General features: G+C 50.0%; 99 protein-coding genes (2 of these 99 running past the window's edge). 50 read left to right on the top strand and 49 right to left on the bottom strand.

Features of this window, described 5'->3' with window-relative positions; genetic code table 11:
• From DU002_RS10185 to bshA, 10 genes are all read left to right on the top strand, one after another.
• Positions 1-1,009: the 3' portion of an isochorismate synthase gene (locus tag DU002_RS10185; protein ID WP_114338273.1), read on the top strand. Its footprint begins 320 nt before the window's first position; the window shows 1,009 of its 1,329 coding nt (coding positions 321-1,329); the start codon falls outside the window, past its left edge; it ends in the stop codon at positions 1,007-1,009.
• Entirely contained in the window at positions 1,006-2,811 is a 1,806-nt protein-coding gene (menD, locus tag DU002_RS10180; protein WP_114338272.1) for a 2-succinyl-5-enolpyruvyl-6-hydroxy-3-cyclohexene-1-carboxylic-acid synthase, read from the top strand. The genes DU002_RS10185 and menD overlap by 4 nt, the downstream gene beginning before the upstream one ends.
• Positions 2,804-3,601 carry a 2-succinyl-6-hydroxy-2,4-cyclohexadiene-1-carboxylate synthase gene (gene menH / locus DU002_RS10175; protein WP_114338271.1) on the top strand — a complete coding sequence of 266 codons (798 nt, stop codon included), beginning with the start codon at positions 2,804-2,806 and terminating at the stop codon, positions 3,599-3,601. Before menD ends, menH begins: the two co-directional genes overlap by 8 nt.
• Positions 3,594-4,439, top strand: coding sequence for a 1,4-dihydroxy-2-naphthoyl-CoA synthase (gene menB, locus DU002_RS10170; RefSeq protein WP_114338270.1), 846 nt, complete (start codon positions 3,594-3,596; stop codon positions 4,437-4,439). The genes menH and menB overlap by 8 nt, the downstream gene beginning before the upstream one ends.
• An 8-nt stretch (positions 4,440-4,447) precedes the next feature.
• Positions 4,448-5,413, top strand: a complete 966-nt coding sequence (gene menC, locus DU002_RS10165; protein WP_114338269.1) for an o-succinylbenzoate synthase — start codon at positions 4,448-4,450, stop codon at positions 5,411-5,413.
• Positions 5,413-6,885, top strand: a complete 1,473-nt coding sequence (menE, locus tag DU002_RS10160) for an o-succinylbenzoate--CoA ligase (protein ID WP_114338268.1) — start codon at positions 5,413-5,415, stop codon at positions 6,883-6,885. The genes menC and menE overlap by 1 nt, the downstream gene beginning before the upstream one ends.
• Positions 6,886-7,017: 132 nt before the next feature.
• Positions 7,018-8,985 carry a DUF4382 domain-containing protein gene (locus DU002_RS10155; protein ID WP_114338267.1) on the top strand — a complete coding sequence of 656 codons (1,968 nt, stop codon included), beginning with the start codon at positions 7,018-7,020 and terminating at the stop codon, positions 8,983-8,985.
• Between the two features lie 226 nt (positions 8,986-9,211).
• Positions 9,212-10,327 (top strand): phosphoserine transaminase, encoded by a 1,116-nt coding sequence (locus DU002_RS10150; protein ID WP_114338266.1) that lies wholly within the window; start codon positions 9,212-9,214, stop codon positions 10,325-10,327.
• Between the two features lie 97 nt (positions 10,328-10,424).
• Positions 10,425-11,591, top strand: coding sequence for a 3-phosphoglycerate dehydrogenase family protein (locus DU002_RS10145; RefSeq protein ID WP_114338265.1), 1,167 nt, complete (start codon positions 10,425-10,427; stop codon positions 11,589-11,591).
• Positions 11,592-11,923: 332 nt separating this feature from the next.
• Positions 11,924-13,066 carry an N-acetyl-alpha-D-glucosaminyl L-malate synthase BshA gene (bshA, locus tag DU002_RS10140; protein ID WP_114338264.1) on the top strand — a complete coding sequence of 381 codons (1,143 nt, stop codon included), beginning with the start codon at positions 11,924-11,926 and terminating at the stop codon, positions 13,064-13,066.
• 4 nt (positions 13,067-13,070) lie between these two features.
• Here the strand turns inward: bshA and DU002_RS10135 are convergent, their stop codons facing one another.
• Positions 13,071-14,714: an ATP-binding protein gene (locus DU002_RS10135; protein ID WP_114338263.1), complete on the bottom strand. Its 1,644-nt coding sequence runs from the start codon at positions 14,712-14,714 to the stop codon at positions 13,071-13,073.
• On the bottom strand, positions 14,701-15,321 hold the full coding sequence (locus DU002_RS10130; protein WP_158538023.1) for a YfiR family protein: 621 nt from the start codon (positions 15,319-15,321) through the stop codon (positions 14,701-14,703). The genes DU002_RS10135 and DU002_RS10130 overlap by 14 nt, the downstream gene beginning before the upstream one ends.
• Before the next feature lie 272 nt (positions 15,322-15,593).
• Here DU002_RS10130 and DU002_RS10125 point away from each other — a divergent pair, with 272 nt between their 5' ends.
• Both DU002_RS10125 and DU002_RS10120 read left to right on the top strand, forming a co-directional pair.
• Complete coding sequence (locus tag DU002_RS10125) at positions 15,594-17,792, top strand: TonB-dependent receptor plug domain-containing protein (protein ID WP_114338261.1); 2,199 nt, start codon at positions 15,594-15,596, stop codon at positions 17,790-17,792.
• Between the two features lie 17 nt (positions 17,793-17,809).
• Positions 17,810-18,616, top strand: a complete 807-nt coding sequence (locus DU002_RS10120; protein ID WP_114338260.1) for an SDR family oxidoreductase — start codon at positions 17,810-17,812, stop codon at positions 18,614-18,616.
• A 44-nt stretch (positions 18,617-18,660) separates the two neighbouring features.
• Here DU002_RS10120 and DU002_RS10115 read toward each other — a convergent pair whose 3' ends face one another.
• On the bottom strand, positions 18,661-19,179 hold the full coding sequence (locus DU002_RS10115) for a YbjN domain-containing protein (RefSeq protein ID WP_114338259.1): 519 nt from the start codon (positions 19,177-19,179) through the stop codon (positions 18,661-18,663).
• 299 nt (positions 19,180-19,478) lie between these two features.
• Between DU002_RS10115 and DU002_RS10110 the strand changes: the two genes are divergently transcribed.
• The 5 genes from DU002_RS10110 (at position 19,479) to DU002_RS10090 (ending at position 23,387) form a co-directional block, all read left to right on the top strand.
• Positions 19,479-19,685 carry a hypothetical protein gene (locus DU002_RS10110; RefSeq protein WP_114338258.1) on the top strand — a complete coding sequence of 69 codons (207 nt, stop codon included), beginning with the start codon at positions 19,479-19,481 and terminating at the stop codon, positions 19,683-19,685.
• A gap of 15 nt (positions 19,686-19,700) precedes the next feature.
• Positions 19,701-20,213: a PDZ domain-containing protein gene (locus DU002_RS10105; RefSeq protein WP_158538022.1), complete on the top strand. Its 513-nt coding sequence runs from the start codon at positions 19,701-19,703 to the stop codon at positions 20,211-20,213.
• 111 nt (positions 20,214-20,324) lie between these two features.
• Positions 20,325-20,651, top strand: a complete 327-nt coding sequence (locus tag DU002_RS10100; RefSeq protein WP_114338256.1) for an antibiotic biosynthesis monooxygenase family protein — start codon at positions 20,325-20,327, stop codon at positions 20,649-20,651.
• A 104-nt stretch (positions 20,652-20,755) separates the two neighbouring features.
• Complete coding sequence (locus DU002_RS10095) at positions 20,756-22,909, top strand: cation:dicarboxylate symporter family transporter (RefSeq protein WP_114338255.1); 2,154 nt, start codon at positions 20,756-20,758, stop codon at positions 22,907-22,909.
• A 22-nt stretch (positions 22,910-22,931) separates the two neighbouring features.
• Positions 22,932-23,387 carry a methylglyoxal synthase gene (locus tag DU002_RS10090; RefSeq protein WP_114338254.1) on the top strand — a complete coding sequence of 152 codons (456 nt, stop codon included), beginning with the start codon at positions 22,932-22,934 and terminating at the stop codon, positions 23,385-23,387.
• Positions 23,388-23,450: 63 nt separating this feature from the next.
• Here DU002_RS10090 and DU002_RS10085 read toward each other — a convergent pair whose 3' ends face one another.
• The 4 genes from DU002_RS10085 to DU002_RS10070 all read right to left on the bottom strand — a co-directional run bounded on the left by DU002_RS10085 (position 23,451) and on the right by DU002_RS10070 (position 28,185).
• Entirely contained in the window at positions 23,451-24,494 is a 1,044-nt protein-coding gene (locus DU002_RS10085; RefSeq protein ID WP_114338253.1) for a GMP reductase, read from the bottom strand.
• Positions 24,495-24,715: 221 nt separating this feature from the next.
• Positions 24,716-26,125, bottom strand: a complete 1,410-nt coding sequence (gene pntB, locus DU002_RS10080) for a Re/Si-specific NAD(P)(+) transhydrogenase subunit beta (protein ID WP_114338252.1) — start codon at positions 26,123-26,125, stop codon at positions 24,716-24,718.
• Between the two features lie 11 nt (positions 26,126-26,136).
• Positions 26,137-27,696 (bottom strand): Re/Si-specific NAD(P)(+) transhydrogenase subunit alpha, encoded by a 1,560-nt coding sequence (locus DU002_RS10075; protein WP_114338372.1) that lies wholly within the window; start codon positions 27,694-27,696, stop codon positions 26,137-26,139.
• Positions 27,697-27,990: 294 nt separating this feature from the next.
• Entirely contained in the window at positions 27,991-28,185 is a 195-nt protein-coding gene (locus DU002_RS10070) for a hypothetical protein (protein WP_114338251.1), read from the bottom strand.
• 180 nt (positions 28,186-28,365) lie between these two features.
• On the opposite strand from DU002_RS10070, the gene upp reads away from it, so the two are divergent.
• Positions 28,366-28,995 (top strand): uracil phosphoribosyltransferase, encoded by a 630-nt coding sequence (gene upp / locus DU002_RS10065; RefSeq protein WP_114338250.1) that lies wholly within the window; start codon positions 28,366-28,368, stop codon positions 28,993-28,995.
• 60 nt (positions 28,996-29,055) lie between these two features.
• Here the strand turns inward: upp and DU002_RS10060 are convergent, their stop codons facing one another.
• From DU002_RS10060 to DU002_RS10040, 5 genes are all read right to left on the bottom strand, one after another.
• Entirely contained in the window at positions 29,056-30,276 is a 1,221-nt protein-coding gene (locus tag DU002_RS10060) for a uracil-xanthine permease family protein (protein ID WP_114338249.1), read from the bottom strand.
• 139 nt (positions 30,277-30,415) lie between these two features.
• The gene (locus tag DU002_RS10055; RefSeq protein WP_158538021.1) at positions 30,416-30,907 is read right to left on the bottom strand and encodes a cupin domain-containing protein; all 492 of its coding nucleotides are present in this window, start codon (positions 30,905-30,907) and stop codon (positions 30,416-30,418) included.
• 118 nt (positions 30,908-31,025) lie between these two features.
• On the bottom strand, positions 31,026-33,443 hold the full coding sequence (locus DU002_RS10050; protein WP_114338247.1) for a putative bifunctional diguanylate cyclase/phosphodiesterase: 2,418 nt from the start codon (positions 33,441-33,443) through the stop codon (positions 31,026-31,028).
• Entirely contained in the window at positions 33,440-34,495 is a 1,056-nt protein-coding gene (locus tag DU002_RS10045; RefSeq protein ID WP_114338246.1) for a polyamine ABC transporter substrate-binding protein, read from the bottom strand. The genes DU002_RS10050 and DU002_RS10045 overlap by 4 nt, the downstream gene beginning before the upstream one ends.
• Positions 34,496-34,605: 110 nt before the next feature.
• The gene (locus tag DU002_RS10040) at positions 34,606-38,055 is read right to left on the bottom strand and encodes an acyl-[ACP]--phospholipid O-acyltransferase (protein WP_114338245.1); all 3,450 of its coding nucleotides are present in this window, start codon (positions 38,053-38,055) and stop codon (positions 34,606-34,608) included.
• A 132-nt stretch (positions 38,056-38,187) separates the two neighbouring features.
• Here DU002_RS10040 and DU002_RS10035 point away from each other — a divergent pair, with 132 nt between their 5' ends.
• Both DU002_RS10035 and DU002_RS10030 read left to right on the top strand, forming a co-directional pair.
• On the top strand, positions 38,188-38,919 hold the full coding sequence (locus DU002_RS10035; RefSeq protein WP_114338244.1) for a helix-turn-helix domain-containing protein: 732 nt from the start codon (positions 38,188-38,190) through the stop codon (positions 38,917-38,919).
• Between the two features lie 133 nt (positions 38,920-39,052).
• The gene (locus DU002_RS10030) at positions 39,053-40,726 is read left to right on the top strand and encodes a DUF342 domain-containing protein (protein ID WP_114338243.1); all 1,674 of its coding nucleotides are present in this window, start codon (positions 39,053-39,055) and stop codon (positions 40,724-40,726) included.
• 43 nt (positions 40,727-40,769) lie between these two features.
• Here the strand turns inward: DU002_RS10030 and DU002_RS10025 are convergent, their stop codons facing one another.
• Positions 40,770-41,639: an SMP-30/gluconolactonase/LRE family protein gene (locus tag DU002_RS10025; protein WP_114338242.1), complete on the bottom strand. Its 870-nt coding sequence runs from the start codon at positions 41,637-41,639 to the stop codon at positions 40,770-40,772.
• Positions 41,640-41,760: 121 nt separating this feature from the next.
• Between DU002_RS10025 and DU002_RS10020 the strand changes: the two genes are divergently transcribed.
• Positions 41,761-42,474 (top strand): pseudouridine synthase, encoded by a 714-nt coding sequence (locus tag DU002_RS10020; RefSeq protein WP_114338241.1) that lies wholly within the window; start codon positions 41,761-41,763, stop codon positions 42,472-42,474.
• 10 nt (positions 42,475-42,484) lie between these two features.
• Positions 42,485-43,369, top strand: coding sequence for a DUF3530 family protein (locus DU002_RS10015; RefSeq protein ID WP_114338240.1), 885 nt, complete (start codon positions 42,485-42,487; stop codon positions 43,367-43,369).
• Between the two features lie 7 nt (positions 43,370-43,376).
• Here DU002_RS10015 and djlA read toward each other — a convergent pair whose 3' ends face one another.
• From djlA to DU002_RS10000, 3 genes are read right to left on the bottom strand one after another with little or no spacing between them, the layout of a single operon-like run.
• Entirely contained in the window at positions 43,377-44,216 is an 840-nt protein-coding gene (djlA, locus tag DU002_RS10010; RefSeq protein WP_233496470.1) for a co-chaperone DjlA, read from the bottom strand.
• Complete coding sequence (gene murU, locus DU002_RS10005; RefSeq protein ID WP_114338239.1) at positions 44,213-44,902, bottom strand: N-acetylmuramate alpha-1-phosphate uridylyltransferase MurU; 690 nt, start codon at positions 44,900-44,902, stop codon at positions 44,213-44,215. Before murU ends, djlA begins: the two co-directional genes overlap by 4 nt.
• Positions 44,899-45,834 carry an aminoglycoside phosphotransferase family protein gene (locus DU002_RS10000; protein ID WP_233496469.1) on the bottom strand — a complete coding sequence of 312 codons (936 nt, stop codon included), beginning with the start codon at positions 45,832-45,834 and terminating at the stop codon, positions 44,899-44,901. The genes murU and DU002_RS10000 overlap by 4 nt, the downstream gene beginning before the upstream one ends.
• 208 nt (positions 45,835-46,042) lie before the next feature.
• Between DU002_RS10000 and DU002_RS09995 the strand changes: the two genes are divergently transcribed.
• The 6 genes from DU002_RS09995 to DU002_RS09970 all read left to right on the top strand — a co-directional run bounded on the left by DU002_RS09995 (position 46,043) and on the right by DU002_RS09970 (position 52,736).
• Complete coding sequence (locus tag DU002_RS09995; RefSeq protein WP_114338237.1) at positions 46,043-48,331, top strand: LPS-assembly protein LptD; 2,289 nt, start codon at positions 46,043-46,045, stop codon at positions 48,329-48,331.
• 83 nt (positions 48,332-48,414) lie between these two features.
• Positions 48,415-49,722: a peptidylprolyl isomerase SurA gene (gene surA / locus DU002_RS09990; RefSeq protein WP_114338236.1), complete on the top strand. Its 1,308-nt coding sequence runs from the start codon at positions 48,415-48,417 to the stop codon at positions 49,720-49,722.
• 3 nt (positions 49,723-49,725) lie between these two features.
• Positions 49,726-50,739 (top strand): 4-hydroxythreonine-4-phosphate dehydrogenase PdxA, encoded by a 1,014-nt coding sequence (pdxA, locus tag DU002_RS09985; RefSeq protein ID WP_114338235.1) that lies wholly within the window; start codon positions 49,726-49,728, stop codon positions 50,737-50,739.
• Positions 50,726-51,544 carry a 16S rRNA (adenine(1518)-N(6)/adenine(1519)-N(6))-dimethyltransferase RsmA gene (rsmA, locus tag DU002_RS09980; RefSeq protein ID WP_114338234.1) on the top strand — a complete coding sequence of 273 codons (819 nt, stop codon included), beginning with the start codon at positions 50,726-50,728 and terminating at the stop codon, positions 51,542-51,544. The genes pdxA and rsmA overlap by 14 nt, the downstream gene beginning before the upstream one ends.
• Entirely contained in the window at positions 51,541-51,915 is a 375-nt protein-coding gene (gene apaG, locus DU002_RS09975; protein WP_114338233.1) for a Co2+/Mg2+ efflux protein ApaG, read from the top strand. The genes rsmA and apaG overlap by 4 nt, the downstream gene beginning before the upstream one ends.
• Positions 51,916-51,917: 2 nt before the next feature.
• Positions 51,918-52,736 (top strand): symmetrical bis(5'-nucleosyl)-tetraphosphatase, encoded by an 819-nt coding sequence (locus DU002_RS09970; RefSeq protein ID WP_114338232.1) that lies wholly within the window; start codon positions 51,918-51,920, stop codon positions 52,734-52,736.
• A 189-nt stretch (positions 52,737-52,925) separates the two neighbouring features.
• Here DU002_RS09970 and folA read toward each other — a convergent pair whose 3' ends face one another.
• The 6 genes from folA to rplU form a co-directional block, all read right to left on the bottom strand.
• Complete coding sequence (folA, locus tag DU002_RS09965) at positions 52,926-53,411, bottom strand: type 3 dihydrofolate reductase (RefSeq protein WP_114338231.1); 486 nt, start codon at positions 53,409-53,411, stop codon at positions 52,926-52,928.
• Between the two features lie 24 nt (positions 53,412-53,435).
• Positions 53,436-53,903, bottom strand: a complete 468-nt coding sequence (locus tag DU002_RS09960; protein ID WP_114338230.1) for a threonine/serine exporter family protein — start codon at positions 53,901-53,903, stop codon at positions 53,436-53,438.
• Positions 53,903-54,703, bottom strand: a complete 801-nt coding sequence (locus tag DU002_RS09955; protein ID WP_114338229.1) for a threonine/serine exporter family protein — start codon at positions 54,701-54,703, stop codon at positions 53,903-53,905. Before DU002_RS09955 ends, DU002_RS09960 begins: the two co-directional genes overlap by 1 nt.
• Before the next feature lie 29 nt (positions 54,704-54,732).
• Complete coding sequence (gene cgtA, locus DU002_RS09950; protein WP_114338228.1) at positions 54,733-55,896, bottom strand: Obg family GTPase CgtA; 1,164 nt, start codon at positions 55,894-55,896, stop codon at positions 54,733-54,735.
• A 132-nt stretch (positions 55,897-56,028) separates the two neighbouring features.
• Entirely contained in the window at positions 56,029-56,286 is a 258-nt protein-coding gene (gene rpmA / locus DU002_RS09945; protein ID WP_114338227.1) for a 50S ribosomal protein L27, read from the bottom strand.
• A 19-nt stretch (positions 56,287-56,305) separates the two neighbouring features.
• Positions 56,306-56,617: a 50S ribosomal protein L21 gene (gene rplU / locus DU002_RS09940; RefSeq protein WP_114338226.1), complete on the bottom strand. Its 312-nt coding sequence runs from the start codon at positions 56,615-56,617 to the stop codon at positions 56,306-56,308.
• Positions 56,618-56,889: 272 nt separating this feature from the next.
• Here rplU and ispB point away from each other — a divergent pair, with 272 nt between their 5' ends.
• Positions 56,890-57,861 (top strand): octaprenyl diphosphate synthase, encoded by a 972-nt coding sequence (gene ispB, locus DU002_RS09935; protein WP_114338225.1) that lies wholly within the window; start codon positions 56,890-56,892, stop codon positions 57,859-57,861.
• A 65-nt stretch (positions 57,862-57,926) separates the two neighbouring features.
• On the opposite strand, the gene mdh is transcribed toward ispB, so the two are convergent.
• Entirely contained in the window at positions 57,927-58,856 is a 930-nt protein-coding gene (gene mdh / locus DU002_RS09930; protein ID WP_114338224.1) for a malate dehydrogenase, read from the bottom strand.
• Between the two features lie 268 nt (positions 58,857-59,124).
• On the opposite strand from mdh, the gene argR reads away from it, so the two are divergent.
• A complete protein-coding gene (gene argR / locus DU002_RS09925) occupies positions 59,125-59,592 on the top strand; it encodes a transcriptional regulator ArgR (protein ID WP_114338223.1) in 468 nt (155 codons plus the stop codon).
• A gap of 19 nt (positions 59,593-59,611) precedes the next feature.
• Here argR and DU002_RS09920 read toward each other — a convergent pair whose 3' ends face one another.
• The 4 genes from DU002_RS09920 to DU002_RS09905 all read right to left on the bottom strand — a co-directional run bounded on the left by DU002_RS09920 (position 59,612) and on the right by DU002_RS09905 (position 64,999).
• Entirely contained in the window at positions 59,612-60,541 is a 930-nt protein-coding gene (locus DU002_RS09920; protein WP_114338222.1) for a TIGR01212 family radical SAM protein, read from the bottom strand.
• Between the two features lie 77 nt (positions 60,542-60,618).
• Positions 60,619-62,310 (bottom strand): gamma-glutamyltransferase, encoded by a 1,692-nt coding sequence (ggt, locus tag DU002_RS09915; RefSeq protein WP_114338221.1) that lies wholly within the window; start codon positions 62,308-62,310, stop codon positions 60,619-60,621.
• A gap of 113 nt (positions 62,311-62,423) precedes the next feature.
• Entirely contained in the window at positions 62,424-62,933 is a 510-nt protein-coding gene (locus DU002_RS09910) for a GNAT family N-acetyltransferase (protein ID WP_114338220.1), read from the bottom strand.
• Between the two features lie 89 nt (positions 62,934-63,022).
• Positions 63,023-64,999 carry a BCCT family transporter gene (locus DU002_RS09905; protein ID WP_114338219.1) on the bottom strand — a complete coding sequence of 659 codons (1,977 nt, stop codon included), beginning with the start codon at positions 64,997-64,999 and terminating at the stop codon, positions 63,023-63,025.
• A gap of 341 nt (positions 65,000-65,340) precedes the next feature.
• Here DU002_RS09905 and DU002_RS09900 point away from each other — a divergent pair, with 341 nt between their 5' ends.
• Complete coding sequence (locus DU002_RS09900; RefSeq protein WP_114338218.1) at positions 65,341-67,779, top strand: EAL domain-containing protein; 2,439 nt, start codon at positions 65,341-65,343, stop codon at positions 67,777-67,779.
• Positions 67,780-67,951: 172 nt separating this feature from the next.
• Here DU002_RS09900 and DU002_RS09895 read toward each other — a convergent pair whose 3' ends face one another.
• The 8 genes from DU002_RS09895 to DU002_RS09860 all read right to left on the bottom strand — a co-directional run bounded on the left by DU002_RS09895 (position 67,952) and on the right by DU002_RS09860 (position 73,451).
• Positions 67,952-69,217 (bottom strand): ammonium transporter, encoded by a 1,266-nt coding sequence (locus tag DU002_RS09895; protein ID WP_114338217.1) that lies wholly within the window; start codon positions 69,215-69,217, stop codon positions 67,952-67,954.
• A 42-nt stretch (positions 69,218-69,259) separates the two neighbouring features.
• Positions 69,260-69,598: a P-II family nitrogen regulator gene (gene glnK, locus DU002_RS09890; protein ID WP_114338216.1), complete on the bottom strand. Its 339-nt coding sequence runs from the start codon at positions 69,596-69,598 to the stop codon at positions 69,260-69,262.
• Positions 69,599-69,841: 243 nt separating this feature from the next.
• Positions 69,842-70,210 carry a YacL family protein gene (locus DU002_RS09885; RefSeq protein WP_114338215.1) on the bottom strand — a complete coding sequence of 123 codons (369 nt, stop codon included), beginning with the start codon at positions 70,208-70,210 and terminating at the stop codon, positions 69,842-69,844.
• A gap of 84 nt (positions 70,211-70,294) precedes the next feature.
• Positions 70,295-70,951, bottom strand: coding sequence for a hypothetical protein (locus DU002_RS09880; protein WP_114338214.1), 657 nt, complete (start codon positions 70,949-70,951; stop codon positions 70,295-70,297).
• The gene (locus tag DU002_RS09875; protein WP_158538020.1) at positions 70,948-71,427 is read right to left on the bottom strand and encodes an RNA polymerase sigma factor; all 480 of its coding nucleotides are present in this window, start codon (positions 71,425-71,427) and stop codon (positions 70,948-70,950) included. The genes DU002_RS09880 and DU002_RS09875 overlap by 4 nt, the downstream gene beginning before the upstream one ends.
• Complete coding sequence (locus tag DU002_RS09870; RefSeq protein WP_114338212.1) at positions 71,411-72,319, bottom strand: HvfC/BufC family peptide modification chaperone; 909 nt, start codon at positions 72,317-72,319, stop codon at positions 71,411-71,413. The genes DU002_RS09875 and DU002_RS09870 overlap by 17 nt, the downstream gene beginning before the upstream one ends.
• Positions 72,319-73,164: a DUF692 domain-containing protein gene (locus DU002_RS09865; RefSeq protein WP_114338211.1), complete on the bottom strand. Its 846-nt coding sequence runs from the start codon at positions 73,162-73,164 to the stop codon at positions 72,319-72,321. The genes DU002_RS09870 and DU002_RS09865 overlap by 1 nt, the downstream gene beginning before the upstream one ends.
• Positions 73,164-73,451, bottom strand: coding sequence for a BufA1 family periplasmic bufferin-type metallophore (locus DU002_RS09860; protein WP_114338210.1), 288 nt, complete (start codon positions 73,449-73,451; stop codon positions 73,164-73,166). Before DU002_RS09860 ends, DU002_RS09865 begins: the two co-directional genes overlap by 1 nt.
• A 178-nt stretch (positions 73,452-73,629) precedes the next feature.
• Here DU002_RS09860 and DU002_RS09855 point away from each other — a divergent pair, with 178 nt between their 5' ends.
• A complete protein-coding gene (locus DU002_RS09855; RefSeq protein ID WP_114338209.1) occupies positions 73,630-74,727 on the top strand; it encodes an RDD family protein in 1,098 nt (365 codons plus the stop codon).
• 30 nt (positions 74,728-74,757) lie between these two features.
• Here the strand turns inward: DU002_RS09855 and DU002_RS09850 are convergent, their stop codons facing one another.
• Positions 74,758-75,117: a hypothetical protein gene (locus DU002_RS09850; protein WP_114338208.1), complete on the bottom strand. Its 360-nt coding sequence runs from the start codon at positions 75,115-75,117 to the stop codon at positions 74,758-74,760.
• Positions 75,118-75,205: 88 nt separating this feature from the next.
• Positions 75,206-76,201 (bottom strand): adenosine deaminase, encoded by a 996-nt coding sequence (locus tag DU002_RS09845; RefSeq protein WP_114338207.1) that lies wholly within the window; start codon positions 76,199-76,201, stop codon positions 75,206-75,208.
• 310 nt (positions 76,202-76,511) lie between these two features.
• On the opposite strand from DU002_RS09845, the gene msrP reads away from it, so the two are divergent.
• From msrP to DU002_RS09820, 5 genes are all read left to right on the top strand, one after another.
• Positions 76,512-77,528: a protein-methionine-sulfoxide reductase catalytic subunit MsrP gene (msrP, locus tag DU002_RS09840; protein WP_114338206.1), complete on the top strand. Its 1,017-nt coding sequence runs from the start codon at positions 76,512-76,514 to the stop codon at positions 77,526-77,528.
• Positions 77,528-78,154, top strand: coding sequence for a protein-methionine-sulfoxide reductase heme-binding subunit MsrQ (gene msrQ, locus DU002_RS09835; protein WP_114338205.1), 627 nt, complete (start codon positions 77,528-77,530; stop codon positions 78,152-78,154). The genes msrP and msrQ overlap by 1 nt, the downstream gene beginning before the upstream one ends.
• A 62-nt stretch (positions 78,155-78,216) precedes the next feature.
• A complete protein-coding gene (locus tag DU002_RS09830) occupies positions 78,217-78,747 on the top strand; it encodes a peroxiredoxin family protein (RefSeq protein ID WP_233496468.1) in 531 nt (176 codons plus the stop codon).
• 125 nt (positions 78,748-78,872) lie between these two features.
• Complete coding sequence (locus DU002_RS09825) at positions 78,873-80,975, top strand: hypothetical protein (RefSeq protein ID WP_114338204.1); 2,103 nt, start codon at positions 78,873-78,875, stop codon at positions 80,973-80,975.
• 123 nt (positions 80,976-81,098) lie between these two features.
• Complete coding sequence (locus tag DU002_RS09820; protein WP_114338203.1) at positions 81,099-81,377, top strand: hypothetical protein; 279 nt, start codon at positions 81,099-81,101, stop codon at positions 81,375-81,377.
• 75 nt (positions 81,378-81,452) lie between these two features.
• Here the strand turns inward: DU002_RS09820 and acnB are convergent, their stop codons facing one another.
• Positions 81,453-84,047, bottom strand: a complete 2,595-nt coding sequence (gene acnB / locus DU002_RS09815; RefSeq protein ID WP_114338202.1) for a bifunctional aconitate hydratase 2/2-methylisocitrate dehydratase — start codon at positions 84,045-84,047, stop codon at positions 81,453-81,455.
• Positions 84,048-84,261: 214 nt separating this feature from the next.
• Positions 84,262-86,166 carry a cyanophycinase gene (locus DU002_RS09810; protein ID WP_114338201.1) on the bottom strand — a complete coding sequence of 635 codons (1,905 nt, stop codon included), beginning with the start codon at positions 86,164-86,166 and terminating at the stop codon, positions 84,262-84,264.
• A 415-nt stretch (positions 86,167-86,581) separates the two neighbouring features.
• On the opposite strand from DU002_RS09810, the gene DU002_RS09805 reads away from it, so the two are divergent.
• From DU002_RS09805 to glpX, 5 genes are all read left to right on the top strand, one after another.
• Positions 86,582-89,317 (top strand): TonB-dependent receptor plug domain-containing protein, encoded by a 2,736-nt coding sequence (locus DU002_RS09805; protein ID WP_158538019.1) that lies wholly within the window; start codon positions 86,582-86,584, stop codon positions 89,315-89,317.
• Positions 89,318-89,407: 90 nt separating this feature from the next.
• Positions 89,408-90,901: a putative basic amino acid antiporter YfcC gene (yfcC, locus tag DU002_RS09800; protein WP_233496467.1), complete on the top strand. Its 1,494-nt coding sequence runs from the start codon at positions 89,408-89,410 to the stop codon at positions 90,899-90,901.
• On the top strand, positions 90,902-92,071 hold the full coding sequence (gene iadA, locus DU002_RS09795) for a beta-aspartyl-peptidase (RefSeq protein WP_114338199.1): 1,170 nt from the start codon (positions 90,902-90,904) through the stop codon (positions 92,069-92,071).
• 83 nt (positions 92,072-92,154) lie between these two features.
• The gene (locus DU002_RS09790) at positions 92,155-92,694 is read left to right on the top strand and encodes a DUF4124 domain-containing protein (RefSeq protein ID WP_114338198.1); all 540 of its coding nucleotides are present in this window, start codon (positions 92,155-92,157) and stop codon (positions 92,692-92,694) included.
• Positions 92,695-92,813: 119 nt separating this feature from the next.
• Positions 92,814-93,821, top strand: coding sequence for a class II fructose-bisphosphatase (gene glpX, locus DU002_RS09785; protein ID WP_114338197.1), 1,008 nt, complete (start codon positions 92,814-92,816; stop codon positions 93,819-93,821).
• On the opposite strand, the gene DU002_RS09780 is transcribed toward glpX, so the two are convergent.
• The 8 genes from DU002_RS09780 to ampD all read right to left on the bottom strand — a co-directional run bounded on the left by DU002_RS09780 (position 93,818) and on the right by ampD (position 105,695).
• A complete protein-coding gene (locus DU002_RS09780) occupies positions 93,818-94,237 on the bottom strand; it encodes a hypothetical protein (RefSeq protein WP_114338196.1) in 420 nt (139 codons plus the stop codon). The two genes, glpX and DU002_RS09780, sit on opposite strands and share 4 nt — an antisense overlap.
• Before the next feature lie 165 nt (positions 94,238-94,402).
• Entirely contained in the window at positions 94,403-96,514 is a 2,112-nt protein-coding gene (locus DU002_RS09775) for a M13 family metallopeptidase (protein WP_114338195.1), read from the bottom strand.
• A gap of 346 nt (positions 96,515-96,860) precedes the next feature.
• A complete protein-coding gene (lpdA, locus tag DU002_RS09770; protein WP_114338194.1) occupies positions 96,861-98,288 on the bottom strand; it encodes a dihydrolipoyl dehydrogenase in 1,428 nt (475 codons plus the stop codon).
• A 169-nt stretch (positions 98,289-98,457) separates the two neighbouring features.
• Complete coding sequence (gene aceF, locus DU002_RS09765; protein ID WP_114338193.1) at positions 98,458-100,398, bottom strand: pyruvate dehydrogenase complex dihydrolipoyllysine-residue acetyltransferase; 1,941 nt, start codon at positions 100,396-100,398, stop codon at positions 98,458-98,460.
• Between the two features lie 16 nt (positions 100,399-100,414).
• Positions 100,415-103,081: a pyruvate dehydrogenase (acetyl-transferring), homodimeric type gene (gene aceE / locus DU002_RS09760; RefSeq protein WP_114338192.1), complete on the bottom strand. Its 2,667-nt coding sequence runs from the start codon at positions 103,079-103,081 to the stop codon at positions 100,415-100,417.
• Between the two features lie 95 nt (positions 103,082-103,176).
• Positions 103,177-103,959, bottom strand: a complete 783-nt coding sequence (gene pdhR, locus DU002_RS09755) for a pyruvate dehydrogenase complex transcriptional repressor PdhR (protein WP_114338191.1) — start codon at positions 103,957-103,959, stop codon at positions 103,177-103,179.
• Positions 103,960-104,224: 265 nt separating this feature from the next.
• Positions 104,225-105,163, bottom strand: coding sequence for a beta-lactamase regulator AmpE (gene ampE / locus DU002_RS09750; protein ID WP_114338190.1), 939 nt, complete (start codon positions 105,161-105,163; stop codon positions 104,225-104,227).
• Positions 105,164-105,182: 19 nt separating this feature from the next.
• Entirely contained in the window at positions 105,183-105,695 is a 513-nt protein-coding gene (ampD, locus tag DU002_RS09745; RefSeq protein WP_233496466.1) for a 1,6-anhydro-N-acetylmuramyl-L-alanine amidase AmpD, read from the bottom strand.
• Between the two features lie 538 nt (positions 105,696-106,233).
• Here ampD and nadC point away from each other — a divergent pair.
• The 8 genes from nadC to yacG all read left to right on the top strand — a co-directional run bounded on the left by nadC (position 106,234) and on the right by yacG (position 113,467).
• Entirely contained in the window at positions 106,234-107,088 is an 855-nt protein-coding gene (nadC, locus tag DU002_RS09740) for a carboxylating nicotinate-nucleotide diphosphorylase (RefSeq protein WP_114338368.1), read from the top strand.
• 182 nt (positions 107,089-107,270) lie between these two features.
• Positions 107,271-107,714 (top strand): pilin, encoded by a 444-nt coding sequence (locus DU002_RS09735; protein WP_114338188.1) that lies wholly within the window; start codon positions 107,271-107,273, stop codon positions 107,712-107,714.
• Between the two features lie 157 nt (positions 107,715-107,871).
• Positions 107,872-109,578, top strand: coding sequence for a type IV-A pilus assembly ATPase PilB (gene pilB / locus DU002_RS09730; protein ID WP_114338187.1), 1,707 nt, complete (start codon positions 107,872-107,874; stop codon positions 109,576-109,578).
• Between the two features lie 55 nt (positions 109,579-109,633).
• Entirely contained in the window at positions 109,634-110,884 is a 1,251-nt protein-coding gene (locus tag DU002_RS09725) for a type II secretion system F family protein (RefSeq protein ID WP_114338186.1), read from the top strand.
• A gap of 3 nt (positions 110,885-110,887) precedes the next feature.
• Positions 110,888-111,778: a prepilin peptidase gene (locus DU002_RS09720; protein WP_199405212.1), complete on the top strand. Its 891-nt coding sequence runs from the start codon at positions 110,888-110,890 to the stop codon at positions 111,776-111,778.
• Positions 111,779-111,785: 7 nt separating this feature from the next.
• Positions 111,786-112,382, top strand: a complete 597-nt coding sequence (gene coaE, locus DU002_RS09715) for a dephospho-CoA kinase (protein ID WP_114338184.1) — start codon at positions 111,786-111,788, stop codon at positions 112,380-112,382.
• Positions 112,383-112,458: 76 nt separating this feature from the next.
• Entirely contained in the window at positions 112,459-113,190 is a 732-nt protein-coding gene (zapD, locus tag DU002_RS09710) for a cell division protein ZapD (RefSeq protein WP_114338183.1), read from the top strand.
• 19 nt (positions 113,191-113,209) lie between these two features.
• Positions 113,210-113,467: a DNA gyrase inhibitor YacG gene (gene yacG / locus DU002_RS09705; protein ID WP_114338182.1), complete on the top strand. Its 258-nt coding sequence runs from the start codon at positions 113,210-113,212 to the stop codon at positions 113,465-113,467.
• Positions 113,468-113,537: 70 nt separating this feature from the next.
• Here yacG and mutT read toward each other — a convergent pair whose 3' ends face one another.
• The gene (mutT, locus tag DU002_RS09700) at positions 113,538-113,945 is read right to left on the bottom strand and encodes an 8-oxo-dGTP diphosphatase MutT (protein WP_114338181.1); all 408 of its coding nucleotides are present in this window, start codon (positions 113,943-113,945) and stop codon (positions 113,538-113,540) included.
• 123 nt (positions 113,946-114,068) lie between these two features.
• Positions 114,069-115,343, bottom strand: the 3' portion of a protein-coding gene (gene secA / locus DU002_RS09695) for a preprotein translocase subunit SecA (RefSeq protein WP_114338180.1). Its footprint extends 1,449 nt past the window's final position; 1,275 of the gene's 2,724 nt are visible here — the last part of the coding sequence; the start codon falls outside the window, past its right edge — the gene reads right to left on this strand; it ends in the stop codon at positions 114,069-114,071.

Genomic DNA, 115,343 nt, shown 5'->3' with positions numbered 1-115,343 from the left:
CCCCGGCACCGAGCAGCCACTGTTTTTTCTGCCGCGACTATTATGGCAACGGCAAGATGACAACATCACCCTGACGCTTAACTTATGGGTTGATGAAGCACACAGCTTCACAGACGAAATGGCTGCCGCCAAGGATGCACTGCACACACTTCGCCAACCGGCTCATACCCCATGTCCGCCGTTACCCGACGTATTGGCGGTGTGTAACTCACCGGAGCAGGCCAGTTGGGCGAAGCTGGTAAGTCAGGCATTAGCGGAACAGCCCATTCTATCGAAAGTGGTGTTAGCCCGGCGTCAGTTACTGACAACCGGACAACCCTGTGATCCCTGGTTGCTGCTACAACGTTGGCACCAAGCAAATCAGCACAGCACCCCTTTTGCCTTGCAACTTGATAACCAAAGCAGTTTTATCGGCTGCACTCCCGAGCGCCTGTTCAAGCGCGATGGTCGTCAACTATTGAGCGAAGCGGTCGCAGGAACCGATGTGCGACCGAAAGACCCATTACATGCCCGTCTGATCGCGATGGCACTGCTCGGTGACGGCAAAAACCGGCGTGAGAATCGTATCGTGCTGGATGATATTTTATCGCGCCTCGGTCCGATTTGTGATGCCCTAAGCTACGATGATCGGGCGCAAGTACTTAAGTTGAACCGCTTGCAGCACCTCAAGCGCGCCATCCATGGCCGTTTACGCAAAGAGATCTGCGATGCAGACCTGTTGGCGCGACTGCATCCCACACCCGCCGTTGGTGGCACCCCCAGAGCCGATGCGCTGCGCTTTATTGCTGCCCATGAACCCTTCCAACGTGGCTGGTATGCTGGCGCGATTGGTTATCTCAGCCATGCGAACAGTGAGTTTAGTGTCGCCATCCGCAGTGCTCATATTGAAGGCTGCCAGTTGGCACTTTACTCTGGCGCAGGCATTGTTGATGGCTCCGATGCCCATAAAGAGTGGCAAGAGCTAGACAACAAAGTCGCCACGGTACGCAGCCTGATGGGACAAAAATGAGCCAACAAACGGCAAGCCAGACAACGGCCTGGCGCAACCAGCGCTGGAGTCTTTGGTTGGTTGAATCGCTGTACCAAGCGGGTGTCCAGCACGTTGTGATCGCACCGGGCTCTCGCTCAGCGCCTTTGGCCCTAGCCTTTGCGCAACACCCTGATATTCAGCGCCATACCCACTTTGATGAACGCGGCGCAGGCTTTTTGGCGTTGGGGTTGGCCAAAGCCAGCGGCCGCCCGGTGGCGATAGTTGTCACCTCAGGATCTGCCGTTGCCAACCTACTACCCGCTGTCGTTGAAGCCTATCAAACGGGTATCCCGCTTGTGCTGCTCACCGCAGACCGACCAGCAGAGCTGATTGACTGTGGTGCCAACCAGGCGATCCAACAGCGCAATATCTTCGGTAGTTACGTGAGCGAAGCGATCCATCTACCACCGGCAGATGAGTTTGCCAGCTCAGCCGATAAGCTGGCTAGCTATGCCAAACAGCTGATACAGCGTATCCGTGATCATCAAGCCGCACCGATCCATATCAACTGTCCATTCCGCGAACCGCTCTACATAAGCCCTGAGCAACAAAATGAATTTGCGGAAGCCGATAGCGAGGCGGCGACATTCTTTGCCGCAGGGCTCAGCAGCACTGCAACACCCACGCCTGTTGCACTGCAACCTGACTGGCTGGCGCTAAGCCAACAAAGTGGGCTGATTATCGCGGGGGCTATGACTGCAGCAGAGGCCTGCGCGGTCAAGGCTCTGGCTAAACAGTTGGGCTGGCCGCTATTGGCAGACCTGCAATCACAATCCCGTGATGACGCAGACAGCGCCTGCTACTTTGATCTCTGGCTCAGCAGCGCTGACGCGCAGCAGATAATGAGTCAGCCCGCCTTAATCTTGCAGTTTGGTGGCCGCTTAGTCTCGAAACGGTTAATGCAGGCATTGGCAACCACTGCGTTGCCAAACTATTGGTTGGTGTCGCCATCAACAACTTCATTAGATCCACTGAATAAAGCCAGTCGTCAGATCCGGTCAGCAATCGCGCCTTGGTGCCAAGCGCACTCAGCAGCGTTACCTGCGGCCTTAGCAAACGACGCTTCGCATGCCATGGAACTCGCACAGCAGATCAATCGCAGAGAGCAACAAGCGCAACAGCAGATCCAACGGTTAGTGGATGATAGTTGTCCGTCAGCCATCAGCCCGGTCACCGAGATCAGTGTGACCAAACGGCTTGCCGAGACAATGACCCAAGCCCATCGCCTGATGACAGGCAACAGCTTGCCCGTACGTTTGCTAGAGCTGTTTAGCGGCCACCTGCAAGCGCCGCTCTACAGTAACCGAGGCGCCAGTGGCATCGACGGCTTGCTTGCCACCGCCGTCGGCATCGCCAAGGCCACACCCCATCGGCCACTCGCCTTGTTAATAGGCGATATGTCACTGCTCCATGATCTGAACTCATTAGCCTTGTTGAGCAAGCACCAGGGCCCACTGGCGGTGGTGGTACTGAACAATGATGGCGGCAATATATTCCAGATCTTGCCGGTGCCCGACCACGCCATGAAGCCGCTGTTTCAACAGCCCACCCATTGGCAACTGGCGGATGTATGTAAAGGCTTTGCCCTCAACTACCAGCAGCCGAGCAACACACAAGCATTTAGCCAGCAGCTCACCCATGCCCTATCCACCGATCACCCTGTGGTCATCGAAGTGATGGTTGAACCCGGTCAAAGTGTGGCGCAACTAAAGCAGCTATTTGCAGCGTTTAACGATCACGACCTGCAGCAGGGCGCTCACCGAGAAACCAGCGATGACTGATCAGTCAGCAGCGCCAGCCTTAGTGTTCCTGCACGGCTTTCTTGGCTCTGGCAACGACTGGCAAACGGTGATCGCTCAGCTCGGCGTAGACGCGCAGGACACAGCAAACAGGCAAATTCATACGCCCGATCTGCCCGGCCACGGTTTACCCGCTGCTAATATGCCTGAACAGGTCGATTTTGACGCCATAGACCGATGGCTATGCCGCTATTTAGCGGAACATCAGATCCAGCGCTATCTACTTGTTGGTTACTCTTTGGGTGGCCGTATCGCCATGTATCACGGGTCAAAACAGCCCACTGGTTTGCAAGGGCTCATCGTGGAGTCTTGTCATCCAGGGCTCGCAGAACTACCCGCGCAACAGCAACGGATGGAGGCAGATCAACGCTGGAGTCAACGCTTTGCCAGACAACCTATCGATACGGTGTTGAAACAGTGGTATCAACAAAGCGTGTTCGCCGACCTCAGCCCAGAGCAACGACAGCAGCTGGTAGCCCTGCGCAGTCATGCCTGGGGCAATAGCCTAGCCACCATGTTAAGTGGCCTTAGCTTGGGTAAACAGCCCGACCTACGTCCCTGGCTAAGCGACTCGGCACTGCCCATCTTTTATATTTACGGCCGTCAGGACAAGAAATTTGCTGATATCGGCAACCAGATCGCACAACTTAATGCGGCTATCAGGGTTCACCCTATCGATGACGTAGGCCACAATACCCATCACGCAGATCCACTACAATTTACTCAGATCCTTCAACAAGCAATTCAGGTAATCGGCAAACAACATGACTGAACAGGAACTTTACGCACCAATTCAATGGCAGGACGCTGGCCAAGCATTTGAAGATATCCGTTATCACAAGGCCGAAGGGATCGCTAAGATCACCATCAACCGGCCTGAAGTCAGAAATGCTTTTCGTCCGCAAACAGTGATGGAGATGATCAAGGCATTGGATGATGCCCGTTTCGACTCGCAGATCGGTAGCATTATTTTAACGGGTGAAGGGGATCTCGCCTTTTGCTCTGGCGGCGACCAGCGGGTACGCGGCGACTATGGTGGCTATAAAGATGATAAGGGTGTCCATCATCTTAATGTGCTGGATTTTCAACGTCAGATCCGCACCTGTCCGAAGCCCATTGTGGCGATGGTGGCTGGCTATGCCATCGGTGGCGGTCATGTCTTGCACCTGATGTGCGACCTGACGATTGCCGCAGACAATGCTCGCTTCGGACAAACAGGTCCTAAAGTGGGCTCCTTCGATGGCGGTTTTGGTGCCAGCTACATGGCACGTATCGTCGGCCAGAAGAAGGCTCGTGAAATCTGGTTCCTGTGCCGTCAATATGATGCCAAGCAGGCATTGGATATGGGGCTGGTTAACACCGTGGTACCTTTGGCTGAGCTAGAGCAAGAAACTGTACGCTGGTGCCGCGAGATGCTGCAGAACTCGCCGATGGCCCTACGCTGCCTGAAAGCCGCTTTGAACGCCGACTGCGATGGTCAATCCGGCCTGCAGGAGCTGGCGGGTAACGCCACCATGTTGTTCTATATGACCGAAGAGGGGCAGGAAGGGCGTAACGCCTTTAACGAAAAGCGTGCTCCGGACTTCGATAAGTTCACCCGCAACCCCTGAGGCTGTTTATGAACAGGATCGCCGCTGCCAACCTTTATCGTTACGACTTGCCTCTGACCGAGCCACTCTCTTGGGCTGAGCAAAGGCAGCAACGCAGCGGCGCCATCGTTGAACTCACCTTCGCTGATGGCCAGCGTGGCTGGGGTGAAATCGCCCCGCTACCAGGCTTTAGCCAGGAGTCATTAGCGCAAGCAATCGACAGTGCACGTTATCACCTACGCCGCCTTATCGAGGGAGAGTCGTTGATCGCCCCTGAGCCCTCTGTCGCTTTTGCCATTGATTGCGCTCAACAGCAGATCAACTTCGCCACCGCCCCCACGCAAAGAGCCATGCTGCTGCAAGGCCAGCCAGCAGATATATTGGAACAGGTCGAAGGCTTCCCGAACCTGCCCCGTTGCGTCAAACTCAAAGTCGCACGTGCACCACTGCAACAAGAACAGAAACTGATGCAAGCACTGCTCGACCAGATGCCGGTGACCGAGTTCCGCTTGGATGCCAATCGCCAATGGTCATTTGAACAAGCACTCAGCTTCTGCCGCGCAGTGGATATGTCACAAGTCAGTTTCATCGAAGAGCCTTGTGACACCCTTGCCGCTAGCGTTTGCCTGGGTGCCAGCGGTTATCCCATAGCGCTGGATGAGCACCTGCAAGACCCTCTGTTTATGCCTACCGCATTTGAAGGCTTAAGCGCGCTGGTAATTAAGCCCTCTCTCGTCGGGGGGCTCGCCCGTTGTCAGGAGCTGGTGAACTGGGCCAAACAAAACAAGATCAAGGTGATTGTCAGCGCCAGTTACGAAAGCTCTCTGGGCACCAGTCAGCTGGCGACACTGGCCGAGCAATGGAGTCCTCAGCAGCTCCCCGGTTTAGACACCCTGCACTATCTGCAACCCCATACCTTGCCGTCCATACCGTCAGCAGACACTGACGCCGCAGCGATATCGCCAGCGCACTGGCACCTTATCTGGCAAAGCTGATGTCTCAGCTAACCTGCCCGCTGCGCAATATTGCAATACAAGATCCAACAGCGATCGCTTGCCTATCGGACGTTCATGGCGAGATCAGTTATCTCCAGCTGGATCAGGCAGTCGCAGATTACGCCAACGAACTGCAGCAATATGGTTTCAACCGCGGCCAACGCTTGGTTTGGCAAGGGCAAAACTCACTGGCGTTGATCATCGCTATTTTGGCTTGTTTACGGCAGGGGCTAATCATCGCCCCGCTCAATCACCGTTTACCCCTATCCCGGCAACAGCAACTGCTCGACAGTATTGCGGCCAACGGCATCATTTCTGCCAATGGTGCCGATGATGCCGCTGGTACAAATAGTACAGATGATTCTGCGCCACACGCACAACCCGATAGCATCGCCATCATTCCGCCGCCGAAGCTGGCACACAACATCAGTGACACCACACCTGCTCAACCGCAGCACGAGCTTGAATTAGCAGCAGATGCGCCGATGGATCTGATATTCACTTCAGGTAGCAGCGGTACACCCAAAGCGGTAGCGCACAGCTTGGCAAATCATTTAGCCAGTGCAGCCGCAAGCCAGCAGTTAATCCCCCTCAAAAGATCGGATCGCTGGCTGCTCTCGCTGCCGTTAGCCCATATTGGCGGCATGGCGATCCTGTTTCGCTGCTTACATGCTGGAGCGACGATGGTGCTTGCCGAGCAGAGCGACATACTAGACGCGATCAGCCAGCAACAGGTGACTCATCTGTCACTGGTCAGCACCCAACTTTATCGGCTATTAGAACAAGCAGATAGCGATTCTCTTACCCACTTGAAATATCTGCTGTTAGGCGGCAGCGCCATCGACCAGTCACTGCTGGATCGCGCTAAGCAACATCGACTCAACTGCTTCACCAGCTACGGCATGACGGAAATGAGTTCACAGATCTGCACCGGCCCCGCCGTGGGTGACAATATTGTCGGACAACCGCTCCCTGAGACTCAACTGCGACTCTCAGATAGCGGAGAGGTGGAAGTAAAAGGCAGCACCTTGGCGCTAGGTTATTGGCGCGCAGGAAAACTCTTCCCTCTGGGAAATGCCCAAGGCTGGTTTGCCACCGGCGATATCGCCAAACAAACAGCGCAAGGCATACGACTGATTGGCCGCAAAGATAACCGCTTCGTTTGTGGCGGAGAAAACATTGTGCCGGAACAGATCGAACAGCTATTACTGCAACACTCGGAAATCGAACAGGCGGTTATTGTCGCTGTGGCAGACGAAGAGTGGGGTCACTGCCCTATCGCCTATACCAATCCGCTGTCACCGCAACAGCAACAAGCGCTGAGCAAGGAAATACGTCACAAGTTAGGTTCACTATGGTGCCCCCATGGCTGGCTGCCCCTGCCAGCGCAACCCATAGATACAAAACCTGATCGCCAATCGTTAAAACAGCAAGCGGCCACAATTTGCCTCAAGCGTTGTTCATCAAGATAGGATTTTGAACCACCGCGTTATCAGCAAAACAGCCACTTCGGCACAAGTAAATTTTTGAACTATTATGTTTATCTAAACCCACTCTCCACTCTCCACTCTCCACTCTCCACTGATAACAACAGGAAGAACGGTATGATGAGATTTAATCACACAAAATGGCCTTGGATAGCAGCGCTGGTTATCAGCACCTCTCTGCTCGGAGCCTGTAGCGACGACGATGATGATGAAGATGACGATACCGGTGAAATAGCCGCATTTACGCTGGGCGTATCTGATGCACCTGTCGATGACGCTAACAAAGTGGTCATCACCATTGACACTGTCACATTACGACGTGAAGGGGCTGATGATCTGGTTTTTGAAACCTTCAACAACAGCGATGAAGGGATCACTGATGCTGAAACCATCCAGATTGACCTATTAGAGTTTCAGGGCGGCAGTCAGTTTATCATTATCGAAGGAGAGGACGTGCCGGAGGGCAGCTACTCCGATATGCTGCTGGAGATCCTGGATGAAGATGTTGCTCTCTCCTATGTCGAAGAAACTGATGGTGCCATTAAGTCGATAAAAGTGCCCAGCGACGAACTGAAATTGGGTGGTTTTGAAGTGTCCGCAGATGCGCCACAAAACTTCACCATTGAATTTAATCTCAGAAAGTCTATGACCTATAAGCCGGGTCCCGATGAATACAACCTGAAGCCTCGCGGTGTCTCCCTAGCCAATAACGCAGATACTGGCACGCTGATGGGTACAATCGACCTGGATACCCTGCTGGCAGATCCCATGTGTGCCGACAGCGGCCATATTGTTTACCTCTATGCTGGCTCTGGACTGGATGCATCCTTGTTAAGCGATGAATTTGACCCAGACGTTGCAAATAACGGGGCGCCAGAAGGTGCAATAGCGCCCTTTGCCAGCACTGGTATCATGATGGATGAAGATTCAGGCAACTACGTTTATGAACTTGGCTTTGTACCCGCAGGCACCCACACGCTTGCATACGCCTGTGACGCGGGCGAAGCAGGTGATGACCCCGAGCTTTACGATGGCATAACCGTTCCTATGCCAGCCAACAATGTCACAGAGGTCACGGTGACGGCTGGAGCAGATACCGTACAGGACTTCCCACTCGCCATGGACACTCTGACGCTGGGGATCTCTGATGCTCCAGTGGATGACGTTGATGAAGTGGTTATCACCATTGACGTAATCACCTTAAAACAGGAAGGGAATGACGATCAGGTATTCGACTGTTTTACGGTTGATGCTGAAGAGGGTGATACCGATGACGAAAGTTGTGATGCCTCAACAGAAGAGGGCAAGGTCGCCAAAGACACTATCACACTGAACCTGCTCGACTATACCGGCGGTGAGCAATTTATTTTGCTAGAAGATGAAGAGGTTGCGCCAGGTGACTATAACGATGTCTGGTTAGACGTTATCGACGAAGATACGGACTTCTCATACGTCAATGAACAGCTGCCTGAAGGCGATGATCCACAAGACGAGTCTTTCATCAAAGAGTTGAAGCTTCCATCCGGTACGCTAAAACTCGGTGGTTTCAGCTTGGGTGACACTGGCTCCAACCTCACCATCGACTTTAATCTGCGTAAGTCTATGACGTACAACCCTGGCCCTGATCGCTACATCCTCAAACCTCGCGGAGTGAGCCTAGTGGATAATGCAGGCACAGGAACGATCTCAGGCATGGTTGGCGATACCTTGATGACCTCTGCAGAATGTGCAGCTGATGGCGCTATCAGTGTGGCTTATCTCTATGCCGGAAGCCCTGAGGGCACCTTGGGTGATGAATACGATCCTGAGATGAATCCGGATGTGACAGCTGTCGAGCCGTTCGCCAGTGTTGCAACAGATGAGACTGGCGCGTTTAATTTCGGGTTTGTTCCCGTAGGCACCCATACGTTGACACTGCATTGCGGTACAACAGAGGATGATCCTGACAGCTTCGAAGGGCTTGCGATCCCCACACCGACGGATGCCACGGTTGCTGTCACTGTGGCTGAGGACACAGAAACCAGCTGTGATCTATCCGTAGACGACGCTTGTGCTCCTGTGGGTGCTGCTACATCAATAGAGTAGCCAACAGAGCATAACGGTTTCATCACTAAGCCAATCATTCGCATTGGCGAGTACCCCCGGTAATCAAGCGTTGCCGGGAGTACTTTTATTATCTAGAATCAACAAATTATTAGCTTTATTTTAAATCTGGGTTTGACGCGCAAGACAAATTTAAAAAGGTGCGGTAGAGTGCGGGAAGTTTGCACAATTAATCAACTATTTTGAATTGTTATGCAGGTAACCCAAAATGACACTCTCTGTTAAACCCGCTAATCCTAATTTCTCATCAGGCCCTTGTTCTAAGCGCCCTGGCTATGATCTTAGCCAACTAGATACGACGATTCTAGGCCGCTCACACCGCTCTAAGCCGGGCAAAGCGATGCTTAAAAAGGCTATCGAAGATACCCACGAAATTCTCGGCCTACCGGAAGGCTATCTGGTCGGCATCGTCCCCGGCTCAGACACCGGCGCGATGGAGATGGCGATGTGGTCACTGCTGGGCTCTCGTCCGGTTGATGTGTTTCACTGGGAATCGTTTGGCAGCGGCTGGTTAACCGACATCCTCAAGCAGCTTAAGCTGGACAATGTAAACAACTACCTGGCTGATTATGGTCAGCTGCCAGACCTGTCACAGGCCAATCCGGCCAATGATGTTGTCTTTACCTGGAACGGCACCACCTCAGGCGTCAAAGTGCCTAATGGCGACTGGATCGCTGATGATCGTGAAGGCTTAACTTTATGTGATGCTACCAGCGCAGTGTTTGCTATGGATATGCCATGGGAAAAGATCGACGTTGCCACCTTTAGCTGGCAGAAAGTGCTCGGCGGTGAAGGAGCTCACGGTGTTCTAGTACTTAGCCCGCGCGCTGTTGCTCGCCTGGAAAGCTACACCCCACCATGGCCACTGCCGAAAATCTTCCGCCTGACCAAGGGCGGCAAATTGATTGAGGGCATTTTCCAAGGGGCGACTATCAATACTCCATCCATGCTTTGTGTCGCAGATTATCTGGATGCCCTGAACTGGGTAAAAGATATCGGTGGACTGGCAGGGGCTGTTAGCAAGAGCGAAAACAACTTAGCCGTTGTTGAGCAGTTTGTTGCTGCCAATGACTGGATCGACTTCCTTGCTGACAGTAAAGAGATCCGCTCTAACACCTCCGTTTGCTTAACACTGAAAGCGAGCCCTGAGCAGGTTAAAGCGATCATCCAACGTCTGGACCAGGAAGCGATCGCCTATGATATTGGCGCCTATCGTGATGCCCCTGCAGGCTTACGGATTTGGTGTGGTGCCACAGTCGAAGCCAGTGATCTGCAAGCGATGCTGCCTTGGCTCAAGCACGCCTATGAAACCGTGACCGCTTAATCAGCGCACGCAGATCCCAATAAGAAAACACAAAGGCTAAAGGGAGGCGCAACAGCGCCTCCCTACTTAACAACAATAAAAACGTTGGACGGATTCAATGAGAAAAATACGTACCTACAATCAAATCTCCAGCCGTGGTTTAGACAGATTCAGCCGCGACAGTTATGAGGTTGGCTCCGAGATCGCTCAACCGGAAGCGATCTTGCTACGCAGTCATAAGCTAACCGTTGACCAGATCCCAGATTCAGTCAATGCCATCGCCCGTGCAGGTGCTGGCGTCAACAATATCCCCATCGACGAATGCACCCACAACGGTGTGGTGGTATTTAACACCCCTGGCGCAAACGCCAATGCGGTAAAAGAGTTGGTATTAGCGGGCTTGCTGCTAAGCAGTCGCGGTATCTGTGAAGGGATGCAGTATGTGCAAGCACTCACAGAAAACGACCCGGCGATCCTAAATAAAGAGGTCGAAAAGGGTAAGAAAGCCTATGCCGGTGTTGAGCTAACAGGCAAAACCCTGGGCGTTGTTGGTCTTGGTGCCATTGGTGCCAATGTCGCCAATATGGCGCTGGAACTAGGCATGGAAGTGATCGGCTATGATCCAGCGATCAGTGTTGAAGCCGCATGGCGCTTATCCAGCGATGTGCAGCGAGCGGAAAACCTCGGCGCTCTGTTAGCCAAATGTGATTATGTCACATTGCATGTGCCAGCGATTGAAGCCACTAAAGGGATGATCAATAGCGAAGCGCTCTCCTCAGCAAAACAGGGGCTGAAGTTGTTGAACTTTGCTCGCGGTGAGATCGTCGATAATGATGCCATGCTCGCAGCGCTGGAAGTGGGTAAGGTTGCCCGCTATATCAGCGATTTTCCAAGCCTGGAACTGCTTGGCAATGACAAGGTTTCACTGTTACCGCATTTAGGTGCCAGTACCGTAGAAGCGGAAGAAAACTGCGCCATCATGGGCGCTAACCAGTTGGTCGACTTCCTTGAGAACGGCAACATCAAAAACTCGGTAAACTTCCCTCAGATCCGCATGGAACGTACCCATGGCTATCGACTGACTTTTGCCAACGACAACGTGCCTAAGGTACTAAGTCAGGTACTTGCGCTGTTAGCCGACATGAACATTAACGTGATCGATCTGCTGAACAAGAGCCGTAACGATATCGCCTACACCATATTGGATATCGAACAGCAACCGGATGCGCAGTTACTGGCGGCAGTCGCCGGCGTGGAACACGTATTCCATGTTCGTGCAGTGTAGCGGTTAGCTAGCCAAGCAACTCTGCCGTTTGCAAATACATTGACGGTTTTTGAATAAGCCAGCGCCCTCTAAGCGCTGGCTTTTTTTATGTCCAGAGATCACGCTCACTCATCACGGCACAGGAATGATTCTGCTCAGTATCGGCAGCGATGGAACTTCTCCCCAGATACAGCGTCAATACAGGAAAGCTATTTTTTAATCATTGAGTTAGCCGTTTATTAAGTGACCACAATCTCACTCTAAATAACTCGCTAACCGAATTCATAGCAGTGTCACTCTTCACTGCTATTCTCAAGTCACTGAACAAGGATCTGATCCGTAGGGAGTCTAGAGTGGCAGAAAAACCAAGTCTGAAAATTGCGATTATTTGTCGAGCAGGTATGGGTGGTTCCAGCATCATGGCCACCACACTGGCGCTGAGACTCGCTGAACGTGGTCACCAAATTTACCTATTCGCAACAGACCGCCCTTTCAACCTCAAAAACGCACCAGACAACCTACGCTTTGTGTCCGTCAATCTGCCGAAAACAGAGCTATTATCCGGCCCCCCTGAAACACTGGCCACCAGCGGCACAATTGAACGCTACGCAAGAAAGATCAAGTTCGACATCATCCATAGTCATTATGCCGTACCCTATGCCTTAAGCGCCGAAATGGCTCGCCAAGTCGGCGGACTGGAAAGCAAATTAGTGATCACCCTACACGGTACCGACGTCTCTCAATTAGGTAATACACCGAGTATGCGGCCGCCTATTAAGTGGGCATTGCAGAAAGCCGATGCCATCACCGCGGTGTCAAAAAACCTGCAGCAATTGGCATTAAAAACCTACGGTAGCGATCTCAACATTGACACCATTTACAACTTCTTGGTTGAAAAACTGCCCTTGCTCACAGCTGCAGAGCGCAAGGCAATGCGCGCCAAATTTGATATCGATGAAGATGAAAATGTCTTAGTGCACGCTTCTAACTTCCGCACGGTCAAACGCACCGATGACATCATTGATGCATTTTATCGTGTCTGTCGTACTCACCATGCCAAATTAGTCCTTTTTGGCGACGGCCCACAACGACCTCATTGTGAACATCTGGCTCACTATTTAGGCATAGCCGATAAAGTCATCTTCGCTGGTAAAGTGAAAGAGTGTGGCCGCTGGTTAGGGATTGGCGATATCAATTTACTGCTCAGTGCCGAAGAGAGCTTCGGTTTGGTCTTGCTAGAAGGGTTCTCTCAGCATGTCCCCGCGGTAGCCACCAATGTTGGCGGAATACCCGAAGTGCTAATCGATGGCGAAAATGGTTTTCTGTGCGAAGCCACCAACCCTATTGATGCCGGTAGAAAAATACGCGTGCTACTTAATGACCGAGAGCTGCTGCAAACCATGGCAGAGAAAGCGCCCGACATACTCGAGGATTTCTCCGAGGAGGCAATACTCAATCAATATGAAGCGCTCTATATGCGCTTGCTAGAACAATAACAACCTAATGGCGCGTCTGATCGGCAAACGGCTTTGCTTCCTGCAATGGAAATTCGATTTCGTAACTTAAGCCGTTCAGCTTGCCATTGGATGCGCTAATAGTACCTTTGAGGCCATGGGTGACCAGATTAAAGATAATATGAGTCCCCAAACCACTGCCACCGGAGTGACGCTTGGTCGTAAAGAAAGGATCAAATAGACGAGCCATCACCGCATCGTCCACCCCTTTACCACTGTCGGAGAAGCAAATTTTAGCCCAATGCACCGTGCTGTTTTCGTCATTCACATCTGGCCGGTCGGGCAAACGCTGCAACGCGATCTCTATCCGACCTTCGGAATGCGCTTCAAATCCATGCAATAAAGAGTTCATGATCAAGTTAGTTAAAAGCTGAGCGAACATGCCGGGTTGACCATAAAACTCTATATCACTATCCCCCTCTAGCACGATCTTATGCTGAGTATTTTTCAGCCGCGGACGCAATGATGCGATCACCTCTTCCATGTAGGCCAGTAAATTAAAGCGCCGACTCTCTTCAGAGCTTTGATCAACAGCGACGAGTTTGAAGCTATGCACCAGCTCAGCGGCGCGCTCTAGGTTTCTTAAAGCGATTTCACCACTTTCATAAACCAGATCCATGTAGTCAGAAAACTGCGTGCGGGTCAGCGTATTTTCAGCAAACATTTTACGTAGCTGACGTGTGTTATCCATCACGTGGGAGGTCGCTGTAATGCTGATCCCCACTGGGGTATTAATTTCATGAGCCACGCCAGCGACGAGCTCACCCAATCCAGCCATTTTTTCTCGCTGTACAAGCTGTTGCTGTGAGCGCTCCAGCGCTTGCAGGGTTCCTTCCAGTTCTGCGTTTTTTTGCTCCAACGCCAAGGTGCGCTGCACCACTTTTTCTTCCAATGTTCGATTCAGATTATCAAGCTCACGCTGACGCTGTTTTCGGTCAACAACCTCCTGCTCAATACTATCCAACACTCGATTAAAAGAGTGCCCCAATTGTTGTAGTTCCAGGTACTCCGTTTCCGGTGCCCGCAGTGACCAATGCTTGTTGTTAACAATTTTGTCAGCGACACGCACCAGTTCGGTAATAGGTGATGCCAAGCCTTTGGATAAAAAGGTGGTCAGCGCCGCCGCAACCATCGTACAAATCAACACCACAATAGCGGCCAGTTTTAAGGTATCAAAGATAATATCTGACAACTGGGGGACCCGGGCTTCCACATACAGATAACCTAAGCGTTCTCCCTCAGAGACAATCGGCGTCAGGCTGAACACCAATCCTCGGGCAACCTGATACCGGTTGTCACCCAGATGAGGACGCAACAAACGTACACCAGTTTCCGCAAACGGCTGATCCACGGGCAGTTCCAAAGTGCCATCAAGGTAGAGGCCGGTACCTAATATATTCTCTTGGATCTGTAGTCCAGCCAAAATCGCCAATGATTCATCACTATCACTGAAATAGAGCGCAGGCACCAAGTTATAAGCCACGACATTGAGTTGTGATTGCAATGCTGACAGCGCATTCTCACGGCTTCTTTCTGTGGCAAAATAGGCATGAAGCACACTACTGAGCACCAGTGCCAGAGTCACAATGATCGCGACCGTCCACTGCAGCTGACGCTTAAACGTCGTCATCAGTTGCTCCCTTCCACACCTTAGCCAGACGCAAGAAACGGGCCTGCACTTTCAACTGACTACGATCAAGCATATTTTGGTTAACCAAGATGGAGATCTTATTGCTGGCTATAGGTAGGGCAAACATCGCCCCGGCTTTCAATGCCACCACATCGTTGCCGACGAACAGGGTTTGACTCTCAGAAAGCTGTTGCGCAAGTTTAAATCCCTTGCCCTGTTCGAAACTAAACACCAGATGACAAAATTGCGTACTTTGATACTGATGTAACCCCTGCCACTTATGAAAATAGAGGGTTTGCAACGCTCGCCCCTGGGACTCTTTACCTTCTGTTGCCCGGCGAAATAGCGCTGCCAGATCTTCCACTTGTTGACCAACGAAACAAGCGTTCAACGCCTGTTGCTCAGAAAGTACTGAATCTGGCCAACTAACAAACTTAGTTATTTGATAAAGAAATGCAGCGCGCAATTTAGTGGCGTCTAACTCTACTGCGCTGAGCAGGTTGGGCAACCAAAGTAGTAGCAAGAATAGCGACGAGCGAAAGCCCACACTGATATTCCAGTGTGTTGCGCCAAACACCTTCAACTTTGCCTTAACTTGATCCCTCACAGATCCTGCACCTACTTGCAGTCATGGCTAATGGTGGCCATTAAGACACTCTTGACCTGACCCAGACACCAGCCATAAATATTCTCACGCACAGTAACAAACAGCTATCGCGCCCACTGTTACACAGGTTTCACAACTTCTAAATATTAAGCGCTAAATATGCGAATTAGCTCTGACATTTCAACATAGTGACTGGTGGATATAGGAATTTGGTCGAATACTGGATTGTTAACAGGTCGTAATTTTTTTCTGGGCGACTCTTTGGGGTATCTATGCCGAATCGTTCGACGCTTTCTCTAATTTGTGCAGCAATTCTTTTAGGGCAGCCAACCGCCTATGCCGAAGAAGATCCTCTTGATCTTGAAACGCTGTTTGAACTGGATGTATCGCAACTGATGCAGATCGGTGTTTCCGGCACCGCTTCAGCCACCCCAACCATTGAGCGGCTGGATCCGGCATCAGTCACCACCATCACCCAGCAAATGATCAATGATTCAGAAACACGCAGTCTGTTCGACCTACTGGAAGTGTACGTACCCAACTTTCACTATCTGCCCCATCACTGGGAAGCTAAGCATATGGGAATGCGGGGGATAATGGGCGACAGAGATGACAAATATCTATTACTGGTGAATGGTCGGATCATGAATGAGCGCACCCACTTCGGAGCACTGTCAGAGCGTGACCTTCCCATGATGGGAGATATTCACCGTATCGATGTCATTCGCGGTCCGGGCTCTGTGGTGTACGGCCCAGGGGCGGTTTCTATGGTGATCAATATCCGCACCGAAAACTTCTACAACTATTCCGGCGATCAGGTTATCGCCAAAGTTGGCGCGGTAGAGGAGTTTCAATCTGTCGAAATTAAGAAAGGGATCCGCTTAGATGAAACCAGTGGTATCTACCTCTACGGCGGCATTAGTAATTACAAAGGCGCGGATCAAAGTGATTCACCTGTGGTTTATGGTCTCAGTGACACAACGCCTTGGGGGGATGAATTGGTCGCCGGTGCCGACAGCAACCTGAATCACCCGAGAAACAACGCCCAACATCGCGATCTGCCGAAATTAAAGCTTCACCTCAACTACCAGAAAGAAAACTTTGATGCCTGGCTCCGCTACACCCGGGGTGGCGAGGAGATGCCCTGGAGTCATAAGGTGGTGCTGGAGTCACCTAACGGTTTTGCCCCTGCAGATCTGCAGCAGGAAGATCTCACCACCCAGAGTGTTGGTTATCAGCAGCTCACACTGACAATGGACTATAAAGACAAAATTGATGACACCTTGTGGGTAGACTACCGATTCAGCGCCGATAGCTTTGATTACGAACGCAAGTTATTTAATACCGATTTGCCTGACAATCCCCCAGAGAATCACCGCGAAGATGAATTTTTAGCATCTGTGATCGCCAGTTGGCTGCCCCTTCCCGATCACGCGCTCGCCATTGGCGGCACTGCGTCTTATGAGCGCTGGGGTAGAGAGAGTCCGGGTTATCCCGATGCCGATCCAGTTTCGTTTGTACTCGGAGAGATGCCTGAATGGGAAACCTACTCCTACGGCCTGATGATCGAACATCAGTGGACCATCAATGATCAGTTCACTAGCTTCCTGGGTTTACGGGTAGATGAAGATCAGTACACCGACAGTATGTGGTCTCCACGCGCCGCGCTAATCTACACCCCAACCGACATCGATACCGTCAAGCTGATCGCGAGTCGTTCAGTAAGAAAAAATAACGCCGAAGAGTTGCGCCTGCAGCATCAAGGTGGCGAGAACTCTGATCCAGAAGAGCTCAAAAGCATCGAGTTAGTTTATCAACGCCAGGCAAGTGGAGCACTCCTCTACAGTGCCAGTGCTTTTTTCAATGACATTGAAGTGATCGGTATCGATACCAATACCCTTCGCTCAGACAAAGTCGCAGAGTATCGCGTCGGTGGCTTAGAGCTAGAGCTGAGCTACCACACCGAAACCTGGGATATTCGCGCTTCCCACAGTTATACCAAGCTGTCCAGCTTTGACGCCGAAGAGGGAAAATCACAAAAGATCTCCGCCGAACCGTTTGGCTATGGTGATGATCTGAGCCAATGGAGCAACCACATTTCCAAACTCGCCGCGAGTTGGCAATTTGATACGGCACTGAAGTTTAATGGCGCCTTACGGGTGTTTTGGGATTATCAAGGCTCCCAAGACTACATCGACTATACCGTGGATCAGCGGGCGGCCAGCGAAGATGGCAACAGCTCTTCAACAGCATTAACCGATCCGGGCTATACCGACAGCACAGATTGGGCTGTGTTTCTGGATCTCGGCGCTCACTATCAACTCGCCCCACAGCATTCAGTGTCACTGCAGGGATACAACTTAATGGGCCTGTTTGATGACGACTTCAATAAACGGCTCTATGTCATTAACGTCGGTAACTATCGCGCCGATGCAGCCTCATTTGCTTTGAACTATCGTTATGATTTTTAGCCATAGGAACATCCGCGATGCAGACAGCGCTCAATTTTACTAACAAGCATGTGGTTGTTATCGGCGGCACCAGCGGCATCAACCGCGGTATAGCGGAATGCTTCGCCCGGCTTCATGCCAACATCACGGTCGCCAGCCGGCAGCAACAAAAAGTCGATGATACGCAGTCAGCACTGCAAGCGCTCGGTGCCAAAACCTATGGGTTTTGTGCCGATGTCAGAGATATTGAGGCAATCGCCCAAGGCCTGCGCACCGCCCATGACCGCTTTGGTAGCATCGATGTTTTAGTTTCAGGCGCGGCGGGTAACTTTCCCGCTTTAGCGGAAAATATGTCAGCCAATGGCTTTAAGTCGGTAGTCGATATCGATCTGTTAGGTACCTTTCATGTGATGAAAGCCAGCTTTGAGCTGCTCACCAAGCCAGGTGCCAGTATCATCAACATTAGCGCGCCACAAGCTTACCTTCCCATGCCAGCACAACTGCATGTTTGTGCAGCCAAAGCCGGGGTCGATATGATCACTCGCACGCTGGCACTAGAGTGGGGAGAGTATGGCGTTCGTATTAACTCGATTGTTCCTGGCCCCATAGACGGTACAGAGGGGATGGAACGACTCGCCCCAACAACAGCGATAAAGCAAAAAACCTGCGATGACGTGCCGCTAAAACGTCTAGGCACAGTGGAAGATATTGGCCATGCCTGCTGTTTTCTTGCTTCGCCCATGGCGAGCTATATCACGGGGGCAGTTATCCCAGTAGATGGCGGATGGTCGCAAAAAGGGTGTGGCAGTATGGGAGATGCGCTATCGCAACTGAGTCGGCGATAGCGCATTTACGCTCTCAATACGGAAGGCATTAAGAAACTGGAGTGCTAAACACCATTTTCACGCAGAAAGTTCTCAAATGCTGGGGCAGATGTATTAACAAACACCTTAATGAACTCAGAGACAATCTCTTCGTTGATACCGCCATTAGCCATCAGGTCTGCTTCTAGGCCTGGATCATCATCACTATCCAAATAAGCACGAGACAAACGCTTTGTGCGATTCCATTCGTTCATCGCTGATGCGGTCAAGCGGATACCTGAGACACCAAAGTAGAGCTGCAGATCACCATCATCATAGAGCTGCAATACATAATTAGTACCATCATGGTTAAACACGATGCTGCCACTTTCACGGACTTTAACCTCCTTGTAGCCTTGCTGCTTTAACAGCTGCTCAAGCTCGGCCAAAGAGAATCGAGACACCAATGTTGGTCCCATTGATTTCACCGCTTCTTGCAACACTTCTAGCGCAGCATTAACCTGGGTTTTACTTGGCGCAGCGCTTACTTGCGACATAGGTACCAGCAAAAACGCCAGCACCAAAAACAACCTTTTGCACATCATTGATACCACTCCCTCGATGCAATATGAAAACAACGCACGCTCAGTAGAGCATGGTTGCTAGAAAACCGTTAAACGAAGACAAAGCATGATCGAGTCAAAACGAAACGCCCTATCTGCAATATATTCTGACATAAATTAGTAATTTATCCGCTACGATTGCGGATTTTCGCCGCGGCCTGTGTGAGAGATCTCTGAAACTCTAATGATCTACCGTTATTTTCTAGCTATATTCGACATGAAAAGCTATAAATAAAGAGCACGGATAGCGGTAACACTCATAACACAAGGAGTTAGTTATTATGAGTCTTTATTTAGTTGACGAGACCATCTCTCTGCTGAGAGAAACCTTTTCTAAAGTGAGTCCATCTGACCCATGGCCTTTACGTAATACCATGAGTCCCGACGATGTTCGCAATGTCATTCAAGAGTGCAACTCCCTCTACCATGCCGAGGGTTGCCAAGAAGTCACGCTGAGTGATATCACCAACGGCTATATGTCCCGCTAAGCGCTGAGGCCTAACGTGCTTAACAGATACAAAATTATTGCGATTAGCCTTGCCGTACTCGGCCTGCTTACCCATACCTCCTCATCAGCAGATAGCGAAGTCAGAAAACAAGAGGCTGCGCCTTACGCCTTTTGGGGCGTCATTCTGCAGGGGCACTACACGGAAAAATTCAGGCAAAAGTACGACTTCAGTTTTCAGGGGGTGTTAGTCAACGGGGTGTCACACAATAGCCCTGCAGAACTGTCTCGTATTCATCCATGTGATGAGATCACCCATATCAATGAGCAACCTTTTCAAGATACCGATGCACTGATCCAATTTGTGCACAGTTTACCCGAAGATGAATATTTTCGTGTCACGTTACTCCGCGCCGGACGGCAACTCACCGTTGATAGTTTTATTCGCTATTTTGATCCTGCCAAAGGGGATGCCAGACGCTTGGAAGATAACTTTAGAAACAGCTTCGGTCAGGATCGTTGCGATCTCTCTCAACACCGTCGCCTACCAATAGAGTTCACAGCTCCCTAGCCTTCGCTCTCTCCCTTACGCTCAAATAGCTTTGTAATGCGTTGATCACATGACGAATTCGCTGAAAATGCTATGGTTAACTAGTCACCAGCCATTGAGAAGGAAGAACCCATGTTTATTGTCATAAATCGCTGGCAGTTAAAAGAAGGCAAAGAACAGCAGTTTGAGCAAGGGTGGGGCGAAATCATCCAACGTAATATGCTGCATTATGGTGCGCAAGGTTCCAGGCTTCATCGTGCCCACGACGGCAGTTGGATTTCCTATTCCGTCTGGCCGAGTGAAGATCATTGGCAAGCAGCCCATAGTATTGATGACAGCGACCAAGAAGCACGGCTAAAAATGGTTGATGCCATTATCCGTGTTTACCCACCACAAACCATGGTACCTATGCTCGATATGCTGCATGAAATGCAGCCAGAAATGGATTCGTTGGTCTAAGTTATACCCTAGGCAAAGCCATTATTTCGGCATCAACACAGGCAACTAACCACCATCAGCTTTGGCCAATACAGAGCAAGTAATTTTATGTCAAAGGAGAGGCAATGAAGTTCAAATTATCCCTATCCAGCCTTATTTTACTGGCGATGTTTGCGGGTATTGGCGTGGGCCTATTCTTTGGCGAAATGGTTGGCTGGATGGAGTGGGTAGGAACGGGTGTGATCCTACTGATGCAGATGACCATCCTGCCCTATGTCACCGTTTCTTTGATCAGTGGCATTGGCAGGCTGGAAGGCAAAGCCGCCAAACTACTCTTTTCCCAAGCTGGGATCGTGATGCTGATTATCTGGGGTATGGCTTTGGTTGGCATCCTCGTATTACCGCTGGCGTTTCCAGAGGTCACCACCGCATCATTTTTTAGCACCTCAGTGATCACCTCGCCACCACCGGTGAATTACTACGATCTATATATTCCTGCCAACCCGTTTAAGTCGCTAGCGATTGGCGCTATTCCTGCGGTGGTCATCTTCTCCATTGCTCTGGGTATCTCTTTTATCAACATGGAGGGGCGAGAGCCCGTTATCGCCTTTATGGATGTGGTGGGCAAAGGCCTTTCTCGTGTCACCAATTTTATGGTGAAAACACTGCCTGTCGGCGTATTTGCTTCGGCAGCGGGAGCGGCAGGCACACTGACCGTCGATGAATTTGCCTCCCTTCAAGTGTTTCTCGTTGCCTACGCCCTGCTTTGCCTGGCGCTGAGTTTGTGGCTCTTTCCTGCCATGGTGGCGGCCATTACACCTTTTAGTTATCGCGAAGTCATGTCGTTATCGCGGGATTCATTAATCACGGCCTTTGCCACCGGCAACATTTTCATCGTATTGCCGGTACTTATCGAAGGTTCAAAAAAACTGTTTGCGGAAAAAAATCTAACTCGTGCCGATACCGATGGGAACCTCGATGTACTGCTTCCCATCGCATTCACCTTCCCTAACGCAGGCAAACTAACCGTTATCTTTTTCGTACTATTTTGCGGTTGGTTTACCGGTAAAGATGTCTCCATCACCGCTTATCCTATGTTAGCGATGAGTGGCTTATTAAGCCTGTTTGGCTCTGTTCATGCAGCGATCCCATTTATGCTTAACAGCCTGCAACTGCCCTCCGATCTTTATCAGCTGTTTTTGGTCTCCTCCTTTATTACCGGCAAATTTAACTCTTTAGTGGCGGTGATGCATTTGCTGATCTTTGGCCTACTGACCACGGCATTAATCCAAAAACAGTGGCTGGTTACCACAAGAGATCTACTCAAAGCGGGCGGCATGGTGCTCGCAGGCTTGGTGCTAATGATTGTCAGCGCCAGGATTATCTCAAGCGTTATTATCTCCGAGTCAGGCAACACCGCTGAGCTATTGGGAAATATGCGAGTGGTCAATGAAGTTTCGACAGAAATTCAAGAGCAGTACCCTGATCTGTCCACGGCATCCGCGCCAGCGGCTAATCTGCAAAGCATCATCCAACGTGGTGTCCTCCGTGTGGGTTACCTGCCCAACAACGCGCCATTTACTTACTTCAATCAGCAACATAAATTGGTCGGGTTGGACATTTCACTGATCAATACCTTTGCGCAAGAATTAGGCGTAGAGATTGAGCTGATCCCTTACGATCCAAAGCGCCTAGATATCACCCTAAACCAAGGGCATATCGATATTGCGATATCCGGTATCGCCATGGATGCCGCCTTAATGGGCAAGATGAACTTCACCGACCCCATACTGCAGCTGCATTTAGCTTTAGTCGCGAAAGACTATCGCTTGAAAGATTTTTCTACCGTACAGAAGCTCCGAGAAGCAGGAGAACTGAAAATAGCCATGGTTGGTCAAGAGAAACTGGCCGAGCGGATCCAAGCGGCGCGCCCAGATGTAACCTTGTTCCAACTGACTAATTACCAAGCCTATTTTGAACAACCGAAAGAGATATACGATGCCTTATTGATATCAGCGGAAGCAGGTTATGCCTGGAGCATGCTCTACCCTGACTATGGCGTCATCTTGCCTCAAGGCACGGATTACGAATTCCCTATGGCATTCGCGACCGCTAGGGGTAACTACAGTATGCTGGTCTATCTCAATAGCTGGATAACCTTGAAAAAGACCGAAGGACTAATCGAGCAAGAATACGAATTCTGGATTTTAGGCAAAGGTGCCAAGGAAGATAGGCCTAGATGGTCAGTCATCCGCGACTATCTGGGTTGGGTTAACTAGCAAACATTGCTTACGGAGCACTATGCAAACCACGCAACGTACATTACCGGCGAAAAAACGCTTAGCACTTGTTGCTCATGATCATATGAAGCAGCAGTTAATTGCTTGGTCTGAAGCTCGACGTGAGCAACTCAGTCAACATCGTTTGTTCGCTACAGGTACCACTGGCGCACTGCTCGCGCAGCAACTAGACCTCCCCATCCAGTGCCTGCTGAGCGGTCCCATGGGTGGAGATCAGCAGCTCGGCGCGCTGATCGCTGAAGGCAAGATAGATATGCTGGTATTCTTCTGGGATCCCTTGGATGCAGTTCCTCACGATCCCGATGTCAAAGCCCTGCTAAGACTCGCTGCGGTATGGAACATCCCTGTTGCCACCAACAGAGTCACCGCCGACTTTCTGCTTGATTCTAAACATATGAATCAAGCTTATGAAACCAGCATCCCTGATTACGCCAATTACCTAAAAGGGCGGACATAATATTCACCCCAAAAAACAAAAAAACCGGACATTGTCGTCCGGTTTTTTTCTGAGGCAATCGGTCTATTCTTTACCAAATACCTGATTTTCTTGCTCTTGCACACGAATAAAGGTCATACGTTTGGTCAGCTCTTTTAACTGCCGGGCACCAACATAAGTACAGGCACTCCGCACGCCACCCAGAATATCCTTCACCGTGGCATCTACTGGGCCACGATAAGGCACGCTAACCGCTTTACCCTCTGAGGCTCGATACTCGGCAACACCGCCCGCATGACGCTGCATCGCCGTTGCACTGCTCATGCCATAAAACTGCTTGTACTGCTTACCGTCACGCTCAATGAGATCACCACCTGACTCATCATGCCCAGCAAACATACCCCCAATCATGACAAAATCGGCACCGCCGCCAAATGCCTTGGCCACATCGCCGGCACATGAACAACCGCCATCTGACACGATTTGCCCGCCCATGCCATGAGCCGCATCGGCGCACTCAATCACGGCGGACAGTTGCGGATAGCCAACACCTGTCTTCACTCGGGTGGTGCACACAGAACCAGGACCAATACCAACCTTAATGATATCGGCTCCTACTAGGATAAGCTCTTCAACCATTTCGCCGGTCACCACATTACCCGCCATAATGGTGATGTCTGGGTAGCTTTCTCTCACGCGGCGAACGAAATCAACAAACGCCTCAGCATAGCCATTTGCCACATCAATACAGACAAATTGAAACTCTGGATGCTGCTTTAACAGTTGTCCAAGCTTTTCAAAGTCAGCCTTAGAAGTTCCAGTGCTCACCATGATGTAGTTAAAGATAGAGGCATCGTTCTCAGCGATAAATGCAGCCCACTCTTCCACCGTGTAGTGCTTGTGGATCGCAGTCAGCATCTGATGCTCTGCTAACGCTCGCGCCATCTCAAAAGTGCCGACCGTGTCCATATTGGCAGCCACTACAGGCACACCTGTCCAGGTACGACCGCTATTGTGAAAACGGTAGGTACGCACTAATTCGACTTCGGAACGACTTTTGAGTGTTGAACGCTTAGGGCGGATAAGGACATCCTTAAACCCCAACTTGATATCAGATTCAATGCGCATACTAAAACCTCTGGTGAGAAAACAAACCGGCGGACTTTAGCAAAGAGTAGCAGCTTAAAAGATTGCGTCAGGACAAAAAATAGCGATATAGCCCAACAACAAGTAACCAAAGGCAATTAAGCATTGCGACAATAGGACAGAGCTCGACGTATCGCTACGGCCAAAAAGCAGAAAAGGAGCCGATAGCTCCTTTTCTTATTCATTCATCTACACACTATGTTTTATAGTGCTTTCAGAATGTTATCCACACTGGCTTTGGCATCGCCAAACAACATCTTACTGTTGTCGTTAAAGAACAGTGGGTTCTGTACGCCAGCATAGCCTGTGGCCATAGAACGCTTGAATACCACAACATTCTCCGCTTCCCATACGTGTAGCACCGGCATACCAGCAATTGGGCTGCCTGGCTCACGCGCCGCAGGGTTCACGGTGTCGTTCGCACCAATCACCAACACCACATCTGTATCGGAGAAATCATCGTTGATCTCATCCATCTCCATCACGATGTCATAAGGCACTTTGGCTTCTGCCAACAACACGTTCATGTGTCCTGGCAAGCGCCCTGCCACAGGGTGAATACCAAACCGCACCTGGATGCCTTTTTCACGCAACTTCTTGGTGATATCAGCAATAGGATACTGAGCTTGTGCTACCGCCATACCGTAACCAGGAGTAATGATCACGCTCTTGGCACTCTTCAGCATGTCGGCCACATCCTCGGCATTGGTTTCATGGTATTCGCCCACTTCCTCATCGCCAACGACAGTGCCACCATCGGTACCAAAGCCGCCCAATATCACGCTGATAAAGGAGCGGTTCATCCCTTTACACATAATGTAAGAGAGGATCGCACCAGAGCTACCCACCAAGGCGCCGGTGATAATCAACAGATCGTTAGAGAGCATAAATCCGGCTGCTGCTGCCGCCCAACCTGAATAAGAGTTCAGCATAGACACAACAACTGGCATATCTGCGCCACCAATGGCTGCAACCAAGTGGTAACCAAATACAAACGCAATAAAGGTCATGATCAGTAAGGCGATGATATTGCCACTGTCCATGTACCATGCACCCAAACCGATAGAGGCGATCACCATCGCCAGATTGATAAAGTGCTTACCAGGTAAAGAAAGTGGCTTGCTGCTCATCACACCATGCAACTTACCAAAGGCAACAATCGAACCGGTGAAGGTCACTGCACCAATAAAGATACCAAGGAAGACTTCGACATCATGGATCGTCTTTTCAACACTGGTCTGGGTCAATGCTTGAGCAACCGCAGCAGCACTGCCTGGCTCAGGGTGAGATGCAATAGCACTAGAAAAGCCGACTAATACCGCAGCTAAACCAACGAAACTATGTAAGATCGCCACTAACTGTGGCATCTCGGTCATCTCAACTTTCAACGCTAAAACAACGCCGATAGCCGCACCAACCAGCATCGCACCTGTCAGCCAGGTGATCCCGCTGATCTCGACACTAGCAAAGGTAGCCACGATAGCAATCAACATACCGGCAATACCATAAAGGTTACCGGCCTTGGCAGTTTCGTGCTTACTTAAGCCCGCAAGTGCCATAATGAACAGAACGGCTGCAAACAGATACGCAGCAACTAACAAACCTTGTGACATGCGTTATCTCCTCAGTCGCGCTGGAACATTTTCAACATGCGTTGCGTGACGGTGAAGCCACCAACAATGTTGATCGTCGCGATTAAAATGGCAAAGCCCGATAGCGCTAGGATCAGCGGACTATCGGAATTCATCTGGACCAAGCCACCAACAATGATGATGCCGGAAATAGCATTCGTCACACTCATCAACGGCGTGTGTAAGGCATGGGCGACGCCCCAAACCACGTAGTATCCCACCACACAGGCAAGAACAAACACGGTAAAGTGTGCCAGAAAATCGCTCGGTGCATTCTGAGCAACCCAACCAAACAGTCCGGCACCCACTGCAAGCATGGCAGGCTTAAGCCAAGGCTTAGGTTTTGCCTCTTCCACAGGCTCAGGCGCAGCCACTTCTGCTGCAGGCTGTTGTGGCTGAGCACTGACCTTAATGGGTGGCGCAGGCCAGGTAACTTCACCCGCTTTGGCAACGGTGACGCCACGCAGGACTTCATCGTCGAAGTTAATGTCGATATTGCCGTCTTTTTCCAAGCACAGCAGCTTCATCAAGTTCACCAGGTTGGTGCCATAAAGCTGACTGGATTGTGCCGGTAGGCGCGATGGAATATCGGTATACCCGATGATAGTGACGTCATGCTTGACGACCGCTTCACCAGGCTCAGTTAATTCACAGTTACCACCGGTCAGTGCAGCCAAATCAACGATGACTGAGCCTGGCTTCATTGATTCGACCATCTCAGCCAAAATCAATTTAGGTGCCGGACGACCAGGAATAGCGGCAGTGGTGATGATAATGTCGACTTCGGCGGCCTGCTCAGCGAACAGTTTCATTTCCGCTTCAATAAACGCCTTAGACATCTCTTTGGCGTAGCCATCACCGGCACCAGTATCTTCTTCTTCATAATCGAGGCGTAAGAATGTACCGCCCATCGATTCGATCTGCTCAGCTACTTCAGGGCGAGTATCAAATGCACGTACTTCAGCCCCCAAACTGCCCGCAGCACCAATCGCTGCCAATCCAGCAACACCAGCACCAATCACCAACACTTTGGCCGGAGGAACTTTACCTGCTGCCGTTATCTGACCAGTAAAGAAACGGCCAAACTCATGGGCCGCCTCAACCACAGCACGATAGCCTGAGATATTCGCCATGGAGCTCAAAGCATCCAATGACTGAGCACGGGAGATACGAGGCACACTGTCCATCGCTAACAGATTGATATTTTTCTCTGCTAACACTTTCAGGCGATCTTCGTTCTGAGCTGGCCAGAAGAAGCTAATCAGAGTCTGCTCTGGTTTTAACAACTCGGCTTCGTCGTTGCCGGTTGCCGGATCAACCATAGGCGGATTGACTTTAAATATAATATCCGCACCACGCCACAGCGCCGCTGTGTCGGTGATTACTTCAACACCTGCCGCACTGTATGCGTCATCGGTAAAACTTGCCGCCGCACCGGCACCCGCTTCAATAGCGAGTTCAAAACCCAGTTTCTGCAGCTTCTCAGCAGTATCTGGCGTCAACGCTACGCGCTGTTCACCTGACATCACTTCTCGTGGCACACCGATTTTCATAGCCATGAAAACCTCCTGAACAATCGTTACAATCCCGTAGAAAGACGCGATATAAACCGACCATTTGGTCACTGTTTATTCGCATTTTTTAGTTTATATGCAAAAAATCTGAATATTTATACACTCAGGAAGGAAATTTTCCTACCATTTTTACTAGAAAACGCTAAAAAACAGCATTTTCTGAAAATTTATTACAGCGCACTCTAACGCCCACGCCTCTGCAATCAAACTAGACCAGTCCGGCAGTCTATTCATTACATGGTAATTGGGGGCAGTAACGCCCCCAAATGTAGATTACAGGCAGAAGCCGTAATCAGCCGCTTCAGGCTTCACGCACATGCCATATCCCGTCGTACAATCAGTGTCGACTGCACAACGCTGTTTTTCCTGCTTAGCCGCAGGAGCAGGCTCAGCCGCTGCTTCAGGCTCTGAACTTGCGCAAGCCGCTAACATGCCAACCATCATCAACATAGCCAGTAGTTGTTTCATTTCAATCTCCGTGTGCTAACAAAATCAAAACACGGCAACGCCGTGACCGCTTCCAAAGTGTAGACGGCTGACGCAGGATACATAGCCAATGAGATGATTGTCTTGGGTAAAATCAAAATGACAGCAAAGCAACTATGCTATTAACTGTACTGGTAATCATTATTCTCCGGAGATGCTGCAATGGCAGTCTATGAAATCCAACATCCTTTGGTAAAACATAAATTGGGTCTGATGCGGGTGCGTGACATCAGCACCAAACACTTCCGCGAACTTTGTGGTGAGATCGGCACTTTACTCACCTATGAAGCCACCCGACACTTAGAAACAGAAACCATTGATGTTGAAAGCTGGAGCGGCGAGAGCGTGCCAGTGACAAATATCAAGGGCAAAAAGATCACCTTGGTACCTATTCTGCGCGCCGGACTCGGCATGTTAGATGGGGTCATTAGCCTGCTCCCCAATGCCAAAGTGAGTGTCGTCGGTCTATACCGAGATGAAGAAACCCTTGAGCCTGTGGCTTACTTCGACAAAATTGTCGCCGATGTACCTGAGCGCACAGCACTGATCCTAGACCCTATGTTGGCAACAGGCGGTACGCTGATCGCCACAATTGACCTGCTAAAGCAGAAAGGCTGCACCCAGATCATGGGACTGTTCTTGGTTGCGTCGCCAGAGGGGATTGCCAAGCTTGAAGCTGCCCATCCAGATGTAGATATCTATGTCGCGTCGGTCGACGAGTACCTCAACGATAAGGGCTATATTATGCCTGGCTTAGGCGATGCCGGAGATAAGATATTCGGCACCAAATAAGTTTTCTGAACAATAAAAAAACCGCCTGAGGGCGGTTTTTTTATTCCTGCAAGCGACAGATTATTTCGCTGCAGATTTCTCTTGCGGCAACACGAGGTTAAGAAGGATAGCCACAATACCGCAAAGCCCTACCCCTTTAAGCGTAAAGTCGCCCGCGCTGATGCTCATTCCACCAATGCCAAAGACGAGCGTTATCGACACGATAGCTAAGTTACGCGCTTTCGCTAGATCCACCTGACTACGCACCAGGGTATTCATCCCAATGGCTGCAATAGACCCGAATAACAGACAAAGAATACCGCCCATGACAGGTACTGGGATGGTCTGCAACAAGGCACCGGTTTTGCCGACAAAAGCCAAACCAATAGCAAAACAAGCCGCCCAGGTCATAATGACGGGATTATAAGATTTAGTCAGTGCCACCGCACCGGTACACTCGCCATAACTAACCACTGGCGGCCCACCAAAACTGGCTGCAGCCATAGTAGCCAAACCATCGCCCAACAAAGAACGGTCAATCCCCGGTTTTTCGACAAAGTTCTTTCCGGTCACGTTGCTTATCGCCAAAATGTCACCAAAATGTTCGACCACGACAATCAGTCCCACTGGCGCAATCAACAAGATGGCCCGCCAGTCGAAAGACGGCGTGGCAAAATCAGGGGCCGCGATCCAAGGCGCTGCACCAACAGGAGTAAAATCAACGACGCCCAGCGCCAACGACAGCAGATAGCCCACCACTGCGCCCGCGATAATCGGCATCAGCTTTAACAAGCCTTTGGCATAAACCGCCACACCAACCGTCGTTAGCAAGGCCACCGATGAGATAATCAGCGCTGTATCGAGTTCAATCAATTGCACTGCGCCATCGCCGGTTTTACCCAAAGCCATGTTCACAGCAACAGGCGCAAGCGCCAAACCTATCACCATGATCACCGGACCGACGACCACTGGCGGCAGCAGCTTTTCAATGATCTGGATCCCACGTAATCGAACAAGCGCACTGGCAAGGACAAACACCAAACCGGCCGCCATCAAACCGCCCAATGTCGCGGACAAACCAAATTGGGAAATGCCCAGTTGAATAGGAACAATAAACGCGAACGAACTACCAAGAAAAATCGGGATCTGACGCTTGGTGCATAACTGGAAAATCAGCGTACCTACACCCGCTCCTAATAAGGCGATATTCGGTGATAAACCCGTAAGGATAGGCACCAATACCAGCGCACCAAACGCGGTCAGTAATATTTGTGCCCCGAGCAGAGGCAAAGTGAAGTTCATAACGCATTCCTAGTTAACAAAACCGAGCGACTTTAACAAATTTGCTACCTAGCCTACTTGAGATAAGTCAGATTGCCAGCATTAGCAATACGTTTACGAAAGAGGTGAGCGCTAAGAAAGTACTAATTCGCTAGCCCGCTTACCCTTTAACACAAACACTTACCACCCGCGCTCCTTCACTTCCAGCTAACGCCGCATGGGACTGACCTAACCGAATGAAGTGCATATCGCCTGGCATTAGGGTCCGCTCCGTACAACCGCCCTCAGCATCTTCCACGGAAATCTTCAATGTACCTTCCAGCAGATAGTAGATCTCTTCCTTATCGCTATGCTGATGCTGTCCAATACTTGCCCCCGGTTCCATATAGAAATCAGCAAACATGTTGATACCCGACTCGGATATCCCTTCCGCTTTGTTGCCATCTTCACTTAACAACCATTTAGTCCAAACCCGCCCTTGGCCCTGCCGATAATCGCTATACTCGGCGTTACTATGGCAAGGCTCATACTTCACGGTCGCCACCTCGTCACCCTGTTTAAATACCACAGGCCCTATCTCGCGATGATAAACAGGGGTTTCCTCCTGCTGATGAAATTCCTGTTCGGTATAGACGTATCTGGACAGTTTCATAGAACCTCGGCGGCCAAAAATCATACGGAAAATGAGTATACATTTAACTCAACAGCACTCACATTAAGCGCCAAACAGATCAAATAGAGGAAGATCCAAGCAACGGCTTTTGACGACGTTAACCTTTGCCGCTTAGCAACTCTAAAAGCTGTTTAAAACTCATCGGTTTATAAAGGTAGTACCCTTGAATAAAATCACATTTTTCGCTGTTCAAAAAGTCTAGCTGTTGCTGATTTTCTACGCCCTCGGCGGTAACTGAGAGATTGTAGGCATGGGCAAACTCCAGCACTATTTTGGCTACCCCAGGGGTATCTGCGGGCTGCTTCAAACCAATCTCAGCAGTATGAGTCCGATCAAGCTTGAGCTTTGTCACAGGCAGTTGGCCTAAATGCGCAAGGGATGTATAGCCGGTACCAAAATCATCCAGTACTAAGCCAACCCCAAGTTTCTTCAATGCATTGGCATTCGCCAAAAAGCGGTCGTCCAAATCAGCGGTCGCGGTTTCCGTGATCTCAATCTCAACCTGCTTGGGTGGTAACGCCATCGCCGAAACAACACCGGAGATAAAATCTGCCAATCCGGGTTGCTGCAGATGGGTGTTTGATACATTAACGGACATGGAAAACGTAGAATTTTGCTGAGTTTTTAGGATCTCAGCCAATGACCGGCAAGCATGCTCAATCACCCAACGATCAATCGCATAGATCAACCCCGACTGTTCTGCCACTGGAATGAACTTGTCTGGCCCGACACGGCCTAAACTGTCGCTTTGCCATCTCAACAATGCCTCTGCACCGGCAATGAGTCCAGTTTTGCTACACACATAGGGTTGAAAAAACAGTTCAAATTCATCCTGCTCTAACGCCGTCGTCAACGCTCTTTCAATCACCTCTTTTTCTAACAGGTATTCAGCGATCTGCTGGCTAAACACCTGATACTGAGCACCACCTTTTAGCTTCGCCTGCTGTTTTGCAGCTTCAGCCAATTTCTGTAAATCCGCCACCGTCTCTGTGTGTTGCGGACTTGCAGCAATACCGATAGAGACTTGTAGATACACCTGTCCGGCACCCACAACCACAGGATCCGCTAACGCCGTGACCAATTGCTCAGCCAACGATTCAGCCAGCTCAAGATTGGCATGGAACAACAAAATCGCAAATTCATTACCAGCGGTACGCGCAACATAACTCCGATGATCGATCAGTTCGTCAAATGGTGGCTTAGCCATCATCGATTGCACAAGTTCACTTAGGCGCTTCAGTATTTGATCGCCCCCTTTGTCCCCATGGGTCTCGTTCAAATGCTTGAACCTATCAATATCGAGGATCAACAGAGCCATCTTGCTTTCTAACCCTTCCCCCAAGGAGCGTTGCAATACTAGGCGATTGTTGAGGCCCGTAAGACGATCAGAGTAAGCGACTTTTTCCAGTGCTGTCTTCGCTTGCCGCACTGATGTCACCATATCAGCAAAGCTATTATTGAGCTCTGCAAGCTCATCAACCCCCTTGGAGAGGGGAACATCTTCATCGATGCCCTCCTCTACGCCACGGATACGCTGTCTGATCATCATCAACGGCTTTACCACCGTACGCTTGATCGCCCAGCGCAACAGAATAAACAGCAACAGGAAAGTAACTAATAACAGCAAGATAACGCGCCATAAATACGCGTTGGCATCTTGATTTTCGATGCTCTCTGACACCATGGCGATAGAGATGGTGTTCCCTGAGGTTAACTGCGAGACCAGTTGAAATTCACCAATATCATCCAGAACCAATGACTGACCACGGATCAATTTCTGTTCGAGTTGTTGGAAAAGATCAGCATTTCCCACCTGCCATGGCATCGAGGTGGGACCAAAGATAAAACGCCGTTCACGATCAAAAACTAGCAGGGCGATCCCTTGCTTTAGATAAAGCTCTTCAATTGCATCAGCGACATCGAGGCGATCCACTTCAGCAACTAAAGTATAGAGCTCGTGGCTAGCCGCTGGCGACTGGCTGGTTCTGATTAATGAAGGGGAAAAACGCTCAGCTAATCTGAAAGTCAACGCGCCATGATTATTTCTCAGTTCGGAATCAACATGACTATGTGGGTATGCCTGCAGCCGTTGCAACAGGGCAAGATTAGCATTATCGACATCAGCAAACGGGTCAACATTCTCCCCCACCATAATGAGCTGCTGATGCTCAATGTCATAAAGAGAGATACGCTTAAAACTACTGAGCTCCCTGGTCAGCTCATCCAAAGCAAACATCAACCGCGGCTTTAGGCTCACTTCACGCAACTTTGCATTACTGGTAAAGAGATAATCATCCATCTCACCAATTTTGGAGATGGCTCTTAACTGGGCGATCTCAAGCTCTAACCGCTGGTTGCCCTGCCGAACCCAATTTCGATGCTGCAGCTCCACCTGTTGCCGTACCGCCTGCCTGTCATCTTGCAGCAAAAACCAATACTCAACGACAGACAACACCGAGACTGTCAGAAACAGGCTGGGCAGAATAATCAGTAGAAATTTTGACTCTAACTTCATCGTATAACCGACAGCAGTATGCGCGAGCGCAGATCACTCGATGCTGACACATCACCATAATATTCACTTTGTTCCCGCACATCAGCGGGAAGATAAATATCGGTGTTATCGAGCAGAGTTTTCGGCAGTAATGATTTTGCGCTCTCAACGGGCGTGGCATAGCCAGAGTCTTCACTCAACCAAGCGGCATATTGAGGCGTTAGCAACAACTCAAAAAACTGGTTGATCGCTGGTTCTTGCTCTGAGCCACTCAACGTGGCTAAGCAATCGGTCCAAACAGCACTCCCCTCCTTAGGTACTACATATTGCCAATCTTCATGCCCGGTAAGTTCTATCAAGGTATCGAGGTCACCGTTATATAGCATTGTCGCCACCAGCTTCTCTTTGCCCTCCTCCTGTTCCACCACATCCAATGGGTTGGCGTACGCCAGCACATCTTGCTTTTGCTGTTGCAGCAGAAGATAGGCTTGCCGCAACTGCTCAGGATCATTGCTATTGATCGAATACCCAGCAGCCTTTAATGCTGGGATTAATAGCTCTGTCGCATCGGGCAACATCACAATGCCACCTGTGAGAGATTGCTCCGGTCGTAACAGATCTAACCAACTATCTATCGCAGACGACACTTTTGAACGGCGATAAGCAATGCCCAAACTACCCCAAAGGTAGGGCACACCATAGTTGTGGCAAGCATCGGCAAACACCGCTGGCACTTGTTTCTCCACCAAGGCTGCAATGCGCTGACTCAACGGCGCAATAATCCTTGCGGCGGCATAGCTTTCTATCGATTGATTGTCGATCACCGCTATATCGAACTCTTTTCGCCGCCCGCCAAACAACACACGATCTCGTTCCTCGTCACTTTCAAAATAGAGTTCATGGATCTCGCGCCCGCTGACCTGTCGATAATGGTTAAACAGACGCTCAGAGCTATAGTATTCCCAGTTGTATAGTTTGAGCGGGGCGGTGGCGGTGGCGGTGGCGGTGGCGGTGGCACAAGGTAACCAACCGATCACGGCAAAGATCAACAAAAGTCGCAGGAGACGTATCATCAAACACCACAGCGGCCATGAATTTGTAGCTAAGTGTAATCAAAGAAAGGGAAAAGTGCGCAGCATTGCGCTGCACACTTACGTTTAGATTGCGCAGGAGTTGCACCAGATCACATGGCGACAGCGAGCGCTTTCACCTGTTGATAATCGATCTTGCCGCTACCAAGGGTAGGAAGCCCATCAACCTTGATCACCGCAGCGGGTAAAAACAGATTATTCAGCTCACCGATTTTGCATTGTTGTCGCAACTCGGTAAGCGAAATATCCTGATCAACTAACACCACCAAGCGTTCCCCTTTGCGTTCATCAGCAATCGCGACGACCGCTAGAGAAAGCTCAGGGAACTGCGGCAATAACAACTCGCTTAGGCTCTTTTCGACAGCACTTAAACTCACCATTTCACCGGCGATTTTGGCAAAGCGAGAGTAACGATCAACCACGGTGAGAAAACCGTCTTCATCTAACCACCCCTTATCACCAGTCTTATACCAACGGATCCCATCGATCTCGACCACTGCATCGGCGGTGCGCTCTGGATCATTCAGATACCCTTTCATCACCTGCGCTCCCCCAATCAAGATCAGACCCGCTTCTCCTTGTGGCAACAGCGCCAGTGAATCTGGGTCGACAATGCGGAAGCTGCTACCCGGTAACGCCATGCCGACAGTGCCCGGCTTATTGCCCTTCTGCACTGTCCAGTAGCGGGTATCCAGTTGATCTGGAACATTCACACTGGCAACCGGGGTTGTTTCAGTGGTGCCATAGCCTTCGACCACCTGCTGCCCATACTTGTTCTGAAAACCATCTCGTACCGCTGAGTCTAAGCGCTCTGCCCCGGACACCACCAGACGCAGTGAACTCAGCATCAACGGGTGGGATTGGCGACTGTTGGTCATCAAACGCAATATGCTCGAAGTAGCGCAGTACAATGTTGCGTCATAACGGGCTATCGCCTTGCTTATCCTGCTCACATCCGTGGGGTCAGGATGAGACACCAACGGGATCCCTTCAACCATTGGCATCAGCGTGGTCACAGTCAGGCCAAAGGCATGAAATAACGGCAAGGAGCCCATCATCACATCCGAGTCCTGCGTGTTAAGCAGATCAGATACCTGCTTAATGTTTGCCATCAAATTACGGTGGCTCAGCTTCACCCCTTTCGGCGAACCTTCACTCCCTGATGAGAACATTATTGCTGCGGTACGCTCCACATCAATCTTCGACACAGACAACCACTGCAACAAGTTAATCGGCAATGCGGTGACCAACAACTGGCGCCAGATCACCGACCACGGCGATACCTTAGCAAACAGATCTTCCAGATATATAACATGCAACGAAGAGAACAGCGCTTCGACGGCAAAGCCGCGCTTTTCTAGCTTTTTAACGAAGCGTTTAGAGGTCACCACCAGATCTAGGTCGGCATTGGTTATCGCGCCCTCGAGGGCGCAAAGCGATGCGGTATAATTCAAATTGACGACAGCCTTGGCACGCATCAGCAGAGCCATATTAGCCAAAGCGCCACCATTGCTGGCCGGCAGCAAAACTCCCACCCGACGTTTTTTGCTCTGAGATGCCAGGCGGTTAGCCAATAAGTGGGTAACAGCCAACGCACGTCTACCTGATAATGACTTACCATCACTGTCGGTGAGTAACGTGTTGCCGCCGACACGGCTTGCCGTTCTTACCCAAGCAGCAGGCACCGACGGCAACGCCTTGGTGTAATGTTGCCAAGCTTGTACCGACAGTTCAGATACCCTGCGCTTAAGCTCATCCGGTGTTGTAGTGATCGCCATTGGCAAGCCAAAACTTACCACCACATCACGGCGACGTCCCTGCTCTCGGTTACTTCTTAACTTGGCACTGGCACGACTAAAACGACTCCCCCATAACCCGCGCAGATAAAATGGCAAGATCTTAACATCGGCATTGGCAAGCGCAGCAGCTTTGGTATAACCATGCTTAAACTCGGCCAACTGACCATTGCGACTAATGGTTCCTTCGGGAAACAAGCACACCACCTCCCCTTGATTAAGCAGTTCGGCGATCCGGGCAACCGATTTCCGATAATCACCAGAAGCGATCGGCACGACGTCAAACAAGCGGAAAAACCAATTCAGATACCAACGCTGATATATGCTCTTTTCCATCACAAAACGCACCGGGCGTGGCGAAGCTATCTGCACGATTGCCCAATCAATCCAACTAATGTGGTTACCCAGCATCAGGACGCCACCTTGTTCTGGGATATGCTTAAAACCATCGACGCGCAAGCGATATCCCCGAGTTGCGATAATCGCTAACAGGTACCGCACTAAAGACTGCGGTAGCTTCCACATGGTGTACAACGCACCCAAACTGGCGACAGCACATAGCAGCCAGATCAATGCTGCACCATCGATCCCGACCATCGCCAGTAACACGGTCATCACCAGGAAGCTCAACATCCCCACGTTTTGCACAAAGTTGTTTCCAGCCAAAATACGACCACTCTCATGCTCTGGGGCATGAAACTGGATCAGGGCATTGAGCGGGATAATGAACAGGCCACCAGCCACACCAATCAAGATAAAAACCAATGCAAAGCTAACCGTAGAGCTGATAAGAGGGATTAAAAATAGTCCGAGCGCCACACCAACTGCACCTAAAGGAATGATCCCCGTTTCAATATGGTGCTTAGACACGCGACCAGCCAATAACGATCCCAACATGATCCCGATACCGGTGCACGCTAATAAGCCTTGGATCACCACGGTGTTATCTTCCGACAGCACCGATTTTGCAAACGCTGGAAACGCTGCCAACATCACCTGTGATACCGCCCAGAATACAGTTAAGCCGATGATCGAGAGCCAAATCACTGAGTTGCGGGAAACGGTGGTCAGATTCTCTTTCAGGTAGGTACCACGGCGATACGCTTTGATATCAAAAGACATCTTGCTGTCGACAGGCTGAGTTTGTGGCAAACGGTAGGCCATCAGCAACTCGATCACCGACAAGGCAACTAAACTCCAACCTAACGGCGCAATAGTCATTAAGATATGACTGGTATCATCCACGGGCTGATCAACAAGGTAGCCCTCAAACAGAATTGAGTAAGCGAAAATTCCGCCCAAAATACTGATCGTCGTGATCGCTTGCACCACACCATTGCCTCGAGCCAACCTATCTTTCCCTAGTAGCTCTTTGATATAGCCATACTTCGCTGGCGAATAGATCGCGCTTTGCAAGGCCAATAGAAAAGTCATGGCGAATGCCACCCAAAACCAGCCAAGGTAATAGCAAGCGGTGATCGCCAAGGTGATCCCGACTGCGGCCCAGGCACTCATCTGCATCACCCGCTGTTTCGGATACTTGTCTGAGATAAATCCAGATGGCGAAAATAGTAAAATGAATGGTAGTAATATCAGGGCATTAATGATTGCAGTGAGGATCACTTGTGAACTGCCGTCGTAGGTTTTAAAGATAGTATTTTGGATCACTATCTTATGCCCGAGATCGACAAACGCGTTTAAAAACACCATCACCAGATAGGGTAGGTACCCTTTCACCTTCAACATTGTCTACTCCATGTAGTCTTAATTGCGGCTAAGACTATTGAAAACAGAAATCATTCGATACCAAAAACTGATTATTCGCATAATAGTCAACCCAAGGTATTATTAATTAATACCAAATAGCGAATATCACTTATGAGCCAAGCAAAAAAGCTCCATCAGGCGCTGAAACTAGCACTGAAACAAAAAACAAAAACCTATCGTGATGTGGCTGAGTGCTTAAACCTTTCCGAAGCATCAGTGAAGCGCCTGTTTGCAACAGCAGGCTTTACCCTAAAGCGAATCGATAAAATTTGCGAATGGCTGGGAATAGATTTCGTCGGCTTAGTTGAATTAATGGAGCAGCAGCAACCAAAACTGAATGAACTCAGTCATGCTCAGGAACAGCAGTTAATCGACGACTCAATGCTCCTTCTGGTGGCAATAAGCGCCTTAAATTATTGGCAGTTTGATGAGATCCTTCGCCACTATGAGCTCTCGGCCACTGTCTTGATCCAAAAACTGGCGACACTTGATCGTATGGGAATATTAGAGCTACTGCCGGGTAACCGGATCAAATTGATTGTGGGTAACAACTTCAAATGGCAAGCCAGAGGCCCGATCCAAACATACTTCCGATCACGAGTAGAACAAGAATTTTTTCACCATGATTTTAATGATGACAGCAGTGCGATGGTGTGCCTCAATGGCATGATGACTGACGACGCTTTAGCGCAGTTAATGCAAGCACTGGAAAAACTGTCAGAACAGTTTAACGAGCTCAATCACGTTCAGAGGAAACTGCCAATTGCTGACCGCCACGGTACCACCTTGGTGCTAGCGTTAAGACGCTGGCAATTCAGTGCCTTTGCTGACTTTCGCAAGTAAAAAGGCAGCGTAAAGTTAGCGGCACCATCAATTAAGCGGTATTTTTGCCAGCTTGGTCGCGATTTAGTCACTCCGAACTGGATCAAGCGCATTGACATCAGTAGCTTATACTTGAGGAAAGCAGTGCGGTAAGATGATGTTTAGAGCAACGCAAGATAATAGTCAGGTTGAGTGGGTTGTTGATGATCCAGCAAGTGCCCCTCTTCCTTCGCTTGAACAACTCAAAAAGGCATTTTCAGAATCGCCTTATGCCAGCTATTGCTTTCTTGAAGGCGTATTTGAAGAAGCGTTAACCCAACTCGCCGTTGCCGCTACCGCCAGCACCGCCACAACAGAAGCTCTCGTTTTTATCATCGCTGAACGTAAAGACGCACAGATCCGCGTCGTTGTTAGCGACGATCAGATGATGGCAGGCATTGAGGTCATTGGTGCATTTGGTGGGAAGCAACTGGATCTTGAAGCGCTGCAATATGCGCTTGCAGCCAACAGTGTGACCTTTGGTATCCACGAGAAGAAGCTAGCAAAGATCGCCACCCATTTACAATCATTAGCGCCCGGAGATGTTTTCCAGGGAGTGGTCGCTAATGGCACGCCGCCAAAAGCGGGCAGTGATGGCGTTATCAAGCAATTAGCCAGAACAGCAAAAGATCGAATACTCCGCCCAAAAGAGAAAGAAGACGGTACCGTAGACATGCGGGATCTTGGTGATCTGGTCACGGTTGCCGAAGGAACACCTCTGATGGAGCGTGTTCCAGCAACAGAAGGGGCAAGCGGCACCGACGTCTGTGGCAAACCTATACCGCCCGAGCCAGGTAAACAGCCTGCATTATCATCAGGTAGCGGTACGCGCTTTAATCCAGCCAACCCCCACCTATTAGAATCGTCACGAGAAGGCGTCCCTGTAGAAATAGAAAACGGCATGATGGTGGACGATGTCCTTGTCGTCAACCAAGTCAATGTCACCACTGGCCATGTCAGATTTAAAGGCTCTGTGATCATCGAAGGTGATGTAGGTGAAGGCATGGTCGTCGAAAGTGGCGGTGACATTACGGTTGGCGGCGGCGTCAGCTCTGCCACACTGGACGCTGCTGGTAGCATCACCATCAGCAAAGGGATTATTGGGCGCCCCATCGATCATGATGAGATAGACAGTGGCAGTAACCATGCCGATAGCATGAACTGCCACATCACTGCGAAGTTAGATGTTGCGGCAAACTTTGCCCAGTACGCCGCAATTAATACCGGTAGAAATATCACTCTCACCAGACAAGCCAGTCATTGCGACATTAGATGCTTACACACCTTAACGCTTGGCAGCGAAGACAATCCACGAGGACGCCTGCTTGGGGGGGTCGCCAAAGTCGGTGAACAGGTAAAAGCAGGGGAAATAGGTACCGCCGCTGGGGCAAAAACAGAGATCGATATGTCGATACTGTTTGTGGTCATGAAACAACAGATGCAGGAATCATCCCGCGCGCTGAAACGTTCAGCCGAGAATGTCATCGAGGCCGCCAGTCAGATTAAACAATTAAAAAAGGCAGAAAAGCCTGAGCTGTTACCTGAGTTGAAAAACGCCGTAGCGCGGTACAAGTCAAGTAAAAAGGAGAATGCGGAGCTGCAGCAGGAGGTCGAGCACTATCGGAAAGAGGTCCTGCGATTACAAAAAAGCTGCCAAGTGTCAGCAGCCAGTAAACTACACTCTCGGCTAACCGTGCAATTTGGTAAACAGCGGGTCACCAGCGAGCGTGACTATGGCCCATCGATAATAAAAATGACCGATGAAGGTTTGCAGATATCCCCCATCTAAAGCTCGGCGGCCAGTAGCCTACTCTCTGGCCGCACAAAATCTATCAGCCTTTAAATTTCGGCTCGATTAGCCCTGTCACCGGTAAGTTAACCGAAAACAGGCTACCCGACAGCGGATACTGCGCTTTTTCTGGCGCATAGTCTGTGTCCGCAGTGGTAATAAACAGGGTGTTCATTGACTCACCACCAAACGCCACCATCGTTGGGTTTTTCGCTGGCACTGTGATGGTATTGACGATTTTTCCCGCAGGACTGATGCGAACCACCCGGCCGCCACCATATAAAGCACTCCAATAGTAGCCCTCGCTGTCAACCGCGGCACCATCAGGGCGGCCAAAGCCATGGGGGAATCGAATAAACTCGCGTTGATTAGTCACCGCCCCGGTCACCACATCATAATCACAGGCGAATACCACATGCCTTGGCGTATCGGAGTAATACAGTGTCTTGCCATCAGGACTGAAAGCCAGGCCGTTAGAGGTCCAGTTGTTACCCACCAGCTTGCGCACCGACAGATCCAGATCCAAGGTATAGTAATGACCACTATAAGCATCTTTGTTCGGATTTAATGTACCAGCTAAAAAGCGTCCAGCAGGATCACAGCGGCCATCATTAAAACGCTGATGCGGCTTATCTTGTTCGGGATCGGCAATCGGAGTAATGCCACCCGCCAGAGAGTCGATAGTCACAAAGCCAGATCTTAGACCAGCGACAAAGCCACCCTTTTCTCTAACCGCGAAGCAACCGATCTCTTCGTCCAACTGAAGGTAACTGTCTTGTCCGGTTTTCGGATCAAAGGCGTGCAGGCGCCCCGCATCGATATCAACCCAAAACAAGCGCTGCTGCTCCGGATCCCAACGCGGACACTCCGCCAGTTGTGCGCAATTAGCCAGCGCCGTGATCACTTCACTCATCCCTTCACTCCCTCAGCTTACCGATAACATTTTGCAGCCGCACACTATAGCCCAGCCACGTAGAGTGGCAAACCGATTCCAGTGCCAGTATCATCCGCGACTTCACAATGTAGGGGTTTTCATGAGTCTTATCGCCTATCACCCGCCCACTATGCCAGCTTTTGACCTGCTATATGGAGATGATCAACTACTGGTATTTAACAAGCCAAGTGGCCTGCTGACTGTTCCCGGCAGGGCAATCGAGCACAGAGATAGCCTGGCACTGCGGGTACAACGAATTTGGCCTGAAGCGCGGATCGTTCATCGCTTGGATATGGCCACCTCGGGGCTAATCGTCATGGCGATTGGTGCAGATGCGCAACGTAAGCTCAATCGGCAATTTGAAACCCGCGCCACGGCGAAAACCTATCATGCCTTGATCTGGGGGGAGCCCAACACGGAGCAAGGCACCGTTGACCTGCCTCTACGTTGCGATTGGCCTAATCGGCCGAAACAGATGGTCGATGTCGAAGCAGGCAAGCCGTCCCAAACCGATTGGCGCGTACTGGCCAAACATGGCAACTACAGCGAGATCGAATTAACGCCCATTACTGGCCGCAGTCATCAGCTGCGAGTACATATGTTAAGCCAGGGTCACCCAATACTCGGAGATCGCCTCTATGCCCATGACCAAGCATTAGCCATGGCTTCACGGTTACAACTCCATGCATCGACACTCTCTTTGTATCACCCACTAACCAACGAATGGCTCACATTTTCAGCGCCTTGCCCGTTTTTAGGTAAACCTTTAGCAAAAGTGGTCGATAAACAGATAGGGTTTATTGCAAATAACTAGTTCGGGTGCCATGGACAATAGCGCGTTCCACCGACTTAAACGGTTCATCGTCACACTGCCACTCATTGCGTTCAGCCTAAACACGTTCGCAGCCCCACCGGCAGATGAGGCGACGTTAGCCCGTTACGATAGAGATAGCGAGCTGGTACCACTTGGGGAGCCGGACAACCCATTTAGTGCGCTTAAGCTGGAGGCGTTGACCCCACAAACCAAAGGGGTCGTCATTCTCGTTCCCGACTGGGGATCGCAGCCCGATGAACAGTTTGGTGTGGGTTATCTGAGGCGGATGCTACCTTCCCACGGTTGGGTCACCCTGGCGATCACACCGCCACCTGTTGTTGATAGTGAAAATCATGTCTCACCTTTGGATAAAACAGATGAGATAGACCCTAGCCGCAGCGCTCCAGATCCACTTAAGCCTTATCAAGCCGACGAGTGGCTCAGCGAAGAGAGTCGCCAACAACAGATCGAAGCATATAAAACCGCACTACTACAGCGGATGGAAGCCACGGTTAAAGTGAGTTCACAATACCCTGGGTTCTATCTGGTGATCGCTCAAGGTAGCAGTGCTGGCTGGTTAGCTCAGCTCTACGCCGAAGAGAAACTAGCGCCTGCCGATGCCTTCGTTACCATAGGTGCTTACTTACCTGAACATCAGCTGAATCGCACGCTGGCAACGGCAATGGCCAAAACCAGCATTCCGGTTTTAGATCTTTACAGTCGCTACGACAATCGTTGGGTGCAAGACACTGTTACCCTGCGCCCACAACTCGCGAATAAGTACTTTAAGCTTCACTATCGCCAGCGAGAGCTGTTTGGTGATGTTGCTTTTAGCCGCAGCGACGAACGTTTGTGGAAAGAGATTTACGGTTGGTTAACTTACCTTGGCTGGTAAACGGTAACTAGCTATGTGACTTACGATGACTGCGGATTAATTCATAAGCCGCCTGTATATCCTGAGTTTTCTGCTTGGCTAAATGCATCACCTCTTCCGGTACGCCCTTAGCCACCAACTTATCAGGGTGGTGCTGCGACATCAGCTTACGATAAGCTTTTTTCACTGCGGTATCATCTGCGGCCTTTGTCACTCCGAGCAAGCGATAAGCTTCTCGCAATGCACCATGGTGTGAGCTTGCCGCATGGGTTTGCTCACTTTTCGACTGATGGCGACGAAATGCCATTTCAGCCTCAATCATGGTCAAAAGCTGAGCCAAAGACTGCGCATCAAAACCTAACTGCAGCGCCACATCCGTTAACAGCGTGCGTTGCGCGGCATCCAATGGCCCCTCAGCAAACGCCACTTGGATCTGCACTTCCAGATACACTTGCAGTACATCATGACGACCAGCACAGGCATGATGGAACTCAGCCAACGTGCGCTTTAAAGGAAATGCAGGATCTTTACCTTCACGAAAAGCAGCCTGTGCTTCATGCCGTGCCTCACTGCCTAACTGCATCTGATTCATCAATGCTGCGGCCGCCTGGATCTGACGTGGCGACACACGGCCTCGCGCCTTAGCGATATGCCCCATCACGCTAAAAAGCGCATAAAAATAAAAGGCTTGGTCTGAAACCTGAGGTTGGCCAAAGATGGCCGAAAAGCCACCAGCACGATCAAATTGGCGAGCGAGAGAGCGGTCAAACATATGCCCAAGCGCGATGCCAAATATCAATCCAGGAAAACGCCCCAGAACAAAGCCTATCGCCGCCCCAAACACCTTACCCCAGATCCGTATTTTCAAAGCGGCGCTCTCCCCATGCTGTCAGCTATCCGATTAAGTTCGGCTAGACGTTCTGGGGTGCCCACATCGGTCCATTGCCCGGCGAAATGTTCACCAGACACACTGCTCTCCATCATCGCCTGACGCAACAAGGGCGCCAAAGGTGACTTACCTGGCAGGCAATGGGCAAATAGGCGGGGGTGATATACACCGATCCCTGAGAAGGTCAGCTTCGGCGCCTTATCAGCAACAACTTTCCCTGTAGGCATCAAGCAAAAATCACCGGAACTGTTATGCGACGGATTGTCCACTAACACCAAATGGGCAGTGTCCTGTTGCAACTCCAACTTCTGTAGGCGCGAAAAGTCGTAATCGGTATAGATATCGCCATTAATCACTGCGAACGGCTTATCCCCCAGCAGAGGCAAAGCTTGTATTATGCCCCCTGCGGTCTCTAAACCACCGGTGGTTTCCCGGGAATAGCTGATGGCAACGCCATAGGCATCACCAAAACCCAAACGATCCTCGATCTGTCGCCCAAGGTGTGCATGATTGATCACCACTTCAGTAAAACCTGCGGCGGCTAAACGCAACAGGTGGTGCTCGATCAACGCCTTCCCGGCAACTTCCAGCAGTGGTTTCGGCACGCGATCTGTTAACGGACGCATCCGTTCTCCACGCCCCGCAGCTAGGATCATCGCCTTCATGAAGGTGTTAACTCCGCTAACACTTTAGATTCAACGAACTTAGCAAATTTAGCCAGTTGCGGGTAGGTTGCGGCGACATCGACAATATAGCCAACGGTACGGGGGATATCAGCAAGATAACCCTCTTTACCATCACGATGGTAAAGTCGCGCAAAGATACCAGCCGCCTTGAGATGACGTTGTATCCCCATCAAATCAAACCACAGCCGAAACTGCGCTTCATCTATCTCAGGGGCTAACAGCTCAGATTCAACCAACAACGCCTGCCACCGTGCTAACAGTTCGTAAACCAAAGCATCAGGCCAACGGATGTAACAATCTCTCAAAAGTGAAACAGCATCGTAAGTAATAGGGCCAATCACCGCATCCTGAAAGTCGATAATCCCCAAGCCGTCATCACATACCATCAAATTACGACTGTGGTAGTCACGATGCACGCCACCTTGTGGCTGCATTTGTGCATTTTCAATCAGAAACTCAAATGCCTCGTTGACGAGCTGCGCTTCATCATCAGAAAGCGTTAGTTGTAAGTGCTTGGCGATAAGCCAATCAGTGAACAGCGCCATCTCACGACTTAACATCGCTTCATCGAATGCGGGTAGATTTCCCGCTTCTGTGGCTGTAACAGAGTAAATCGCAGGTAACTGCTGCAAGGCATGACCATAAAGAAAACCCGCCGATTGCTCCGTTAATTCAGCGAGCAGCAAGGTATCGCCAAAGTCACTCAGTAGCATCATCCCTTGCTCAAGATCCAACGCCTTAATCTCTGGAACTTTGAGCTCTGCAGCCAGGTAAGCTTGAGCAATAGCGACAAAGGGGCGGCAATCCTCATGGGGAGGCGGTGCGTCGACCGCAATATACGGAATGTCATCATGAATCAGACGAAAATAACGACGGAAACTGGCATCACCAGATACCGACGTCAATTCCAATTGAGGGTTGTTAAGTTGCTCCCTCGCCCACTTTGTAAGCAAATTTCGACGTAGATCAGTCATTTTGGAAAATAAATAGCAATAAATTGCTAACAAGGTTACCAGAGTCAAAAGCTGTCAAGTATCATATCTTATTAAGCAAACATGTCTTGATCCGGAAACGTGATCGGTTCGATATCCTGTTGGAAGAATAAAAAAGAGTAAACGGATGCGTTTTTTGTTGTTACTCCCCCCGCTACTGCTATCGGCTAACGCCTATGCAGAGCCACAAGCACCACTGCCGTCGGAGCAAGAGTTGGCAGAATTACCAATGGCAAAATGCTATACCACGGCCGCCAAGCCTCCTAGCTCGCGACGAACGCTAAAAAACCTTCCCGTAGAAGTCTCTGCGGGTAAAGCAGCGGGCAGTGATCTCCAAGCTGACTTCCAAGGAAATGTCGAGCTTTCCCACGGCGATCGGCATTTAGTCGCAGATAAGATATCGATCGACCGCGAACAACAACGGGTGAATGCTGAGGGTGGCATTCGCTTTGAAGATGGCTGGTTAGATATCGAAAGCGAAACGCTCAGCGCTGAAATCTCCTCGGGCACAGCTGAGCTAACCGACGCTGATTATCAATTTACCGAGCAGTTGGGTCGCGGCAAGGCCGAACGTATCGCTTTAGAAGACGGTAACAGGGTAGTAATGGAGAACGCCTCATTCACCACCTGCCCGGAAGGAGATAACAGCTGGGACCTGCAAGCCGATGAAATATTGATTAACGGTGATGAAGAGTGGGGCGAGGCCTGGGGAAGCTGGCTGTATGTGAAGGATACGCCGGTAATATACGTCCCCTATTTCTCCTTTCCTGTGAGTAGCAAACGTAAGAGCGGCTTTCTCTTCCCTAGCGTCGGTAGCAGTTCTGACAACGGTTTTGAAATGGAAACCCCCTGGTATTGGAATATCGCGCCCAACATGGATGCGACGATAACCCCCAGGTACATGGATAAACGCGGGCCTCAACTCCTAACCGAGTATCGTTACCTAACAGAAAGGCATTACGGCCAGTTCAATCTTGAATATATGAATGAAGATAAGTTACTCATCAATAAGGATGAGCGCTACCTCTTCCATTGGGAACAAGAAACACGCTGGAACAAACATTGGCGCGGCTATTTTGATTACACCACCATCAGTGATGATAACTATCTGAATGACTTAGGCTCAGATGTCGCATCAAGCACTGATAATCGTCTCGAGCGGACAGCCAATATTGGCTATTTTGAAAAGAGCTATCAGGTCAACATCCGCCTTTTAGACTATGAAGAACTTGGTGATTCATTCAGTTCGCACCGTATGTTGCCTGCCGTTGAAGCGATCTACCACAAACCTGAGGTTTTCCCTTACGTAAATTTTGACTGGTATAGCGAAGCCGTTTACTTCGACCACAGTAAAAACGAAATCCCTACCACCTCACGATTACACCTTGAGCCAACGCTGAGCATCCCTTTTGGTGGGCCGAGCTACAACCTGTTGGCGGAAACCAAGCTGTATCAAACATTTTATGAGCAAAACACCAAGGATGCGCCCTTTAACGAGGTACTGGACAGTTCTGTCAGCCGAACGCTTCCCTCTGTGCGTCTGCTAGGCTCGCTGAACTTTGAACGAGACACAAGCCTGTTTGGAGATCAATACCTACAGACCTTAGAGCCCCAGGTCCAATACGTATACGTGCCCTATGAAAATCAAGATGAAATTGGCATCTACGACACAAACCTATTGCAATACGACTATGACGCACTATTTCGTGCGCGTCGTTTTATCGGTCTAGATCGAATTGCTGACGCTAACCAGCTTACTGTCGGTGCGACGACGCGCTATATCGACACCAAGAATCGCGAACGGCTGAGATTCAGTCTGGGGCAGATATTTTATCTTTCCGACAGTGATGTGCGCTTAGCCGATGACGACACCCAAGTCACAGAAAATCACTCAGCCATCGCCAGCGAACTCGACATATTCTTAGACCAAAATTGGTATTTCCATAACGAGTTACAATTTGATACCAACAATGGCCGTACCATTAAAAATGCTTCGATGATCAATTATCAGCCTGAACCGAACAAAAGATTGCAGCTCAATCACAGATACCTACCAGAGATAACAGAGTCTGATGAGATTAATCAATTAGGCGTACTGGCGACTTGGCCGATCCAACCCAACATTCAGTTGGTTAGCACCTGGTACAAAGACTTAGTGGATAATCGCACCATTGAAACATACGTCGGTCTGCAGTTTGAATCTTGCTGTTATGCTATTCGTGTGGGTTACCACCGCCACCTGAACACCAACTTCCCAGACGACGATGCACCAGCATCGTCACGTGATGCATTTGATAGTGGCGTCTGGATTAATTTTGTTATCAAGGGCTTTGGTGGCGCATCAACGCCTGGATATCAAGAGATGGAAGCCGACAGCATCTTTGGTGACGTCCGCAACGAGTATATCAACAACTAAAGCGGCTTATGATAGACTAACCGACCCGCCATCTATGGCGGGTTACCTCTTTTTGCAGCCCATAATTTAATAAAGAAGTCTGTATGAAATTGCTCAGCCTGAAACAGATAGTCCTGCTAATCACATCGTTGTGCTGGCTAACCCAAGCCAGCGCAGAACCCCAGCTGCTGGATAAAGTGATAGCCATCGTTAACGAAGGCGTCGTCTTACAAAGTGAGATGGACGATATGGTGGCCAATATTAAACAGGGTGCGGCCGCAGCGGGTCAGGAGCTACCTTCCGATAACGCACTAAAAATCCAGGTGCTGGATCGGTTAATCATGACTAGCCTACAACTGCAGATCGCTGAAAAAATGGGCTTGCAGATCGCTGATTCACAGCTGCAACAGACGCTAGAAAATATCGCCAAAGACGATGGCCTAACGCTAACAGAGTTTCGCGCCAAATTAGAAAGCTCGGGTAAAAGCTACGAACAGTTTCGTAACCAAGTTCGGGAAGAACTGATCACTGGTGATGTAAGACGGATCAATGTCCGTCGTCGGATCAACGTCTCACCACAAGAGATCGACAGCCTGGTTCGCCAAATGAACCAAGAGGGTGCTAAGGACGTTGAATACCATGTCGGGCATATTATGATCGGCGTTTCCAATGAGGCGGATTCAAAAGAGATGACCGCTGCGGAGGAAAAAGCGAACAAGGTGCTAAAACTGCTTGATGACGGCGCAGATTTTAAACGTACAGCAATCGCCAGTTCTGCTGGTCCAAAAGCCCTTGAAGGGGGAGATTGGGGTTGGATGAATATCAACGAGATGCCGACGCTGTTTTCAGAAATCGTCAGTGAAGCTGCAAAAGGTGAAATTATCGGCCCTATTCGTACCAGCCGAGGCTTTCACTTAGTGAAGATTTTCGATATGCGTGGCGTCGAAGTGGTTGAAGTCGAAGAGATAAACTCCCGTCACATCCTGATCAAACCTTCTATCATCTTGAGCGACGAAAAAGCGGAAGAGATGCTCGACAAATTTGCTAAAGAGTTACGAGCCGATGACAGTAAATTTGCAGAGCTCGCCAGCAAGTATTCTGATGACCCGGGTTCAGCTGCAAACGGTGGCGAACTTGGATGGAGCGATCCAAACGTCTATGTACCCGCATTTCAACGCGCACTCAGCGAACTGCAACCGGGGCAGATATCCGACGCATTTCGTACCCAACACGGCTGGCACATCGTGCAATTAGTTGACCGTAGGGTTAGTGATGCGACAGAAGAAAGAGCAAAAGAAAAAGCATATCAGCTGATCTTTAATCGTAAGTTTATCGAACAACAAGGTATCTGGCTCGGTGAAATTCGCGCCGAAGCCTACATCGAGATTCTTGATGAAGATATTCAAGGGTAATCAATGACTAATAGCCTTACCCATAGAATTGCCATAACCCCAGGTGAACCTGCAGGTATTGGCCCAGACTTAGTGCTGCAGATAGCACAACAGCCATGGGCCGCCGAACTCGTCGTGATCGCCGATCCTGAGCTATTGCGTCAACGCGCGAAGCAGCTGGGTTTACCGATCACCCTAATCGATTACGACGCAAGCACAGAGCCAACGCCGCAGGCAGCAGGCACACTTAACGTGATACCGGTGAAACTTAATACCACGAGCATCCCAGGACAGCTCGACGAGCAGAATGGTCAATACGTTGTCGAAACGCTGCGTATCGCCTGCCATGGCAACATGGATGGTCAATTCGCCGCGATAGTGACCGGCCCCGTGCATAAAGGTGTCATCAACCGCGCTGGCGTTCCATTCAGTGGCCATACTGAATATTTCGCCCAAGAAGCTGGCGTCAACGATGTGGTAATGATGCTGGCAACAGAGGGCTTACGTGTGGCGCTTGTCACCACGCATATTCCCCTCGCCTATGTGTCAAAAGCAATTACCGATGAGCGACTGGAAAATATCATCCGTATTTTGCACCATGACTTGGTAACAAAATTTGCGATTGAAACACCGAAAATATTTGTTTGCGGCCTAAACCCCCATGCCGGTGAAGATGGCCACCTCGGGCGTGAAGAGATAGACGTCATTCAACCGGTGATGGAACGCCTTAACACAGAAGGGTTGGATCTACGTGGTCCCTTCCCTGCTGATACCGTATTCCAGCCTAAATATCTCGATGAGGCCGATGTTGTTTTGGCCATGTATCACGACCAAGGCTTGCCGGTACTTAAATATAAAGGCTTTGGTAGCTCAGTAAATATCACCCTTGGCTTACCTTTTATTCGTACCTCTGTCGATCACGGCACCGCACTTGAGCTTGCCGCTCAGGGCGACGCAGATCCCGGCAGTATGCTAGTGGCACTCAGTCAAGCAATCGATATGGTCAACAGACAGGCAACACGAAATGGCACACGGTAAAAAGCACTTGGGCCATACGGCTCGTAAACGTTTTGGTCAAAACTTTCTCCATGACGACTACGTTATTGAGCAGATTGTCGCTGCCATTAATCCGCAACCAGGTGAACCCCTGGTAGAGATCGGTCCGGGCCTTGGCGCTCTTACCGAGCCGGTAGTCGATGAAATTGACCACCTGCACGTTGTCGAACTAGACAGAGATCTGGCCGAGCGGCTGCGTCATCACCCATTTATGGCCAGTAAATTGACCATTCATGAAATCGATGCGATGAAATTTGATTTCGCTGCGCTTGCTGCAGAACTCGGCGGGCCGCTGCGTATTTTCGGTAATCTGCCTTACAATATTTCGACCCCACTGATGTTCCACCTGTTTAATCAGTTTCCCCATGTCAAAGACATGCACTTCATGCTGCAAAAAGAAGTGGTCGAACGTATGGCTGCAGGCCCAGGAACAAAACAATTTGGCCGTTTAACCGTCATGACCCAATATTACTGTCAGGTGATGCCTGTAGTGCATGTGCCTCCCGGTGCCTTTCAGCCACCACCCAAGGTTGAATCAGCGGTGGTTAGATTGATCCCTCACTTGACGCCACCACATCCGGTCAAGTCGGTGAAAACGTTGAATCGGGTTTGTTTAGAGGCCTTTAACCAGCGCCGCAAAACAATACGCAACTGTTTCAAGCAACTTTTACCACTGGAAACCTTAGCGCAACTGGGTATCGATAATAATTTGCGCCCGCAGGAGCTCACCGTGGCTCAGTTTGTCGCTATCGCCAACGCCGTCACCAAACAAGAGGAAACAGCATGAGCCGTCCTTCCGTCAGCATCACCATTGAGCCGGCATTTATGGAAGAACACTCTGCACCAGAAAAACAGCATTACCTGTTTTCCTACACCATCACTATCGAAAACCTAGGTGATGAAGCATTTCAGCTGCTGGAACGCAACTGGATCATCACAGATGGCAACGGTGAGAGTAATGAGGTGCATGGCCCTGGCGTGGTTGGCGAACAACCGGTAATCGAACCAAACGAATCATATCAGTACACATCAAGTGCCGCCTTTGCCACACCAATTGGCTTTATGGAGGGGCACTACCTGATGCAAACCGCCTCTGGTGCCCAGTTTGATGCGCCGATCCCCGCTTTCCGGCTGGCTCTTCCCTGCTCGGTTAACTAACTATGGCAACCTATCTCACAGGGGATATTCAAGGCTGTTTTGACGAACTGCAGCAGCTGTTGGCACAAGTTGAGTTTAATCCGACTAATGACCAGCTTTGGCTAACCGGAGATCTAGTTGCCCGAGGGCCAAAGTCGCTAGAAACACTGCGTTTTGTTAAGTCTCTGGGAGATTCCGCGGTCACCGTGCTCGGTAATCATGATCTGCACCTGCTCGCCTGTGCCAAAGGATTTGCCAAAGTTAAAGCCAAGGATCTACTCGACGATTTGATGCAAGCCACCGATCGTGACGAACTACTGGATTGGCTCCGGCATCAACCTTTACTGGCAAAACATGAGCAGTATAACTTCGTTATGACCCATGCGGGCATTCCACCACAGTGGAGCGTCAAACAAGCAAAAAAAGCTGCCAGAGTGATTGAGAATAAACTCAGAAGCGAAGCCTTCCCGACACTGCTCAAACAGATGTATGGTAACGGCCCTAATTTATGGCATAAGGACTTGTCTGAAGTAGAGCACGATCGATTTACCATCAATGCTCTTACCCGAATGCGCTTTGTTGATAAAAACGACCACGCTCTGGATATGGCTCATAAGACTGCAACCGTTGATGACAAACAACTTGTCCCCTGGTTTCAGTGCCGGGCGCAACATGATGATCCGGTGATTTTCTTTGGCCACTGGGCATCACTGGAAGGGGTAACCAACCAAGCAAACGTTATCGCCCTGGATACAGGTTGTGTATGGGGAAATAGCCTCTCTCTCTACTGTTGGGAAACAGAGACACTGATCAGCCAACCCTGCCCTCTGCAAGCAAAGTAGATACACTTCATAGCATTAGCATTTACCTACCTCGGTTACTTCATAGAAATGGTACGCAACCGGATAAATAACGTCAGCTAGCTGAACTGATATCGTAAGCCGCAGCTCCTCTTTGTTTCAGCGAGCTCACTGAGTAACCACGGGCCGTTATGCCCCTTGGCTCTTTGTAACAAGCAACTATCGTTAGTATCACTTGCGTACAAGAGTCACGAAACGATAGTGATAGGGATTTTTTTCATCTGGTTGGTGGGCCACGGAGTCGATTTCACGCCAAAGCTCCGGCTGATAGTCCGGAAACCAGGCATCTCCTTGGGTATCAAGCTCGATAAAAGTCAGATAGAGACGCTCGGCACGGGGCAACAGCTGTTGATAGATATTGCCACCACCTATCACCATTAGTTCTTCGACAGGGCCTGCGGCAACCAGCGCTTGCTCAACCCCATGAACCACAGTAACGCCGTCGGCTTGCCACCGCGCATCACGGGTGATCACTATGTTTTGACGTCCCGGTAGCGGCCGCCCTATCGATTCGAAGGTCTTGCGCCCCATCACCACCGGCTTACCTAACGTAGTGGCTTTAAAGTGCTTTAAATCAGCAGGAAGATGCCAAGGCATCTTATTATCTCTACCTATCACTCGTCCGTTTGCCATGGCGGCAACCAGTGAAATCATCATCGTTAAAATCCTATCTCCGAAGCATTACACCACGGGTTTACTACGTTGCAGGAAAAGCTGCGGCATGGCGAGACCGACACTCAACGCGCCGAGAATAAACAGCGTCTTCAAACCATTGTCGATAACATCCCCCAGCAACCAAGGAGACACAGCACCATCAATATTAAGCTGTACCAGGCCAACCATGGTAGCAAAGGCAAACTTGCCGGGGATCATCGGAATGATCGCCGCGACCGTAAAAACTTGTTCTGGCACCAACTTCTTTTTTGCCCAGTGGAAAGCTAAAACACCGACCAAAACAGAGACCAAAAATGATCCCAGCTCCACAGAGATCCCCAAACTGATCAGCAGGGTACGCAAACTATGGGCAATAGCTGCGGCCAAGGCACAGTAAATCAGTGCTTTTTTCGGCACATTGAAGAGCATAGCGAAACCAACGGCGGGAATAGCACTGAAGAAAGCGTCGTCCAGCAGGTTAATCAGCAACTCCATTACAGCCACCCCCAAACACCTGTCAGGTTCATCGCCAGCAAGATCCCGAGGGCAACACTCAGCGTCATCATAGAAGCCCAGGTCCACCGAGCAATACCGACATTCACATGGCCTTTGACCATATCAGAGATCGCATTCATCAACGGGAAGCCTGGCACCAGCAGCAACACACTGGCCGCCATCGCCAACTCAGGCTTATTACCCAAACTAAATGCTGGCCCTAAACTCGCGACGGCAGTCGCAGCAGCAGCGGATAATACCCAGTTCATCAACAGATGATAGCCACGGTGATGTAACTCCTGCCGCACAAACATCGCTACGGCTGACGCCATAAAGGTAACGCCAAAAACCGGCCAGTCACCACCTTGCAAACGGGCAAAGCAGGCGCAGGACAACCCCACCATCACCACCATTAACCAGCGATTATAATGAAACTGCTTGTCGCTCAACTCTCGAAGTTTCTGGCGCACATCACGGGCGTCTTTCAGTCCCTTTTCGACCATCACCACCAAACGGCAGATCTGACTTACCGTGGTCATATTAATGCCTCGGTCGACAATACGCCGTGTTTTGGTGAGATAACGGGGGCCGGATACAGACGTGAGTACGATGGCATTGTGAGAGACGGCCAGATCCATCCAGTCACAACCAAGGGCGGTCCCCAGGCGGTGAGTGAGCGTTTCTACCAGCTGGCTTTCCGCACCATACTGCAGTAATAACTGCCCGCCCCATAGAGAGAGGCGGGTAGCTTCTTCATGCTGTTCCAGCGAAAGCTGAGGTTTGTTATTCGAGGCAGACATCTAACGACCCTTGCACAACCGATAAACAACTATGGTTTGTAGATGATCTCCATATCATGATCATCGTCATCATCATCCCAATCATCGTCATCATCATCGACAAATTTTTCGATCTGCTCTTTATGATAATGATCCCATTGGAACTCGACCTTCTCCGCTTCTTCCACTTCCGCTAAACGATCTGCAGGTAGCGATTCCAGATATTCTAAGATCTTCCAACAAAGTGGATCCGTGCCCTCTTTGTTGAACGCCGACATGCGATACACATCGCCCTGCCAATCCAGAGCTGCGACTACGCGATCAACCACCTCGTCAGCCTCATCCTCCAGTAGCAAATCGGTCTTATTAAAGACTAACCAGCGCGGCTTGCTCGCCAGCTTGGGGCTGTACTGTGCTAATTCATCGAGGATGGCAACGGCTGTTTCTGCGGGATCAGTGCCATCGACAGGGCAGATATCAACCACATGCAACAATAAGCGGCAACGCTCTAAGTGCTTAAGAAAGCGAATACCCAGACCAGCACCATCTGCAGCGCCTTCGATCAGTCCGGGGATATCAGCAACAACAAAGCTGCGATGGGATTCGGGACGAACCACCCCCAGATTAGGTACCAAAGTGGTAAACGGATAATCCGCCACTTTTGGCTTGGCCGCTGAGACAGAACGGATAAAAGTCGACTTACCGGCATTAGGGAAACCTAACAACCCCACATCGGCCAGCAACATCAGCTCCATCTTCAAGCTTCGCACTTCACCAGGCGTACCCATGGTTTTTTGGCGTGGCGCTCGGTTGGTACTGCTTTTAAAGCGTGCATTACCCAAACCATGATAGCCGCCCTTGGCCACCATCAACTTCTGTTCATGTTTTGTCAGATCACCGATCACTTCACCGGTGTCCTGATCAGTGGCACGGGTACCTACGGGGACTCGCAGCTCTAAATCTTCACCCCGCTTACCGGTACAGTTAGCACTTTGACCATTGGTACCGCGCTCTGCGCGATGAAAACGTTCAAAACGAAAATCGATCAGGGTGTTGTAGTTCTCATCGGCGACTAAATAAACATCACCACCATCACCACCATCACCACCGTCTGGGCCACCCTTAGGTACATACTTTTCACGACGGAAACTGACAATACCGTTGCCGCCATCTCCCGCTTCAACGCGAATGACTGCTTCATCTACAAACTTCATGGACTTATTCTCGGAATATCCAGCGCCGATATTGGAGCTCGGCTGACAAAGGTAACCTTAGCATAACCCTTGGGCAGGCTGCAGAAACAAAAAAGCCTCGCACAAAGCGAGGCCTTTTCACCACATCAATGCTTATTCAGCAACGATGCTAATATACTTACGGCTCTTAGGACCTTTAACTTCGAAAAGCACCTTGCCATTGGCAGTTGCAAACAAAGTGTGGTCTTTACCGATACCAACGTTGTTACCAGCATGGAACTTAGTTCCGCGCTGACGAACGATGATGTTACCGGCTAATACTGATTCACCGCCGAAACGCTTAACACCCAGACGCTTACTTTCTGAATCGCGTCCATTTCGGGTACTACCGCCTGCTTTTTTATGTGCCATCTGACTCTACTCCTGAAACTTAAGCACTGATGCCAGTGATTTTGACTTCAGTGAACCACTGACGGTGGCCCATCTGCTTACGAGAGTGCTTACGACGACGGAACTTAACGATCTTGACCTTAGCGCCACGACCGTGAGTTACGATTTCAGCAGTAATTTTGCTGCCATCAACGTAAGGTGCTCCCACCTTAATATCTTCACCGTTTGCTACCATCAGCACTTTATCGAATTCGATAGTAGCTCCGGTCTCCGCGTCCAGCTTTTCTAAGCGAACGGTTTGCCCCTCGGCTACACGGTGTTGCTTACCGCCACTTTGGAAAACAGCGTACATGGTTATAACTCCGCTGGTATACGCGCCCTAGCATCGACATTTCATTGTTGGTCGGCTGGACACGATTTACTAATCACAATAGGGCGCGCATTCTACTTAAAAGATAACCAACGATCAAGGCTAATTTCAGTTTACTGAGCCATATCTCATTCAAGCCAGATAAGGCGCGACATCAGGCTGTTGTAGTGCAACATTTAGCGCTAGAATCTGGCCTTTCTATAGTCCGTAGCAAAATTGCCGCCAATAAAAATAACAACCCTCTCAGGAGCGACATGAATCTCGAGCAAATTCGGTTACTTGCCGAAGACGATATGCAGCAAGTAAACCATGCAATTATGGAGCAGCTCAGCTCTGACGTGGCGTTGATCAATCAACTTGGCTTTTACATCGTCAATAGTGGCGGCAAGCGGCTACGTCCTTTGCTAACCACCCTTGCCGCACGCGCGGTTGGCTATGATGGCACACAACACCAAACCCTCGCTGCAATCATAGAGTTCATCCATACTGCCACCCTGCTCCACGATGATGTGGTTGACGAATCAACCATGCGCCGTGGCCGTAAGACCGCTAACGCCATGTTCGGCGATCAGGCGAGTGTGCTAGTCGGTGACTTTCTCTATACCCGGGCATTTCAAATGATGGTGACGCTGGACTCAATGCGCGTTATGCAGGTTCTCGCTGATGCCACCAATGTGATCGCAGAAGGTGAAGTGATGCAGTTGATGAACTGCAACGATCCCGATACCGATGAAGCGCGCTACATGGAAGTGATCTACTGCAAAACCGCTAAATTATTTGAAGCCGCGACTCACTTGGCGGCAGAGCTGGCTGGCGAATCGGAGAGCAATAAGCAGGCAATGGCGGACTATGGCCGTTATTTAGGCACTGCGTTCCAACTGATTGATGATCTCCTCGATTACACCGCTGACGCCGATGCCCTAGGTAAAAATCTAGGAGATGACCTAGCAGAAGGTAAACCGACCCTGCCGCTGATCCGCGCCATGCAAGTCGGTACTGAAGCACAACAGAAGATCATTCGTCATGCCATCGAACATGGTGCCGAAGTAGAGCAATTACCGAATATTGTCGCAGCCATTGAATCAACCGATGCCTTTGCTTATACCCGTCTACGGGCCGACGAGGAAGCGATGAAAGCGGTAAAGGCACTGGATTTCCTCGCCGATAGCGAATACAAAAGCGCACTGATCGCGCTGGCACGTATTGCCGTACAACGGGATCACTAATCTGCTCAACAAACAAGTATTAAAAAAGGCGCCTTCAGGCGCCTTTTTACTTATTGTCGTCTGGCTTAGCCAGCAAACTCAATGCCTTTCTGGATATCACCTTGCAGCGTATCCATCATGCCTTCCAGCGCCGCTTGTTCAAACGGGCTAACGTCACCGTATGGCAATACAGTTTCAATGCCTTCGGCACCCAGTTTAACCGGCTGAGCAAAGAACTTGGTATGTTCACCAGGGCCTTCAACATAAGCACATTCAATCACAGGTTCACCCTGCATCGCTTTCACCAGAGACAGGCAGAAGCGTGCTGCTGCTTGTCCCATAGACAAGGTAGCAGAGCCACCACCAGCTTTGGCTTCAACGACTTCAGTACCAGCGTTCTGAATTCGATCAGTCAAGGCGGCAATCTCTTCGTCTGAGAAATCCAAGCCCAACTGCGACAACAGAGGCAGAATGGTGACACCGCTGTGACCGCCAATAACATTGATGTTCACTTCTTCCGGGTTTAACCCTTTGGCTTCAGCAATAAAAGCTTCGGCGCGAATAACATCCAGCGTTGTTACACCAAACAGTTTCTTCGGATCGTAAACACCAGCTTTCTTTAGTACTTCGGCAGCAATAGCAACCGTGGTATTCACTGGGTTAGTGATAATACCGATGCAAGCCTTAGGGCACTGCTCGGCAATCGCTTCAACCAGGTTCTTAACGATACCGGCATTGAAGTTAAACAGATCGGCGCGATCCATGCCCGGCTTGCGCGGCACACCGGCAGGGATCATCACAATATCTGCACCTTTCAGAGCATCATTGAGGCCATCCTGACCGTAACCTTCAATCGCTACCTGTGTTGGGATATGGCTGAGATCTTTAGCAACACCTGGCGTTACTGGTGCAATATCAAACAACGCTAATTCAGAGCCTGCAGGTAATTGAGTTTTTAATAACAGCGACAGTGCTTGGCCGATTCCACCAGCAGCACCTAATACAGCGACTTTCATGTGGGGTTCCCTTCTTGTGGAGAATCTTAGGAGACATAGCTTTCCAACCCAGTACAGGGCTGCAAAAACATTAATCCAAGGAGGGGATAAATACAATCAATGTCACACAACTCAGATCACGGATTGAACCCGTAACAGATAGTGCGCGACAAGCGTAAACCATTAGTGCCAAAATAATTGCCCCGCTGTGATACGGGCAGCTTGCAGGATATTGCAATTTTATGCAGAATGACTGCATAACTTTTTCAGAAGATAACCTTTCGACGACATGAATTACGGTAAGCAGGAAGACTTGGTCCGCTCGTTCAAGAACCTGTTGAAGGAAGAGTGTTTCGGCTCTCAAGGGGAGATAGTTAAAGCGCTGCAAACGCAAGGCTTTATCAATATCAACCAGTCGAAAGTTTCCCGCATGTTAAGCAAGTTTGGCGCAGTAAGAACACGTAATGCCAAACAAGAGATGGTGTACTGCCTACCTATCGAACTCGGCGTTCCAACCACTTCTAGTCAGCTTAAAAACCTGGTTTTAGATATCGACAACAACGAAGTCGCTATCGTTATCCGTACCAGTCCTGGGGCTGCTCAGCTGATTGCCCGACTATTAGATTCATTAGGCAAAGCGGAAGGGATACTCGGCACCATCGCCGGCGATGACACTATTTTCATTACGCCAACCAACGTGAAAGAGATAAGCAAAACGGTCAGCGCCGTCAAATCTCTGTTCGCTTTTTCCAGCTAACTCAGTGCATTAAATCGACTCAGGCAGCACGAAAAGGGGCTGCCGTTGCGCTTCCCTGCCCCCCTTCCGCTGCCAATATTGCTTCAATAGCTTGCGGCCCTAGCCAACGATCCGCACACCAATCAGGCGCCAGTAAAGTGGGCGGACGGGCGTGAGCCGACACCCGATGGAAGACCACCTGCGCAGGGGTCGCTTGGATCATCTTCGCTGCTGTTTCTGCATAGCTTTCTAGACTAATCGTTGCCAAGCGGTCAGCACGCCACGCTTTCGCCATCACGCTCCCCTCAACAATGTGCAATGGATGCAGCTTTAGACCATCCACTCCTACCGTCAGCACTTTATCCAAGGTCTGCAAAGCATCTTGCTGATCTTCACCTGGCAAACCGACAATAAGGTGAGTGCATACTTTTAGTCCATAATGTTTGGCTCGTGTGACAGCATCTTGGTAGGCAGCAAAGTCGTGGCCACGATTAATTCGCTTCAGGGTTTGATCATTCGCCGTTTGCAACCCCAGCTCCAGCCAGATCTCTTGACCTTGAGCCTGATACTCCGCCAACATCCTGAGCACACCATCGGGCACACAATCAGGACGGGTACCGACACACAATCCAACAATATCTTTCGCCGCCAGCGCCTGATCATACAGCTTTTGCAGTTGAACCTGCTCACCATAGGTACTGGTGTACGCCTGAAAATACGCCAAATAAGCATCCGCTTTACGCTTTAATTCTTGCTCGCGCAGCTGTAACTGTTGAGAGATAGGTGCTGCACGGGCTGTTTCATCGACAAAAGAAGCGACATTACAGAAAGTACAGCCCCCTCGGCCAAGGGTGCCATCGCGATTGGGGCAGCTAAAATCACCGTGCAGTGACAGCTTGCGGATCTTGCGACCAAACTGCTGCTTTAGATAGTAACCAAAGCTGTGAAAAAGTTGAGGAGTATGCTGCATAGCGGCGCCATTGTAGGCGCCGCCAAGGAAGTTGTACTGTTTAGGATCAAACCTACAGGCTAAATCATCAACCGAGATCAGTAGCCTGCTGCCTGCCCATCCTTGCGACTTTCGGAAGCACCGTAGTAAACGCCGGTTGCAAGATCGCGCATGATCGCCTGATAGCCACCGTAAGGACCTGACTCCTCTTTTAAGGTATGCCCCATCTGCAGCAGTGTACGGCGAGTACCAGCAGAAAAACCGTTCTCCAAACTAACATGCCCGCCATCTGTCATCTGTTCGCCTGTGGGCTGACTGGAGCCGGTATGCAAAATACGTGGCGCATCCCCCGCCTCCTGTAGATTCATACCAAAATCGATCATATTGACCAGGATCTGCGCATGCATCTGTGGCTGAGTTGCGCCGCCCATCACACCATAACTGAGCCAAGGCTTGCCCTCTTTGGTCACAAAGGCAGGAATAATAGTATGAAACGGGCGTTTGCCAGGCGCGTAACTATTAAAATGCCCTTCCTGCAGACTAAACAACTGACCGCGATCTTGCAGTACAAAGCCGAGCTCAGGCGTTGTCATCCCCGAGCCCATGCCGCGGTAGTTACTTTGGATCAACGACACCATGTTGCCATCTTTGTCTGCGGTGGTCAGGTAGATAGTATCGCCGTGGTACAGCGCTGGGTTGCCAGCATCCAAGCGCTGACTGGCGCGTCGCGGATTAATCAGTTTTGCTCGTTCATTGGCATAAGATTTTGCGATCAGACCGGCCACGGGGATCTGATTAAACGCGGGATCGGCGTAATACTTGGCGCGATCTTCAAATGCGAGCTTCTTTGCTTCAACAAACAGATGCACATACTCCGGACTATCCAACCCCATGGCGGCTATATCGTATGGCTCCAAAATATTGAGAATTTGCAGTGCCGCTATCCCTTGGCCATTCGGGGGTAACTCCCACACATCGTAACCTCGATAATTAGTGGAGACAGGCTTAATCCACTCAGAGGTATGGGAGGCGAGATCTTCATAACTCAGAAAACCACCATGTTGTTTCATAAAAGCGGCAATACTGACCGCAATATCCCCTTTATAAAAAGCGTCGCGTCCACCTTGGGCAACTTGGCGATAAGTACTTGCCAGCGCCGGGTTTTTAAACAGTTCCCCCTTGGCTGGCATTTTGCCATTCGGCATAAAAACTTGAGCAAAGCCGGGATACTCAGACAAACGTGGCGCACTACGCTGCATGTAGTAAGCCACCAACTCACTCACAGGAAATCCTTGTTCAGCATAATCAATCGCGGGTTGCAGCAACTTGGTCATCGGCAACTTGCCGAACTTGCCGTGTAATTCAAACCAACCATCCACCGCCCCCGGTACGGATACAGGTAACGGCCCATAAGGTGGTAAATAGTCGAGCCCCAAGGAGTGCAGGTGTGCCAAAGTAAGAGACTTAGGCGAACGCCCTGATGCGTTTAGACCATATAACTGCTGCGTTTTTGCATCCCAGACAATAGCGAACAGATCGCCGCCAATACCGCTACCCGTCGGCTCAACCAGACCAAGCATCGCATTGGCGGCAATGGCAGCATCAACCGCACTGCCCCCCTTTTTAAGTATGTCCAACGCCACCTGAGTAGCCAATGGTTGACTGGTTGCCGCCATACCATGTTGCGCGATCACTTCAGAGCGACTGGCGAAGTGTGCACCGGTGATACGGTCGTAAGCTATCGTGGGAAAAGCAGTTAATAGGATCAGAGACAGTAGCCAGCAGCGCATCGAAACGACTCCATAAGCGATTGATTAACCGCCAGTATCACTTAGCAGGAAGTCAGGTGCAAATCACCTAGGTAAGCTAGCAATCGATGCATATAACCAGCTACCTATCGATGTTAAGGCTTAACGACAACGGCTGCACGTAGCCTAGCCATGCTATACACATCAGCATAGACGCCATTTTTAAATGCCGAACTAACGTGCTCTCCTTCGATAACAAAACCAAACTTTCGGTATAAAGCGATTGCTGCTTTGTTATCAGTAAACACTTCTAATTCAACACGTTCGATATTGAGCCAGTTATCACACATATGCAGCGCGCTTTCCAACAATCGCGTCGCAACGCCTTGACCTAAGACGGAGGCACACACCGCCATACCAAAACCAGCGACATGCTTACGCCGAGGCCGCGTTGATACCATCAAACCAAGTTGACCGATCACCTTGCCGTTAGTGATCGCCACCAAGTTATGGTAATCCGCAGAAGCGTTATCGAAACGTGATTGCCACAGTGCCTCTGAGGGATAAGGAAGCTGCAGTGTGCCCGAGTATGCATGGGGTTGAGCATAGATCCCTTTGATCCCTGCAACATCAGACTTTTCAGCACTTCTAATCGTGACTTCCATAGAACCTCATTAAAAAAACAGCCATACGCCACCTTAGATAGTAGACATAAAAAAGGCCGCAAAAAGCGGCCTTCAAGATGCTCATGAGATCAGCGCACCTGATGCAAAAAGTGCATATGTTTTTCATACTGATCAATCATGTCGCTGATCACCTGCTCTTTACTCCACCCCATGATGTCGTAGTCCTGCCCACCTTCCAACAGAAAAACCTCGGCACGGAAGTACTTACGCGCTTCATCATCATCTTCTTCGACCAAGAAACTGGGCTGCAGATACGCTTTAGGCCGCACCCGATAAAGAAAATCCTGTTCATCACCATGGAACACCTCAAAGCGAGCACTCAGGCTGTCTTCATCAACCGCAAATCGCGTATCCACACTATGCTTTTCCAGTTCAGTGGCTACCGACTCCATCGCAGGGATCACCACATCGGCAATAAACTGACCGACATTTTTTCGCCGCGGCAACAGCACTAAATTCTTCAACCTGCGCTCCCAACCTACCAGGCTGCTGTCGACCCTTGGTGGATGGATCACTTGATCTAAACTGACCCGCTTCGTCGCATCAATACGCAACGCCTTCAACAAGCCATAAGCAGAGATCAAAAGCACAATACAAAATGGTAAGGCACTGGCAATCGTCGCCGTTTGCAAAGCACCGAGTCCGCCAGCTAGCAGCAAGGCGATCGCCACTACCCCCTCCATCGAAGCCCAAAAAACCCGCTGCCAAACTGGGGTTTTGTCCGTACCGCCTGACGCCAACATATCAACCACCATGGAGCCAGAATCAGAGGAGGTAACAAAAAACACCACCACCATGATGATAGCGATCACTGATAAGAACGATGACATAGGAAATGCTTCAAGAAACTTGAACAACGCCAATGACACATCCTGATTGACCACGGCTGCCAGCTCATCACCGGTGCCTTGCAACATCATATCGATGGAGGTATTCCCGAACACCGTCATCCATAAAAAGGTGAAACCGGTCGGTACAAAAAGTACGCCAATCACAAATTCACGGATGGTGCGACCACGGGAGATGCGGGCGATAAACATCCCCACAAATGGCGACCAGGAAAGCCACCAGCCCCAATACAGCAGTGTCCATCCGCCCAGCCAATCGGTGGGTTGATAGGCAAACAGATTGAAGGTCTTATTGACGATATCAGAGAGGTAACCGCCGGTATTTTGTAGAAACATCTGTAGTAGCAGCACCGTCGGCCCCAACAGCAACACCAACCCAACTAAGGCAACGGCCAATAGCAGGTTAATCTCCGACAAAATGCGGATCCCTTTATCCAGTCCGGTCGCCACTGAGATCGCCGCCAACCCAGAAATAACGACGATAAGCACCACTTGTACCGTTTCGTTCACTGGCAGAGCAAACAGGTAGTTCAAACCAGAATTAACCTGCAACACGCCATAACCTAATGACGTTGCCACACCAAACACGGTGCCCAGAATGGCAAACACATCCACGGCATGACCGATCGGGCCATAAATTTTATCGCCAATCAGCGGATACAAAGCGGAGCGCAAGGTAAGCGGCAAACCATGACGATAACCAAAATACGCGAGGATCAACGCTACCATGGCGTAGATCCCCCAAGCGTGAAGCCCCCAATGGAAAAAGGTCAGCTTCATCGCTTCCCGTGCCGCTTCCACGCTACCAGGGTCACCCGTAGGGGGGGACAAGTAATGCATTACCGGTTCAGCAACGCCAAAAAACATCAAGCCGATACCCATACCGGCAGAAAAAAGCATGGCAAACCAAGAACCATTGCTGAAATCCGGTGCCGAGTGATCCGGCCCCAACTTGATATCGCCGAGCCGACTTATCCCTAGATACGCAACCGTCATAAGGATGATCGCCACCGCCGCAACATAAAACCAACTGACATTAGTCACAATGGACGCTTGCATGTCAGTGGAGAGTTTGTTGAATTTTTCCGGCATCAACACAGCGCTAACCACGATAAGAAAAACCAATAGGGTTGCGCTATAAAAAACAGGGGGGTTGATCTTGGCTTTTAGTTTAAAGGGACTCGAAGAGTCAGACATTATTTCCCTCGCAAGCAGATGATTCAGAGGCGGTATGCAACAACAGCCAGACAAACCAAGTCTAGCAGCCCAACGAGAGCCGTCTAGGAGCTTGGCTTAAACCAAGTGAGGATTTGCAAGTATCTAGCACGGTTGAAAAATGTAGGTTTCTACCTGCTAGCAGAATCTAAGCCACTGAGAAAAATCGTTTGGTATCACAGAGATCAACGTTAAAGTAAGATTGCTCTAATTTTCAAATATAGTCTTTAGTCTAGACTAAAGACTAAAGACTAAAGGGAAAGTTCAGCAGCCAAATAGACGCAACAAACCCATAAGGGCGGCTAGCATGACAGGAAGTTCAAATGACAGAAACGACAGTCTCAGGCTCGAAGAGCAACCCAATTACAGCGACCAACAATCAAGGTGTTCCTTGGGCCTGGGATCTCAACAAGGACACCTTCTTCGTTGATCCTGTAATAACCAAACAAATTTTTGGCCGTGAGTATGCGTTTAATAGTATTCACGATCTACTCGATAAGCTCACGCTATTAGATAAAAAGCGCTTAACCAAAGCTTTCGATCTTGATTTTAAAGCACTGAAAAACGATACCGCCCATGTAACGATACGCCTGCCAACAATGGGGTTCACGTTCGTCCAAATCACCATTACCAAACGAAAAAAAGGTCTTTATTCTGGCCTGATAACGCCCTTGCTACATCTGGATAACCAACACAAGGCGACAGATCTACTACATCACATCTTTGAGAATACGCATTTCGGCGTGATTATTACCGATTCGCGCAGCAACATTCTAATATGCAACAACTTTTTCCAATCTCTTTCCGGCTATTCAGAAGAGGAGTTAATAGGAAAAAATACCAATATATTTAATGCAAAACGCCATGACAAAACGCTCTATCAACAGATGTGGCAATCAATTGCGGACACAGGTAGCTGGCATGGGATAATACTGTCGCGACGCAAAGATGGCGATACGGATCCTCAAGAACTCACCATTCAGCGATTGGAACTAAACGAGCAAACTTACTATTTGGGGTTAGTGAAGCCTCTGCAGCAACAAGTACTCGGAAAAGTTGACATTGAACAAGGCGGTATCGACCTGGTTACTCAACTACCAACCAAAGAACCTTTTCTCGCCAACATCCATAAGATATTAAATGCGCTCGCCGATGGCCGGAATACCATGCTGTTAGTCTTTGAGCCTTATCTTGATGAAGAGAACTTCAACGAAGAAAAGAAACTGCTCGCAGACGCCTTATCTAAGGCGACAAATTATGCGAAAGCGGGTTACATCGGAGATAATCGATTTGCCGTCATCATGCTATTTCAGCTTGATATATTCAAAGAAGATCACAACATTGCTCAAACCATCCGAGGCTATTTAAGCGCAGTCAAAAAAAGGCTGGATCTAGAACTTTTTATAAAGCTTTTCAACACCAATATTGGCATTTCAGTGTATGGCGTCGACGCAAAAAGCGAACAAGAGCTATTGGAACATGCAGAACTCGCTTTGAATCAACCAGCGGGGCAACTAGGGAAGAAGCTCTGCTACTACGATGAAATGCTGCACGAAAAATTACTACAGCAGCTACATAACAAGGAGCTGCTAATCAGAATGATCGCAGACAAGACTGTTGACGTGTTCTATCAACCGATTGTGTCAACAAGCGACTGGCAAGTGGTAAAATTTGAAGCCTTGGCTCGGTTTCGGGACGAAGGAAAACTGCTCGACACGCAAGAGATGATCTTCCTGCTAGAAGAGATGGATAAGATCAGCGATATAGACCAACAGGTTGCGCACAAGGCGATCAGAACACTGCCCGCACTACAAAAGCTATTTGGCGCGCATGTTGCGATTGGCATTAACCTATCGCTTAACACCACAACATCACTAGACGTAATAACAAAGTATCTAATAAAGACTGTGACTGACGCGAAGGTCAGTTTCCCCCAAGTCACGGTAGAGCTGACAGAAAACGCCTGTTTTGGTGCGTCTACAGCTCACATCGTGAATGTTCAACGGCTTCGTGAAAAAGGGATTAAAGTGGCCATTGACGATTTTGGTACAGGCTACTCATCACTTTCTTATTTGCGGGAAAGCCACTTTAGCTTTATTAAAATCGATAAGTCCTTTGTTGAGAACATTACTAGTAGTGCTTCAGACTACGAAATCGTTCACATGTCAGTGAAACTTGCTCAATTGCTAAGAATTAAAGTCATTGCAGAAGGAGTAGAAACACTTGCGCAAGTAAAACTGCTTAAAGAGCTAGGAGTAGAATACTTGCAAGGTTATTACTTTTCCCCTCCAGTGCCGCTGTCGGAACTACATACCGTAGCGCAACGCATAGGTAGCGACGAAACACTCTCCCAACTCACAAGTAAAAACGAACTCCATAGTTTGATCTCTCACGTTGCCAGTCTTCCTCCTGAAGCTACATTAGCTCAAATCATGGCACTGATGGCACAAGACAAGGTTGAGGCTGTTCCTATTGTTAACGAAAAGCGCTGTGTGGGCATAGTGGATCTCGCTACACTCAACCTCCATATCTCAGCACGTGTCGGCACGGATGCAGAAACAGCCGCAGACCTTCATGACTTAAATAAACACGCTCACCAAGCGATGCGGGTGAAGTTTGAAACAGTGATGTCTAACTTTCAAGAGTCCACGTTGCGAGAAAACATTCAAAAACAGAAGCCTTTTCCATGGGTGGTCATCGATGATTTCGAGCATTACAAAGGGATCATATTTAAAGACGAAGTAATCAGATACCTCGCTTAATACCCCATCCGTCGGCAACGAACCGACTGTTAAGGTGTGCTAACTTATTCTTGAGATATACAGAATGAGATAGACCTAGCAACAACACCGTTATCATTGCCTCCAATACCTAACAAAAAAACCCGGCCAATTGGCCGGGTTAAATAAGGGACTAGCTATATTTGTTAGCAGGTTACTTCTTGATAGTACCGAACTCTGGGTATGCTTCCATACCACACTCCGCCATATCAACACCTTCGAACTCTTCTTCTTCGGTAACACGTACACCGATGACTGCTTTAATCACACCCCAAACAATCAAGCTACATACGAATACCCAAGTGAAGATAGTCAGGGCACCAATCAACTGGCCAGAAAAAGTCACATCGCCGTTAGTGATTGGAACGATAATCAGACCGAAGAAACCAACTACACCGTGTACAGAGATAGCACCTACTGGATCATCAATCTTCAAGCGGTCAAGCGTGATGATTGAAGCAACCACAATCAGACCAGCAATCGCACCGAAGATAGACGCTTCCAGCGCAGTCGGTGTAGATGGCTCAGCAGTGATAGCGACCAGACCAGCCAAAGCACCGTTCAAACACATGGTCAAATCAGCTTTCTTAAACCAGATACGTGCCAGAACCAGTGCAGAGATAGCACCTGCAGCCGCAGCTGCGTTAGTGTTCAGGAATACCATGGCAACAGAGTGTGAGCTAGCAACATCACCAAGCTTAAGGACAGAACCGCCGTTGAAGCCGAACCAACCCATCCACAGGATGAACGTACCTAAGGTTGCCAAAGGCAGGTTTGCACCAGGGATAGCGTTGATTTCACCGTTAGCACCGTACTTACCTTTACGAGCACCCAGCAGCAATACACCAGCCAAAGCAGCAGCAGCACCGGCCATATGAACGATACCTGAACCAGCGAAGTCAGAGAAACCAAGGTCACCTAGGTTGTACAGGCCAAATACGTCAGCACCGTTCCAAGTCCAAGCACCTTCCATTGGGTAGATGAAACCAGTCATCACGACACAGAAAGCCAGGAAAGACCAGAGCTTCATGCGCTCAGCAACCGCACCAGAGACAATCGACATTGCCGTAGCTACGAATACCACCTGGAAGAAGAAGTCTGAAGCACCAGAGTACACGGAATCACCGTCAAAACCGGCTTCTGCAGATTCTGCTAATACACCTGCTACATCAACAGTTTCGATACCAGACAGGAAGATCCCGCCATCGTACATGATGCTGTAACCAACAATGAGATACATCACACAAGAGATCGCAAACAGTGCGACGTTCTTGGTCAAAATTTCGGTAGTGTTCTTAGAACGTACCAAGCCAGCCTCTAACATTGAGAAGCCCGCTGCCATCCACATTACCAGGGCACCACACACTAAGAAGTAGAAGGTGTCCATTGCATACTGCAACTGAAAAATTTGGTCTTGCATTATTAACTCCCCCGAGTCATTTAATTCAGTGTCTGCCGGACGTTATAGCGCGTCAGCATCTGCTTCGCCGGTACGAATACGTACGGCATGTTGCAACTCATAAACAAAAATTTTGCCATCACCGATCTTACCGGTGTAAGCAGCTTTGCTGATGGCTTCAACCAGACGCTCTACCTGCTCGTCGCTGGTGGCGATCTCTAACTTAACTTTCGGCAGAAAATCCACCTGATACTCGGCACCCCGATAAAGTTCGGTGTGACCTTTTTGGCGACCAAAGCCTTTTACTTCAGTCACGGTCAAACCTTCTACACCGATCTCCGAGATGGCTTCCCGGACATCATCTAGCTTAAAAGGCTTGATGATTGCACTGACTAGTTTCATTGCTGCACTCCCTAGGAACGATAAGTTTTAATTAGCTAAAGCTATTTGTAACAGGAGTGTTATCAAAGGCTGTGCCAACTTTAAAAAAGCACGACACATCAAGGGATTAGATAAATTTACGGGGAATATTGAAAAAACAAAATTCACAGAAAGAACAAAACAGGTGCAAGGAGATCACCAAAATCGTGCATATCGACAGGTGATCACATTTTCACCAGCAGCAAAGCACCGAATTGGTGCACCCTAAGCAAGCAAGTAACTCTGCCATGAGCGTAATAAATGAATAAAATCCTCGACACCACAACTAGTTACAGCATTCCAGTCGGACAGTTCTAAGCTCGGATCTTCGATTGCTTCAAGTTCATCATCATTGCGATTTGGAAAGAGCTCAGCCGCTCCATCTTCCAATAACAGGGTCGCTTCACGACCGACATACTGCCATTGAGGTATTGCTCGGCTTCTCACCTGTTCGGCATAGCGCATGATCTCAACCAAGAGCACCTGATCGGTGCTTACCTCTTCCGAGAGCCATTGCCCTAACGCTTCCTGTTCCATCGACAAACGAGCGATCGGGAGTTGCGTGATCGGATCACGACTAAACTGAAAATCCATAATGACGTCTAATATATCTATTGGCAGAACACCTGTTCAGTTTAGCCCGAAACAACCGGATAGACGATGCCGATCTGCCATCGCTTAGTCGGCAGTCACTTGGGCTAACAAGAGGCCTTTTTCCTGCCAGATACGCACACGATAGCCCGCGCTGTATAACATAACCACAGGCGCAGCTCGTTCTGCAAACAGTTCCTTCCCCCACCCTGCCGGCAACGCAATTTGATACAAGGTACTTAACCCTCCTTCGCTGTCGGTGTAACGTAACTGCGCAGCATCCACTCCCTGAATAGAGCAGTAGCGTCCACCGGTCAGTTGCCACTGCTGCAACTGTGCGCTGTCGATTGGTTGAAAAGTTAATTGGCGAAAATAGCCACGAACCAGCTTCAGCTCTTGCCCCTGAACCTCCAATGGTTTCAACTTACGGTGATTTGCCACCACCTCATCGGCAATCAGCTGTGCCAGATGGAGTGCTGTGGTACTTTGCATCGGCAAGTTGTGCCATAACACCAGAGCAAACGCACAAAGGGTCGCTGCCAAGCCCAACCACATTCGCCACTGGATCGTCTGCTCTTTGTTATCCTGGCGATGTCGCTGAGGCGCCTCTGTTGCGTTGGACACAGCTTCAGGCACACTTTGAAAACGCTTATGCAGCTGCTTTAGCTCCTGCTCATCAAGCTGCACCGCAGCAAAATAGTCTTGGCAAGCTTGTTTAAATGGGCGAGATTGAGAATCTGTCATGGACGAACTCCATAGGCATCGCGGGGCAGATCCGACAATAGACTGCGGATCCGGCTAAGCCGAGCCAACACCGTGCCGCGGGGCTCATCAAGATGCGCGGCAATTTCTGACGTACTGTACCCTTCTACTGCCCATAAATAGAGCACCTCACGCTGCTGCGGCGACAAGCGAGGTAACAGCAACTCAAGCTGTTGCTGATTGATAAAGCTTTGCTCCACACTTTGCTCTGAGTCCACCACATGTTCAGACTCAGCGAAGAGTTCAAGCGGGTACTGCTGCTGTTTACGCCAACCATCTAAGTACAAATTTCGTAACGTCACTTTCAGGTAGGTTTCCAATTTCAGCGGATCAGCTGGCGGATTGCGCAGAACCTTTTCACACGCCTGTTGCACCAAGTCCAAAGCACCGTCGCGCTGCAGCGTAAATGCATAACCGTAACGGAACAGACGATTGAGTAGCTCAGCAGGAAATTGCATGGTGAGCCCCCTTATCCCGTTTGCTATCAGTCGCATTAGCCGCCGAATCAGTCGAATTCGCTACCAGCCAGCCTGATTGCAGCACTTGCGGCAACAAAGCGAACTGCGCGGTTAACTGGGCGACACAGCGTTTGCAACGCCATGGCGCTTGTAGCCAGCGCAGCAGCTGCAGCATAGAGCGGTCTATCGTCGTAATGCCGGTCTGATCTGGTGCGGCCCATATCAGCCAAGTGGTACGCTGTCCCGGTGCGATCTTTAGCTCGGCATCCTGACCATCTGCTATCAACTGCAAGCATTCACATATATCAACAATCGGGTAACGTGAACTCACCAGTTGCAGCGCGGGTTGCAAACGCCAGGGCGGTGGCGGCTCGCAATTGGTCTGCCCCGCCATTAACTGCTCGGCGCTAAGCGCTAGCCAACGGTCACACTGAATCAGATCCACCGCCTCAGGCTGCCAAGCGTGATACGCCTGATGACATCCCCATTCAAAGCGCAGCAAAGCTAATAAAAAAGGGTAATCAGCAAACAGAGCGTCCGCCTGCCGTTGCTGCCGTAACCAGCGGGGAAAGCTTTCACCAATGCCGGTCAATACCGAAGTCACGGCAACGGCTTTCAGGTAAGCGTGACAAATGTGGGTAAACAGCGTGTTGCCCAACAAAGTGCGCGTATGAGGATATGTCGCAGACAGTGTGCGCAGCAGGATCCCCAGGCGATTTTGCTGATACACCTGCAGTGCCGCCTGCAGGTAATCATCTGCAGCGGAAACAGCCTTAGGGTCTGCGGCGCTCAAACCGTCAAGCAGTGGCCTAGCAAAGCCGTCCGCCCCTCGTTGTTGATAACAGCATTGCGGCGACGTCGGTGGCTCACTCTGATCATGAGTTCGATGCATCAGGCCACTCCCGCTAGTGGCATCATTAGGCGCTGCGCTCTGGCTACCGTAGACAAAAGTTCTGCCAACGGTGGCAGATCGTTATCCCATTCGATAATGGTTGGCTTTGCTCCAAACCGCGCTAAGGCAAGGGCATACAGTTCCCACACTGGCGGGGACACTGGGCAGCCATGGGTATCCACTAACAAGGGGGGACGCTCCTGATATCCCGCCAAATGATACTGCTGCACCGCACCTATCGGGTACTCATTCAACATCTGGCGCACATCGCACTGTAAATTATGAGCAGTGACATAGAGGTTATTGACGTCAAACAGCAAACCTACGCCCGTCTGTCGGTGGAGCTCGGCAAACAACTGCCCCTCAGATATTTCATCACTGCGGTAAGCCAGGTAGCGGGAGATATTTTCCAGTAGCAATGGCACCGGCAGATGCTCCTGGACCTGTCGAATATGATTAACCAGCCTTGGTATGCATGCTTCACGGTACTGAATTGGCAGAAGATCATGAACAAATTCATCTGCCACAGCACTCACGCTGAGATGATCAGACACTGCGCAGGCGTTCAGATCCCGTGCCAGCGCGGCAATGCGTTGGACATAACCAGAAGCTGGCGCATGCGTCGAACCAACGGACATACCGACACAGTGCAAAACCACGGGATAACGCTCGGCGACCTGCCTAATCAATTGATAATGCCTTCCCCGCATCGCCAGAAAATTATCAGCAAGCACTTCAACAAACGGCAATGAAGGCTCGCTGGCAAGTAGCTCAAGTAGATGCGCTTCTCGCACGCTAATTGATGCAGAGGCGGCTGGAATGCCGCCAACCTTTTGCCCAGACATTAGCTTTTTGCCGGCTTAATTTTTGCCACGCTGCCACCAATTTTCTTACAGGTGCCTTCTGGCACGTAAACCCACTCATTTGGGCTGTTATCCACTGGGGCCTGCGCCGCACAGCCATGACTACCATCCAGTGCGCCACAATCATTCATCCCTTTTTTCGCCACACCGGCACACTTCTCCCAATTCTTCGGCTGATCAGGTACTGCCAGCGCCTGACCCGACGCCAAAGTGAAAGTCGCGGCCATCACGCCAGCCAGGGTGGTATTGAGTTTATTCAAGTTGCTCATAGGGTTGCTCCGTCAGTAACAATAGTATTGATGTCACAGATAAAGACGAGACAGGACGCATTTTGATTGCGTGAAGTTTGATAACCTTTTTAAATCCGCGTAGAAAAAAAGATATGAAAGAATATTAAAACAGTGCGTTTTCTCAGCGCTAGCACAGGATTGAGTCAGGGAGCTGAGCGTGAATGAAGCCGCTACAGACGTCACACAAGAAGCAAAACAGCGGGCGGAAGATCGTCGTATTATCACGCCCTACGCATTTCATATCCCCTTTGAAGTGTTAGGTATGCCGCTGGCAGCACCATGGCGACGGGCCCTCGCCCTCACGATAGATCTGATCGTTATTGCGCTATTAAGTACGCTTAATGGCTATTTGATGGGGGTTATTCTCGGCTGGATATTCTGGCGTATGCTCAGTGACTCTCCTTTCTCAAGCGTGACGAGAAAGCTGCTAAAAACACTGGCTACGTTGGTTATACTGGTCTCGTCCATCGCTGGCATCATCAGCTTTTTCGATAAAGAAAACGGACAGGTCAACGAAGTCACAACATCACTGCAAAATATTAGCAGCGTGGTCACACTTGCCCGTGTCGTGAGCTGTGATACCGGCGCTTGTTGGCAACCTCACCTGCAAGAAACCGCACACTTTATCGCATCACAAACAACCAATAAGGCGGCAGCAAAAAAGTTGATCAGTCAGTTACTTGAAGATTCCCCGCTCTCCACCGATGAACAGAAAATCATATCACAACAACTACTTACCTTAGCTTTACCCTTGCAAGGCAGTATGACAAATCAACCCGACGTCACCGAGAAAGAAAAGAGTGCGGTAGCAACAAAGACGGGCGGCATAAAGGAAGAACAGCTCGAATCTGAAGATCCTATTGTTATTGCGCCCTTCGCTGAAGAGGCAACTCCCACAGCACAAGGCCCCCTAGCTTGGTTGCGCGCCCTGCTCGAGGAGCTTGGTTTAGGCTTTGGCTGGGCCGCCTGTTACTTCACCCTATTCACCGCTTGGTGGAACGGTCAAACACCAGGCAAACGCGCACTCAGGATCCGCGTTCTGCAACTGGATAATACACCGATCTCCCTATGGGATGCTTTCGGTCGCTATGGCGGCTACGGTGCAGGCTTAGCCACCGGCTTACTGGGGTTTATACAAATATTCTGGGATCCGAATCGGCAGGCCATACAAGATAAGATCTCTACCACCGTAGTGATCGCGACTCATCAGTCTAAAAAGATCACGGCCTCAACGGAGGTAGCAGATGAGTCTTAAAGAAGGCGCGAACAAAAACGCGCACCAAAACTAAAAAATAAAACTCAATACAAACCAAGCACAAGAGACGACGACAATCACTTGCAGCGGCTTATCGTCGCGCCATGACCATTTGCTGCCATTCTCGGCATGGGCGTTGGCCATCATCGCTGCGGTAGTTTTATGGTAGGGTTTAGAACCATCAGGATCCGGCTGATCGCTTTTCGACCAGCGGCTAAGCAGAGTAAAACATCCAATAATGGGAATAGAGAGCAATACAGCAGAAAGAGCACCAAACCGCCCTTCGGTCAGGCTTTGGGCGAACTGGGAAAGGTATAAGCCGGCCCCCAGCGAAGAGAGATTAATCAGCCAAAACAGACCCCAACTCGCTTTATATTTCAGACTTGCCATCCCTAGTCCCTCCATGAACATTCGTGACTAATTATTTAAGCAAGTCGCTAATAAGTCAACGAGTTATAAGCAAGTAGAGACACGCGTATCAGCATTCAGCTAACTGTTGTAAGAACGCCTGCTTTTGCTCCTCGGGTAAAAAACTCGCCTTGAAGCTATTCCCTAGCAACACTCGGATCTGTTCATCGTTCAGTTGTTGCGCTGCGGCAGCCTGCAGAATATTGTCATTGATATAACCACCAAAATAGGCCGGGTCATCAGAGTTAATGGTGACGCAGAGTCCCGCATCCAACAGCGCTTGCAGATTGCTGCTCGCCAGATCTGCAAACACTTTAAGCTTGATATTGGAAAACGGACACACCGTCAGCGGGATCTGCTCTGCCACTAGACGATCAACGAGTGCTTTATCTTCCAAGCAACGTACCCCATGGTCGATGCGATCGGCTTTCAGGCTATCCAACGCGCCAAGGATATATGCGGCTGGCCCCTCTTCACCCGCATGAGCAACCACTTTCAACCCCGCATCTCGCACCAAAGCAAATACCCGTTCGAACTTTTCAGGCGGATGCCCTAACTCTGATGAATCTAAACCCACAGCAACAAAATGCGCTAGGTGAGGTTGCAGTTCCTGCCAGGTATCAAGGGCATCCTGTTCACTTAAATGGCGCAAAAAACAGGGGATCAAGCTGGCAGATAAACCGAGCTGGGTGTGAGCTTGAGCGATCGCCCGGCTGATACCATCGATCACCACATCAATCGCGATACCACGAACCGTATGCCCCTGGGGATCAAAAAAGATCTCTGTATGTACCACGCCATCAGCCTGACAACGCTCCAGATACGCCCATGTCAGATCGTAAAAATCACTGGCCGTCTGCAACACAGACATGCCCTGATAATAGAGATCGAGAAAATCCTGCAATGAGTTGAACTGGTAAGCGGCGCGCACAGCGTCGATATCTGCATAGGGCAGCACCACCTGATTTTTGTCCGCCAGTTGAAACAACATTTCCGGCTCTAAGGTGCCTTCGATGTGCAGATGCAATTCTGCCTTGGGCAGTTGCTTGAGTGTGGCGAAATCCATGAACAGCTCCTTACAGATTAAGGCTCGATGGCATTCATCAATAGATGAAGAATAACAGGGAGGCGCGCACGCTTCTCGCGCTTTCGCCCACCTGTTGCGATCTGGGTCGGCTAGCCTGCCGTAAACCTCACCATGAGGTCATGACTCGGATCACAGAATCAGTATCCCCTGGGTGACGACCTAAATAGTATGAGACCGTTATACTCAAAGTCTTGAAATAGTTCTCGCTCTGATACGGTCTACTCAACCAACGAATAAGCGCCAAAATCATCATAACCAATTGGCCAACGGCCAACGATGGAGTAAAGAGATGCTGATCCGATCACCAAAAGCCAGTGAGCTCACCGAGGCAGATATTACGGATGAGGCGGTTTACCAGCAACGGCGTAAGTTCATCAAACAGCTGGCAGGGGCGGCGGGAGGCGTATCGATCGCCGCTGCCCTACCCAACAGCGCACATGCAGCGGGTTGGTTTGGCAGCGACGATGACGATGTTGCAGCCCCGCGTCAAACTCTCAAATTCAAGCCACAAGCGCGCGCGGAAAATATGGTGATAACCGCGGAAAAGAAAGCGATCAGTTACAACAATTTCTACGAATTTGGCACGAGCAAAGACGACCCGGTCAACAACGCACAAAAATTCCGCACCAGCCCTTGGCAAGTAACTATTGATGGTGAAGCGGAGATCACTGGTCGCTTCGACTATGAAGATATCCTGAAGAAAGTGTCGTTACAGGAGCGTATCTATCGTCTGCGTTGCGTCGAAGCCTGGTCCATGGTGATCCCCTGGGTAGGTTTTCCCTTAGGAGAGCTGCTGAAACAGTTTAAGCCCACGTCCAAAGCGCGCTATGTCGCCTTCGAAACGCTGGTTGATCCCGAGCAGATGCCTGGGCAGCGTAATGCCTGGCAAGGCGGAGGGATCGACTACCCCTACGTGGAAGGCTTGCGCATTGATGAAGCGATGCACCCTCTGACATTGATGGCTGTCGGTATGTATGGCAAAACGCTACCACCACAAAACGGCGCTCCTATGCGCCTGGTGGTACCATGGAAGTACGGCTTTAAGAGCATTAAATCAATTGTACGGATCAGTTTTACCAGCTATCAACCACCGACAACCTGGAACATATTAGCCCCCCATGAATATGGCTTCTATGCCAACGTCAATCCCAAAGTCAGTCATCCACGCTGGTCTCAAGCCAGTGAGCGCCTACTGACCAGCGGTGGTCTATTCGACCAACAGCGGGTACCAACACAACTGTTTAATGGCTACGCTGGCGAAGTCGCTGCGCTGTATAACAATATGGACCTAAGCAAAGATTACTGATGCGGATACTCTCTACTCAGCCACGCTTGTTGGCACTAAAGAGCTTTACTCATCTTGCCTGCCTACTGACCGCCGTGGGTGCTTTCTATCTCGGCATCACTGACCAGCTCGGCGGCGATCCGGTTAAGGCGATCATTCATTTTTACGGCAAAGCATCGCTTAACTTGCTGCTCCTGACTCTCTGTGTCACCCCACTGAGCCGGTGGCGCCGCGAGCCCCTCTGGCTCCGCCTGCGTCGACTACTGGGGTTGTATGCTTTTTTCTTTGCTTCGTTACATATCCTCAGTTTTCTCTGGTTTGATCTGCAACTGGCGTTTGCGCTATTTATTTCAGAGGTGATTCAACGTCCCTATATCACCTTGGGGATGGCGGCTTATCTGGTACTACTGGCGCTCACCATCACCTCAACCAAAAGTATGCAGCGGCGTTTGGGTAAACGCTGGCAACAGCTGCATAACTGGGTCTATCTAGGGCTTCCCGCCATCGTGGTGCACTACTACTGGTCAGTAAAAGCGTATATCGGCGAGCCACTGATATACTTTGCTATCGTCTTTATTCTGCTGTGGCTGCGCCGGGACAAGTTCAAACGTATGTGGCGGCAGCGCTTATCTTCATCGATGAAATAAAACCTCGCTTTCCTCTGTCTAGTTAAGCGAGAGCAGAAATTCATTAAAAATCGAGGTATGCAATGTCCCATCGTCGTTCCGTCAGCCACCTGTTTCAACGCTATTTTCTCTTCAGCATGAACACCGTCGTGCTGCTGATGGGACTGGCAATCAGCACAGTGCAAGCTGCCGAAGCAAAGGTAAAAGCGCCGGACTGGGCATTGCAAACTGAAACCGGTGAGACGATCAGATTAGCCGACTTTCATGGTCAGCCACTTATCCTGCATTTCTGGGCGACATGGTGCCCGTATTGTAAGAAAGTCCAACCAGGGTTAGATGCCCTCTATCAGCAATATCAAGAGCAGGGACTTGCTGCGGTAGCGATTAGCTTCCGTGAAGATGACGACGCCACCCCAGGGGCAGTATTGAAACAACGGGGGATCAGCTTTAAGACGGCCGTTCAGGGTGAACAAGTCGCCGCGCTTTATGGCGTCCGAGGCACACCCACTACCCTGCTCATTGATAGCCAAGGTTATCTGGTGTACGTCACCAACACCTCGGACCCCAATGACGTGGCGCTTATCACCGCCACTAAACAGCTAATGAAAAAATAACCCCTAGGTTTTGACGCGCGTTAATCTCTCAGCTAAAAGGTGAGATTCGCCGGTTATGTGACAGCTGATCTTTTTGCAATTCTCAGCCATGCTAGTATCGGTTAAAAATCAAACGGAATTGGCGTATGCCTTTACTGCGTGGCCTGATTATCTTCGGAATTGTTATCCTCGGCTTGCTGGGCGTATTGATGCTGTGGCCGAGCCAGCTACCTTCGCCACCGACATTAAATCCAGCATTAAAGCCAGAGCCGCTAACGCAAATTGCTACCGAGCCACAAACCCAAACACGCTTGCCACCACTTGAAAATATCGTAGCAACGCAAGCCAGCTGCGAACAAGAGAAGCTAGAGCTAGCAACACAACAACTATCCGTCCATGTTCAGGCTCAGCAAACGCTGCAGAACGCTATCAACAACGGTTTATCTTTGGGCACTCTGCAGGCATTAAAACAAGAGTTGCAGCCGTATCAGCTATGGCAAATATCACGTGCAACAGCAACCCCTGAAGATATCCATGTAGAGCCCCCCGACATAGAGCGGTTAGTCTTGGTCAGTCGTTTAAAGTCCCATGTGGAAGCGGAAGATTGGGATAAGTTTCTTACTGATATTGAAAATGGCACTATCGATCTCTCATATTCCATCAGTAACTGGGTTGGGTTACCGGGATTGGAAATAGACTACCCAGAGATTGATATCCAACGCACCTTGGGTGTGATGCTAATGTTAGATCGCGGCAATCGCTTTCCCTCACCTCTCCTAGAAGCTATCGCCGAACGCTATCGTCCGAATGAGCGCGAGCTAATCAGCCTACTGATCATGGATGCTAATAATGATGGCCTCTCGGCTAACAATCGCTGGCTCATCCGTTACCAAGCAGGGGTGACGCAAGGCGATTACGATCCAGATCTATTACTTAAGGCCGCAGCTCAGCAAGGCAATATGGAACTGGCGCAACAAGCATTTGAACTTGGCGCCACCATCCAAAGCACACCAGATGAAGCCACACCGTTAGAGCATGCGTTGGCAGGCTATGCTCGCTCCAGCATTGAAGATAAAGCAAGCTTTGAGCAGCAGTTCAAGCCTATGATTGAACTGCTTATTGAGCAGGGAGACAGTGCCGCTTATCGCCTACCTGATGAGCAGTATGACCACTGGCACCTTTGGGGCTGGGGCCACGACCTCTCTGCAGAGATGCGGCAGCAACTGGAAGCTATTTCGATACCTCAGCGAGATCTTGTTCGCCAACTAAGTGGCGAACAACTGCAACGGTTACAGTTACTGCGCAATGAGCTAGCTCCGATGCTGGCATTGTGGCAAAAAAACGAAGATGCCCTGGGTGCGCAACAGGCTTGTGAGAAAAATTTAGCCGAGCTGTTACAACACTCGGATGCCAACTGGCAAAAAATTGATAGCTTTGAAATTCTCTCGGCCGCGGAAAAACAGCCAATTGCCGAAGAAGCCCTGTTAGATAAGCTGTATGTTCAAGATCCAAGTCTGGTCGATGCGCGGCTGATCTCTCAAGGCAGTAATACCGCTCTCAATGCCTATGAAGAAGCTGAACCCAACGCTCAAGCGAGTGAAGCCCAGCTACTAGAAGCGAACTTTATTACCCTACTCGAAGCATTACAGCAAGAAGGTAGCGATTGGTCAGAACAACTCGCGGCACATCTAGAAAAACAGCCGTTAAGCAATGACCAAATAGAGAGCCTCTACCAGCTGGCCTACTCGAGAATGACACAGGGACTCGAAAATACAGAACTTTCAGCATTAATCAGCCAAGGCTATCAACCGACCGGCGAAGCCGTTCTTTCCATGGTGTCATTCAACCGCATAGCCACTCTGAAAGCTCTGCAGATCGCTGGATTAGATCTCAATAGTTATCATGATGACGCCGGACGCCCCTTAGGCTTTCTAGCCATTCAAAACGGCTACCCAGAGTTAGCCTATTGGCTGGTAGAGCAGTCTGTGATTGATAACCAGGAGCCCAGAGCCAGCGATCCCCTAGATGCATTATTGGAGCGATTAGCCGAGGGCGATACTGATCCAAGGTGGGTTGCGCAGATGCCACTGCTTTTACGCCAAATTCAGGTCCGTCCCAGTCACCTAAACCGTATGGCTGCACTTAAATATGTCACGCCAATACGCTATCAACAGATAGTAAAACGTCATCCGACACTGGAACCTTTTGCAACATCACGCCCTCTAAGGATCGATGGTGTGCGATGGTGATAAACCGTAAAGATATCAACCGCGCACCATAGCTGCTACACCATGACAAACGGCTCAGGACCATGATTGCCGCTGTTGTATCAACCGAAAAGTGACCAAAGAAAATAATTAGAGCGTGATATCGTGAATAAACTGTCGTTACCCACTGTCGGACTGGTTTTATTGGCGTGGTCAATTTCCAGTGCGGCAAATGCCACCTTACCTGCACTAGAAGCTGAGTATGCCTTAGCTGCTTGCACCCAAGCACTAAACAAAGCATTTAAGGAGCCGCTGGATCGTGATCGCAAAGCGATGTTCAATCTAGCGTTCGATGTTTGTCGTAGCCATCAGGTGGATGTCAATATGGCAGTTAATCAATTAACTGAATCAAACACCCCGTATAACAAGCGCCCACCTGAGTAGCTTTAGATAGCTCACGAAGCGAGTAGTGACAAACAAAAAAACCCGCCGCAGCGGGTTTTTAATAGCAGTGGAGCACTACACTTCAGCGGTCTGGAAAATCACCTCGTCCGCTTTCTTGGTGTACTCTTCCATCTGATGGAAGTTGAGGTAACGATAAGTGTCCTCAGCTGTCGCATCGATAGATTTCGCGTATACGCCGTACTCTTCTGCTGTTGGGATTTTACCAATAATAGAAGCCACGGCGGCTAACTCAGCTGACGCCAGATACACATTGGCTCCCGTACCTAAACGGTTAGGGAAGTTACGGGTAGACGTAGACACAACCGTGGCATTATCAGCCACTCGCGCCTGGTTACCCATACACAGTGAACAACCTGGAGACTCAGTACGCGCACCAACTTTACCGTAAATGCTGTAATAACCTTCAGCTGTTAACTGGCTTGCATCCATCTTGGTTGGCGGAGCCACCCACAAGCGAGTAGGCAGTTGACCGGAATGCTTCTCTAGCAACTTACCAGCCGCACGGAAGTGACCAATATTGGTCATACAAGAACCGATAAACACTTCATCGATGCCAACACCAGCAACTTCCGACAAAGTCTTCGCATCGTCAGGGTCGTTCGGGCAGCAAAGAATAGGCTCTTTGATCTCATTGAGATCGATCTCGATCACGGCAGCATAATCGGCATCGGCATCGGCTTCCATCAGCTGTGGATCAGCGATCCATGCTTCCATCGCCTTAATACGACGCTCAATAGTACGGCGGTCACCGTAGCCTTCGGCAATCATCCACTTCAACATCACGATATTAGAGTTGAGATATTCGATGATCGGATCTTCACCCAGCTTGATCGTACAGCCCGCAGCAGAACGCTCCGCAGAAGCATCTGACAATTCAAACGCCTGCTCCACGGTCAGCGATTCAACGCCTTCAATTTCAAGGATACGGCCTGAGAAGATATTCTTCTTGCCCGCTTTCTCTACGGTGAGGTGACCCTCTTTGATCGCCTGTAGTGGAATGGCATGTACCAAATCACGCAACGTCACGCCCGGTTGCATCTCACCTTTGAAACGAACCAAGACTGATTCAGGCATATCCAACGGCATAACGCCAGTGGCTGCGGCAAATGCCACCAAACCTGAGCCCGCAGGGAACGAGATACCGATAGGGAAACGGGTGTGAGAGTCACCACCGGTACCCACGGTATCAGGCAGCAACATACGGTTCAGCCAACTGTGGATCACGCCATCACCTGGACGCAGTGCGACACCACCACGGTTCATAATAAAATCAGGCAGGGTATGATGAGTCGTGACATCCACCGGCTTAGGATATGCCGAGGTGTGACAGAATGACTGCATGGTGAGATCGGCTGAGAAGCCTAAACACGCCAGATCTTTTAGCTCATCACGAGTCATAGGACCGGTTGTGTCCTGAGATCCCACGGTGGTCATCTTAGGTTCGCAGTATTGGCCTGGACGAATACCGTCTACGCCACACGCCTTACCCACCATTTTCTGGGCTAAGGAGTAGCCTTTGCCTGTATCAGCCACAACCGCTGGGCGGTTAAAGACTTCTGACGCTGGCAAACCAAGGGCTTCACGGGCACGATCAGTTAAACCACGGCCAATGATCAATGGAATACGGCCACCGGCACGCACTTCATCAAGCAGCACGTCGGTTTTCAGTTCAAACTCAGAAACCACTTCACCGTTCTTTTCGACCTTGCCAGCATGAGGATAGATAACGATCTCGTCACCCATCTCCAACTTGGAAACGTCCAGCTCGATAGGTAATGCACCTGCATCTTCCATGGTATTGAAGAAGATAGGCGCAATCTTTCCGCCTAAACAGAAGCCACCACCGCGCTTATTCGGCACGTATGGGATATCGTCACCCATCAACCACAACACTGAGTTGGTGGCTGACTTACGGCTTGAGCCTGTACCAACAACATCACCCACATAAACTAAAGGATTACCTTTAGCCTGAAGCGCTTCAATCTGCTTCATTGGGCCGATGCTACCTGGCTCATCAGGGTTGATCCCTTCACGGGCGTTTTTCAGCATAGCTAACGCGTGCAGAGGGATATCAGGACGGCTCCATGCATCAGGGGCCGGAGACAGGTCATCGGTATTAGTTTCGCCGGTAACTTTAAATACAGTTAGCTTCGCAGACTCAGGGACTTCTGGCTTGCTCAAATACCACTCAGCATCTGCCCAAGACTCCATCACCTGCTTCGCGAAAGCATTGCCTGCTTTGGCTTTCTCTTCCACGTCGTAGAACGCATCAAACACCAATAAAGTGTGAGACAACGCCGTGGCAGCCAGCGGAGCCAGTGCATCGACATCCAACAGATCAACTAACGGTTGTACGTTATAACCACCCTGCATGGTACCTAGCAGGTGGGTTGCTTTCTCGGCATCAACAATAGGAGAGCTAACTTCGCCTTTAGCGACGGCAGCTAGAAAACCGGCTTTTACATACGCCGCTTCATCAACACCTGGGGGGATACGGTTTTCCAGCAGGTCCAGTAAAATTGCATCTTCACCTGCAGGTGGATTCTTTAGTAATTCAACCAACTGTGCTGTTTGTTCAGCATTCAGTGGCTTGGGAACAACGCCTTGAGCAGCTCGCTCTTCAACGTGTTTACGGTAGGCTTCTAACACGGTGAGTTCCTCTTGTTAGCTTTAAGTTGCTAGTTGCAGCAACAATCCCTGACGGTTTTGTTATTTTTCCCTCTTATGGGGTGCGGGCAGTATATAGAGTTTTGGTTGAAGAGTGAACTTTCAAACAGCCGTTTAAACTCGACTTCCAGCATGAAAAACGTCGTTCTGCCCCTTACATCGAAGACTTTGACAGCAATCCCTCCTCAACGATTGGTTAACCCGGTTCAAAAGTCACCAACATATGTTGGTAACTACACCAATGTCGCGGCTCACCATTCACATCGACCTTAGCCACAGCTATTTGTGTTTGCTCAGTTTTACTCAGTGTTAACCACCATTCGGGATCTCGACGATAACTGCGCCCATTAGCCTTACTGGCGCGACTATAACAAAACGCCTCGGCCAATTTCTTGTAATGATCGGCAACCAGGAGATCTTCACTGGTCAGCCGCTTCGCGACCATCTGATGCTCCACTGGCCGCTTTTTCCACGACGCAAACTGTATCTGCAACTGCTGGACTGTTGATAGCGACGCCGTATCATCACGCGTCAAATAATGGCTAATCACACCCTTCAGCTTCTTCCCTTTCGGCGTGTCTATGATCTGCGTATCGTGTGTGTCAATCAGATAGACCCCGCCCTGACCAATCACCCGAAAAACCGTACTTCTATCCGCAGAATATTCTGGTCCCGCGACCTGCAAGGCGGTGGCTTCATCAACACCGAAACCAAATCGGGTATCAGTATCTACAGCCAACTTCATTAACCGCCCCTGTCGCCCACGCTCAGAGAAGTGAGTATCTAACACCCCCCAAGGAAACAGGCGTAACCCGCCGTTGGCATGATAGGTAAGACTGTCCCCCAGCAACATTTTCTCACCTGCGAATTCATCACCACAGGTTTGCTCCGGTGTACAGCGTGAAGATGGCGCGGAAACGGCAATCGCCCCTCCAGTAAGCCCCTGATAACTGCTGCCGTTACTGATCATAGGCGGTGTTTTTTCGCCCAACTTCCCGCTCATGACGGCGGTGCCTGCACTGGTGCCCCCCACCGTCAACAAGCCACCTTCATACTGCTGACGAATGATCGATAACCACTCGCTGTCACTGCCGTCAGGCTCGACCAAAGCGGCGCGGGTGAGGCTTTGGTCGCCGCCATTAAAGAACACCCCATCCAAACTCTTTAACAAGCGACTGACACGATCAACTTGTTGGCACATCACCCTCTGGCGCTCTATTAAATGTGGATAAATGCGTTCTCGTTCAAAGCTTTTGAGTAGTACTTCGCGGTTATTATCTAGCTCTGAGCAATCGTAAACACCGTCAACAATTGCCGCATGGCGACGGGTAGCTAACATCGCAGCATCAATCGGCACCCATACCGCTTCCGCTCCCGCAGCCGCGAACACTCCAGTGTAGAAATCAACCGCCTCAAATGGATCCCGTGATGACGCCGTAATCACCCCAATCTTAGGGGGAACTAGCTCAGTCTGCGCCTCTTTCTGCATCGCCAATGATTGTTTCGCGACTCTGACTTGGGCGGCCATCTGCACAAATTGCTGATAGATTTCGACCGAAAATGGATTTCTGTTGTAGCTCAGAGCAACGATCTCTTTGCTGCGTTCTCCCCCTCTGAACTGCGCTTCCTCTAACAGGTCTAAACTGCCAAACCACTCTTGATCATTTAGCGATGATAACAACGACTTTCCAACAATTTCACGACCATTAACCTCTATTTCGCTGCTTTTTAATAATTCTAAAAATGCCGTTTTCGGCCAATCTTTTTCTCCATGGACAGCGTAAACCCGCTTCAGCAGCGCCAGCCAATCATCCCGCAATATCGCGCGCTCTGGCTGCCACCAAGGGGCTTGCGACAGACGCGCCAATTTTGCTTGTGACAAACGATACAGCAGGGTGGTTTTACCTGGCACTGTAGCCAGTATCTGCTTGCCCTCTTCAGTGCAATTTTTCAATGCCATAGAGCTGCAAGTTGCCAATCCGCCACCCGCCAGCAGCAAACGATAAGGCACCCGTTGTGGGTCAACAGACGTTGTCCCTTGAGCCAAAAAAGATGAACAGGTCAGCCCACCAAAAAAAACCAGCAACCATAACGACTTCATCGACGATCTCCATTATTTAGCCCTTTTTCAGCATTAACACGCCATTGACACGACCGCAATATTTCTGCTACTGATTAATAACAAGCTCACCGGAGCTTGATGATTGACCCTTGATGGAGATATCAGCGACATGCTGAAAAAAGCGATATCACTGTCAAACTACCACTATCAGAATTTTTACCTCAGTGAGTGGTTTGACGAATAGAAACAGCACGTCTTCCTGACTGCGATCCCTTCGCAGCCTCGGGCGTGTTCGGGTAACGCGACGCCTCCAGCCCAAACCATTTAATACATCATCGAACCTGTCTTGCCTTTGGCACTGCTGCGCTTGTTATCCATGCGCCGGGGTCATCGTAAAGCCCAGCCAATAGGGTTGCTCGACAGCGGCGAACAGGGTAATCCCAGGGGTTTCACCATGAAAAAGACCGTTATTTCTGCAGCCATTAGCCTGCTGCTTTCACCTATAGCAATGGCAGAAGAGCCTGCCACCAGCACACTCGATACTGAAGCCGATGTGGAGCGTATTCAGGTCACAGGCTCGCATCTCAAAGGTGTCGACATGGAGGGCGCGCTGCCCGTCATCACCATCAGCGAAGAGGATATCCGCACCTCAGGTGCCGACACTGTGATCGACCTGCTGAAACAGATCCCGCAATTTGGCGGCGGCGCGGGCACCTTCTCCACCGCGTTGTCGGGGGCAAAACAGGGCGATTCTCCCGCCGGTGCCGCGGGAATATCGCTGCGCGGCCTCGGCACCTCATCGACACTAACACTGATTAACGGCCGCCGCGTTTCCGTCAGCTCATTTGCCAATGGCAGCGAATCCTTTGTTGACGTTAACGGTATTCCACTGGCCGCTGTAGAGCGTGTTGAAGTGCTCACCTCGGGCGCATCGGCAATCTACGGTGCCGATGCGGTCGCCGGTGTGGTTAACTTTATTCTGAAGAAAGATTTTGAAGGGCTGGAGTTAAACGCAAGCTACGGTGACTCCGAAGATGACAGCGATGACAGCAAAAAGAACCTGAACCTGACCTATGGTTTGGCCGAAGGTGGCTGGCAGGCGATGGGCAGTGTCGATTACTTTAAACGCAACGCATTGTATGACCGTGACCGCAGCGCGACGGCCGTTGAACCGCGCCCCAGTCAACAGGGGATCTACCCCAGCTATAACGATTTATGGGCGATGGACGTACCGGAAATAGGAGACTTCGTCGAAGCCTCCTGCCCGGAAGGTCAGCAAGGCACAGGTTCATTCGGTGAATACTGTGAACTGAACCGCAACGCCTATACCGTCACGCTGCCAGAGATGGAAACGATCAGTGCCATTGCCACAGTGGACTACAACTTCGACAACGGCGTCCGCTGGTTCAATGAGTTTATGTACAGCCACAAAGACAGCAAAAGCAACAGCGAACCCGCGCCGTTCTCCGGCGATGACGCACCGGTCTCCTATGACTACCCCGATATGCCACAGGAGCTGCGAGATCGCTTTGATAATGCCGGCGTGGACCCCGACTACCCGATCTTCGCTTGGGGCCGCTTCCCTGATGCCCGCACAGTGAAAGTCAAATCTGAAAACTATCGTTTTGTCAGTGGCCTGCAGGGCGAGTTTGCCGACTGGAGTTGGGAAACCTCAGTGCTATGGGGCAAAAACGACAACGAACAGAAAGCCACTGCGGGGATCTACGAGGTAGAAAAATTCAAAGCAGCACTCAGCGGTGAGCTTTGCCCAGATGGCACGACAGGCTGTGATCCCGATGTCGATGGACTGTGGTACAACGTATTTGACGGGCAACAAAATGGCGACCCGGCCATTGCTGATTTGATGCGCGCCAGCGTACCCCGTGACGGTGAATCCGAACTCACCGTGGTTGATGCCAAAGTTAGCGGCGAGCTGTTTGAATTGCCGGCCGGTGATGTGGTGGCCGCTTTTGGTGCCGAGTATCGCAAAGAAAAAGTCGACGATAATCCATCAGAACTGGCTAAAGCCGATCCGGATAACGACAACGAAGTACCGGTATTTGGTTTCGGTTCCACCGAAGCCCATGCCGACCGCTGGGCCTATGCCGTTTACAGCGAATTTGGCGTGCCGGTGACCGAGCAGTTAGACCTGCAACTGGCTGTGCGCTTTGATGAATATGAGTCGTTCGGCAGCGACGTGAGCCCAAAAGTCGGTTTCCGTTACCAACCACTGGATTCATTAGTGCTTCGCGGTTCGTGGGCACAATCGTTCCGCGCTCCGTCATTAGCGCAAGTTGGAGCAGAAACAACCCTCAGCTCGGGGGAACTGCCCTGCTCCGGCGAGTTTCAAGACAACTTCTGTGGTGGTTTTGACCAAGATGACAGCTACTTGAGTGAGATCTATGGCAACGACGATCTGGATGCAGAAACCGCGGATAGCTATGACCTGGGCGTGATCTGGAGTCCCAATGAAGAGTTCACACTCAAAGTCGATTACTGGTACTACAAACATGAAGATCTGGTCGGTACCGACGATGAAGAATTATTCCGTCAAGCACTTCGTGGTGAAGTCCGCGTTGTGCCTGAGGTTCCCACCAACCCTGATGACCCTGATCAGGTACTCGCAGACGGCGAAATCGGCATTATCACTCGCGATGGTACCATTGGTTCACAAATCGAAGAGATCCGCTTGGAACTGGTCAACTTCGGTTACCAAGAAACCGATGGCTTTGACATTATGTCTGACTATCGCCTCAGCACCACAGAATGGGGTGATTTCACCTTTATGCTGGATGCGACTTACCTCAACAGCTTTAAACAGCAGTTAAGCAGCGGCACACCGGAAGAGGAGTTGGCTGGCGGCTGGCGTCACCCCCGTTGGTTAGCCAATGCCCGTGTCCGTTGGAGCTATGAGAAGTTCCTCGGTTCCATTCGCGCCAACTATACCCACAGCTACGACGATGACCATGATAAATCGGGAGTGCCTGAAGGTCGCCAAGTACCATCTTGGACGGTATTTGACCTCTATCTCAGCTACGACATCACGGAGCAGAGTTACGTCAGCTTTAATGTCGATAACCTGCTTGATCGTGAGCCGCCAGTGGCTTATGGCTCGGGCGCCAATGTGGATCTGGTGAATCACGACTCAATGGGACGTTACTATACCGTCGGCTACACGCTAAGATTCTAACCAAACTGGCGTGTTAACCTGTGAGCAATCAGGTTTCCGTGACCGGTGCTGAACAGCTTTGTACCGGTCACGTATTAATGAGGTGTATTAATGTCTGCAGCAAAAGATCTGCCGCCTAGCCGCCGCTTGCCAGCGATGCCTGATGCGTTTGTGATCCTGTTTTTTGTCGCCGTACTCGCACTGCTATTGAACTATCTGTTACCCGCGGGGCAGTTTACAACCGATCAGCAGGTGATCAACGGCAGTGAGCGCACCATGATTGTACCGGGAAGCTACACCCCAGTAGAGGTGCAGCAAACGGCCATGCCGCTGTTCAATGACCAAGGTGAGATCGGCCTGTTAAATGTGCCGTTTGAAGGCTTGGTTGCAGGGAGCAAATGGGGCAGTGCCATCGGCGTGATCGCCTTCATTCTGGTGATCGGCGGCGCCTTTGGCATGATCATGAAAACGGGCGCGATCCATCGTGGCATCATGCTGTTGATCGAGCGGGGAGGCCGCTTCGAACAAGCACTTTTACCTATGCTGTTCCTGCTGTTTTCTCTCGGCGGGGCCATTTTTGGTATGGGTGAGGAAGCGATCGCCTTCTGCATTATCCTGTTGCCGCTGCTGATCCGGCTCGGTTATGACAGCATCACGACCGTGCTGGTGACCTATGTGGCAACCCAGATTGGTTTCGCGGCCAGTTGGATGAACCCTTTTAGTGTCGCCATCGCCCAGGGCATATCAGGCCTCCCAGTGATGTCAGGAGCACCATTCCGTATGGGGGTCTGGTTAGTTTTAACCCTGTTTGGTTTGGTGTTTACCTTGCGTTACGCCCGTAAAATCAAACTGCGCCCCGAGAGCTCGCTGAGTTATCAAAGCGACCGTTGTTTTCTCAATCAAAACGAACAACGGGAAACGGATAGCTTTAACCTCACTGACAAATTGATCCTGCTGGTTTTAGCCCTCGGCATGGTGTGGGTTATTTGGGGCGTGATTAAGCACCAGTACTATATTCCCCAGATCGCCAGTCAGTTTTTCGCCATTGGCCTGTTGGCGGCTTTGATTGCCGTGTTTTCGCCGCAAAACAAATTGACCGCCAACGATGCATCTGCAGGCTTCAAACAAGGCGCAGCTGAATTGCTACCCGCCGCCTTGGTGGTGGGGATGGCAAAAGGGGTGGTGTTACTGCTTGGTGGTGATGACCCTGCCTCCCCATCCATACTCAATTCGCTGCTGTTTTACGCCTCCTCAAGCATTGAAGGAATGGCGGAAAGTGTCGCCGCGGTATTGATGTTAACGCTGCAGTCGGTATTTAATTTCTTTATTGCGTCAGGTTCTGGCCAAGCCGCACTGACCATGCCCCTAATGGCACCACTGTCAGATCTGGTGGGCGTGAGTCGGCAAGTCGCGGTGCTGGCGTTCCAGCTAGGTGATGGTCTCACCAATATAATTATTCCCACGTCTGCATCGCTGGTTGGCTGTCTTGGTGTCGCCCGATTGGACTGGAGTATTTGGTTTAAATTTGTCTGGCGGCTGCAACTGGCGCTGCTCGGACTGGCGGTGCTGGCTATGATCACTGCCGTATTCTTGGATTATCAATAGATGCTAACCCTGATTAAACAAGCTGAACTGTTTACCCCTACCCCACTCGGCACAAAAGACCTGCTAATGGGCGGCGGGAAAATAGTTGCCATCGAAGATGAAATAAAAATCAGCAGTAATCTGGCCGTCAATATTATCGATGGCTCAGGCTTCATTCTCACTCCCGGTTTTGTCGATTCGCTGGTACATATTACGGGCGGCGGCGGTGAAGGCGGTTTTACCACGCGCACCCAAGAGATGGCATTAACCGAAGCGACGACGGCCGGTGTGACAACCATCGTAGGGGCGTTGGGCACCGATGCGATCACGCGCACCTTGCCGAACCTGCTCGCCAAAGTTAACGAGCTCAATCAACTGGGCATATCGGCGTACTGCTATACCGGCTCGTACCAGTTTCCAGTGAAAACACTGTTAACTACGGTACAAGAAGATATCCTGCTGCTGTCCAACGTGATCGGTGTGGGTGAAGTCGCCATTGCCGACCACCGCGCTTCCCATATCACCTGCCAAGAATTAATCAGGCTCGCATCAGAAGCCCGTGTCGGCGGCATGCTCGCAGGCAAGTCAGGTATCGTCAGTATCCATCTGGGAGATGCGCTCGAGGGACTTGAGCTACTGCAACAAGCGGTCAGTCAGTCCAATATCCCCGCCAGCCAATTTTATCCCACCCATATCAATCGCAGTGAACACCTATTCCAGCAGGGGCTCGCGTGGGCTAAGCAGGGGGGCTTTATCGACTTTACCACCAGCACCACGGCTCAGATCCTTGCTGCAGGAGAAGTCTCTGCAGCACAAGCCTTGGCCCGTGCGCTTCAAGCTGATGTTCCACTGCGCCAAATCACCTTCAGCTCAGACGGGAATGCCAGTTTGCCGCTGTTTGACGAAAAAGGCCACTTGGTCGACCTGCAACAGGCACAAGTCTGCAGCCTGCACCGGAGCTTTTGTGAGGCAATCAATGAGCATGGAGTCGCGATCGGTGATGCCTTAAGCTGTGTGACGCAAAACCCTGCGGATATTCTCCACTTGTGGCATAAAGGGCGGATCGCTGTCGATCTCGATGCCGATCTCGTGCTGATGGACAAGCAAAGCTTGCAGATAAGTGACGTTTGGGCACAGGGACAGCGCATGGTCGAGCAGGGCAAAGCTATGGTCACGGGAAACTTTGAGTAAGCAAAAGCTCGGAGCGTGCGATTAGGGGCACTGATTTAGCAAAGGCTATTGCAGAAAATTTCACGACAGATAAGCTTAAGTGTATGTGTTTCGCTAATAGCAACATCTGCCCAAGCCCTGTGCGCCTTCGGCTGTTCATCCCCTTACAGCACTTGTTATCTGCAACCGCAGTTTTGCTCGGGCTGCTGGCTCTCCCCAGCCACAGTGACACGCTTTATCAATGCGCAGACGGTCAATTTAGTGATCGCCCCTGCCACGGCGGAAAAGCTATTGATGTGCCACCCACCAATACAGCACCGGCGGCGAAACCCAGACCCGAATCAAACGTCGAACCGCAAGCCCCCACCAAGGTGAAAAAAGTGGATCACAGCGTGCCAGTGATCTGCCGTGACCTCTCATTAAAACAGCGCCAGCAGATAAAGCAGAGCCTACGTTTTTTAGAGATAGTGCCCTGTATGACGGAGGCACAAGCCAAGCGCATCATTGGTAACAAGCAGCACAGTGAAACCATCTACCCTGCGGGTGGGGATAACGTCACCAAAGAGTGGATCTTTACCCCAGCGACGCCACGTTTTCCCAACCGTATCATTCTGGAAAACGGCTACGTCACGCAAACCCAATAAAATCGTGAAGCAAAGATGAAATTGGTCGCAAGCCAGCTTAAGTTTGACTAGGATCCTATGTGTCTGTGCGAGGGAACTGTACCCTGCGCGCCCAACCTTTCAAGATTGCGAGCCCAAGTATGAAACGAGAATTGGCGATTGAGTTTTCCCGCGTAACCGAAGCAGCAGCCCTGGCTGGCCATAAGTGGCTTGGCCGCGGTGACAAGAACGCTGCAGACGGTGCCGCCGTTGAAGTAATGCGCGCTATGTTGAACAAGGTTGAGATCTCCGGCGAAATCGTTATCGGTGAAGGTGAAATCGATGAAGCCCCTATGCTCTATATCGGCGAAAAAGTAGGTCGCGGTGGCGATAAAGTGGATATCGCAGTAGATCCAATCGAAGGGACCCGCATGACCGCGATGGGCCAGTCAAACGCCATCGCAGTATTGGCCGTCGGCGACAAAGACACCTTCCTCAAAGCGCCTGATATGTACATGGAAAAACTGGTTGTTGGCCCCGCTGCCAAAGGGCATATCGATCTTGAGAAGTCGTTAAGTGAAAACATCCAAGCAGTGGCCAAGGCGGTAGGGAAAGAGATTGCTGATCTAACCGTGATCACCTTAGCCAAGCCGCGCCACGATGAAGTCATTGCAGAGATGCAAAAGATGGGCGTGCGGGTGTTTGCTATTCCGGATGGTGACGTTGCCATGTCTATCCTCACCTGCATGCCCAGCAGTGAAGTGGACATGATGTACTGTATCGGTGGCGCTCCAGAGGGCGTTATCTCGGCAGCAGTGATCCGTGCTTTGGACGGTGATATGCAAGGCCGCCTACTGCCACGCTGCCAAGTGAAAGGCGACAATGAGGAAAATCGGCGACTATCAGCGATAGAGATACAGCGTTGTGAGGAGATGAACATCGAGGTCAATGCCGTGCTGCATCTTGATCAACTGGCTCATAACGACAATGTGATATTTTCTGCCACTGGCGTTACCAAAGGGGATCTGCTTGAAGGGGTGACCCGTCAGGGAAATCTGGCGACGACAGAAACCTTGGTTATTCGCGGTAAGTCACGGACGGTACGTAAGATCCAATCCACGCACTACCTGGATCGTAAAGATCCAGAAATCCGCTCGGTGATCTGCTAGCCCCCTACAGCACAACACTCAGTTTGGTCGGAGCAAGCACAGTTTGCTTCGGCCAGCCAAGCATTTGCGTCAAATTCATTAGTAAAATAACGCGTCGCAACAAGGTGTTCTTCAGGACGGGCTTTCTTTGAAATACTTTCCATTAACGCATGAGAGACGATGACGGCTTCGTGAGTTAAGCCATTGGCATGGCACCACAGGTTAATCTCCTGCGCCAATACTAAACACTCTGGCGTAAACAGCTCCCATTCGCGAATATCCGACACACAGCACCAAGTTTGCCCGCCTAACTGCGCAACCAATTGTTTAAAAGCATCAAAGCTGTGCTGAACGGTCTGCAGATTCAGGGCACCTTTCACCCTAAACCTGAGTAATCTGCCCTGCCGGGTTAAACTAAACTCACCATGCTCGCGCATAAATACCACTCCCTATATAAAGCTTAACTATATGAAGCGTCCATCGAATAAAAAACATACAAAAGCCGCTGTCGCGAACGATAGCGGCCTTGGTTAGACCAGTCAATCAACAATTGACCTTTCTCACTGAAAAATAAAGCTTTTTAACAGCGCTACAACCTGAACTTACCAGATTTTCACACGTTTCTCAGGGGCTATATACATCTGATCAGTTTCAGCAACATTGAACGCTTCATAGTACTGAGGCATGTTCGACACGATACCGATCACCCGATAGTGAGAAGGTGAATGTGGATCAGACTTCAAGCGGCTCAACAACTCTTCTTCGCGATATTTCCGGCGCCAGATCTGTGACCAGCCCATAAAGAAGCGCTGATCGGCAGTTAGCTCATCGATAACCTCAGCATCAGCACCCGCCAGTGACATCTGGTATGCCTTGTAGGCCACCTGCAAACCACTTAAGTCACCGATATTCTCACCCAAGGTCAATTCACCGTTAACAAAATGCCCTGGCAACGGTTCGTATTGGCTGTATTGCGCAACCAATTGCTTACCCAGCTTATCAAACGCAGCACGGTCAGCATCTGTCCACCAGTTAGACAAATTGCCATCACCATCATACTTGCTACCTTGGTCATCAAAGCCATGGCTGATCTCATGCCCAATCACTGCCCCAATCGAGGCGTAGTTCACTGCATCATCGGCATCCATATCGAAAAACGGTGGCTGTAAAATCGCCGCTGGGAACACAATCTCGTTCATCACAGGGTTGTAATAAGCATTAACCGTCTGTGGCGTCATGTGCCATTCGGTATCATCGATCGGCTGACCGAGCTTCGCCAGCATACGCTGGTATTCCCAATTAGCAGCGCGACGGTAGTTCCCCAACAGATCATCGGCTTTCACCTCTAATGTGGCGTAGTCTTTCCACTTTTCTGGATAACCGATTTTTGGTGAAAACTTGGAAAGCTTTTCCAACGCTTTAACTTTGGTCTCTTCCGTCATCCATGCAAGATCTTTAATCGAGACTTCAAACGCACCGAGCAGGTTGGTGATCAGCTGCTCCATCCGCGCTTTCGCCTCAGGCTTAAAGGCTTCGGCAACATAAGCCTTACCTAACAGATCGCCAATCTGTTCATCTGCAGCGATCACAGCCTTCTTCCAACGCGGCTTCTGCTCAGTAACACCTTTCAGTTCTGTACCGTAGAAAGCAAATGCACGATCAGAAACCGACTGTGGCAAGTAATCAGAGTAGGCACTCACCAACTGGTGGCGCATATAAGCTTTCCAGGCAGCCACAGGCGTCTTAGCAAACAGCTCGGCAAAGCCAGTCATATAGCTCGGCTGACGCACAATCACTGAGTCCACATCACCTAAACCAGCGGCTTTTGCGTACGCGGGCCAATCAAAGCCCGGCATGAGTGCCGCTAATTCAGCCAAGTTCATCTTGTTGTAGGTCTTATTCGCGTCACGGCTTTCAACCCGGCTCCACTGTGCACTGGCAATGGCTGTTTCAATGGCTAGCACCGAATCAGCAGCGGCCTCTGGCTGCGCTACCCCACTTTGCGCCTGCAGATCCGCAGCTAACAGGCGTAAGCTTTCCCGCAGCTTGACGAACTTTTCATCTTCATTGAGGTAGTAGTCACGGTCAGGCATGCTGATACCCGCCTGATACAAATACACGGCATACTGATCTGATTGCTTAGCGTCATTATTGACGTAAAAACCAAACGGCCCAGACACACCGTCAACCAACAATTGCCCCATCAACGCAGCGATCTGCTCATGGGTTTTAGCATTTTCAATGGCATCAAACTGCGCCTGCAATGCTGCCATACCCACATTTTCAACCCGCTCACTGTCCATGTAAGCTTTCCAGAAATCAGCGAGCTTTTGCACATCAGAGCCCGGCGTTGAAGACTGCAGCGCAGCGTCTTCCATGATGGTTTTCAACATGGTTTCGCTTTTCTCAAATAGCTCGGTGAATGAGCCATAGTTAGAGCGATCTGCAGGGATCTCGGTGCGCGCTAACCAGCTACCGTTAACAGACAGGAAAAAGTCATCCTGATGACGGATATGTTCGTCAAAATTGCCTTTATCGATACCGGAAGTCAGCACTTTTGGCGCAACAGGCTTCACTTCGGTCGTGGTGGTTACAGGCGCTTCGCTCGTCGCAGCAGCTGCTGGTGCAGCCGCTTTATCTTCTGGGGCATCTTGGCAGGCTGTTAAGCCAAGGCCAAACGCCACGGCTAATGCGGTGGTTGTCAGACGGTTCATCTATTTATCCTCTGGAGTGTACTGGCACGTGGTCGTGCTCTGTTATCAAAACGTTAAACGCATCGATATTACCCAGCTAAGACAAAACTGACCAGTCAGCAGGTAGAAAGTTGCGGGTTCTGAAACCTCTGGTTACAAAACAGCGACTAAAGGCAAGCCTTAGCGGGAGCCAACAGCAAAGAAACCAAATATTGCCTAGTTTTTGCAGCAAGCACTGTGGGCGTACGACCGCCATGGATGGCGGGAATGTCGAAAATGCATGGAGCATTTTTCGACCGTTCGTCCTGAACATAAAAAGCCCCGCATTGGCGGGGCTTCGTAATGATAAAATCAGCTTACCGACGCATTATTTGCGCTTCTTTGCCTTTGGGTTTGGCAAATCGGTGATTGAGCCTTCGAAGATCTCTGCCGCCAAGCCAACCGATTCGTGCAAAGTTGGGTGAGCGTGAACCGTCAACGCGATATCTTCTGCGTCACAGCCCATCTCAATTGCTAAACAGATCTCGCCAAGCAACTCACCACCATTGGTACCCACGATAGCGCCACCGAGAATACGACCGCTGTCTTTATCAAAGATCAGCTTTGTCATACCGGTATCGGCGTCAGAAGCGATAGCACGGCCGCTGGCCGCCCATGGGAATACTGATGTTTCGTAGTTAATGCCCTGCTCTTTTGCTTCTTTCTCGGTCAGACCCGCCCATGCGACTTCTGGATGGGTATAAGCAATTGATGGGATCACCTTAGGTTCGAAGTAATGCTTCTTACCACCAATCACTTCGGCAGCGACATGGCCTTCATGCACACCTTTGTGAGCCAACATTGGCTGGCCGACGATATCGCCGATAGCGTGGATATGAGGCACGTTAGTGCGCATCTGGGTATCTGTGGTAATAAAGCCACGCTCATCAACATTGATACCAGCTTTCTCAGCATCCAGCAGCTTACCGTTTGGCACACGACCCACGGCCACCAGCACTGCGTCATAGCGAATGGCTGCATTTGGCGCATTCTTGCCTTCAAAAGAGACATAAACACCGTCTTCTTTGGCTTCAACCGCTGTCACTTTGGTTTCCAGCATCAAAGTAAACTTGTCTTTGATTTCGCGGGTGTAGACTTTCACGACATCTTTATCGGCTGCTGGGATCAACTGGTCCATAAACTCGACCACTTCGATCTTCGAGCCTAAAGAGTGATAAACGGTACCCATCTCCAGGCCGATAATACCGCCACCCAAAATCAACATCTTCTCTGGCACAGTTTCCAGTTTCAGCGCATCAGTTGAATCCCAAACACGAGGGTCATCATGGGGAATAAATGGCAACGTCACCGGACGTGAACCTGCTGCAATAATAGCGTTATCGAAGTTAACGGTGGTAACACCGTCTGGACCTTCTACTGCCAGGGTATTGGCACCGGTGAATTTACCGTAGCCATTGACCACCTTCACTTTACGCATCTTGGCCATACCTGCCAGGCCGCCAGTCAGCTTAGTAATAACTTTGTCTTTCCAGATACGGATCTTGTCGATATCTGTGGTGGGTTCGTTGAATACCACACCGTGGGCGCCAAGATGTTTCGCATCTTCGATCACCTGCGCCACGTGCAACAAGGCTTTTGATGGGATACAGCCAACGTTCAAGCAAACGCCGCCTAAGGTATCAAAACGTTCAATCAGAACCGTTTCCAAGCCCATATCTGCTGCACGAAACGCTGCTGAGTAGCCAGCAGGGCCGGCACCGAGTACCACTACCTGTGTTTTGATCTCGTTGCTCATTATGTCCTCTTTAATCCTGTGTGTTCTTTAGCCGGAACATTTGCACTTGTTTCAACAAGTGTCTGCTATATCTTTTGTCCGGTCAGTCTACCTGCCTTACGGCAAGACGAAAACAAGTGATACGAAAAGGGGCGTTACCTTAGTGGCACGCCCCTTTGTCAGCCTATGATTACAGCACTAACCTGCGGATGTCAGATAAGACACCGCTGAGTGTTGTAATAAAGCGTGCTCCGTCAGCACCATCAATCACCCGGTGGTCATACGACAATGCTAATGGCAATGTCAGTTGTGGGACGAACTCTTTGCCGTTCCACTTTGGCTTCATCTCAGAACGAGATACGCCAAGAATAGCCACTTCTGGTGCATTGACAATTGGCGTGAACTGCGTGCCACCGATACCACCAAGGCTAGAGATAGTAAAACATCCACCCTGCATATCTTTGGCCGTCAGCTTGCCTTCGCGCGCCTTGGCGCTGACTTCAAGCAGCTCTTTCGACAGCTCAAACACGCCTTTTTTGTTTACGTCGCGGAACACTGGAACCACCAGGCCGTTAGGCGTATCCACTGCCACACCGATATGAATATATTTCTTCATCACCAGTGACTCGCCATCTTCCGACAGTGAGCTGCAGAATTTAGGATGCGCTTCTAATGCCTTCGCAGCGGCTTTCATGATGAATACCAGCGGCGTGATCTTGAAGCCCAACTTCTGCTTCTCTGCGATCACATTCTGCTCTTTACGGAACGCTTCTACAGAGCTGATATCCGCTTCATCAAACTGGGTAACATGAGGAATACTCACCCAGTTGCGATGCAGTGCCGGGCCAGAAATTTTCTGGATCCGAGACAGTGCAACCTCTTCAATCTCACCAAACTTGGAGAAATCTACTTTTGGTTGTGCTGCAACGGCCAGTCCAGATCCTGTCACTGCGCCCGAGGTTTTAGGACGAGACAGTTCAAACTTCACAAACGCCTGAATATCTTCTTTCAAGATCCGGCCTTTGCGGCCCGAGCCCTTCACCTTACTCAGGTCAACACCGAACTCGCGAGCAATACGGCGCACCGAAGGCGTCGCATGTGCCGCACCTTTACCCTGCGTCTTCGCCGCATGGGGATGATGTGGCACAGGATCAGCTTTCGCAGCAGGCGCTGGCGTAGCTGCCGGAGCAGGTGCAGGTGCAGATGCCGGTGCTGCAGCGGGTGCTGGGGCAGCAGCTGATGCTACCGTCTCAATCAAAGCAATGAGCGTACCTTGCGACACCTTATCGCCGGCAGCAATCTTGATCTCTTTCACCACACCAGCAAACGGTGCAGGCACATCCATCGCCGCTTTGTCGCCTTCGATAGTCAACAGACCTTGATCGGCTTCAACGGTGTCTCCTACCGCAATCAATACGTCGGTGACATCGGCGCTATCAGCACCGATATCCGGCACGGTGACTTCTTTTACTTCTGCCGCAGCAGCAGGTGCAGGAGCAGCAACCGGCGCAGCCGCAGCGACTGGCGCCTCGGCAGCGGGGGCCGCACCCGATTCAACCAGCAGGATCAAAGTGCCTTCCGACACTTTGTCACCCACGGCAATCTTGATCTCTTTTACCACACCAGCAAACGGCGCAGGTACATCCATCGCCGCTTTATCGCCTTCAATGGTAATTAAGCCTTGATCCGCTTCAATGCTGTCGCCTACGGCAACTAACAGATCGGTAACATCGGCGCTGTCTGCGCCAATATCAGGCACGGTCACTTCCTGCACCGCACCACCGCCAGCAGGCGCGGGTGCCGCAACGGGGGCAGGAGCAGGTGCTGCTACTGGTGCAGGAGCCGCCGCGGGCGCTGCCGCAGCCGGTGCTTCTGCCACTGGCGCATCGGCACCTACAGCTTCCACTATCAAAATCAAAGTGCCTTCAGACACTTTGTCGTCCACAGCGATCTTTATCTCTTTCACCACACCGGCAAACGGTGCAGGTACATCCATCGCGGCCTTATCGCCTTCAATGGAGATCAAACCCTGTTCAGGTTCGATAGTGTCACCCACAGCCACCAGGATCTCGGTGACGTCGGCGGAATCGGCACCAATATCCGGTACCAGAATCTCTTTGATGTCGGCCATCAGTCTCTATCCTCTATCAAGCGAACAGTGGGTTAACTTTGTCAGCATTGATCTCGAACTTGGCAATTGCTTCCGCAACCACTTTCTTGTCCAGATCACCTTTTTGCGCCAACTCAGTTAAAGCAGCCAATACCACATAGCGATGGTCGACTTCGAAGTGTGCACGCAAGTTTTCACGGCTGTCAGAGCGACCGAAACCATCGGTACCTAACACACGGTATGATGCCGGAATGAAGTTACGCAGTTGATCCGCATGCACCTTCATGTAGTCAGTCGCAACAACCACTGGCACGTCAGCTTCAAGTGTCTTAGTGACGTATGCCACTTTCTGCTCTGCTTCCGGGTGCAACAGGTTGTAACGGTCAACATCCAGACCATCACGGGCCAACTCGTTGAATGAAGTCACAGAGTAAACATCAGAATCGACACCGTACTCTTCAGCCAACACTTTTGCTGCTTTTTGTACTTCCAGCAAAATCGTACCGGCACCGAGTAGCTGTACCTTAGTCTTACCTTTGCCAGCCACAGCATCCAACTTGTAGATACCCTTGATGATGCCCTCTTCCGCACCTTCTGGCATCGCAGGATGAACGTAGTTTTCGTTCATGGTGGTGATGTAATAGAACACATCTTCCTGCTTCTGGCCGTACATACGTTCCATACCGTTTTGTACGATCACAGCGATTTCGTAACCGAATGTCGGGTCGTAGCTGATACAGTTTGGAATGGTGTTTGCCATGATATGACTGTGACCATCTTCGTGCTGCAGACCTTCACCGTTCAATGTAGTACGACCTGCTGTGCCACCGATCAGGAAACCACGAGCACGGGCGTCACCTGCCAACCAAGCCAAGTCACCAATACGCTGGAAACCAAACATGGAGTAGTAGATATAGAACGGGATCATCGGTGTATCATTTACCGAGTAGCTAGTTGCAGCAGCCACCCATGAAGACATCGCACCGCCTTCGTTGATCCCTTCCTGCAATACCGCACCGGTTTTGTCTTCGCGGTAGTAAGCCACCTGATCTGCATCTTGTGGTACATATTTCTGACCACCATGGGCATAGATACCCACTTGACGGAACAAGCCTTCCATACCAAAGGTACGTGCTTCATCAGGAATGATTGGCACGACGCGCTTACCGATATTTTTATCTTTCAGCACTGCAGTCAACAAACGGCCTAACGCCATGGTTGAGCTGATTTCACGACCATTAGAGCCTTTTAGTAAGGCATCAAAACTTTTCAGTCCCGGGATATCCAGCTCTTCAGAGAACTTCACCCGGCGGCGTGGCAGATAACCGCTAAGAGATTCACGGCGCTGACGCAGGTACTGCATTTCAGGGCTGTCTTCTGCTGGACGGAAGTACGGGATATTTTCAATCTCGTTATCATCTACCGGAATGTTGAAACGATCACGGAAATGCTTGATCGCGTCAATGTTCATCTTTTTCACGTTGTGCGCAATATTGCGACCTTCACCGGCATCACCCAAACCATAACCTTTTACGGTTTTCGCCAGGATCACAGTCGGACGACCAACGGTCTTCACGGCACGGTCGTATGCAGCATATACTTTTGAAGGATCGTGACCACCACGGTTCAAGCGCCAGATATCTTCATCAGACATATTGGCCACCATCTCGGCAGTTTCAGGGTACTTACCGAAGAACTTCTCGCGCGTGTAAGCGCCTCCTTTGGCTTTACAGTTCTGATACTCACCGTCAACGGTCTCTTCCATCAACTGCAATAACTTACCTGAGGTATCACGGGCCAGCAGCGCATCCCAGTAACGACCCCAAACAACTTTGATCACTTCCCAGCCAGCACCACGGAAAGAGCCTTCCAGCTCCTGGATGATTTTGCCGTTACCACGTACAGGGCCATCGAGACGCTGCAGGTTACAGTTCACAACGAAGATCAGGTTATCTAAGCCTTCACGTGCAGCCAGACCAATGGCGCCCAATGATTCTGGCTCATCGATTTCGCCGTCGCCCAGGAATGCCCACACCTTTTGACGTGAGGTATCCATGATGCCACGGTCATTCAAATATTTAAGGAAGCGCGCTTGGTAGATAGCCGTCAACGGGCCTAAACCCATCGATACAGTCGGGAACTGCCAATAGTCAGGCATTAACTTAGGATGCGGATATGAGCTGAGGCCCTTACCTTCAACTTCCTGACGGAAGTTATCCATCTGCTCTTCAGTCAAACGACCTTCAAGAAAAGAGCGAGAGTAGATACCCGGAGAGATATGTCCCTGGAAATAGATAAGATCGCCACCATCAATATCATTTGGCGCACGCCAGAAGTGGTTGAAACCCACATCATACAAAGTGGCAGAAGAAGCGAAGCTGGAGATATGTCCACCCAGGTCCAAATCTTTCTTTGAAGCACGCTGTACCATCGCCAACGCATTCCAACGGATGTAACCACGGAGCTTCTGCTCCATCGCCATGTCACCAGGCATTTGTGGCTCTTGTCCAGGAGGAATGGTATTCAGATACGCTGTCGTAGCGTCATACGGTAAGTGAGCGCCGTTACGACGGGCCTTGTCAATCAGCTTCTCCAACAGGTAGTGAGCACGTTCAGTGCCCTCTGCCTCAAGAACGGCTTCCATAGCTTCAAGCCATTCTTGCGTTTCCTGTGGATCCACGTCGTGATTGATAATGTCAGACATGGCGGGTTCCTTATCTTCTAGGTTCAATCGTTAGTGATTAAATCGGTTCATATACGATAGTTCAGAAATACCGCGATAACGGCAAAATAGCCCTATCACTCAGTATTACTTTCACTTTCATCCTGCTGCTGCATTCGCCGCAACGAACGCTGCTGACGGTTACTTTCTTGCCCCAGCAACAGCAGTGTCTCTTCGATATACGCCAGATGACTTAATGTCGCCTGGCGGGCTTGCTCTGGCTGCCGCTGGACAATCGCTGCCAACACCAACCGCCTGTGTTCTGCCAGTGTCGAGGCCACGCCTGACTTCCGGTATAACACGTGTAAATTTTGTTCCACATTACCCAGTAGCAGTGGCCGCATCGCTAACACCAACTGCAAAATAACGACATTGTGTGACGCTTCAGCGATACGCTCATAAAATGCAATCACGGCTTGCGCTTCAGCCTGGGCGTCGCCCTGCTCATGTGCTTGATTAATTGCAGCAGAACAACTTTCCAGCTGCGCAAAATCAGCCTCGGTACCACGAACCGCCGCGTAGTATGCTGAAATGCCTTCCATCGCTAAGCGGAATTCAAGCAGATCAAATTGCGCTTCCGGATTCTTTGCCAACAATTCAAACAATGGCTCGCTGACAGAGTCTCTAAGTTTTTCAGCGACAAAGGTTCCCCCCCCTTGTCGACGAACCAGCAAACCACGCGCCTCTAATTTTTGGATAGCTTCACGCAGCGATGGTCTTGAGACTTCAAACTGAGCGGCCAGTTCTCGCTCAGGCAACAATTTCTGTCCAGGCTTCATGGAGCCTTCAAGGATCATCTGCTCTAGCTGCTCAACAATCACATCAGCGATTCGAGGCTGTTTGATTTTTTGAAACGTCATCTAAGCAGGGTTCTCACTGACTAATTAGGTACTGGCACAACCGATTTATCAAAATATCTTTGCGCCAAGTCAATTGGTCTTACCAATTGACACAATTGGTAGCAGAAACTAACAGAAGAAAAGGTGGGAGTCCATACCGCTAAAGGGCAAAAAAAAGATTGAGCTGGCTCAATCTTTGGTTAGAAAAGAAAAAAGCCGCTGTCTATGCGGCTTCTTTACGATCTAAGTAATTGGTCTGACCAATTATTGAAGTGAATTTAGCTTATCACGATAACCAACCATAAAGCGTCAACACTGAAATCATTGCTAGCATCATCACAATATTTCGCTTCACAAGCGATACCATGTGGGTGGCCTCAGCAACGCAAACAGCGGATGACGCGTCCATATCTCGCGTACTATCGCCGACTTTATAGACAAACTCTCGGGCTGATAATTTCATATCCAACAGGTGTTCTAACCAGATCGGAAACGCCCGATTAAAATGTCCAACCAGCGCCATACCTAATGTGACAACTCTTACAGGTAACCAATCCATCCAATGCATGAGATGAGCAATAGAGCGCTGCGCATCTGATGGCGCGACCACGGTCTCGAGTTCAACCACTTCCTCGCCCGCATTATCGTCAACAGGCACATCAGCCAGCTCCGCATCACCGCTATGCTCGTTGTCGCTCTGCGCTAAATAGTAACGACAACCACAGTAGAATACGGCACCAGCGGGGCCTAGCAACACCACCCAGCAGATCAGCGCGCCATAGTAGCGATAGTTAATCCAAGCCAAGCGTTGACCCAATGATGCGGGTAAACTGCGATGGTCTTGCTCATTGACGGTGTGTTCAATGACTTTCGCAAACTCAAAACAGGCCTGTTCGTCGCCTCGGCAACTCGCCTTCAAGTAACTTTTATACTGTCGACGGTAAAAGCCACAGCCAAAACAAACCAGCAAAACCACCATCCAGCTCATCAACGTTACCAAGCCAAACAGCATCCCTTCCACCAAGCGCAGCCACACCAGTACAGCAAAGGCAGGCAGAGCAATAACCACCAGCGTGCCAGCAAAACTATCTTTCAGTTTTGCCAACGCCGAGAGTTGGCCAATGCGATCCATATAATGTTGCATATACCAATGGAACTGCCATTGCGGCCCCAAATGCAGTACACGCTCTAAAAATATTGCTAACAGCAAGCAGAACAACACCATGCTGCTCAATCCTTATCAGTTAATCATCCAGTAAAGAGAAGAAGTAGTCCCAGTCGAAAGCTTGCCCCGGATCCGTTTTTCTGCCCGGCGCGATATCACTATGACCCACAATTCTTTCCCGCGTGATCATAGGATAGCGCGCCATGATCTCCTGTGTCAGCATAACTAGCGCACGATATTGAGATTTTTCATAAGCAACCGTGTCGGTTCCCTCCAATTCAATACCGATGGAAAAATCATTACAACGCTCGCGACCGGCAAATGATGACACACCAGCATGCCAGGCGCGTTTATCAAACGGCACATAGTGCACAGCTTCGCCGTCACGACGGATCAAGCAATGGGCAGAAACTCGCAGGCCTGCAATATGTTGAAAGAAGGGATCCGCTTGCGGGTCTAAACGCCCCATAAACAGATCATCGATATAGGCCCCACCAAACTGACCTGGCGGCAGACTAATGTTATGGATCACCAACAAGGATATGTTCTCTCCTGCTGGACGCTCATCATGGTGCGGGCTGATCTTTGGCAAACTCGATGACTCCCCTGTCGTATGCAATGTTCCTCGTTAGCAATCTCTGATTAAAAGCATCTACACAGAAACAAACTATTTGAGCAGTGCCCCATATAAGAGAAGACTGTAACGCCCTATATCTGACCTAGACAGTGTAATAGAGCAAAACATGTTTCTCTCCTTAAATAGATGAAACTAGGCTGTCAGTCCCTCATGTGATTTAACTGAGAAATAGAGCACAGCAGTCTGCTCAGCCATTAATCCATCACCCGGCAGCAAACAATAACCACTCATGTAAAGCAGAAACCGCTACTTTACAGGCAACAAATACGTGGAATTTCCATCATTCCCTTCAATAACCGTTGCTAATGCCATTAGAATACACCGCAAATCAGATACCGTTTCCAGTGCTATTATTAACACCACACATCAATCATTACTAACCGATTGATTCTGTTCATATAGCCGACTAAGCATACAAGAGAAGCCATTGAAGACGCCACACTCCCTGCCAGCAAATAAGATCCCAGCCCATATCATCACAGATAACGTACGCATGGCGTTAAACGAAGATCTCGGTGGCTCTTTAGCGCTGCATACTGCAGCAGAAAACAACTATTCCGCAGATAACGACATCACCGCACAACTTATTCCAGCAGAAAACATGGCCGAGGCACGGGTGATCAGCCGTGAGCGAGCCGTGTTTTGCGGTCAACCTTTTGTTGAGGAGGTGTTTGCCCAATTAACGGCAAATCTGGCGGAACAGGTTGAAATTAGATGGTTAGTTAAAGATGGCGAACGCGTCGAGGCCAACCAACCCCTGTTTATGCTCAGAGGCTCTGCTCGGCTATTGCTCACAGGTGAACGCGCAGCACTTAATTTCGTGCAGATGTTGTCGGCAACCGCCACCGCCGTTCGCGCTTACATCGATAAGTTGCAAGGTTTAGAGAAGCCGCTGGCACTGCTTGATACCCGTAAAACTATTCCCGGCCTAAGGGCTGCACAGAAGTACGCCATCGCCTGTGGTGGTGGCCACAACCACCGCGCCGGTTTGCACGACGCTTATCTGATCAAAGAGAACCATATCGCCGCGTGCGGTGGCATTGCTCAGGCCGTCGACAAAGCCAAACAACTCAATCCAGAGAAGCCGATAGAGATTGAAGTCGAAACTATGGATGAACTTAACCAATCCATCGATGCTGGCGCCGACATCATTATGCTGGACAACTTTGATCTACCCACTATGCGTAAGGCCGTAGAGCTGACGGCGGGTCGCTGCTTGTTAGAAGCATCAGGTAATGTAAATCTGGACACGGTGAGATCGATCGCAGAAACCGGCGTTGACCGTATATCTGTTGGGGCAATCACCAAACATGTGCGCGCGATCGACCTTTCTATGCGCTTCCTTTGATAGATTCCGCGCCATAGCATTGTGCTATGACGTGGTTTTTGATCACAAAGTTAACAATTGTTATCAAAATGTTATTGATTGCAGCTAAAACTTTGATCAAAACTACAGTTCTCGCTGAACGAGGCAACTACAATCTGCCCCGTAACAGCAAGATTTAGCAAAACCCTGAGGGAGACATCCAAATGAAAGCAGTACAAAAAGGTTTTACATTGATTGAATTGATGATCGTTGTAGCGATCATCGGTATTTTGGCAGCAATCGCGTTGCCTGCGTATCAAGACTACACTCAGAGCACTCGCGGCTCAGAATTAGTTATTGCTACTGCACCTTTCACTAAAGGTATTAATACTTGTTTCCAAGTAGGTACATGTAACAACGCCGGTGCATTACTCGTACCAGCAAGTGCTGACCGCACAGGCACCGCAGTACCAATTGATGTTCCTTCAAGTGGTAATGGTCAGATTGATACCATTTCAATATCTACTGCCGGCGTAATAACGGTTGTTCCTGATGCGACAAATGGTTTCGTTGCTGGTGACACGTTTATTCTTACCCCGACAGTTGCCAATGGCAGCCTGACCTGGGTGAAATCAGGTGGCTGTTACACCAAAAATTGGTGTAAATAAGTTAAGCCAAACTCAGTGCGTAACTTACGCACTGAACAAAAAAAGGAGGCATAGCCTCCTTTTTTTGTTACCTAATTCCTACTTTTATTATCCATCCCAACAATCTTCCATGTAAAATGGTAGGTTAAATCTAATATTCGAAATGAAAACCGCTTTCATGTCTTTTAATGCAAATAATGCTCTAGCCGCCCTACTTGTCAGAAAAAACCTGCTGGATGAATCTTTAGCAAAGCAACAGGCGGTATTAGCAGCCGAAAGTAAGCTGTCTTTTATTCACTACCTTTATGAAAAAGGAAACCTTGACAGCAAGCAAGTACAAGAGGTGCTATCAGAAAGCTACGGTATTCCGACTTGTGACTTAAGCGACTATGACTACAAGACGCTTCCTGACGAATACGTTAATGAAAAACTCATAGCACAGCATCATGTTGTCCCATACGAAGTTCGTGGAAACCGACTATTTATCGCTCTTGCTGATCCCACAAACTTAGCCGCATTAGAAGATTTTCAATTTAGCACAGGCATAAGAACTGAAGCTCTCCTTGCAGACGTAGCTCAACTTGCACCAATTGTAGAGACTATCTTAGAAGGCGATGTTGCAAATCTCGACCTAGATAGCATGGAAGAGGGCGAACTCGATGGCATGGAAGTTGCGGAAACAGAGCGAAAAGACGATGGCCTTGTTGGCGAAGAAAAAGATGACGCTCCTATTGTTGTTTATATCAATAAGCTATTAATGGATGCGATCCGCAAAGGCGCATCAGATCTGCACTTTGAGCCCTATGAGAAATCCTACAGAGTGCGCTTTCGTATTGACGGAATTTTGCATGAGATTTCGTCGCCGCCCGTCTCACTCTCCGGCCGCTTGTCAGCGCGCTTAAAGGTGATGTCGAAACTGGATATCGCTGAACGCCGTGTACCACAAGATGGGCGTATTAAGCTTCGCTTATCTCGTAATAAGTCGATCGATTTCCGCGTATCCACACTGCCAACGATTTGGGGCGAGAAGGTCGTATTACGTATTCTCGATAGTTCCAGTGCCATGCTGGGTATTGACGTTCTGGGTTATGAGCAAGATCAGAAAGATATGTACATGGCGGCACTGGGCCAGCCGCAAGGCATGATCCTTGTAACAGGCCCAACAGGTTCGGGTAAGACCGTATCTTTGTATACTGGCTTGAATATTCTTAATACGCCAGAGCGCAATATTGCCACCGCAGAAGATCCGGTTGAAATCAACCTGACTGGTGTTAACCAGGTTCACATGAACCCGAAAGCAGGATTGACGTTTTCCAGTGCCTTGCGGTCATTCCTCCGACAAGATCCAGATATTGTAATGGTTGGTGAGATCCGAGACTTAGAAACCGCAGAGATAGCAATTAAAGCGGCACAAACCGGCCACTTAGTACTATCAACACTGCACACGAACTCTGCACCAGAGACCCTTACCCGCCTCCTGAATATGGGTGTTCCCTCATTTAATGTCGCCAGCTCGGTCACCTTAATTATTGCACAGCGTTTGGGGCGTAAGCTTTGCGGTGAGTGTAAGGCCCCCGAAGTGATAACCTCCAAAGCACTGAAGGAACTCGGCTTTAACGACGAGCAAATTTCCCAGAACTTCACAGTTTACAAGCCTGTGGGTTGCGACAAATGCACCGGCGGGTATAAAGGACGAGTAGGTGTTTACGAAGTGATGAAGATCAGTGATGCCATTGCCAAAATCATTATGGAAGAAGGCAACTCACTCGATATCGCCAAACAAGCTGAACTAGAAGGCGTAGACAATCTACGTAAGTCTGCACTTAAAAAAGTGATGGCAGGGTTACTCAGCCTATCTGAAGTAGAGCGGATAACCTCCTTCTAACCGAACCATACGAAGTTAATTATATAGCCAGTGGATATATAAGAGAGAATTAGTTATGGCTGTTGCTACGGCAAATAAAACAAAGAAGAAGAAAAGCTCAATCTCCGACTTATACGTCTGGCAAGGCGTAAATAAGAAAGGCGATAAAGTCTCTGGCGAACTACGTGGTGCCAGCCCGACTGATGTTAAAGTTCAATTACGTAGCCAAGGAGTAACTCCATCAAAGGTTAAAAAGAAGCAAAAGTCTCTATTTGGTGCAAGTGGAGGCTCTGTTGGTGCAGCAGATATAGCTATTATTACCCGCCAAATAGCAACAATGCTCTCGGCAGGCGTTCCACTTGTTCAATCTATTGAGATGATAGCCAAAGGCCATGAAAAAGAGGCGATGCAGAATTTGTTAAACGGCATTCTCGTAGAACTACAGGCTGGTCGCCCGTTTTCTGAATGCCTGAAACAACATCCTAAATATTTTGACGACCTCTACGTGGATCTTGTTGATGCCGGTGAACAGTCAGGTGCTCTGGATACAATTTACGATCGTATCGCTACCTATAAAGAAAAAGCTGAAGCACTGAAATCAAAAATAAAGAAAGCGATGTTTTATCCAGCCGCGGTGCTTGCTGTCGCCTTTATCGTAACAAGCATTCTTTTAATCTTTGTTGTACCACAGTTTCAAGAGATTTTTGAGGGTTTTGGTGCTGAACTACCAGCCTTTACAATGATGGTAATCCACATATCGGATTTCATGCAGTCCTATTGGTATGTTATTTTAGCTGCGCTGATTCTAGGCGGCTACGCATTTAAACAAGCCCATGCTAAATATCCCAGCGTACGCGACAAAACAGATGAAATCATAGTCAAACTTCCCATCATAGGATCAATTCTACACAAAGCAGCTATTGCACGCTTTGCCCGCACTCTATCGACTACATTTGCAGCAGGCGTTCCACTAATCAGTGCATTGGAATCTGCCGCTGGCGCTTCAGGAAACGCAGTCTATCGTCGCGCAATCATGTCAATCCAAAGGGAAGTGCAAACCGGCATGCAGATGAACGTGGCGATGCGCATGACAGGTATTTTCCCTGACATGGTCACTCAGATGGTGATGATCGGTGAAGAGTCTGGAGCGCTGGATGGCATGCTTGCCAAAATCGCCAACATCTATGAAATGGAAGTTGATGACGCCGTTGATGGTTTAACTGCGCTATTAGAACCTCTTATCATGGTTGTGCTAGGAACCTTAGTAGGTGGACTAATTATTGCCATGTACCTGCCTATCTTTAACATGGGTAAGATCATCAACTAAATTATGACTTCAGAATTTAGCATGTTGTTTGATATTTACCCAGCAGCCTACTGGCTGCTGGTTACTGTTTTGGGTCTGCTCATCGGCAGTTTCCTCAATGTTGTTATCCACCGTATGCCGCTGCTGATGGAGCGACAGTGGCGTCGTGATATCCGTGAAAGCTATCCGGAAGCGACATTGCCGGATACCGATATCGACAAATTGCCAACCCCTTATAATCTAGTCGTGCCTCGTTCTGCTTGTCCGCACTGTGGTCATCAAATCACAGCGCTAGAGAATATTCCTGTCGTTAGCTGGTTGTTGCTGTTAAGAGGCAAGTGCAGCCAATGTAAAGCGGCTATTTCCAAACGTTACCCTGCCATAGAGCTACTCACTGGCGTATTAAGCGGCTATGTCGCCTGGCAGTTTAGTTTTACTGCCGAAGGGATCGGTGCGCTGCTGTTCTTATGGTTGCTGCTACCGATGATTTTTATCGACATCGATAAAATGCTTCTGCCGGACCAATTGACCTATCCACTGTTATGGTTAGGTTTACTGTTTAACCTGGATGGCACCTTTGTCTCTCTAAACGATGCAGTGATTGGTGCAGTTGCCGGTTACTTGGCATTGTGGAGCGTCTATTGGGGCTTTAAGCTGCTGACAGGCAAAGAGGGGATGGGTTATGGTGATTTCAAACTACTGGCTGGACTCGGCGCTTGGTTAGGTTGGCAACAACTGCCGCTAATTATATTACTGTCCGCTGGTGTTGGTGCCGTTTTGGGTATCACTATGATCATGGTGCAAGGCCGAGACAAAGCGCAGCCAATGCCGTTTGGCCCTTACTTAGCTATCGCTGGCTTTATCGCTCTACTCTGGGGCGAACAGATCACCCAGTGGTACCTGATGAGACTCTAATCAGAGCATGTTCGTCGTCGGCTTAACAGGCGGTATCGGCAGCGGTAAAAGTACCGTTGCCGCTGAATTTCAAAGACAGGGTATCGATGTTGTCGATGCTGATCTCGTCGCCAGAGATGTTGTTGCCCCCAACAGCCAGGCACTGCAACAGATCCAATATTATTTCGGTGATAGTGTCATCCTTACGGATGGCAGTTTAGATCGTGCGGCACTGCGCGCTGCTGTTTTTAACAATGAACAACAGCGCCGGTGGCTAAACCAGTTACTCCACCCATTGATAAGCCAAGAGATGCAAGTCCAGTTAAAGGCTGCTTCATCACCTTATGTGCTTTGGGTTGTGCCACTATTGGTCGAAAACAAGCTATACCAACAAGCAGACCGAGTGCTGGTCATTGATCTCCCCGTCGAACAACAAAAGCTTCGCGCCGCTTCTCGTGATCGGCAATCTATAGCGCAAATAGAGCAGGTGCTCGCTTCCCAGGCATCACGGCAACAACGTCTTGCTGTTGCTGATGACGTAATCGATAACAGCCGCCCGCTTTCTGAGGTAAAGAGCGATGTTTCCACGCTACACCAACGCTACTTGAAGCTTAGCCAACACTAAATAGTCACAAGACGATTAAAAAATACGTTGTGACGCGCTATCATTATCCCATAACCCTTATCTGTAGGACGCAGCCTTGCTGTTTGAATACCCCCTCAACGAAAAGATCCGCAGCCAACTCAGAGTGGAATATCTGACCCATCAGATGCGAGACGCTGGTGCCGAGACCAGTAGCGCCTGCCTGGGATTCTTTCGCGCCGTATTTGAACTGCTCGAACTACTGGAACGCGGCGACTTACGGCAAGAGCTAATTAAAGATCTGGAGAAACAACAGAACGGCCTCGAACGATGGGAAGGTACCCCGGGCGTAGATCAGCATGCCTTGCAACAGTTAAAAGGTGAACTACAACAGCTGATCACAGGTTTACGCGCCGAGCCACGATTAGGTCAGTCACTGCGAGAGGATAAATTCCTGGCAGCGTTACGACAACGCTTCGCTATCCCCGGTGGACACTGCTGTTTCGACTTACCGCAACTACATCTTTGGCTGCACCAGCCTCAGGGCACGCGCAGCCAACAGATGGCAGAATGGTTAAGGCAATTGTCTCTACTTAGCCGAGGGATCGCGCTCAACCTACAGTTGATACGAGAGAAGACCAATTTAGCGGCCACCATCGCTCGCAGTGGCTTTTATCAAGCCAGCGCAGAAGATGTGCAAATGGTCAGAATTCAATTGCCGCAGGATCTCCACTGTTACCCTACGGTCAGTGGTAACCGCCTAAGGTATACGATCCGCTTTCATCAGCTCGATGATGAAAACCAGCGGGCGCTGGAGCAAGATGTTAACTTTCAGGTCGCGGCCTGCTAACACCTAGGACCATCTATAGATGTCGAAGCAACCAATAGTTGTCGATTGCCCTAACTGCGCCAAAGCAGTCATTTGGGGCAACGAAAGCAAGTACCGCCCCTTTTGCAGTAAACGCTGTCAATTGATAGATCTCGGACAATGGGCTGATGAAGAACACAAAATTGCAACCAAAGAAGACAACCCTATGGCTGATCTGCTTCAGGATGTTGATGCCATGAGCGAAGAACAGATAGAAGCGTTAGCGGCCAAGCTGCTTCATGGCAAAGGTGAACAGTAGGTTTAGACAGCAGCGGTGAAAGTCTAACAAGCTTTACGAAGTTTAAGCTCCTTTACCGTTCAGAGCAGAGTTAATCCCGCCCAAGATAAGCCTGTAACTTTTCAATAATAGGTTGATTGGCTGCTGGTATATCCAGCTCTGCCAGTTCAACCATATTGACCCAAGCTATGCGTTGCCCTTCTGCTCCCACCGGCTCACCATCAAGCTGAGTGACCAGATAGAAGCGTAATGAAACCTCACGCTCCGGATAACGATGATCAATCTGAGTAAACATCTCAAAATGCGTCGGCTTAACCGCCAGCTCCTCAGAAAATTCACGAACTAATGCGCTTTCGGGCGATTCTCCAGAATCTATTTTTCCCCCGGGAAACTCCCAGCTCCCAGCTAAATGGCTGCCCTGCAGCCGTTGCGCCACGAGCACCTCCATACTATCGGTTTCGCGAATAGCGATACCAACTGCTATCTCTATCGTTTTCATATCGCTCTCGATTTGTTCTGGCGGTGCTCGTCTAGCGTCATTGATATACTGCTGACAAACCCCAGATATAAAAAACGGCGGGATAAGCCGCCGTTTCTGTTCAGTTCCTTGAAGAAAGCCTATTTAGCTCAACTTGCCGTGGCACTGTTTATACTTTTTACCTGAGCCGCACGGACAAGGCTCGTTACGGCCGACCTTCTTGTCTTCGCGAATAAACGTACCATGCTGTCCGTCTGCTGCGGCGTTCTGATCTTCAGCAATCGCTCCCGCCTGGGCATGCTGATAGCTACGACGTGCCTTCTCTTCATTCTCACGACGCTTGGCTTCAACGGCATCAACATCTTCCTGAGCACGCACCTGCACCTTACTGATGATGGAGACAACGTCGCCTTTCAGCGCTTCCAGCATGTTAGAGAACAGTTCGAACGCTTCACGCTTGTACTCCTGCTTCGGATTCTTTTGCGCATAGCTACGCAGATGGATCCCTTGACGCAGATGATCCATATTCGCCAGGTGTTCTTTCCAATGGCTATCCAGGCTTTGCAACATGATGGCTTTTTCAAAGTGGCGTAAAACATCAACACCCACCATCTCTTCTTTCTTGTCACAAGCTTCAACAATGGAACTCATGATCCGCTCACGCAGCGAATCTTCATGTAGTTTGTCATCTTCATCCAGCCACTGCTGCAGCGGCAGTTCGATGGCAAAGTCCGCTTTCAAACGCTCGCTTAGGCCTGGTACATCCCACATCTCTTCCAAAGATTGTGGTGGTATATACTCGCTAATCACACCATCAACGACACTTTCACGGATCGCATCAATCGTCTCTTTAACATCACCCTCGTCAAGCAGCTCGTTACGCTGCTCGTAGACCACCTTACGCTGATCATTTGAGACATCATCAAACTCGAGCAGCTGTTTACGAATGTCGAAGTTACGCCCTTCAACTTTACGTTGTGCATTTTCAATCGCACGGGTGACCCATGGATGCTCAATCGCTTCACCATGTTCCATACCCAACTTCTTCATCAAACCCGCAACCCGGTCCGAAGCAAAGATACGCATCAGGCTATCTTCCATCGACAGGTAGAAACGGCTTGAGCCAGCATCACCCTGACGACCCGAACGGCCTCGTAGCTGGTTATCGATACGGCGCGACTCATGGCGCTCGGTACCAATGATATGCAGACCGCCTGCAGTCAGCACCTCTTCGTGTACCTTCAGCCATGCAGCTTTAATATCTGAAACTTGCGCTTCAGTGGGCTGATCTAAACTATCGATCTGCGACTGCCAGTTGCCCCCAAGTACGATATCGGTACCACGGCCTGCCATGTTGGTCGCAATGGTGACTGCACTCGGTAGGCCCGCATCAGCAACAATTTGCGCTTCTTTCTCATG

The sequence above is a fragment of the Corallincola holothuriorum genome (genome assembly GCF_003336225.1).
Classification (GTDB): Bacteria; Pseudomonadota; Gammaproteobacteria; order Enterobacterales; family Neiellaceae; genus Corallincola; species Corallincola holothuriorum.
This window is presented reverse-complemented; position numbering and strand designations above follow the sequence as displayed.

What these genes read in the sequence shown, in the direction of transcription:
- rplU (WP_114338226.1), bottom strand. Translation starts at nt 56,617, where the DNA reads ATGTACGCTGTTTTCCAAAGTGGCGGTAAGCAACACCGTGTAGCCGAG.
- DU002_RS09780 (WP_114338196.1), bottom strand. Translation starts at nt 94,237, where the DNA reads ATGCGCGAGCATGGTGAGTTTAGTTTAACCCGGCAGGGCAGATTACTC.
- ispB (WP_114338225.1), top strand. Translation starts at nt 56,890, where the DNA reads ATGAATCTCGAGCAAATTCGGTTACTTGCCGAAGACGATATGCAGCAA.
- DU002_RS10025 (WP_114338242.1), bottom strand. Translation starts at nt 41,639, where the DNA reads ATGAGTGAAGTGATCACGGCGCTGGCTAATTGCGCACAACTGGCGGAG.
- ggt (WP_114338221.1), bottom strand. Translation starts at nt 62,310, where the DNA reads ATGCGCTGCTGGCTACTGTCTCTGATCCTATTAACTGCTTTTCCCACG.
- DU002_RS09960 (WP_114338230.1), bottom strand. Translation starts at nt 53,903, where the DNA reads ATGGAGTTGCTGATTAACCTGCTGGACGACGCTTTCTTCAGTGCTATT.
- DU002_RS10045 (WP_114338246.1), bottom strand. Translation starts at nt 34,495, where the DNA reads ATGATACGTCTCCTGCGACTTTTGTTGATCTTTGCCGTGATCGGTTGG.
- DU002_RS09810 (WP_114338201.1), bottom strand. Translation starts at nt 86,166, where the DNA reads ATGAAGTCGTTATGGTTGCTGGTTTTTTTTGGTGGGCTGACCTGTTCA.
- DU002_RS10155 (WP_114338267.1), top strand. Translation starts at nt 7,018, where the DNA reads ATGATGAGATTTAATCACACAAAATGGCCTTGGATAGCAGCGCTGGTT.
- yacG (WP_114338182.1), top strand. Translation starts at nt 113,210, where the DNA reads ATGTCGAAGCAACCAATAGTTGTCGATTGCCCTAACTGCGCCAAAGCA.
- DU002_RS10110 (WP_114338258.1), top strand. Translation starts at nt 19,479, where the DNA reads ATGAGTCTTTATTTAGTTGACGAGACCATCTCTCTGCTGAGAGAAACC.
- lpdA (WP_114338194.1), bottom strand. Translation starts at nt 98,288, where the DNA reads ATGAGCAACGAGATCAAAACACAGGTAGTGGTACTCGGTGCCGGCCCT.
- iadA (WP_114338199.1), top strand. Translation starts at nt 90,902, where the DNA reads ATGCTAACCCTGATTAAACAAGCTGAACTGTTTACCCCTACCCCACTC.
- DU002_RS09720 (WP_199405212.1), top strand. Translation starts at nt 110,888, where the DNA reads ATGACTTCAGAATTTAGCATGTTGTTTGATATTTACCCAGCAGCCTAC.
- mdh (WP_114338224.1), bottom strand. Translation starts at nt 58,856, where the DNA reads ATGAAAGTCGCTGTATTAGGTGCTGCTGGTGGAATCGGCCAAGCACTG.
- DU002_RS09895 (WP_114338217.1), bottom strand. Translation starts at nt 69,217, where the DNA reads ATGCAAGACCAAATTTTTCAGTTGCAGTATGCAATGGACACCTTCTAC.
- DU002_RS09885 (WP_114338215.1), bottom strand. Translation starts at nt 70,210, where the DNA reads ATGGATTTTCAGTTTAGTCGTGATCCGATCACGCAACTCCCGATCGCT.
- DU002_RS10035 (WP_114338244.1), top strand. Translation starts at nt 38,188, where the DNA reads ATGAGCCAAGCAAAAAAGCTCCATCAGGCGCTGAAACTAGCACTGAAA.
- DU002_RS10135 (WP_114338263.1), bottom strand. Translation starts at nt 14,714, where the DNA reads ATGACGACGTTTAAGCGTCAGCTGCAGTGGACGGTCGCGATCATTGTG.
- DU002_RS10150 (WP_114338266.1), top strand. Translation starts at nt 9,212, where the DNA reads ATGACACTCTCTGTTAAACCCGCTAATCCTAATTTCTCATCAGGCCCT.
- DU002_RS10040 (WP_114338245.1), bottom strand. Translation starts at nt 38,055, where the DNA reads ATGTTGAAGGTGAAAGGGTACCTACCCTATCTGGTGATGGTGTTTTTA.
- DU002_RS10090 (WP_114338254.1), top strand. Translation starts at nt 22,932, where the DNA reads ATGCAAACCACGCAACGTACATTACCGGCGAAAAAACGCTTAGCACTT.
- DU002_RS10085 (WP_114338253.1), bottom strand. Translation starts at nt 24,494, where the DNA reads ATGCGCATTGAATCTGATATCAAGTTGGGGTTTAAGGATGTCCTTATC.
- DU002_RS10100 (WP_114338256.1), top strand. Translation starts at nt 20,325, where the DNA reads ATGTTTATTGTCATAAATCGCTGGCAGTTAAAAGAAGGCAAAGAACAG.
- DU002_RS10125 (WP_114338261.1), top strand. Translation starts at nt 15,594, where the DNA reads ATGCCGAATCGTTCGACGCTTTCTCTAATTTGTGCAGCAATTCTTTTA.
- coaE (WP_114338184.1), top strand. Translation starts at nt 111,786, where the DNA reads ATGTTCGTCGTCGGCTTAACAGGCGGTATCGGCAGCGGTAAAAGTACC.
- menE (WP_114338268.1), top strand. Translation starts at nt 5,413, where the DNA reads ATGTCTCAGCTAACCTGCCCGCTGCGCAATATTGCAATACAAGATCCA.
- rpmA (WP_114338227.1), bottom strand. Translation starts at nt 56,286, where the DNA reads ATGGCACATAAAAAAGCAGGCGGTAGTACCCGAAATGGACGCGATTCA.
- pntB (WP_114338252.1), bottom strand. Translation starts at nt 26,125, where the DNA reads ATGTCACAAGGTTTGTTAGTTGCTGCGTATCTGTTTGCAGCCGTTCTG.
- DU002_RS09900 (WP_114338218.1), top strand. Translation starts at nt 65,341, where the DNA reads ATGACAGAAACGACAGTCTCAGGCTCGAAGAGCAACCCAATTACAGCG.
- DU002_RS09830 (WP_233496468.1), top strand. Translation starts at nt 78,217, where the DNA reads ATGTCCCATCGTCGTTCCGTCAGCCACCTGTTTCAACGCTATTTTCTC.
- DU002_RS10030 (WP_114338243.1), top strand. Translation starts at nt 39,053, where the DNA reads ATGATGTTTAGAGCAACGCAAGATAATAGTCAGGTTGAGTGGGTTGTT.
- aceF (WP_114338193.1), bottom strand. Translation starts at nt 100,398, where the DNA reads ATGGCCGACATCAAAGAGATTCTGGTACCGGATATTGGTGCCGATTCC.
- DU002_RS10060 (WP_114338249.1), bottom strand. Translation starts at nt 30,276, where the DNA reads ATGAACTTCACTTTGCCTCTGCTCGGGGCACAAATATTACTGACCGCG.
- DU002_RS09860 (WP_114338210.1), bottom strand. Translation starts at nt 73,451, where the DNA reads ATGAGCAACTTGAATAAACTCAATACCACCCTGGCTGGCGTGATGGCC.
- DU002_RS09775 (WP_114338195.1), bottom strand. Translation starts at nt 96,514, where the DNA reads ATGAACCGTCTGACAACCACCGCATTAGCCGTGGCGTTTGGCCTTGGC.
- cgtA (WP_114338228.1), bottom strand. Translation starts at nt 55,896, where the DNA reads ATGAAGTTTGTAGATGAAGCAGTCATTCGCGTTGAAGCGGGAGATGGC.
- upp (WP_114338250.1), top strand. Translation starts at nt 28,366, where the DNA reads ATGGCAGTCTATGAAATCCAACATCCTTTGGTAAAACATAAATTGGGT.
- DU002_RS10120 (WP_114338260.1), top strand. Translation starts at nt 17,810, where the DNA reads ATGCAGACAGCGCTCAATTTTACTAACAAGCATGTGGTTGTTATCGGC.
- DU002_RS10095 (WP_114338255.1), top strand. Translation starts at nt 20,756, where the DNA reads ATGAAGTTCAAATTATCCCTATCCAGCCTTATTTTACTGGCGATGTTT.
- menD (WP_114338272.1), top strand. Translation starts at nt 1,006, where the DNA reads ATGAGCCAACAAACGGCAAGCCAGACAACGGCCTGGCGCAACCAGCGC.
- surA (WP_114338236.1), top strand. Translation starts at nt 48,415, where the DNA reads ATGAAATTGCTCAGCCTGAAACAGATAGTCCTGCTAATCACATCGTTG.
- DU002_RS10020 (WP_114338241.1), top strand. Translation starts at nt 41,761, where the DNA reads ATGAGTCTTATCGCCTATCACCCGCCCACTATGCCAGCTTTTGACCTG.
- murU (WP_114338239.1), bottom strand. Translation starts at nt 44,902, where the DNA reads ATGAAGGCGATGATCCTAGCTGCGGGGCGTGGAGAACGGATGCGTCCG.
- rsmA (WP_114338234.1), top strand. Translation starts at nt 50,726, where the DNA reads ATGGCACACGGTAAAAAGCACTTGGGCCATACGGCTCGTAAACGTTTT.
- DU002_RS10055 (WP_158538021.1), bottom strand. Translation starts at nt 30,907, where the DNA reads ATGAAACTGTCCAGATACGTCTATACCGAACAGGAATTTCATCAGCAG.
- menC (WP_114338269.1), top strand. Translation starts at nt 4,448, where the DNA reads ATGAACAGGATCGCCGCTGCCAACCTTTATCGTTACGACTTGCCTCTG.
- DU002_RS09875 (WP_158538020.1), bottom strand. Translation starts at nt 71,427, where the DNA reads ATGCAATTTCCTGCTGAGCTACTCAATCGTCTGTTCCGTTACGGTTAT.
- DU002_RS09865 (WP_114338211.1), bottom strand. Translation starts at nt 73,164, where the DNA reads ATGTCTGGGCAAAAGGTTGGCGGCATTCCAGCCGCCTCTGCATCAATT.
- argR (WP_114338223.1), top strand. Translation starts at nt 59,125, where the DNA reads ATGAATTACGGTAAGCAGGAAGACTTGGTCCGCTCGTTCAAGAACCTG.
- DU002_RS10050 (WP_114338247.1), bottom strand. Translation starts at nt 33,443, where the DNA reads ATGAAGTTAGAGTCAAAATTTCTACTGATTATTCTGCCCAGCCTGTTT.
- pilB (WP_114338187.1), top strand. Translation starts at nt 107,872, where the DNA reads ATGTCTTTTAATGCAAATAATGCTCTAGCCGCCCTACTTGTCAGAAAA.
- DU002_RS09850 (WP_114338208.1), bottom strand. Translation starts at nt 75,117, where the DNA reads ATGGCAAGTCTGAAATATAAAGCGAGTTGGGGTCTGTTTTGGCTGATT.
- DU002_RS09910 (WP_114338220.1), bottom strand. Translation starts at nt 62,933, where the DNA reads ATGGAAGTCACGATTAGAAGTGCTGAAAAGTCTGATGTTGCAGGGATC.
- DU002_RS10075 (WP_114338372.1), bottom strand. Translation starts at nt 27,696, where the DNA reads ATGAAAATCGGTGTGCCACGAGAAGTGATGTCAGGTGAACAGCGCGTA.
- msrP (WP_114338206.1), top strand. Translation starts at nt 76,512, where the DNA reads ATGCTGATCCGATCACCAAAAGCCAGTGAGCTCACCGAGGCAGATATT.
- DU002_RS10145 (WP_114338265.1), top strand. Translation starts at nt 10,425, where the DNA reads ATGAGAAAAATACGTACCTACAATCAAATCTCCAGCCGTGGTTTAGAC.
- pdhR (WP_114338191.1), bottom strand. Translation starts at nt 103,959, where the DNA reads ATGACGTTTCAAAAAATCAAACAGCCTCGAATCGCTGATGTGATTGTT.
- DU002_RS09735 (WP_114338188.1), top strand. Translation starts at nt 107,271, where the DNA reads ATGAAAGCAGTACAAAAAGGTTTTACATTGATTGAATTGATGATCGTT.
- glpX (WP_114338197.1), top strand. Translation starts at nt 92,814, where the DNA reads ATGAAACGAGAATTGGCGATTGAGTTTTCCCGCGTAACCGAAGCAGCA.
- nadC (WP_114338368.1), top strand. Translation starts at nt 106,234, where the DNA reads ATGGCGTTAAACGAAGATCTCGGTGGCTCTTTAGCGCTGCATACTGCA.
- glnK (WP_114338216.1), bottom strand. Translation starts at nt 69,598, where the DNA reads ATGAAACTAGTCAGTGCAATCATCAAGCCTTTTAAGCTAGATGATGTC.
- pdxA (WP_114338235.1), top strand. Translation starts at nt 49,726, where the DNA reads ATGACTAATAGCCTTACCCATAGAATTGCCATAACCCCAGGTGAACCT.
- DU002_RS09845 (WP_114338207.1), bottom strand. Translation starts at nt 76,201, where the DNA reads ATGGATTTCGCCACACTCAAGCAACTGCCCAAGGCAGAATTGCATCTG.
- menH (WP_114338271.1), top strand. Translation starts at nt 2,804, where the DNA reads ATGACTGATCAGTCAGCAGCGCCAGCCTTAGTGTTCCTGCACGGCTTT.
- DU002_RS09920 (WP_114338222.1), bottom strand. Translation starts at nt 60,541, where the DNA reads ATGCAGCATACTCCTCAACTTTTTCACAGCTTTGGTTACTATCTAAAG.
- yfcC (WP_233496467.1), top strand. Translation starts at nt 89,408, where the DNA reads ATGTCTGCAGCAAAAGATCTGCCGCCTAGCCGCCGCTTGCCAGCGATG.
- folA (WP_114338231.1), bottom strand. Translation starts at nt 53,411, where the DNA reads ATGATGATTTCACTGGTTGCCGCCATGGCAAACGGACGAGTGATAGGT.
- mutT (WP_114338181.1), bottom strand. Translation starts at nt 113,945, where the DNA reads ATGAAAACGATAGAGATAGCAGTTGGTATCGCTATTCGCGAAACCGAT.
- DU002_RS09805 (WP_158538019.1), top strand. Translation starts at nt 86,582, where the DNA reads ATGAAAAAGACCGTTATTTCTGCAGCCATTAGCCTGCTGCTTTCACCT.
- DU002_RS09790 (WP_114338198.1), top strand. Translation starts at nt 92,155, where the DNA reads ATGTGTTTCGCTAATAGCAACATCTGCCCAAGCCCTGTGCGCCTTCGG.
- apaG (WP_114338233.1), top strand. Translation starts at nt 51,541, where the DNA reads ATGAGCCGTCCTTCCGTCAGCATCACCATTGAGCCGGCATTTATGGAA.
- DU002_RS09825 (WP_114338204.1), top strand. Translation starts at nt 78,873, where the DNA reads ATGCCTTTACTGCGTGGCCTGATTATCTTCGGAATTGTTATCCTCGGC.
- menB (WP_114338270.1), top strand. Translation starts at nt 3,594, where the DNA reads ATGACTGAACAGGAACTTTACGCACCAATTCAATGGCAGGACGCTGGC.
- DU002_RS09905 (WP_114338219.1), bottom strand. Translation starts at nt 64,999, where the DNA reads ATGTCTGACTCTTCGAGTCCCTTTAAACTAAAAGCCAAGATCAACCCC.
- aceE (WP_114338192.1), bottom strand. Translation starts at nt 103,081, where the DNA reads ATGTCTGACATTATCAATCACGACGTGGATCCACAGGAAACGCAAGAA.
- DU002_RS09955 (WP_114338229.1), bottom strand. Translation starts at nt 54,703, where the DNA reads ATGTCTGCCTCGAATAACAAACCTCAGCTTTCGCTGGAACAGCATGAA.
- DU002_RS09870 (WP_114338212.1), bottom strand. Translation starts at nt 72,319, where the DNA reads ATGCATCGAACTCATGATCAGAGTGAGCCACCGACGTCGCCGCAATGC.
- DU002_RS09880 (WP_114338214.1), bottom strand. Translation starts at nt 70,951, where the DNA reads ATGACAGATTCTCAATCTCGCCCATTTAAACAAGCTTGCCAAGACTAT.
- DU002_RS09725 (WP_114338186.1), top strand. Translation starts at nt 109,634, where the DNA reads ATGGCTGTTGCTACGGCAAATAAAACAAAGAAGAAGAAAAGCTCAATC.
- DU002_RS10115 (WP_114338259.1), bottom strand. Translation starts at nt 19,179, where the DNA reads ATGATGTGCAAAAGGTTGTTTTTGGTGCTGGCGTTTTTGCTGGTACCT.
- msrQ (WP_114338205.1), top strand. Translation starts at nt 77,528, where the DNA reads ATGCGGATACTCTCTACTCAGCCACGCTTGTTGGCACTAAAGAGCTTT.
- DU002_RS10070 (WP_114338251.1), bottom strand. Translation starts at nt 28,185, where the DNA reads ATGAAACAACTACTGGCTATGTTGATGATGGTTGGCATGTTAGCGGCT.
- DU002_RS09995 (WP_114338237.1), top strand. Translation starts at nt 46,043, where the DNA reads ATGCGTTTTTTGTTGTTACTCCCCCCGCTACTGCTATCGGCTAACGCC.
- DU002_RS09970 (WP_114338232.1), top strand. Translation starts at nt 51,918, where the DNA reads ATGGCAACCTATCTCACAGGGGATATTCAAGGCTGTTTTGACGAACTG.
- ampE (WP_114338190.1), bottom strand. Translation starts at nt 105,163, where the DNA reads ATGGTGTTGTTCTGCTTGCTGTTAGCAATATTTTTAGAGCGTGTACTG.
- DU002_RS10015 (WP_114338240.1), top strand. Translation starts at nt 42,485, where the DNA reads ATGGACAATAGCGCGTTCCACCGACTTAAACGGTTCATCGTCACACTG.